Below are 114,455 nucleotides of genomic sequence, written 5' to 3'. Positions count from 1 at the left end.
CGGGGCGGCGATCCTGCGGATCGCTCCGGCCTTGATCGTGCTGGCCTGCGGTTTCGGTCCCGCGCCCGCACTGTGGGCCGGGGCGGCAGGCACCGCGCTCGCGGTGGCGGCGGCCCGCTGGATCGCCGACGGGACGGTCGCGGACCGCGGCCGAACCACAGGCGAGACTCGGACATTCGACGGCGACGCCGACGCGACATCACTGATTCCCGATGCCACCGACCGGGCTCCGACCGGAACCCCGCCCGCGCGAACGGCTTCCGCCGCACCGCGGGGGACCGATGCGTGGGGTCTCGGGGTGGCCGCCGTGTTCCGGGCGGTGCAGGTGCAAGCGGCCTTGACCGCCTTGTCCGCCGCGGATCTGCTCGTGTCGCGGATTGTGCTCGACGAGAACGATGCCGGGCGGTACGCGCTGGGGGCGATCGCGGCGAAGATCGCGTTCTGGCTGCCCCAGGCGGTGGGCGTGGTCCTGTATCCGAAGATGGCGCAGCCACAGCACTCCGCGCGCGCCATGCGATCGGCGCTGGCGGTACTGGTCGGAATCGGGGCGGTCACCGTCGCCGGGGCCGCGGTGGCGGCGCCGCTGGCGCCCCTGTTCGCGGGCCGCGATTACGCCCCGATCCAAGGGCTGCTGTGGCTGTTCGCGCTCGAAGGCGCGTTGCTGGCGGTCCTGCAGGTCACGTTGTTGTCGGCGATCGCGGCGGATCGGACCGCACCGGCGGCGATCACCTGGATCGGGTTGGCGGTGGGCGTCGCGGTCATGCTGACGTGCGCCCACTCGGTGCTGTCGCTTATCGTCATCGCCACCGTCACCGCAGCCGTCACCACCCTGGTGATCACCGGTGTCGCGCTGCGCACGGCCCGCGCTGCGGGCGAGAGTTCGTCGCGCGTCCCCGATCTCGGGGCGAGCGGAACGTAGGGTGCCGGTGTGAACGAGCAGGCCCCGCAGCGCGACCGGCGCCGGCTGATCCCGGCCGGGTACAGCCTGCTCCTGTCCGCGATCGTCCTGGGCCCGCTACTCGCCCCCGGATACCTCCTCCTGCGCGACGCCGTCAGCACCCCCCGCTCCTACCTCACCGACTCCGCCCTCGGCCTCGGCGACGCCGCCCCCCGCGCGGTCCCCCAGGACGCCTTGATCGCCACCTTGTCGGCCGTCATCGACGGCGGCCTCATCGTCAAAGCAATTCTGCTGACCGCGCTTTGCCTGTCCGGCTGGGGCGCCGCCGCACTGACCCGCGACCTACTGCACGCATCCCTGGGGCCGCAGCTGGTCGCCGCAACGGTGACGATCTGGAATCCGTACGTGGCCGAACGCCTGCTGCAAGGCCATTGGAGCCTGCTCACCGGCTACGCCGCCCTCCCGTGGATCGCCCTGCTCGCCGGGCGATTGCGCGCCAACGCTTCCGAACCGCCCGACGGCGAGCGACGTGCGCGCGCGTGGGGAACATGGGCGGCGCTCGCGGGCTGTCTGGCGGCGGCCGGTCTCACTCCCACCGGGTCCCTGCTCGCGGGCATAATGGCGATACTGCTGGTCGGTAAGCGGAATTGGCTTGCCACCGCGGCACTCTGGATCCTCTCGGCGGCCCCGTGGCTGACCGCGACCGCTTTGTCGGGTGCGGGCGCGGAGCCGTCGGATCCGGCCGGTGTCGCGGCGTTCGCGGCGCGGGCGGAACCGTGGCTCGGCACCCTGGGCAGCCTCGCCGGATTGGGGGGCATCTGGAACGGCACCGCCGTTCCCGGCTCGCGCACAACCTTTTTCGCGCTGGTGGGGACGGTGCTGCTGCTCGCGTTGGTGGCGTCGGGCGTGCGCGCGGTGCTCGCGGGGACCGGTACCGACTCCGGACGCACCGTCCGGCGTCGGCTGGTTGGGCTGGGGATCGCCGCGATCGTCCTGCCTGCGCTCGGGGCTACCGGGTGGGGGCTGGCGGTGGGTGAGTTCCTGGTGCGCGGGGTGCCGGGGGCGGGGCTGCTGCGGGATACGCAGAAGTTCGTGGCGCTGGCGGTTCCCGGGTACGCGTTGTGCGCGGCGGCGGGGTGCGTGGCGGTCGGAGGGTGGATCTCGGCCCGGATGACGGACGGGTCGAGCGGTACCCCCGAGCGGGCTCGGACCGGCGGGGCCGCAGTGCTTTTCCTGGCGATCGTGTTCTTGGCGCTGCCGGATATGGCGTGGGGTGTCGGGGGCGCGTTGCGGCCGGTGCACTATCCGGCGGGTTGGGAGCGGGTGGCGGCCGCGGTCGAGTCGCCGGGCGATGTCGCGGTGCTGCCGGGCGGGATGTTCCGGAAGTTCCGGTATTCGGGTAGTGCGCCGGTGCTGGATCCGGCGCCGCGCATGCTGCCGCGGGATGTGTTGCAGACCGGGGAGCTGCCCGTGCGCGGCGGCAATGTGGCCGGGGAGGGTGAACGAGCCGGGAAGGTCGAGAACCTGCTGCTGCACGGCGGTTCCGTGCCGGACCTGGGCGGACTCGGAGTGGGCTGGGTGCTGGTGGAGGGCGGTACGCCGGGACCGCTGGGGGAATCGAAAACTGTTCTGGCCCAACTGACGCCGGTTTACGCCGATCGGGATGTGCAGCTGTTCCGGGTGCCCGGAGAGATCGCCGTCCATGACGCCACCGCGGGCAGCCGCCGTATCGCCGGGGCCGCGCATCTGTTGTGGGCAGCGCTGCTCCTCGGCGGATTCCTCACCGCCGCAAGCTGTTCGATGCGGGCCGGGTCAGTCCTTCGGAAAGCCGAGCGCGAACCCCGCAGCGATCACGACAACGCTGATTAGCGCGATGACGACGATGATCCACATCCATCGATGCTAGGAATCGCGACACGTCCGTGCCGGTGCTTCGCCGAATTCGCGTGTCAGACTCGGGTGGGCGCGATCAATCCACTGACCCGGTCGCCGCGGGTCACCGCGGACAGCACCTCGTAGACGCCGTTTCCGGTTTGCTCCCAGGAGAATTCGCGAGCCCGGGCTCGGGCCTTCTCCCCCAGCACGGTGCGCGCTTCGCCGTCGCGGAGCAATTCGCCTACCGCCGCGGTCAATTGGGCGGAGTCGTCGACGAGCAGTCCGGTGACACCGTCCACGACGGAATCGGTGAGCCCGCGCGAACTGCGGTAGCCGACCGTGGGCACCCCGTGCTGGGCGGCCTCGATGACCGCCAGCCCCCAGCCCTCCTTGCGGGAGGGCAGCACGTGCACCCAGGCGCGGGCCAGCAGCCGATGCTTCTCGTCCTCGTCGACGTGCCCGTGGAAGGTGACCGCGTCGGCGATGCCCAGGTCCCGGGCGTGCGCGCGCAGGTTCTCGGCCCACCAGCCGTCGCCGACCACGTCGAGGTGCAGGCCGGGGATCTGGTCGCGCAGCCCGGCCACCGCGGCCATGGCGTCCTCGATCTGCTTGTGCGGCACCAGCCGCGAGAGCACCACGATGCTCGGGTGCGCGGTGCGGGCGGCGGCGTCGCCGGCGCGAACCTGGTCCGGGATGGGTTCGGCGCCATTGCGCACCACCGCGATTCGCGGCGCGTCCACTCCGAGCGCGGTGAGCTCCTCGGCCGACGGCAGCGAGACCGTCAGATACTGATCGCCCCGATGCACGCGCGGCGACAGACGCGATTCGATCCACCAGCCGATCCGGCCGACCAGTCGCCCGGCCACCGGCCACTGCTCGCGATGCCCGTGATGGACCAGAACCACGGTCGGTGCGGCGGTGGCGGCGCGGGCGAAGAAGGGGATGCCGTTCTGGGTGTCGATGACCGCGTCGGGACGCAGTCCTTTCAACGGTCCGATCCCGACCCGGCCGAGCGCGATGGCGGCCAGCGCCCGCGGGTACACCGTGAACCGGCCCCCGCCACGGCTGATCTCGATCCCGTTCACCGATTCCCGCCGGGCCGCGCCCGGATATCCGGCGGTCCGCAGGGTGACCTTGACGCCCCGGGCGGCCAGCTGCGCGCCGACCTGCTCCAGATACCGCTCACTCCCGCCGCCCTGCGGATGCCCGGTGTCGCGCCAGCACAGCAGCAGCACTTCACGCACGGGCGAATCTCCATGGGGACGGTCGGGGGGACGGACAGACAATGGGCTCCACCGTACCGCCTCCCCGAAACTTCAGCGGGCAGCTGGGAGCCGTTCATCGATTTGCACCCGTGCCGGCGGTCGAGTGCCGACCAGATTTCGGGCGTACCCCAGGAGTTACCCCCACCTCACGAAATCAGTCGCACGGTCCTATAGGCCCCGCAGTGCCTCGACGCCACTGTGCGAGACTTCTCGCCGTGCTTCGAGCTCAGCAGCCCACTCCACGCCGGCCGCGCTTCGCCCGCCGGGCGACGTTGCGGCGGTCGCTGCGGCTGCTGGGGAGTTTTCGGTTCGAGCAGACCGATCCGGCCGTGTTCTACGGCGGGGTGGCGACCGATACCGCCGAGCTGGTGTCCGACTTCTACCGGGATCTGACCGGGGAGTCGCTGCGCGGCGCCATCGTGCTGGACGTGGGCGGCGGTCCCGGCTATTTCGCGGACGAGTTCGCGCGGGCGGGTGCGCGCTATCTGCCGGTGGAGCCGGATCCGTCGGAGATGCACGCGGCCGGGTTGCGGGTGGCGGGCGCGGTGCGCGGGTCGGGGATGGCGCTGCCGTTTCGTGATGACGCGGTGCAGGTCTGCATCTCCTCGAATGTGGCCGAGCATGTGCCGCAGCCGTGGGTGATGGCGGCGGAGATGCTGCGGGTGCTGAAACCCGGTGGCCTCATGGTCTTTTCGTACACGGTGTGGCACGGGCCGTTCGGCGGGCACGAGACCGGGCCGTGGCATTACCTGGGCGGGGAGTACGCGGCGCGGCGGTATCGGCGCAAGCACGGGCGGGAGCCGAAGAACCGTTTCGGGCGTTCGCTGTTCGCGGTGCGCGCGTCGGAGGGCGTGCGCTGGGCGCGGGAGACGCCGGCGGATGTCGAGATCCTGGCGGTGTTCCCGCGGTATCACCCAGGCTGGGCCTGGTGGATGGTGCGGGTACCGGTGCTGCGGGAGCTGCTGGTCAGCAACCTGGTGGTGGTGGCGACCAAGCGGGCCTGATCAGCGGATGGAGAATCCGCGCCGCCACACCCGGCGGAAGCCGGTGCAGGTTTCGGGTTCGCCCCAGGGTGACTCCTGGATTGCCAATCCGACCGTCTCCATCGCGGTCAGTCCGACCTGGCCGGCGAGGGAGTTCACGGCGGCAACCGCTTCGGCCGCCAGTAATGCGGCGGTGGCTTGCGCGGTGGTGAGGGTCCGGCCCGGCAGGAAGGACACCACCCAACCGCCCGCGCCGACGCTTTTCGCCTGATGCGGCGTGAGATCACTGGTCATCAGCGCTCTACCGACCACTTGCACCGCCATGACTCGGACTCCCCTGTGCGGTAACGATTCCTGTACTGAGCGAGCTATCCGCGATAGCTATAAAGCATGCTCGTTGCGGCTGCCGAATGCAATAGTGCGTTCGGCGAAAACTGAACCGACAGGTCGGAATTCGATTGCGTGGGGTGCTACCGATTTGCCGCGAGTATGCGGAAGCGCCTGCGCCACTGCGTTTCCGACGCGGTTCAGTCCGCCGGCATCAACAGCCGCAGTGCGGGCTGCCCCTTCCGAACGGTCGGATAGGTCGCCTCCACGACCTCGACCCGCCAGCCCGGGGGAAGTACCCGCTCCAACTGACCCGCGGCTCGCTGCATGGGAGTGCTGATCACCGGGGCCTCGAAATCGGACAACTCGTCCAACAGGAAGTCATCGAACCGCATATCGGCCATTCGGGATCTACCTTTCGAAGAGCTATGCGATAGCAACCGACCGAAGTGGTGGAGAAAGGCGTACTCAGCCGAGCATAGGCCACCACCGGGCAACCCAGATTTCAAACCGCGTTTTGCCTCGCGGGTAACAAGGCGGCTTAGAAACCGAGGAGTCCAATTTCAAAGAAAATCCCGGTCAGCGGGACGTTTGCCCGCCAGGGCGCGGACAACCACGGGGGCAAAACTGTAACGTGTTCTCATGGAGTACCAGAGTCTGTTCATCGGTGGCCGCTGGACCGCGCCGGCCGGCCCCGACACCCTGTCCGTCGTCTCGCCCGCAACCCTGGAAACCGTCGGCAGCGTGCCCGTCGTCACCCGCGCCGATGTCGACGCCGCGGTCGCCGCGGCCCGCCGGGCCTTCGACAGCGGACCCTGGCCTGCCACCCCGCCCGAGGAGCGCGCCGCCCTGCTGTCCCGCGTCGTCGCGCTGCTGGACCAGAAGGCCGGCGACCTCGCCAACGCGCTGTCCGCCGAAACCGGTGCGCCCCCGATGGCCGCCAGCACCCTCAACTACGTCTCCGGCCGCGCCACCCTCGACTTCTACGCCGGCCTCGGCAAGTCCTTCCCCTGGACCGAGACCCGCACCGGGCTGTTCGGCACCACCCGGGTTTCGCGCGAACCGGTCGGCGTGGTCGCCGCCGTCATCGCCTGGAACGTCCCCATCTTCCTGGCCATCAACAAGCTCGCGCCCGCCCTGCTGGCCGGCTGCAGCGTGGTGCTCAAGCCCGCGCCCCTGACCCCGCTGGCCGCCAACCAGCTGGCCGACATCTTCGCCGAGGCCGGCCTGCCCGAGGGCGTGCTGTCGGTGCTGCCCGCCGAGGCCGACGCCTCCGAATACCTGGTCTCCCACCCCGGCGTGGACAAGGTGACCTTCACCGGCAGCTCCGCGGTCGGCCGCAAGATCGCCGCCATCGCGGGCAGCCAGCTCAAGCGCTGCTCCCTGGAGCTCGGCGGCAAGTCGGCCGCGATCCTGCTGCCCGACATGGACATCGCCACCATGCCGCAGCTCGCCTTCTCCGGCCTGATGAACAGCGGGCAGGCCTGCGTGGCCCAGACCCGCATCCTCGCCCCGCGCAGCCGCTACGACGAGATCCTCGAGGCCCTCACCGCCGCGGTGGAACTGTTCCCGGTGGGCCTGCCCGACGACCCGGCCGCTCAGCTCGGCCCGCTCATCTCGCAGGCGCAGCGCGAACGCGTCGAGGGCTACATCGCCAAGGGCAAGGACGAGGGCGCGCGCCTGATCCGCGGCGGCGGCCGCCCCGCCGACCTGCCCGGCTGGTACGTCCAGCCCACCGTCTTCGCCGACGTGAACAACGCCATGACGATCGCCCGCGAGGAGATCTTCGGCCCGGTCCTCTCGGTGCTGCCCTACGACACCGAGGACGAGGCCATCGCGATCGCCAACGACAGCGACTACGGCCTCGCGGGTTCGGTCTGGACCACCGACATCGAGCACGGCGCGACCGTCGCGTCGAAGGTCCGCACCGGCACCTACGCCATCAACTGGTACGCCTTCGACGCCTGCGCCCCCTTCGGCGGCTACAAGACCTCCGGCATCGGCCGCGAGAACGGCCCCGAGGGCCTCGACGCCTACTGCGAGACCAAGTCCTTGCTCATGCCCATGGGTGCTTGACCGCCTCTCCGCGACTTCAGCGGGCGGCTCGGGTGCCGTAGCCAGACGTGCACCCGTGCCGGCGGTTGAGAGCCGAAACCATTTTGGGGGTACCCGGCGAGTTACCCTCGCCTCCCGAAATCAGTTGTCCCGGCCCCGTCCTCCGGCTCCAGCCATCAACGCAAAACGGCTCGCCTGCACAGATTGTGCGGGCGAGCCGTTTTTCGTTCTGACTTACGCGAGGCGCTGCTTCAGGGCCTCGAACTCGTCGCGCAGGCCGGAGGGCAGCTTGTCGCCGATGAACTCGAACCACTCCTCGATCGAGGGGATCTCGTTCTTCCACTCCGCGGCGTTGACCGCGAGCGCCTCGTCGACGTCGGCGGCCGACACGTCCAGGCCCTCGAGGTCGAGATTGGCCGCGACCGGCACATTGCCGATCGGGGTGGCGGTGGCCTCGGAGCGACCCTCGATGCGGCCGACGATCCACTCCAGCACGCGGGAGTTCTCGCCGAATCCGGGCCACAGGAAGCGGCCGTCGTCGCCGCGGCGGAACCAGTTGACGTAGAAGATCTTCGGCAGCTGCTGCGCGTCGGCGTTCTTGCCGAGGGTGATCCAGTGGTTGAGGTAGTCACCCACGTGGTAGCCCATGAACGGCAGCATGGCCATCGGGTCGCGGCGGACGGTGCCGACCTTGCCCTCGGCGGCCGCGGTCTGCTCGGAGCCGACGGTGGCGCCCATGAACACGCCGTGCTGCCAGTCGAAGGACTCGGTCACCAGCGGGATGGTGGTCTTGCGGCGACCGCCGAACAGGATGGCCGAGATCGGCACGCCCTGCGGGTCGTCCCACTCGGGGGCCAGGGTCGGGCACTGCGCCATCGGGGTGCAGTAGCGCGAGTTCGGGTGCGCGGCGAGGGTTTCCGACTCGCGCTCGAACCAGTCGTTGCCCTTCCAGTCGACGAGGTGGTCGGGGGTGCCTTCCAGGCCCTCCCACCACACGTCGTTGTCGTCGGTGAGGGCGACGTTGGTGTAGACGGTGTTGCCGGCCTCCATGGTGGCCATGGCGTTCGGGTTCGAGCTGTGGTTGGTGCCGGGGGCGACACCGAAGAAGCCGAACTCGGGGTTGACGGCATATAGTCGGCCGTCCGCGCCGAAGCGCATCCACGCGATGTCGTCACCGAGGGTCTCGGCGCGCCAGCCCGGGATGGTCGGCTGGATCATGGCGAGGTTGGTCTTGCCACAGGCCGACGGGAACGCGGCGGCGATGTAGTACGCCTTGTTCTCCGGCGAGATCAGCTTGAGGATCAGCATGTGCTCGGCCAGCCAGCCCTCGTCGTGCGCCATCGCGGAGGCGATGCGCAGCGAGTAGCACTTCTTGCCCAGCAGCGCGTTGCCGCCGTAACCCGAACCGTAGGACCAGATCTCGCGGTCCTCGGGGAAGTGGGTGATGTACTTGGTGTCGTTGCACGGCCACGGCACGTCGGCCTGGCCCTCGGCGAGCGGGGCGCCCACGGAGTGCAGGGCCTTCACGAACTCGCCGTCGGTGCCGAGCTTGGCCAGCGCGGCCGCGCCCATGCGGGTCATGACGCGCATGGAGACCACGACGTACTCGGAGTCGGTGAGCTCGACGCCCAGCTTCGGGTTCTCGGCGCCGAGGGGGCCCATGCAGAAGGGCACCACGTACATGGTGCGGCCCTTCATGGAGCCCTTGTAGAGCTCGGTCATGGTGGCGCGCATCTCGGCCGGGTCGACCCAGTTGTTGGTCGGGCCGGCGTCGGCCTCGGTCTTGGAGCAGATGTAGGTGCGCGATTCGACGCGGGCCACATCGGAGGGGTCGGAGAGCGCCAGGTAGGAGTTGGGCTTCTTCGACTCGTTCAGCTTCTTGAAGGTGCCGGCGGCCACCAGCTGCTCGGAGAGGCGGACCGCTTCCTCCTCGGACCCATCGGCCCAGACCACGCGGTCGGGCTGGGTGAGTTCTGCGACCTCCTGTACCCAGGCAAGCAGTTCCTTGTGCTCGGTGGGCGCGGTGCCATCGTGAAGACCAGGAATGGTCGCTGAGGTCATGAAAACTCTCCTGAGATGGGCGGGCCCCGATGACCATCGAGCCGAGGAGCGCGGCTCGCGACACCGAGTGCCACCAATTGCGGCAAGGCTCCCACTGGTCCCGAACGCTCGCCCATACCGGCTGGACGTGTGTTCAGGAACGCAACGGATGCCCTGGTTCCTGCCATAGAGGTTAACGCCATATATCGCGCTGTACGGAATCGGGTTGTCCAGTCGGTACCGGGTCGAAACCTCGGACCAGCCGCTATGCGAATTCGAGTGCGGCCAGGTCACGTTCACACGCTTGCAGGAGGGCGGGTCGCCGCTGCGCCGCCTGCCGCAATTGCGCCTCCAATTCACCGACCCGTAAGTCGGTTTCGACCATGCGTGCGGCGGCACTGCCGAGCACCTCGTCGGTGAGCCGTTCCTCGGCGTCGACCAGGGCCGTGGCCACCCGCTGTTCCAGGCCCGCCCGGGCGTCGACCAGCGCGTCGGCGACCCATTGCCGCAGGTGGGCGCCGTCGGCGAGCTGTCTGCGGGCGCGCACCACCCAGCCGGCGCCCGCGGCACCGAGGAACAGACTGACCGGCAGGATCGCGTAGTCGAACGCCTGCAACAGGGCCAGCGGCGTCACCAGCAGCCGGCCCAGGCCGAAGCCCGCCGACGCCCCGAGCGCGATCACCAGATGGTCTTCCACGCCACGCAGCCGCGGCCCCGGCGTCGGGACCGCCCGCGCCACCCGTTCCGGCGGGGCCGGAAAAGATATATGCCATTCCTCGGCGACGGATTCCTCGACCTGACGGCACAATTCGCCGATCCGGGAGCGAATCATCCGATCCATCTCTTGTGTGAGCTTTTCCACAGATTCGCTCACTCGTCGCGGAAATTCGGCGTGCGCACCCCGCGGCAACCCGTCGATCTCGTCCCGCAACTCCGTGTGCAACCCCCGAATCCGGGCCCCGACCTCGTGCAACAGATCCACTCGCGCCAATTGCAGCCGATTCCGGACCACGCTCATCCCCGATCCGCGCCCGCCGTCGCCGACCGCCAGCAACCGCGCCCGCTCCTCCCGCAGCGCCACCACGTCCCCGCCGTCGCGCACCTTGCCCAGCTGCTCCCGAATCCGCCGCCGCGTCTCCCCGACCACCCGCTCCCGCACGATCGCCACCTGATCGCGCACCGCTCCCGCCCCGGCCGCCGCCACCAGCCGCGCGTGCAACAGCCCCACCCCCGACCGATCCACCAGCGCCGAATCCCCGCTCCCCCGCCCCACCGCCGCCATCCGCGCCGACACCGGCACGATCTCCTCCGCGCCCCCGCCCGCCTCGGCCAGCAGCTCCACATTCCGCTTCCGGACCTCCCGCCAGTCCCGATGCGCGTGAATCCCGTCCAACGCGAACACGATCCGCGTCCCGTCCACCCGCAGCCCCCGCACCCGCTCCACCAGCCCGGCACCGACCAACGCCCCCGCATCCAGCACCACGAGCGCCACCGCCGCCGGGCCGCGGCCGCCGTGCGCCGGGACCACGACGAAGTCGATGCGCGGCCGGAACCGCGCCAATTCGACCCGCAGGGCGGCCGCGTGGGAATCATCGGCTCCGACGAGCGCGATCGCCGCGGACCCCACTGGCTCCGGATTCGCCAGCGCGCGCAACAGTGCCAGCCCGTGGGGATTCCACCGCATGACAACGGCCTCGACCGCTTCCGGCAGCGCGGCGCGATCGACTGCGGCGGGGCCGTCCACCGGCGTCGCCGGCCGACACATCGCGGGCGGCGCGGCCCGGTGCGGCGGGAGCTCGAGCCCGCTCGGCCGTACGCCGTCGAGGGGGCGGGGTTCGGGGATCAACACCGCTGATTCGGATCCCGCGGTGGATTCGGCTTGGCCGCAGGCGAATCCGGGCGGGCATCCGGCACTGCCGGTCAGTCGGCGAGCGCGGCGGCGACAGTCTCGTAGCGGCGGTGCAGCTCACGGTGCAGACGATCGATTCCGCTGGCGCAGTGCAGGATTTGGAGTAGATGTTGCGCGGGGAGCCGCGGATCCCGGCGCAGGGACGCCAGCAGGCAGGAGACGCCGAAGAGGTCCCAGCGGTCGATGAGGGCCCGGCGGGCGTCGAGGTCGGGGCCGGGGGCGGTGAACAGGTCGTGGGACAGGCACAGGGGTGAGTCGGCGTGCTCGCGGTGGCGGTGCAGGGTGCGGAGGTCGATGTCGGTGAGGGTGCCCGCTCGGGTGTGGGCGGCCAGGGCGGCGACCACCGGGAAGACGGGGAGGCCGTGGCGGGCGGTGAGGTCCTCGGCGGCGGTGGCGGCGTCGGACCAGCGGACGCCGATGGCGTCGGCCTTGTTGAGGACCACCAGGGTGCGGTCCGGGTGCAGGGCCGCGAGGGCGCGGTGGTCGGCCGGGTCGGCGAGGCCGGGGAGAACATAGAGGACAAGGTCGCCGTCGAGGGCGGGGTTCGGGTGGCCCGGATGGTCGAGGGGGCGGGTTTCCTCGGCGGTGAGCAGGGACAGGGCTCGGCGGAGGGTGGTCTTGCCGGCGCGGGCGCGGCCCGTGACCTGGATGCGCGGCGATCGCCCGGGCGGCACGCGGGCAGCCTAGCGAGACGCCGCCGGTGCGGGGGCGGAAAACTCTCATCGAACCCACAACCAAGACCGTTCGGTCCCGGATGTGGTCCGGGGCGGGTCGGCGGCGGCTGGTGGAAATGGCAACTACCGCAAGGTGAGTCACTGTCCGGTTGTCATCGCGGGTGGTCGCGGCGGCGTGTCCGGCGTGGCGTCGGGCCTGGCAGCCGGATTGATCTTGGCCGTCGGAACCCGTGGTCGATTGCTGCGCTAAGGATCGAATACTGGAGAATGGACGCCGTGAACGACGCCGCGAACCCCTCTGCCGAGCCAGTTCCCGGGCCGCGGTCCGCCGACCCCGCCGGTGACGCCGATCACCCGGAAGCCACCGCCGAACGGACGGATCGGCCCGTGGGTGGCAACCGCCTCTATCCCCGGGTCACCAGTTTCCGCATGCGCCGGGGCGCGGTGTCGCCGTCGCGCCAGGATTCCTGGGATCGGCTGTGGCCGGTCATCGGCAAGGACGTGTCCGACGAAAAGCTGGACGCCGATGCCTGGTTCGGCCGCTCGGCGCCGCTCATCATCGAGATCGGCTGCGGCACCGGCACCGCGACCGCGGCCATGGCGCAGGCCGAGCCGCAGTTCAATCTGATCGGCATCGAGGTCTACAAGCCGGGTCTGGCCCAGCTGGTGCAGCGCGTGGAGCGGGAGGGCATCGAGAACCTCCGGGTGCTGCGCGGTGATGCCGTGGATGTCCTGGAAAACATGATTGCTCCCGAATCGCTGACGGGCGTGCGGGTGTTCTTTCCGGACCCGTGGCCCAAGGCTCGCCACCACAAGCGGCGGCTGCTGCAGCCGGAAACCTTCGCACTCATCGCAAGTCGGCTGATTCCGGGCGGCGTATTGCATGTCGCGACCGACCATGCGGACTACGCAGAGTGGATCGGCCAGTACGGCAATGCGGAACCCCAGCTCATCGGCATGAACGAGCCGACCGGCGGAGATCCCGAGGCGTACCGAGCCAACGCACCGATTGGTTTCGAACGTCCGATTACCAAGTTCGAAAACAAAGGACTCCGCGCGGGTAGCGCCATCACCGAGTTCATCTGGGGGAAGATCGAATCATGAGCGTCAGTGAGATGACCCCGGAGGTCGCGGAAGTTGCCGGAATAATGCACGGCTCCGACTCGACCGGACTACAGGGCACCACCGGGCTCCACGGCAACGCGGCCGTAGCCATTGGCGGCACCGCCACCGACGTGCGGCGCGTGCTGTTGGTCTGGGATGCACCGAATCTCGATATGGGCCTGGGCGCCATCCTCGGCGGCCGCCCGACCGCCGCCTACCGCCCGCGCTTCGACGCGCTGGGCCGCTGGCTGCTGGCCCGCACCGCCGAACTCTCGGTCGGCAGCAAGACCCGGGTCGAACCCGAGGCCACCGTCTTCACCAATATCGCCCCCGGCACCGCCGATGTGGTGCGACCCTGGGTCGAGGCACTGCGCAATGTCGGCTACGCCGTCTTCGCCAAACCGAAGGTCGACGAAGACTCCGATGTGGACAGCGACATGCTCGGCCACATCGAGCTACGCCGTCGCGGCGCCGGACTGGCCGGAATCATGGTGGCCTCCGCCGATGGGCAGGCGTTCCGCGCGCCCCTCGAGGAGATCGCCGCTTCCGGTGTGCCTGTTCAGGTACTGGGTTTTCGCGAGCACGCGAGTTGGGCCGTCACGTCGGATATTCTCGAATTCATCGACCTCGAGGACATCCCGGGCGTGTTCCGTGAACCGCTGCCCAGGGTCAGCCTCGACTCGCTGCCCGACGAGGGTGCGTGGCTGCAGCCGTTCCGGCCGCTGTCTGCCCTGCTCACCTCCCGCCCCGCTCAAGGAGTCGCTTAGTGTTCACCCGCTGGGGCGACCTGGTCTACAAGCTGCGCTACACCGTCCTGGGTGTGGTCGTCGCCGCACTGCTCTCGTTGGGAGCGTTCGGGTTCGGGCTGGAGGACCATCTCAGCTCCAGCGGATGGGACGATCCCACCTCGGAGTCGACCGCGGCCGCGCAGCTCAAGGACCAGGTCTACAACCGCGACCACAACAGCGATGTGGTGCTGCTGTACACCGCGCCCGACGGCAAGACCATCGATGATCCGGCCTGGCAACAGAAGGTCATCGACAGCCTGAACAACCTGCCCAAGCAGCACCCCGAGATCACGCAGGTCAACGCGTCGCCGTGGAAGACGGAGACGGGTCAGCAGCTGGCGCAGGCCGCGAGCCCGGATCGCAAGCATGCTTTCGCGACGGTCGCCATCAAGGGCGACAACGACACCGAGATCATGCGCAACTACCGGAATGTCAAGAACGCCTTCACCGTTCCCGACGTGACGGTCGAGGTCGGCGGTATGCAGCCGATCGCGGGCACGCTGAACGACACCATGGCGCAGGACCAGCAGCGCATGGAGATCATCGCGATCCCGGTGGTCGCGATCCTGCTGTTCTTCATCTTCGGCGGCGTCGTCGCGGCCGCGTTGCCGCTGATCATCGGTGGCCTCACCGTGATCGGCGCGAACGGCATCGTCATGGGGATCACGAAGTTCACCGAGGTGAATTCGTTCGTCTCCCCGGTGGTTTCGATGATCGGCCTGGGTCTGGCCATCGACTACGGCCTGTTCATAGTCAGCCGCTTCCGGGAAGAAGTCGCCGACGGCTACGACACCAAGTCCGCGGTGCGGCGCAGTGTGCAGACGGCCGGCCGCACGGTCATCTTCTCGGCGACCATGATCATCGCCGCCAGCGCCGGCATGCTGCTGTTCCCGCAGGGCTTCCTGAAGTCGGTGGCCTACGGCACCATCGCGACCGTCGCGCTGGCCGCGGTCTCGGCGCTCACCGTGCTGCCCGCGCTGCTGTCCATTCTGGGCCCGCGCGTGGATGCCCTGGGTCTCAAGCGTTTCCGCAAGGAGAAAACCACCGAGCAGATCGAGAACGGCTTCTGGGGCAAGATGACCGCGTGGGTCATGAAGCACCCGCTCAAGGTCGCCATCCCGATCACCATCGGCCTGCTGCTGCTCATCATTCCGGTGAAGAACCTGCAGTTCGGCGGTATCTCCGAAACGTATCTGCCGCCGGACAATTCGACCCGACTGGCGCAGCAGCACTTCGACGAAGTGTTCCCGATGCGCAAGTCCGATCCGCTGCAGCTGGTCATCATCACCGACGAGTCCCGCAATGTCGGTCCGATCATCAGCTCCGCCAACGAGATCACGCCCGGTCTGCTGTCCAACGGCAAGTTCCAGATCCCCTCGCAGAAGCCGCCGAACGGCTCCAACGTGTGGGTCTCCGAGGGCCGGCTGGAGAAGGGCGCGGACAAGACCGCGGCCATCGACGCGCTGCGTTCGATGGAGGTGCCCGACGGCGCCGAGGTGATGATCACCGGTCAGCCCGCGATCGAGCAGGATTCGATCAGCGCGCTGCTGGACCGCATGCCGTTGATGATCGCGCTGGTGGTGCTGGTGACCACCATCCTGATGTTCCTCACCTTCGGTTCCCTGGTGCTGCCGATCAAGGCGGCGTTGATGAGCGCGCTCGGCCTGGGTTCCACGCTCGGCATCCTGACCTGGATCTTCATCGACGGTCACGGCGCGGGCCTGTTGAACTTCACCCCACAGCCGATCATGTCGCCGGTGCTGGTGCTGATCATCTCGGTGGTCTACGGCCTGTCCATCGACTACGAGGTGTTCCTGCTCTCCCGCATGGTGGAAGCCCGCACGCAAGGTGCGAGCACCACCGAGGCGGTGCGGGCGGGCACCGCGCAGACCGGCCGCATCATCACCGCGGCCGCGCTCATCCTGCTGGTCGTCACGGGCGCGTTCGCGTTCTCGGACCTGGTGATGATGCAGTACATCGCGTACGGCATGGTGTCGGCGCTGTTCATCGACGCGACCGTGCTGCGCATGCTGCTGGTGCCGGCCACCATGAAGCTGCTCGGTGACGACTGCTGGTGGGCGCCCAAGTGGATGAAGAAGGTCCAGCAGAAGATCGGCCTGGGCGAGCCCATCCTCGACGATGAGCGGCCCGGCGGCGGCGAAGTGGTCGACCTGGTGAAGACCACACCGATCACCGACCCGGTCACCATGCAGATCCCGATCATCACCGACGGCTCCACGCCCGCCCGGTCGCGCAAGCCGCGCCCGCGCCGCACCGTCGAGGTGGACAGCGAAGCCCCGACCCAGCGCATCGACACGGTGACGCCGAGCGAGACCACGCCGCCCGCCGACAGCCCGGCGCCGCCCGCGGACGGCAACCAGGCCGCCCCGCTGTCGGACCACGCCGCGCGTGGATTCCCGTCCGCGACCGCGCGTCCCGGATCCGGTGTCACGCCGTCGACCACCGCGCCCCCGGCCTTCGCCAAGCCCGCCGGCATCTCGGAGCCCGCCCCGGAGGTCACCTTCGGCGCACCGGCGGAGTCCGTGCCGCCGCTGGCGCCGCGACGGGTGTCCGGCGTGATCAGCGCGGCCGCCGCCGAGGCGCCGACCACCGAACTCGGTTCCGTTCCACCGGTTTCCGCATCCGGTCCGGCCGAGGCCACGCCTGCTCCGGTAGCCCCGCTGCCGATCGGCGATTTCGCCTCGCCCACCCGGAGTCCGGCCGGCGGCCTGCCGCAGCGGAAACCGGAGCCGATCCCCGCGCCCGCGGAGAACTCCGCGTACGGCCAGGACGTGGGCTTCACCGCACCGCCCGCCGCGGTCGCGCCGCCGAGCCCGGTGCCGTCGATCTCGCAGCCCGTGCCGCCGGTGACGCCCGCGCCCCCGGTCGCACCGGTATCGCCCGCGCCGCAGGCGGATTCGACGCCGCCCGCGCCCAGCGTCGGTTCGGAGCGGGTACTGCCGCCGCCCACGCCGAAGATCGCGCCGCACCCGGCCACCCGGGCCCAGCTGTACCAGCCGCAGCAGCCGGAGGCCGAGCAGCAGCCCGCTCCGGAAGCTCCTGCGGTGGAACACCATCCGACGCACCACGCGGCCGCCGAGCAGGACGAGGACGGCGGCGGGCGCAGCAGCATCGAACAGTGGATGTCGGATCTGCGCACTTCCCGCCGTCGGCCGGGCAAGCCGGACGAGGACGATGCGAAGCACCGCGGTGGTGAAGGACGTCAGGTGAGCGTCAACGAACTCCTGCGTCGCCAGAACAACGACTGACGCGAGGACACCAGGAAGGCCCGGCCGAATTCTCGGCCGGGCCTTCCTTTTTCGGCGCGCTGCCGAGCGAGGCGCTACGCGGAGCGCGTGCGCGAGTCCATCTCGGCGAAGACCCGCGCGTAGCGGGTGCCGACCACCAGCAACAGCACACCCACCACCAGGAACGCGCCCGCGCGCAGCAGTCCCGACAGGGTGGCCAGGTCGAACAGGAACAGTTTCGCCAGGGCCGCGCCGGTCAGGATCAGCCCCGCCACCAGCGCGACCTTCGCCTGCTGCGACCGGCGGGCCAGCCGGCGCAGGCCGAAGAGCAGGGCCGTGGTGGCCGCGACCATCCAGATGACCGTGGCGATCCCGTGTCCCGCGAGGAAGCCGTCACGGCTGCCGGTGGCCACACCGAGGGACACGGTCAGCGCGGTCACCGCGTACAGGCCACCGATTCCGGCGCACACCGACAGCACGGTGGCGTCGGATTCCCGATCCAGCAGACCCAGTCGGCGCGCGGTCCAGGCCGCGACCACCAGCACCGCCAGCAGGAACACCGCCGACAGCGCGGTCGAAAGACCCAGGTGCGCCTCGGCTTCCGGCTGCGCGGCCAGGGTTCCCGGATCGGCCCGGAACAGGAAGCTGAGCGCGCCCAGCCCGCCGAAGGCCGCGCCGAGGGCCGCCGCGAACCGCGACCGCTGCTGTCCGGCCACCGCCAGGAAGCCCGCCGCCACCACGAACATCGCGGACGGCAACGTCTGGACCTCCACCGCCCCGACGCACGCCTCGAACAGCGCGACCGCACCGGCCAACGCGGAAACCACGGCCAGATGACCCGGGACACGCGCGGCGGCACCGAGTTTCGGCAGCCACGGCACCACCGCGACCAGCAGCAGCACCGCCGCGAAGACACCGGAGACGACGGTCGGGGCGACGCGGCCGGAGAACAGCAGCGGCGCGGCCAGCATCGGGACGGTCGCCGCCCCGAAGCTCAGGCTCGCGGTCACGTCGTTCGCCCGGAGCCGTCCGCTGAGCACCGCGCCGGCCAGACCCGCCACCGCGATGACGATCGCCGCGGCGAACACCTCGAAACGCTCGGCCCGCGTGCCCGAGTCGAGGGCGATCCCCACCACCGCGACCAGCGTGGTCAGTACCGCCGGCAGCGTCCGCACGACATGCAGCCACGGCCAGTCGCGCACCAGATGCACCGGCAGCGCGGCGATCTGCAACACGATCAGGAACCCCAGCAGGGCGAGTTCGGTGGTCACGAACGGCGCGAGCAGCGCCGCCCCCGCCAGCACCAGCACGGCCAAACCTTGGGAACGCCACCGCATGGCCAGCGCCACGCCCCCGGCGGCGATCCCGAACGCCACCACGTAACCGACGACCGGATCCAGCCACTTGTACAGCGTGGTCATCGCGACGACATCCAGGTATCCCCCGGCGATACCGGTGGCCGCCAACGCGATTCCACCGACCCGGCCGCCCGCCTTCGCGAACACTCGCGCACCGACCGCGACCAGCGCACCCGAGAACACGGCGCCCGCAACGACTCTGGGCACCGGCCCGAAGAATCCGGCCTGCGCGGCCAGCACCAGCAGCATGACCACACCGATCAGCGTGACCGCCACCCCGGCCACGGCCAGCACGCGGCTGATCACGCCCTCCCGCTGCCACCACGGCGCCCGGACCGGACGTCCCGCCACGACTCGCCGCTGCTGCGGCAGCGACGGCATCGGCTGATGCTGCCCGCCTGGAGCCGTCCAGCCCGGCCACGCCGGCGCGCTGCCCGGGTACATCTGCCCCGCAGACATTCCCATCGGCGGAACGGTCACCTGCCCCCGGCCGGGCATCGACGGGACAGGACCGGCGACGGGAGGGTACGAAGTGCCCTGTCCACCGGCCATTCCCGGGACGGCCACGGACGGGCGGCTCCAACCGCTGGACGGTGGCACCGGCCCGTAGGCGGGCGCTGTCCAGGGCGGAATCCCCTGTTCCGCAACAGCTCCGGTCATGGCGATCGGAGTGGCCGGGTCCGATTGCGGGTTGTCCTGCGGAATCGCGCCCTGCACATCGATCTTCTCGGTCGTCCCGGCGACGGCATCCGCCGTACGCTGCGCCGCGCTCGTATCGGCGGCGCGCGCGACATCGGGTGCGGTTCCCGGGAATTCGGCGAGTACCTGGGTGTGCAGGGTGCGGAGGTCGCGGCCGAGGACGTCGAGCTGCTCGCCGAGCGAGGTGAATTCGGTCGACAGCCGCGCGATCAGGCGGGGATCGATGGCGGGATTCATACCGGCAATGCTCCCGACCCGGCCGTTTCGCCACATGAGTAGAAACACCCGGGTGGCGGGCGATTACTACCCGACCGGCGGCCGGAGGCGGGTCAGGCGGGGTGCACAGCGGTGGCGCGGGCGATGGTGGCGAGGATCTCGGCGGTGATCAGGTCCGGGGCTTCCAGCATCGGGACGTGTCCGAGGCCCGGCAGCGCGCGGATCTCGATGGCCGCGGTGGGCGTCAGCGGCGCGTAGACGTGCGGCGGCAGAACTCGATCGTGTTCGGGGAGCAGGATGGTGGTGGGGATCTCGAGTTCGGCGAGACCGGTGAAGCCGACAGGGAGGTTCGGGTCGGCAGAGAGGTCGTCGACGATGGCGCATTCGGTGATGGCCGCGGTCATGGCCTTGGCCAGCGCGTTCGGCACCGCGGCGGGGCGATCGGCGAGCAGCGGCAGCAGCAGGCTGCGGAGCAGCGACGGCATGGTCGGCTGCCGGTCCGGTCCCAGCCCGATGAGCGGCCCGAAGGCGCGGAACCGGCGGAGCAGGGAATCCGCGGCAGCGGGGGTGCGCCACAGTCCGGCGGGTGCGATGGCGGTGCAGGAGCGGGCCCGGCCGCGCGCGGCGAGCTCGAGGGCGATCCAGCCGCCCAGCGAGTTGCCCGCGATATGGGCGGTGTCCCAACCGGATTCGTCGAGCAGTCGTTCACAGTGGTCGACCAGGGCGGTGACGGTGGCGGGCCGGCCGGCCTCGGGTCCGCCCCAGTGGCCGGGCAGAGTGGGGGCGAGCACGGTGTGACCGGTGGCCAGTTCGTCGAGCACGACGCCCCAGGACTGCCAGGTGAGCAGCACGCCGTGCAGCAGGAGCAGCGGTTCCCCGCGGCCGGTTCGATGCACTGCCTCGGGAGCCGGGACGCCATCCACCATGGGCGTGACCCTACCGTCCGGACCAGGCTCGCGCCGACCGCGATCGCGGCTCACGCCCCGTTGAGGAAGCGCTTCCAGCTGGTTCCGAACGGGTGCTTGGCGGTCACCGAGCTGAACCGCAGGCTCCCGTGCACGACGATGTGCAGGGGCCCGATCGGCGGACCGCTGCGGACCTTGGTGTTGACGCTGGACCCCATCAGATCGATGGCGTTCAAGTCCACGGTGGCCTCGGCGGGCAGGATCAGTTCCAGCGAGCTGCAGGTGTCGTCGACGTGGATCTCGACCACCTGGGTGGACATCACGGCCTCGGTGAAGTCCAGGTGCACGCTGCCCATCAGGCTGTTCAGACGCAGGCTGGGCGGCACATGCCACACGCCGTGGCGACGCACACTCGACATGCGCGCGCGAATCACGTTGCCGGGCATGGCCACCGGCATCCGCGGCCCGCTCACGTAGCGGGGCTGCGGCGGCAGGTACCGCGGCGCAGCGGGTGCGGGGGCGGGCTGTCCGACCAGCCGGATACCCGGCAGATCGATCAGGACCGCATTGAGTTCGCCGCGGGTCTTGGCCGCGAGCGCGGTGTCCATGCGCTCGGTGAACTCCCCCAGCGACAGCATGCCCAGCCCGACCGCTCGCTGCAGCAGCCGGCCGACATGTTCGCGTTCGACATCAGATACCCGCAGATCCCGGTCGCCGATCACGGTGCCGGTCTCGATCGCGGAAACCGCTTCAGGACCTCCCATGCTTCGAGGCTAGCGAGCACGGGGCCGCCACCGCATCAGGGCAATCCCTGAACCGGTCCCCTACTCGAGGCCCTGTTCGATGGCGTAGCGGGTCAGTTCGACGCGGTTGCCGAGCTGCAGTTTGCGCAGCGTGGACTGCACATGGTTCTCGACGGTGCGGTGGCTCAGGCTCAGGCGGGTGGCGATCTGCCTGGCGGACAAGCCTTTCGCGACCATCCGCAGCACCTCGGTCTCGCGGTCGGTGAGCACGGGCCGGTGCGGCTCGTCGCGGTCGGCGGGAGTGTTGGCGATACGCCGGAATTCACCGAGGACCAGCCCCGCCAGACCGGGTGTGAAGACGGCTTGGCCCGCCGCGGTGGCGCGCACGGCGTCCAGCAGTTCGGTGGCCGAGGCGCTCTTGACCAGGTAGCCGGTCGCGCCGGCCTTGATGGCGTCGAGCACGTCGTCGCGTTCGGCCGAGGCGGACAGCACCAGGACCCGGGTGCGCGGGGAGACCCGCAGGACCTCGGCGGTGGCGTCGGCGCCGTTGCCGTCGGGGAGCCGCATGTCCATCAGCACCACGGCCGGGAGGACGGCGGCGGCGCGGGCTCCGGCCGAGCGCACCGCGTCGGCGGTGGCGACCACGTCGAACCCGGCCGCGGCGAGGTCGCGGGCGACGCCGTCGCGCCAGATCGGATGGTCGTCGACCACCATCACCGTGATCCTGGACTGTGATTCGCTCATCTCCGCCTCCGCTCTCATTGTCGCCGGTCGAGGGGAATGCGGAACTCCCATTCCGCGCCCGCGCCCTCGTCGGGCGGGCCGTCCGCGGGCGCCGCCTCGAACAGCAGGTGGGCGGTGCCGCCCAGGGCCGCGATGCGGCCGACGATCGACCGCGAAACACCCATGCGCCCTTGCCCTTCGGCCTCGGCGAGGCGGCCGGGCGCGACACCGGGGCCGTCGTCGCGAACACTCACGATCAGCTCGTCACCCATGTCCTCCAGCAGCACATAGGCTTTCGCGCCCGCCCCGGCATGCTGCACCACATTGGCCAGCGCCGCGGCCACCGCGGCCGCGACCTCGCGGGCCGCCCAATGGCCGAGCAGCACCGGGTCACCGGGGGTGGAGACGAACACCGACGGCGTGGTCTGGGCGGTGAGCAGCGGGCGCAGGTCCTCGTCCACGCCGCCGACGTCGGCGGGTTCGCCCTGCTCGGAGATGAGCACCCGCAGCGCGACCTCCTGCTCCCCGGCCCGCTGCGCCAGTTCCGCGGTCGGGCCGCCGATCTCGGTGCCGCGCCGCTTGATGTAGCTGAGCACCTGCAGGACTCCGTCGTGCACCTGGCGGGCCAGCCGTTCGCGTTCCTGCGCGGCCGCGGTGAGCCGGATGGCGCGCTGGAGTTGCGCGTGGGCGCGGCGCGCGGTGTTCGAGGCCAGGCCCAGCGCCAGGCCCACCGAGATCAGCACCGGCAGCGTGGCATCCCGCCAGACGTCGAAGTCCCATTGGGCGCGGGCGGTGATGACGGCGGCGGAAACGAGCAGACCCGAACCGATGCCGCCGAACGGCCCCCACAGAATCGCCGCGGACACAACGGCATTGGCGGCCCACAGCGTGGTGGGCAGGGTTTGATGGCCGTGATACCAGTCGAAGGGCGCGACCAGCCGGGTGGCGAAGATCAGCGCGATCACCACCAGGTGGTCGCCGATCACCACGGCCGTGCGCACCCGCGGTTCGTTCCGGATCCGCCACTGCGACAACAACACCGCGGAGATGCCCGACCACACCGCCATGACGGCGATCAACGCCCAGCTCAGCCGCTGATTGGTGTAATGCGGCACCGAGGCGATCTGCTGGCCCACCGCGTACAGCAGGGTGACCAACCGGAAAGCCTGCACGGCCCGCCACAGCGGCGCGGTGGCGGCCCAGGCGGGATCGGGTTCAGTAACCGAAGCCACGGTCGAGGTCTGGATCGTCGGGTTCGGCGCTGAACATGGGTTTGTCCGGGTCGCCGCTGTGCAGCTCCTGGTAGAGCTCCTGCGGCGAATCCGCGAGCAGCGAGCGCATGGCGGTGTTGAGCACCGCCACGAACGGCACCGCCAGCAGACCGCCCGCGAGCCCGGCCAGCACCACACCCGAGGCGATGGCCAGCACCACCGCGAGCGGGTGGATCCGCACCGCGCGACCCATCAGCAGTGGTTGCAGCACATGGCCTTCCAGCTGCATGACCGCGATGGTGATGCCCAGCACGATGAGCGCGGTGACCAGGCCCTTGGTCATCAGGGCGATGAACACCGCCACCGAGCCGGCGATGAACGAACCGACGATCGGAATGAACGCGCCGATGAAGACCAGCGAGGCCAGCGGAAGCGCCAGCGGCACATTGAGAATGGCCAGGCCCGCCCCGATGCCGACGGCGTCCACCGCCGCCACCAGCACGGTGGCGCGGACGAAGCCGGTCAGGGTGCCGAAGCCGAGCCGTCCGGCCTGCCGCACCTGCGCGCGGTGCGCGGTCGGCACGATCCGGGTGACGAACTCCCAGATCTGGTCGCCGCCGTAGAGGAAGAAGATGAGGATGAACAGGGTCAGGAACGCGCCGGTGAAGAATTCGCCGATGACGGTGGCGGTGGTGAGCGCCCCGTTGGTGAGCGCGTCCTTGTTGGACTCGACGGTCTTGACGATGGTGTCGCCCGCATTGCGGATCTGATCGTTGCTCAGGTGCAGCGGCCCGTTGATCAGCCAGTCCTGCACCTGGTGCACCGAGGTCTTGAATTCGTCGGACAGCTGCGGGACACCGGAGACGAACTGTTCCACGACGAAGGTCATGATCCCGGCGAGGATGCCCAGCGACCCGATCAGCGCCACCAGCACGCCGATGGCCCGCGGCACCCCGAACCGCTGCATCCAATTGACCAGCGGCGCCATCAATGCCGCGCCGAGCAGCGCGATCGAGATGGGAATGGTCACCGTGGACAGTCGCCGCGCCAGATACGCGAACGCCAGCACCGCCGCGAAGATGATGAGCAACCGCCAGCACCACTCCGCGGTCTGCCGCACCAGCGGGTGCACGGCCTCCGCGTCGCGCCGCCGTACCGCACTCGTTTCCCCGGACCCGCTGGCCTGCGCCTCACTCACGCAGGCGAGCCTATCGGCCGGAACCTCCGCCGGCATGTATCGCAGACCACAGGGTCCATCGGGTCCCCCGCGGATGTCGCTCTACGCTCCGGGGCGGCGGGTGCACCCGTACTCCCACGGTCTCATCTCCGTGGTGGGTTCCGTGGTCGGCACGGATGTGACCGGGGCCGCCCCTGCCTAGCGTTATGAGCATGGAAATCAACGCGAACATCAGCACCGACATCAACGTTCAGCTCGAGGTGGCCGACCCCCGGGCCGCAGCCGCGACCTACGAGGCCGCGTTCGGACTCGGTGACCGGCTCGGGTTCCGGGCCGCGGCGACGCCGACGACCGGCTTCCGCGGATACATCATGTCCCTGGTCGTGTCGCAGCCCTCCACCGTCGACAGCCTCGTCGGCACCGCCGTCGACGCCGGGTTCACCGTCCTCAAGCCCGCGAAGAAGAGCCTGTGGGGTTACAGCGCGGTACTGCAGGCGCCGGAGGGGACGATCTGGAAGATCGCCACCTCCAAGAAGAAGGACGTGGGCCCGTTCACCCGCGAGATCGACGACCTGGTCCTGCTGATGGGCGTGTCGGATGTGAAGGCCAGCAAGCAGTTCTACGTCGATCGCGGCTTGACGGCGTCGAAGAGCTTCGGCGGCAAGTACGCCGAGTTCGCCAAGCCGGGGTCGCCGGTCACCCTGGCGCTGTACCCGCGCAAGGCCGCCGCCAAGGAGGCGGGAGTCGGGCTGGAAGGCAGCGGATCGCACCGCATCGTCATGGACAGCGGCATCGGTTCGTTCGCCGACCCGGACGGGTACGTGTGGGAAGCGACGGCCTGAGCGCGCGATCAGGCCCCGTCCCCGAGCAGAGCGGCGGCCCGCTCGACGATCGGCACGGCCATCGGGTTGCCGGACACCGTGGTCCGAGCCGCGGCAACGAAGCCGCGCGCATCCGGATGGCCTGCCAGGACCGCGGCTTCCGCGCGCAGGGCGACATACCAGTGTCGCCAGATCCAGACGGTCTGCTCGTCCAATGCGTCCGGCTCGGTGGCCAGTTCGGCCAAGGCCTGTTCAGGTTGCCCGCGGTCGAGCAGCACCATGGCGTCGAAGACGGCGCGGTAGGCGACCTGACGGTCGGATGTGCCGCCCAGGGTGTCCGCGATGGCCAGCCACTCGGCGCGGGCGACGTCGTCACCGCGCAGACCGTGGGCCATCGCGACCGCAGCGGCCGCCGGAGCGAGGCTGGGGACGCAGGGACGGCCGGAGAGCTCCCAGGAATCGACGAATCGTCCACTGTCGGCGAACACTTCGTCGAGATTGCCGAGCAGGGCGTCCACAACCAGCAGCGCGGAGGTGGCGAAATCACCACGCTCGGCCAGCAACGGCAGGTCCCGCAGCTGTTCGGCCCAGCGATGGGATTCCTCGAGATCTCCGACTCCGATACCGATATCGGCCGCCTCGGACAACGCGTTGACACGCTCGAGGGCACTGGCGGGCGTCACCGGCATGGAGGTCAGCACGTCGACCCGCCGACGGGTGGTCTCGGCGGCGGCGAAGACATCCCCGGCCCAGCACTGGGCCGCGGTGAGGGCGTCGAGTGCCGCGCTGCGGGCGAGCGGGTCGCCGGTCCGATCAGCCAGTTCCACCGCGTGTTGCGCGAGCGAGATCGCCACGGTGGCAGGCGTTTCCGATTCCGGCAGGTCGGTGCGCGCGGCATCGGAGTGCACACCGCATTCGGCGAGGGCCACGGCGGCCAGGGCGGCCGGGTCCGCACCGGCGAGTTCACGCGCCTGCGACAGCAACGCCGCGGCCTCACCCGCAGCGACCGGCCGCGCGAAGGTGTCGGACATGCGGTAGACGGTGATCGCGGCGGTGGCCAGATCCCGGGCCGACGCGGCGGAATCACTTGCACCGCCGATGGTTTCGGCAGCGGCGCGGTAGAGGCGGTACATATCCTCGCCCCGCATCCGGCAACCGGCCGCCTCGGCGGCCCGCCGCAAGGCCGCGGCGGACGCGACCGGGTCATCGGTCAGCGCCGCCGCCTGCTCGTAGCGTCGCTGGGATTCACCGATCAGATTTCGCGCGAAGGTCAACTGCGCCAACGTGATCGCCAAATCGTGTGCCTCGGACCGACGTTCGGGCTGCACCGCCGTCGAGGTCAGCGCCGCGCGGATATCGTCGGCGGCGGCATCGAACGCGGAGCGCCACTCGCGGGTGGCCGACGCAGGATCGGCGAGCAGCTCGCCGGCCGTCGCCACACACCAATTCAGATGGCGTGCAAGGACTTCGTCGAGTTCACCGGCGGCGGTCAGTTCTTCGCGCTCGTACTGGCGGATGGTCTCCAAGGCCCGGTACCGGGTGCCGCGCGCGGAACGCACCACGGTCAGCAGACTCTGCTCGGTGAGCCGAGCCAGCCCGTCGGCGACCGCGATCGGATCCAGTTCCGGCGATCCCGCCACCGCCATGGCGTCGGCGGCGGTGAACGGCGCGACGAACACCGCGACCCGGCGCAGCACGCACCGGTCCTCGGCGGTCAGCAACGCCTGGCTCCAATCCAGCATGGCCCGCACCGACTGATGCCGTTCGTCGGCCCGGCGGCCACCGACCAAGAGCCGCAACGGATCCGCGAGGCTCGCGCCGAGCCCGTCGAGTCCCAGCGTGGGCAGCCGGGCGGCCGCGAGTTCGATGGCCAGCGCCAGCCCGTCGAGCCGTCCGCAGATCTCGTGCACCTGATCCAGCTGCTTGGCGTCCACCGGCCAGCCCAGCGCCGCGGCCCGATCCAGGAACAACGCCACGGCGTCGTCGGCGTCATCGCCGAGCGACAGCGGCGGCACCGTGAAGACCTGCTCGAACGGCACCATGAGCCGCGCCCGGCTGGTGGCCAGCACGGTCACGTTCGCACACTGCGCGAGCAGGTGTTCGATGAACGGCGCCACCCCGTCGCGCAGATGCTCGCAGTTGTCGAGCACCAGCAGCACCCGGCGCTCGCCCAGCGCGGCCGACACCGAGTCGTCGAGACTGCGCCCCTGCTGCTCGCCGAGCCCCAGCGCCCGCGCCACCGCGGCCCCGGTCATCGCCGGGTCGGTCACCGGCACCAGGTCCACGAACCATGCGCCGCCGGTGAATTCACCGGAAAGGTCCGCGGCGACAGCCAGGGCCAGCCGCGTCTTGCCGACTCCGCCGGGCCCCAGCGCGGTCACGTGCCGATGCGCCCGCACCGCCTCGCGCAGTGCGGAGCGTTCCCGCTCGCGGCCGACGAACGAGGTCAGCGGCGAGGGCAGCACGGCGGCCTGCGTCCCGCTGTCCTCGGCCAGCTCGACCTCGGCCGCCCGGCCGGCCAGCGCCCGCCGGTCCGCTACCCCAACCTTGCGCAGCAGCGAGGACACGTGGGTCTCCACGGTGCGCACGGAAATGAACAGCTGCGCGGCGATTTCGGCATTGCTGCGATGCTGCCCCACCAGGGCGAGCACCTCGGCTTCACGATCCGAGATCCCGGCGGCGAGCTTCGACTTCGACACGCCCAACATTCTCACGTACGGCCGGTCACATGCGCGAGAACACCGCGGCGGGGCCTCTCCGTGGCGGGATCCGTGGTCAGCACGGATGTCACACCGTCGGGCCGGAAATACCGTGATTCCCATACCGAACAGCGCAAACGCCGGACATCAGGAGTGCACATGACCGCCACCGCAGCCAAGGGCATCAAGACCGTGCTGCATCCCGTCTCCGACCTGGCCGCGGCCACGGCCCTCTACACCGCCCTGCTGGGTGTACCGCCGCAGATCGAAGGCACCTACTACGTCGGCTTCGAGATCGACGGCCACCACATCGGCCTGGTTCCGGACGGCGGCCCGCAAGCCATCACCACCCCGGTCATCTACTGGGAGGTGCCCGATATCGAGGCCAGGCTGGCCGAACTGACCGCCGCCGGCGCCACCGTGAAACAGGCGTTGCGCGATGTCGGCCAGGGCCGCCGAGTCGCCGAGGTCATCGACCCCGACGGCAATATCCTCGGCCTGCTCCAAGATCGCTGACCGCTCTTCCCCGACCACCCGCAGGAGCAAGATCATGAAGTTTCGGACCCACGTCGAGCCGCCCGAGCCCATGCGGGGCCTGGAAGTTCCGCCCGAGGTGGTGGCGGCGCTCGGCGAGGGCGCGCGGCCACCGGTGACGATCACGATCAACGGGCACACCTGGCAGAGCCGGGTCGCGCTCATGCGCGGCCGCTACCTGCTCGGCCTCAGCCACGCCAACCGGCAGGCCGCGGGTGTCGAGATCGGCGAGGAGATCGAGGTCGAGGTGGAACTCGACACCCGGCCGCGCGTCGTCGTCGAACCCCCGGACTTCGCCCGAGCCCTGGACGACGACCCCGCCGCCCGCGCCGCCTACGACAACCTCTCCCACAGCCGCAAGCGCGAGCACGTGCACGCCATCGAGAGCGCGAAGAAGCCCGACACGCGTCAACGGCGCATCGAGAAGGCCATCGCCACCCTGCGGGGCTGAAACCCGGGCAGCGCCGGTCCCGTTCCACAGCCGCTGCGCGCTGACGCCCCCGAGCGGCGAGGGAGCTAGATTGGAGACCGTGTCAGCGCCCCTGGAAGCGGTCAAACAGACCATGCATACCCGCTGGCCGCTGTACTTGGCTTCGATGCTCGCGGCCAACGCGTTCGGCGCTGTCCTGGTGTGGGCCTTCATCGAGTACGGGTTGCCGGTTCCCGAAGGCGGGACCAGCGCGACCCGGGAGACCGGTCTGCTGGTTCCGGCGCTGGTGTTCGTGATCGGCGGTTTCCTGAGCTTGACGGCGTCGGCGCTGATGCTGCGCCCGGTCATGCGCTGGCAGGTGCGGGGCGGGCCGCCGTCGCGGCAGGAACAGATGGCGGCGCTGCACGCACCGTTGCGGCAGGCCATCGTGCATCTGGTGTTGTGGCTGGTCGGCGGCGCGGTGCTGGCCTCGCTCATCATCGTGCGGACCCCGGAGCTGGCCGCGGCGGTGATCGTCACCGAATGTATGGCCGCCACCATCGTTTTCGGCTTCACCTACATGCTGGGGGAACGCATTCTGCGGCCGGTCGCCGCCGAGGCGCTGACCGTGGGGGCCTTCGACCACACGCTGACCGCGGGCGTCGGCACCCGGATGGCGATGACCTGGGGCATGGGCACCTTCGCGCCGACCATCGCCATCGTGCTGCTGTGCGTCACCCAGATTTCTTCTCGCGTCCAGTTTTCCGCGCAGTCGCTGGCGGTCTCGATTCTGTTGTTGTGCGGTGTGGTGATCATGCAGGCGCTGGCGCTGTCGATGCTCACCGGCTCCTCCATTTCCGATCCGATTCGCCAGCTCAGCCAGGCCATCGACCGGGTGCAGGAAGGCGCGCGGGATGTCCAGGTGGAGGTTTTCGACGGTTCGGAAATCGGGCTGCTGCAGGTTGGCTTCAACCGCATGATGGGTGAGGCCGCGAAACGCCGGGAACTCCAGGAATTGTTCGGTCAGCACGTCGGCGAGGATGTCGCGCTGCGCGCGCTGGAGTACGGCACCGAACTCGGTGGTGAAACCCGATTCGTGGCGGTCTTGTTCGTCGATATGGTCGGTTCGACGGCCACCGCGGCGGAACGCCCGCCGACCGAAGTGGTCAGTCTGCTCAACGAGTTCTTCCGGGTCGTGGTGGATGTGATCGACCGCCATCACGGGCTCATCAACAAATTCATGGGTGATGCCGCCCTCGCCATCTTCGGCGCCCCGCTGGATCGCCCGGACGCGCCGACCGCCGCCCTGGCCGCGGCCCGTGAACTGCGGGAAGCCCTGCGTGAGGTGGTCGGACTGGATATCGGCATCGGCGTCTCGGCCGGGCTGGCGGTGGCCGGCAATATCGGCGGGGCAAATCGTTTCGAATACACCGTGATCGGTGATCCGGTGAACGAGGCGTCTCGATTGACCGAACTCGCCAAGGACCGTCCCGAACGGGTCCTGACCTCGTCGAGCGCGCTGTTTTTCGCCGACGAGAACGAGCAGCGTCATTGGCAGACCGGGGAGGAAGTGCAACTCCGTGGCCGGCGCCGGAAAACCCGGCTGGCCTGGCCGTTGAAAAGCGCCGATACCGCTGCTGCCGACGAGTCGGCGGCGAGTTCGTTAGGCTGACTGCGTGACGGCCCATGGTGAGCTGGACGGCGAACCTGCGCCGCCCGCGGATAACTCGCACCGTGGCAGATTCTGGTGGGCCAAATGGGTGCTCGGCGCCGCGCTCGTGGGACTGCTGATAACCGAGGGCATATATCTGTATCCGCGCCTGCACGAATCCTGGAAGAACCTCACCGAAATCCATTGGGGTTGGGTCGCCGCCTGCATCCTCATGCAGGCGGTTTCCATGAGCGGGTTCGGCCGCATCCAGAAACAGCTGCTGCACGCGGGCGGCGTCGAGGTGAGTCAGCGCAAGTCGGTGTCGGTGGTGTACGGATCCACCGGCATGTCGCTGACCCTGCCCGCCGGCCAGGTGTTCTCGACCGCCTTCACCTACCGGCAGACCCGGCGCTGGGGCGCGAGCCCGATCGTGGCGTCCTGGCAGCTGGTGATGTCGGGCGTGGTGGCCGCGACCGGGCTGGCGCTGCTCGGCCTGTTCGGCACGGTGCTGGCCGGGGACCGGGTGGGCCCCGCCAAGGTGATCCTGACGCTGGGCACCGTCGCCCTGCTGATCGGGGCGGTGAACTACGTGTCCCGGCACCCGGACGGCGTGCAGGGGCTGTTGCAGCGAATTCTGCACCTGGTCAATCGGATTCGGCACAAGCCCACCGATGCCGGGATGGACAAGGTCGCCGAGATCATGGCCCAGCTGGAGTCGGTGGACCTCGGCAAACGCGACGGCGCGTGGGTGGCGGCGTGGGCGCTGGTGCACCGGCTCGCCGATGTCGCCTGCCTGGGTTTCGCCTGTTACGCGGTGGGTGCGGACCCGCGCTGGGCGGCGCTCATGCTGGCCTTCGCGGCGGGCAAGGCCGTGGGCACCATTCCGCTGGCGCCGGGCGGCATCGTCTATGTGGACGCCACCCTCATCTACTCTCTGACCGCGGCGGCCGGACTGCCCGCGGCGCAGGCGGTGGCGGCGGCGTTCCTGTACCGGCTGGTGAGCTTCATCCTGGTCGCGATCGTCGGCTGGATCGTGTTCCTGTTCCTGTTCCGCAAGCCGCAGGCCGGTGACGCCGAACTGGAGAAGGAGTTCGAGGAGCGCGGCAATTCGCTGGTCACCGACCGTCGCCGCACCAATCCCCCGGACTCTCCGGCCTCCCCCGCCTCCCCGAACCTTTAGCGGACAGCTGGGTACCGTCGCCGGCCTCGTATCCGTACCTGCGTCGCGAGCCGAAACTATTTTGGGCGTACCCGGTGAGTTACCCCGACCGCCACGCCGTCAGTTGTCACCTTGGCGGTCGAAGACGAACCTGTGCGCCCCTGACTGGGCAGAGCGCGGTGTCCCGGCACGATCGCGCCCGCAGCGCCCGATACCCTGTGCGGCGTGAAGAAACTCGGGCCGTTCGTCGTGGATGTCGCACTGGTGCTCGTGTTCTGCGCGATCGGGCGGCGCAGTCACGACGAGGCGATCGCCGCCGGTCTGCTGCGCACGTTCTGGCCGTTCGGCACGGGTCTGCTGCTGGGCTGGGTGATCTCGGTGGCGGTGGCGGCGGGCCGGGAAGGCGTCTCGGCGGCACAGCGTTTCGATGGCCGCGCGGTGTGGCCGACCGGCGTGATCGTCTGGCTGAGCACCCTGGTCGGCGGCATGGCGCTGCGCGCGGTGTCGGGTCAGGGCGTCGCGCTCAGTTTCGTGATCGTGGCCGCGACTTTCCTGGCCCTGTTCGTGATCGGCTGGCGGGCCGCCGTGCGGGTGCTGGTGCGCTAGTCCGGGGTCGCCAGGGACTGGAGCAGCCGGGCGGCCACCCGGGCGGTGAGGTCGCCGCTGTCGGGGTCGTCGATATGGATGGCGAAGGCCAGGTCACCGAGGGTCGCGATGAGCCAGCCGTTGTTGCCGGTGGTGGCGCCGAAGACCTGGACGTCGCGATACCGGTTGAGGGCGGCCATTTCCGGGGCGCCGGCGCCGTCGTGCAGCATGGCGCGCAGCCGGTCGGTGGCCTCGGGCGGCAGCGCCGCGAGATCGGCCTCGGTGGTGGCGGGCTGGCCGATGGCGACCATCGGCTTGGGCACCTGGCCGCGGGCGACCGCGGCGGCGGCGATGGCCATGCCCCAGGGGCTGGCCAGCAGCGAGTCGGCGGCATTGCCGCGGCCGACGTTCTCGGCGCCGTTCTTGCCGCTGGGCAGGCGGCCGGTGGTCTCGTCCAGGCCGGGCACCCGGAAATCGATGCCGATGCCGAGCAGGCTGGCCGCGTCGGCCGCGTCACCGACCGAGACATCCTGCGGCGCTTTGTGTTTGGTGACGGCCGCGACATTCTTGAACAGCTCGATCATGCCGCCGACCGGATACACCCCGGTGAAGGCGATATTGCCGCGCTCGCTGGCCTGACTGTTCTGGGCGACCGCGACCAGCGCACCGCTGGAGGGCTGGATGGCCACGATGGAGGTCGGGGAGCCGGTGCTCACCGCGGCGTCCTCGGCGGCGCGCTGCAGATGCTGATCCATGGTGGCGGGGATGTCGGGTCCGGGCGGCCCCTGCTCACCGGCCAGCTGGGTGACGAGAGCCCCGTTGGGCTCGAACAATTGCACGCCCCAGCCGGAGTGCCCGTCGCGGTTGTCCAGCCACACGTTGGTGAGCGCGTCGAGCATGGGCGACCAGACCCGGCGGTCGGCGGAGATCAGTTTGGGCTGCTTCTCCAGCACCACGCCGGGGATCGGGGCCATCCGGGGTTCGAGGATGGCGAAGTCGCCGTCGCGGAGGTTGACCGCGGTGATGGGCTTGCCCTGTGAGGCCGAAAGCTGTTGCATCAGCTCCGGTCCGTCGATGAGCGGGGCGACGGGGGCGATGGCCGCGGCCAGGGCGTTGGTGGAGGCGACCGGGTCGGCGATCTTGGCCGGGTCCAGTTTGACCACGTTGATGGTCTGCTCGGTCATGAGCGGCTGGCCGATGATGTCGTTCACGCGCGGGGAGGGCTGGGCGTAAGTGCGGACGAGTTTGGCGGTGCGCTTGGCGTCGAGCTGCGGCACGATCAGGGCGGGATCCCACGAAATGCGCCATCCCACACTGAGTTTGCGCACGGTGCCGTTGAGGTCGTACTTCCAGTCCCGTTTGTCGCCGAAGTTCCAGGCGCCGGTCATGGAGAAGAGACCCGTCGTACCGTCCAGTCCGATGAACTGGGTCACGCGGTAGTCCGGCTTACCCGGCGCCAGGCCATCGAAGACTTGCTTCAGCGTTGCCGAAGCCCCTGCCGGGTAGGAGGTCAGTCGCGACGCCCCGTCGTAGTCCTTCTTGTCGATGAGCGCGGTGAACCGCTCGACCACGGCTTCCGCCCCCGTCGATCGATCCCGAATCCCACATGACCCCATCGCGATCGCGATGGCCGCCACACCCGCGAGTGCGATCGCACCTCGAATCCGGAAGCGGCGGGATCCCCACACATCCATATCGCCCACTCTTCACTCTGGCCACATCTGCAACAGGTCCACGGTACCGCTTGCCGGAGGCCCGCGGTCCACCTCATCCACCAGGCGTGCATGTCCTGAGCATCACCATAGTGCCGAAGTCGGTCGGCAGTAACCAATTACATGATCACCGGTCGGTTACAGCACTGGCGTATTCGGGACTCGGCCGACCGTTCGGTTCTCACTGGTGACAGCCCTGCGCGCGATTCGTGACCAACCCCGAGCGCCCCGTTCTCCCAGAGCGGAACCCACGCGCGGTCATTGGACGTAACGTTGTAATCAGCATTACAACTCCATGCCGTTAGTGAGAGTGACCAACATGAGACACGGACATCGTGGACCTGGTTTCGGACGCACCGGCGGTTGGCAGCAAGCCGACCTTCCCGACGCCTCGGACGCTCCCGACTGGTTCGCCGGCAGATTGCCGGCTGACTGGTTCACCGGTCCCGCAACCCTCGAGGTCGATCGCGACGAAATCGTCGTCCTCGGCGAACTCCCCCTCCCCCCAGCCGAACCCGCCCCCGCGACCGAACTCGACGCCGACGTCGCGGACGCCCCGCCCGCCGGCGTCCCGCAGGCCACCCGCGAGGGCCTGCTCGCCCGCTTCCGGGAGACCACCCGGCCCGCCCGCATGCAGATCGCCCAGGAGGCCCAGGCCCGCTACGGCCGCAATGTCGCCTGGGGCGTGCTCGTCGACGGCGAGCGAATCATGTTCACCCACCTGGCCGTTCCGGTGATGACCCGATTGCGCCAGCCCGAGCGCAAGGTGCTCGACACCCTGGTCGACGCCGGCGTCGCCCGCTCCCGCTCCGACGCGCTGGCCTGGACGGTGAAACTGGCCGGCAAACACGCCGAGGAATGGCTCGGGGAATTGCGCACGGCCATGCGCAAAGTCGACGACCTGCGGACGGAGGGACCGCGCGGCCTGTGATCGAGCCCCGGGCCGATACAGTGGGCGCATGGCAGCGACCGGCCCGATCCTGGTGCTCAACGGCCCGAACCTGAACATGCTGGGCACCCGGCAGCCCGAGGTGTACGGGTCCGACACCCTCGACGATGTGGTCGAACTGTGCCGCAAGACCGCGGCCCGGTTCGATCGGGAGATCGTTGCGTTCCAGTCCAATCACGAGGGCGCGCTGATCGACCGGATCCACGCCGCCCGCGGCGTGGAGTCCGGGATCGTCATCAATCCGGGCGGCCTCACCCACACCTCGGTGGCGCTGCGCGACGCGCTGGTGATCCCCGAGGTGCCGATCGTCGAGGTTCACATCAGCAATGTGCACGCCCGCGAGGAGTTCCGGCACCACTCGTTCGTCTCGCCCATCGCGACCGCGGTGATCGCGGGCATGGGCATCCGGGGCTACGTGGCGGCCATCGAGTTCCTCAGCGCCCGCTGACCGCCCGCGTATCGCCCGCGGCGTCCCCCATCAGCGCATAGGTCGACACCGCCGTCCCGGCCCGCAGGCTGGCGGCGACGGCCTTGCGCCAGAACGCCTGTGCCGTCTGCGAGAGCGTGGCGTCCACGCCGACCTCCGCGCTGGCGTCGATGATGTGCTGCGCGCCCGCGTCCATCATCCGCAGGCTCGCCAGATCGGCCCAGCCCCCGTTCTGGTTCTCCACCGAGAACTGCTCCATGAAGTACGGGAACGCGGCACTGGAACGCACCGCGAACGGCACGAACCGCGCGATGTCGTGGCCGGAGCGCGCGATCATCGCCGTGGCCTGGTCGAAGGCCAGCAGCCAGGGATGGAAGATGGTGAGCAGGCCCTGGTAGAAGACCTGGGCCAGACCGTCATCGGCGCCCAGGTACTCCTGCGGGCTGAGCGGTAGCAGCATCTCGGCGTGCGCCTCGAAGACCGCCCGCGGGCCGCTGTAGAAGATGTAGGACGCCGGGTGCTCGATATTGCTGCCCGCCGACATGACTCCGCCGGACAGGAATTCGGCGCCGTGCCGCCGCACCCAGGCCGCGCCCGCCCGCGCCTGCCCGGGTGAATCCGAGGAGAGGTTGACGATCACCTTGCCGTGCAGGTGATCCGCGGCCGGACCCAGCACGTCGTACATGGCGGCGTAGTGGGTGAGGCTCAGGACGGTCACCGCGTTGGCGTCGAGCGCCGCCGCGACCGTGTCAGCTCGCTTCGCCCCCAGCGCGACCATCGCATCGGCCTTCTCCGGGCTGCGGTTCCACACCGTCACCTCCACCCCGGCCTTCAGGAACGCCTCGACCATCGCCTGCCCCATCGGGCCCAGGCCGATGACGGTGACGGATTTACGCGGTTCAGACATGGTGTATCCCCTCGCTTTCGACTGTTCGACGGTGGCGCGCCGGAATCGATGGTGGCCGGGGAAGGCCGGCTCGGGAAGACCGCACCCGGAGGTGCGGTTGCTTACCTGGAGGTTGGAATTCTGGTCAGGAGGGCGCGATGAGTACCGGCGGTGACGCGGATCACGAGGTGTGCGGGATGTCCATCGCCATCGACGCGGTGGGCGGCAAATGGAAGCTGCACCTGATGTGGGTGCTGGCCGAGGGCACCCAGCGGTTCGGGCAGATCCGGCGGCTGCTGACCGGCGTCAGCGAGAAGGTGCTCGCCGAGAATCTGCGGCAGATGGAGGCGAGCGGCCTGGTGCACCGGGAGATCTTTCCGGAAATCCCGCCGCGCGTGGAGTATTCGCTCACCGAGCTGGGCCGCGAGCTCAGCGTGGCGCTGCGGCCGCTGGAGGAGTGGGGGGACCGCAATCGGAACCGGGTTCCCGGCCGCGCGCTCCCCCCGTCCGCCTAGGCCCCGGCGATCCGTTCGCCGATCCGTTCCAGCAGGGCGGCGGCCTCCGTCATGCTGCGGGCCGGGTCGGGCTCCAGCTCCGAGAGCGCGTAGGCGGCATCGAATCCGGCCTCCCGCACCTGGTCCGGGGTGAGCTGGATCCGCCCCGCGACCGCGATCACCGGCAGGCCCGCCGCCCGCGCGGCCCGGCAGACGCCGATCGGGGCCTTGCCGGACAGGCTCTGCGCGTCGAGCGAGCCCTCCCCGGTGACGACCAGGTCGGCGTTCTTCAGCAGGGTGGGGAAGTCGATGAGATCGAGGATGAGCTCGATGCCCGGACGCAGGTTCGCGTCCAGGGCCGCCAGCGCCCCGAATCCGGTGCCGCCCGCCGCGCCGGCGCCCGGCTTGTCCGCCCATTCCGGACCCAGCACGGCGGCCCAGTTCTTCAGCGCCGCTTCGAGAGTGGCGACCTGCTCGGGGTCCGCGCCTTTCTGCGGGGCGTAGATCGACGCCGCGCCCTCGGCGCCGAGCAGCGGATTGTCCACGTCGCTGGCCAGGGTGATGGTGGCATCGGCCAGGCCGGGATGCAGGTCGCTGCGGTCCACCCGCACCGCTCGCACGAGTGCCGCACCGCCGCACGGCAATTCGTTGCCGTCCGCGTCGAGGATGCGCAGGCCGAGGGCTTGCAGCAGCCCGGCGCCGCCGTCGGTCGAGGCGCTGCCGCCCAGTCCGAGCACGATGTCGCGGGCCCCGCGATCGAGCGCGTCCCCGATCACGTCACCCACCCCGTAGGTGCTGGCGTGCAGTGGATCCGGTTGCCCGCCCGGCAGTTTCGTGACGCCGCTGACCGCGGCCAGCTCCACCACGGCGGTCCGGCCCCGCACCGCGTAGCCGGTGGTCACCGGTGCCAGGGTGGGCCCGTAGCTTTCGACCTCCACCCGCTCCCAGCCCGCCGCCACGAAGGCGTCCACGGTGCCGTCGCCGCCGTCGGCCACCGGGGAGCGGTGCACCTCGCGGTCGGGTGCGGCGCGGGTGATGCCCGCCGCCAGTGCGTCCGCCACCTGCGCGGCGGTCAGTGAGCCCTTGAATTTGTCCGGGGCGAGCAGCACCCGGCGTGGCCGTGGGTCCGTCATCCCTCCAGTGTGGTCTGCTCGGCGGGAAGCGACACGCCAGGCACCGTCGTTCGGCCAATCGGACAAATAGCCGTCGCCGGGGAACTAGCGTCGAACGCATGCCGAGTCAGTCGATCGAGGTCCGCAAGAATTCCGTGCTGGAGCGGTTCGAGTTGTATGTCGACGATTACCTCGCCGGGGTCGCGGCGTATCAGGACACCGCCAATGAGCGGGCCTTCGTGCACACCGAGATCTATCCCCAGTTCGAGGGGCAGGGGTTCGGCCGCAAACTGGTGCAGGGCGCCCTGGATCAGACCCGGGACGAAGGGTTCGGGATTCTGCCGCTGTGCCCGATGGTGCACCATTTCGTCGAATCCCGGCCCGCCTACCTGGCTTTGGTGCCGTACTGGTCGCGGGAACGGCTCAACCTGCCCCAGCACTGAGGCCGGGTCAGTACGCCTTCACCGCGCCGTCCAGCGCGTCCTGCAGCTCGTCGCGCACCACCCGGGTGATCTCGGCGGGCTTGGCGGGCAGCTCGCCCACCGGCATCCCGAAATAGAAGCTGGCCGAGTAGGCCTCTTCCTTGGTGGGCTCGACGGCCGGGTCCGGGCGCGGCCCGTAGCTCAGCCCCAGGCTCACCAACGCCGGGTTCGCGCCGAGCTTCTTGGCCCGGAAGGCGATGTGCCCGATGCCGCTTCCGATGGTCTGCACCCGGGTGGGGTCCACGTCGTTGCAGGTGCCCTCGGGGAACACCGCCACCCCGTCGCCGCGGGCCATGCGTTCGGCGCAGATGTCGATCATGCGCTGCCCGGCGGCGTTCACCGCGCGCACGCCGTGGTCCTTGCCCCGGAAGACCGGGATGCCGCCCATCATGTCGATGCGCTCGCGCAGCTTCGGCTCGATGAACAGTTCGTCCTTGGCCAGCACCCGGGCGTGCCCGATGACCGGCCGCAGGGCGCTGCGCCAGGCCGCGGCGGCGACCGTGTACGGGTCCAGCTGGGAGAGGTGGTTCACCGCGATCAGCAACGGCCGCCGCTGGGAGATCAACTCCCGCAACTTCTCCCGCGCCCCGTCCGCGTACGCGACGCGGGGCCGGTAGCGACGTCCCAGTAGCCAGTAGGCGGCCTTCGCCTTCAGCAGGTTCTGCTGGTGGTCACGGTAGAAGTCGTACACGGTCTCGGCGTTCTCGAGGATGACCTCGGGGCGTTCCATAGCGCTCACCCTAGCTACCAACCGCAAGGTATGCGGGACAAGTTTTTCCGGCTCGCCACGGCACAAATGGGTAACCAGCAAATTAAGCAACGCAATTGCCGTGTCTCAGTGCGATGATGACTGAGTGGCACGCGCAGAGGAACACGGTGACCGTTCTCGACGCGAATTCCGGCACGAGGACCAGGGAGTTCGTCCAGGCACCCTGCTGGTGTCCGCAACCGATCTGACCGAGCCGTCCTTCCGTCGCTCGGTGGTCTACATTCTCGAACACAATGACGGCGGTACCTGGGGCGTGGTGCTCAACAAGCCCAGTGACACCGCCCTGCACGACGTGCTCCCGAACTGGTCCGAGCTCGCCGCCGGCCCGCGCGCCCTCTACATCGGCGGCCCGGTGAAACGCGACGCCGCGCTGTGCCTGGCCACCATCAAGGTGGGCGCGTCCATTGCCGGTGTGTCGGGCGTGCGCCGGGTCGACGGCCGGGTGGCCCTGGTGGACCTGGATTCCGACCCCGACCACATCGAACCGCTGGTCGACGGCATCCGCGTCTTCGCGGGCTACGCCGGCTGGACCTTCGGCCAGCTGGACGGGGAACTCGAGCGCGGCGACTGGATCGTCCTCTCGGCCCTGCCCACCGACCCGCTGGCGGGCCGCGTCGACCTGTGGGCCCACGTACTGCGCCGCCAACCCCTCCCGCTGTCCCTGCTGGCCACACACCCGATCGAGCTCGAGCGCAACTGAACCGCCGGCACACCTGTGTCGTGGTCGATGCGGAGGTGAGCGATGCCGGACGACCAGGCCGCGTTGTTACGCGCGCTGTACGACGAGCACGCGGCGGCGTTGTGGCGGTACACCTACGGGTTGGTCGGGGATCCGGGCCGGGCCGAGGACATCGTGCAGGAGACCCTGTTACGGGCATGGCAGCGGCCGAATGTGCTGGATCAGTCGACCAGCTCGGCGCGGGCCTGGCTGTTCACGGTGGCCCGTAATCTGGCGGTGGACGAGCATCGCAGCGCGCGCAGCCGGCGCGAGTTCCGCACCGATCATCCGCCGGAGGTACCCGAACCGGACAAGACCGATCGGGCGCTGGACGGATGGCTGGTGGCGGACGCGCTGGCGCGACTGAGCGTCGATCACCGCGACGTGATCGTCCGTGCCTATTACCGGGGCCTTTCCACGCATCAGATCGCGGGGGAACTGGAGATCCCGGAGGGCACGGTCAAGTCCCGGATGCACTACGGCATGCGGGCATTGCGATTGGTGCTGCAGGAGATGGGGGTGACGAGATGACCGAGGGCCATGAGCTGTGCGATGGCTACACCACGTGGGATGGCGCGTATGTGCTCGGAGCTCTCGCCCGGGACGACCGCCGCGAGTACGAGGAGCATCTGACCGGGTGCGACTCCTGCCGCTCGGCCGTGTCGAAACTGGCGGGACTGCCCGGTCTGCTGGCCCTGGTGGATCCCGAGACCGCGCTGTCGATTGCGGCGCAAGAGGATCCGCCGGACACCGTGCCGCCGCCGCCCGAGCGGCTGCTGCCCGCCCTGGCCGACCGGGCCCTCGCCCGACGCCGCCGGGGCCGTTGGTGGTCGATCGGCGGCGCGGTGGCGGCGGCCGCCGCGGCGGTGACCATCGCGGTCCCGGTGACCGCCTCGGTCGCCGGGCAGGAGCGGCCCGCACTGGTGCAGCAGGTGGTGGCCCAGGGACCGTTGAAGCCGCAGACCGACACTCCGATCCAGGCCACCTTCAAGGTGGTGTCGATCAACGGCCAGACCCGGGTCGACATGTGGTGCGCGTACCCGCCCGCCGACGAGAAGGACGAGGTCTACGGCGTGTGGACCTTGTCGATGTGGGTGACCCGCGCCGACGGCGTGCAGTCCAAACTCGCCGAGTGGACGGTCAAGTCGGGCCAGACCCTGACCTTGGACGGCACCGCGTCGGCCTCGCCGGAACAGTTGAAGACGGTGGAGATCCGCAACATGTCCGGCAAGGTCCTGCTGGCGGCCGGGCTCTAGACCGTCTTGCGACGGAAGGTCGTGGTGGCCCAGAAGTATCCGGCAACGGTGATCACCACGCACCAGCCGATGGCGAGGATGCCGTTGTGCCCGATCGGCCCGCCCATCAGCAGCCCGCGCAGGGTTTCGGTGATCGGCGTGAAGGGCTGATACTCCGCGAACTGCTTCACTCCGGCGGGCATGGTGTCGGTGGGTACCAGCCCGCTGCCGAGGAACGGCAGCAGCATGATCGGCATGGGCAGGTTGGAGGCGCTCTCCGGGGTCTGGGCGACCAGGCCGAAGCCGGCGCCGAGCCAGTTCACCGCGAACACCATCAGCCCGAGCAGCCCGAACGCCGCCAGCCATTCCAGCGGGTTCGCGTGCGGCCGGAAGCCGATGGCGAGCGCGGCCAGCGTCATCACGACCACGCCCGCCATGCCCTGGATCCAGGTGCCCACCACGTGCCCGGTCAGCACCGACGGATGCGAGAAGTGCATGGTGCGAAAGCGATTGATGATGCCCTTGGTCATATCGGTGGAGACGCCGACCGCGATGCCCGCGACCATGTAGGCCGGGATCAGCAGCATCATGCCCGGCGTCAGGTAATCGATGTACCGGCCACCGGTGGCGGACTTCAGCGCGCCGCCGAACACGAAGTTGAACAACAGCAGCAGCACCACCGGCATGATGACCAACGCGAAGGTCATGCCCGGATACCGCTTGGCGTGCACCAGATTCCGGCGCAGCATGGTTTTCGAATCGGCGAACGATGTACTCAGAGTGCTCATTTCAGGTTCTCCTTGACGGGAGCGTGGCCGCCGGTCAGGGCCAGGAAGACGTCGTCGAGGTCGGGGGTGTGCACGGACAGCCCTTCGGGTTCCACCCGCGCCGCGTCCAGCCGGTCGAGCACCTCTCGGACCGAGCGCACCCCGCCGTCGCTCGGGATGGCGAGGGTGAGGTCGCCGTTGACCTGGGCCGCGTCGCCGAAAAGCCGGGCGGCGGAGTCGAGTTCGCCGCGTTCGGCGAAGTCGAGGCGGATGTAGCCGCCGGGCACCATCCGTTTGAGCTGATCCGCGGTGCCCTCGGCGACCAGGTGGCCCTGGTGCAGGACGGCGATGCGGTCGGCCAGCTGATCGGCCTCCTCCAGGTATTGGGTGGTGAGGAAGATGGTGACGCCCCGCCCGGTGAGGTCGCGGATGATGTCCCACATGGCGCGGCGGCTGCGCGGGTCCAGGCCGACGGTGGGTTCGTCGAGGAAGATGATGCGCGGATCGCCGACCAGGGTCATGGCCAGGTCCAGCCGCCGGGTCATGCCGCCGGAGTAGCTGGAGGCGATCTTGTCCGCGGCTTCGGCCAGGTCGAAGGTGGACAGCAGTTCGGCTGCGAGCCTGCGGCTTTCGGCGCGCGGCAGATGATGCAGGTCGCCCATCAGGATGAGGTTCTCGCGCCCGGTGAGCAGTTCGTCCACGGCCGAGAACTGGCCGGTGACGCCGATCGCCGAGCGCACTCCGTCGGGGTCGGTGACGGGATCGTGCCCGCCGACGGAGATTTCGCCGCCGTCGGGCCGCTGCAAGGTGGACAGGATCTCCACGGTGGTGGTCTTGCCCGCGCCGTTGGGGCCGAGCAGCGAGAACACGGTGCCCGCGGGAACGGTGAAGTCGATGCGGTCGAGCACGATCTGCTCGCCGAAGGATTTGCAGAGGCCGGCGACGCTGATGGCCGCCGCGCCGGGGTCGAGGTTCATGTCTCCCTCTCATCAATGAATAGGCATGTGTGCATGCGTTAGCTACGCCGTGACCGCCGAGGCTTGCGATCAAGGTTGTGGGTTTCAGCTATTCAGTTGTGCTACAGCGTGTTTCGAATCAGATGTCGAGATCCTCGACGTTCGGATGTGCGGTGGCGTCGATGACGCGCGCGTAGAGGCGTTCCGGAATCTTGCCCTCGAGATCCTTGACCGTGTCGAAGACCTCGAGCGTGAAGTCACCCCAATTCTGTTCCCCCACACCGAGGAAGCGCCGCCACTGCCGCCAGTCCTTCAGGATGTTGGTGTCGGTCGGGAATTCCGACCAGTTGGAGAAGTGGCTGTGCACCGCGTACGCGCCCTTGCGGGTGCGGAAGACCCGGATATCCTCGATGCGCTCATTGGTGACCTGATGCCATTCGGTCAGCAGCGTGGCGGAGAATCGAACCTGTCGGATCCCGTCCTTGCCGACCTTCAGGACCACCTCGTCGTAGCCTTGCTGACGTCCCTCCTCGAGCTCGATGAAGCGCCGCAACGCCGTCACGATCGCCCCCGACAGATTGCCCCCGACCAGCTCCTGTGCCCGCTGGAAAAGCTTCAGGTCATCATCGGATACATAGATCGTCTTGTTCGGCATGATCTCACTATACGTAGACGTATACATACACGGCAAGAGGAGGTTCAACTCCAGGACACGCCGAGGTCGGTAGCGGGATTGAACCCCTGGCTACTCGGATTTCGTATCCCGGTTGAAGGCACACGGGCACCGTGGCGGCCGCCTCGACGAGCGGTGACGCCGCCCGAAAGGAATCGCCCATGCATAGCGGTACACGGGTCGCGGACCAGCTGGTCAAGGCGGTCTCAGCGCTGGGTGTCCGGCACCTGTTCGGGGTCGGCGGCGCGAACATCGAGGATCTGTACGACGCGGCCTTCGAACATCGGAACCTGATCACCGCCGTTGTCGCCAAGCACGAATTCGGGGCCGCCACCATGGCCGACGGCTACGCGCGCTCCACCGCCGGCCTCGGGGTCGTCTGCGCCACCTCCGGCGGCGGGGCGGTGAACCTGGTCGCGGGACTGGCCGAATCGTTCGCCTCCCGGGTGCCGGTGCTGGCCCTGATCGGGCAGCCCCCGACCGCCCTCGAAGGCCAGGGCGCTTTCCAGGACTCCAGCGGGCAGGCCGGCGCGTTCGACGCGGTCGCGCTGTACCGGCCGATCTCGCATTACTGCGCGCGGGTCGAGGCCCCCGCCGACCTGCCCGCCCACCTCACCCGCGCCGTCACCGCCGCCCGCCGCGGCGGACCCGCGGTCCTGCTGCTGCCCAAGGACATCCAGCAGGCCGACCTGGTCGCCCCGGAATTCACGCCGCCCGCGCCCGCCTACCGGCGCGAGATCGAGAGCCTGTGGCGGGTGCTGCACATCGTGCGCGGGGCCCGCGCCCTCGGCAAGATCGTGATCATCGCCGGGGACCAGGTGGCCCGCGACGACGCCCGCGACGAATTGGCCCGCTTCGCCGCGAGACTGGACGCCGCGATCGGGGTCGCCCCCGACGCCAAGGACGTCTACCACCACGCGGACCCGGGCTTCTGCGGCGTCTCGGGCAGCATGGGCCATCAGGAACTGCTCGACGCGCTGCACGGGGCCGCCCTGTGCCTGCTCATCGGCACCCGCATGCCGGTCACCGCGCGGGCCGGGATGGAGGGCGCGCTGGCGGCGGTGCCGCTGGCGAGCATCGGCGCGCAGCCGCCGTACCCGGCCGCCGCGCACGCGCACACCAACGACCTGGCCCGCACCCTGACCGAGCTGATCAGCGAATTGGATTCCGACACAATCGACACCGACGCGGAGATCATCCCGCTGCGACCGCGCCCGCCCGTCGACCACACCCTCACCCCGATTCCCGTGCCGCCCTCCGACGGCCCCGGGCTGCGTTACCGCACGGTGGTCGAGACCATCAACGACGCGCTGCCCCCGGAGTCGGACGTCTTCGCCGACGCCGGCAATACCGGTGCGGCCGTGGTGCATCACCTGCGCCTGCCGCGCGGCGGGCGTTTCACCGTGGCGCTCGGCATGGGCGGGATGGGCTACGCGTTCGGGGCCGGGATCGGGTCCGCGTTCGCCCGGCAGCGCCGCCCCGACGGCGGCCCGCGCCGCACCTTCGTCATCGCCGGGGACGGGGCGTTCTTCATGCACGGCATGGAGATTCACACCGCCGTCGAGCACCGGCTGCCGATCACCTTCATCGTCCTCAACAACAACGCGCACGCCATGTGCATCACGCGCGAACAGCTGTACTACGGGGATCGGTACAGCTTCAACAGGTTTCGTCCCGCGTATCCGGGCGCGGGGATGGCCGCCATGTTCCCGGATCTGTGCACCCACGCACCGGAGAACCGGGCCGAGCTCGCCGCGGCGTTGCGGCACTGCCTCGACCGCCCGGGACCGTCGTTCGTCGCGATCGACTGCGATCCCGACGAAATCCCGCCGTTCACACCGTTCCTGACGCCACCCAGGAGGTAATCCGTGACAACCAGCGCCCTGCCCGCCCTCAGCGACATCCCCGACGCCGCCATCCCCGGACTGCTGCGCATCGAGAACTCCGACCGTGACGCCACCACCCCGATCATCCTGGACATGCTGCGGTCGGTGTATCCGCACGACCAGATCTTCGGTGACTTCTGCCCGGTTCAGGGATTCATCGAGGCCCCGCCGCGGGAGCTGTACGAATACCTCGCCGACACCCGGTGCCTGGAGGAGTGGACCTACAGCCTGCGGGGCTTCACCGAGACCGCGGAGCCTGGACTGTGGGTGTCGCACGACCGACTGGGCGACAACACGAATATCTACACCCGCACGGTCGCCAATCCCGACGCCATGACCGTGGACTACCACTGCGCCTGGGATCAGAGCGAGCACCTGTGGATGATCTACCTGATGCGGGTCGTCGACGCCCAGGTGGTGTTCGACAAGCCGGGATCGGTGGTGCTGTGGACGAATTGCCACCACCCGTTCTACGACCGGAACCCCTACCAGGACACCGCGCCGGACAAGCGCAAGGTGTGGGTGGGTGACTTCTGGGAGATGTTCTCCGCGGGACACCAATTGGAGCTCGACAACCTTCGGGCCATCGCGGAATACCGCGCGTCACACGGCCTGCCCATCAAGCCCGACTGGATGAGTGAGTGACCGCCATGGATTTCACCGACCCCACCCTGCGGACGCCGCCGGTCAGCCTGGCCGACGTCTCCGGTTACCTGCCCGGCGACCCCGTCGGCACCGAATATTTCACCCAGTTCTCGCGCTCGGACCGGATGGCCAAGAACGTCATGTTCCGCGCCCCCAAGGGCCGCCACCACGTCGGCCGCGACGAGACGGCCGTGGACATGGTCGAGCGCGCCGTCGCGCCGCTCGTCGAACGCCATGGGGCCCGGGAGATCTCGAATATCGACGTGCTGCTGACCCACACCCAGCTGCCGGACAATCCGGTGCTGGGCCCCGGCCCCGAGGTGGCGCGCCGCCTGGGCATGAAGCCGCGCTGGGTCTTCGACATCCACAACGGCGGCTGCGCGGCCTTCGTGCACATGATGTGGACGGCGCGGATGATCCTGCAGACCACCGACGCGCGCACCGCGCTCATCGCCTGCACCCAGAACTGCGCGGGACCGGTGTTCACCCAGTCCGATATCCGCGGGCTGGCGCAGGCCCCGGTGCCCGGCGACGGTTGCGGGGTCGGACTGCTGGTGAAGAACAATTCCGCACCAATCCTCGATATCGAATGCCGGACCTATCCGGAGTTCGCGGGGGACATGGAATTCAGCACCAACGGCGACCGCAAGTACTGGGAGCCCGGCGAGGGTCAGGGCTGCGTCACCTTCACCGAATCCAAGGTGGCCAAGGTGATGACGCGCGGCAACCGGCTGGTGCCGGAGGTCGCGCAGGCGGTGTGCAAGCGGATCGGGGTCAAGTCCAGCGATATCGACACCTTCGTCACCAACCAGCCCAACCGGTTGTTCCTGCGCAACTGGAACGAGGCCATGGAACTGCCGCCCGAACGGCATCCGGACACCTTCGACAGCTGCGGAAACCTGTTCGCCGCGGGCATTCCCGTGACCCTGGACGCCGAGAACCGGGCGGGGCGGCTGCGCAACGGGTCGGTCGTGCTGATGGCGGCCTTCGCGCACGCCGGGGACTTCGCGGGCGCGGCGGCCGTCCGCTGGGGAGCCGCCCGATGACGCGCCCCGTGCACTGGCCGACCGGCCTGCGCGGCGACGCCGACACCATCCGCTTCGATCTGAGTCTCAGCGAAAACCCGTTCCCGCCACTTCCTTCCGTGGTAGCCGCGATCGAAGACTGCCTCGCCGGAGCAAACCGGTATCCGGAGTTCCTGCCCCGGAGCCTGCCGCGGCTGATCGCCGGGCACCTCGGGATCGGGGCCGAGCACATCGTGGTGGGGTCGGGCGCGACCGGCGTCGCCATGCAGATCATGCAGACCCTGGCCCGTGCCGGGTCCGGATTCGTCTACGCCACACCGACATTCGACGGCTATCCGATCATGGCGAACATGGTCGGGTTGCGCCCGGTGGCGGTGCCGCTGGACCAGCACGGCCGCCAGGACCTGTGGGGCATGGCGCGCGCGGTGAACGAGCGCACCGGGTTGATCGCGGTGTGCCGTCCGCACAATCCGACCGGCACCGTGGCCGGGGCCAGCGAATTGAAGGCGTTCCTCTGCTCGGTTCCGGCGCGGGTGCCGGTGATCCTGGACGAGGCCTACGCCGAGTTCCTCGGCGCGAGCGACGCGCTGGACGTTGTCGAACTTATCCACAGGCATCCCAATGTGCTGGTCCTGCGCACTTTCTCCAAGGCGTATGGGCTGGCGGGGCTGCGGATCGGCTATGCCTTCGGCGCGCCGGACCTGGTGCGGCGGGTGCGCCGGCTGCAACTGCCGTTCGGGGTGCCCGGCACGGCGGTGGCCGCCGTGCGCGCCTCCTACGTCGCGGAAGCCGAACTGGGCGAGCGGATTCTGCGCATCACCACGCAGCGCGAACTCCTGCGGATCGAGTTGCGGCGGGCCGGTATCCGGGTGCCGCGCAGCAGCGCCAACTTCCTGTTCCTGCCCGGCCGCGATATCGCGCCCACGCTGGCGCGTGCCGGGATCGTGGCCAAGCGCTACCCGGACGGCAGCGCCCGCATCGCGGTGGGCGATCCAGGCGCGGATCGGGCCGTCCTGGCCGCCCTGGCCGCGCGGTCCCCGGCCGGCGTCACGCGTCCGTTGCGCCGGGAGGACAGTCGGCTGCTGGCGTTGACGGCGCGGTACGAGCCCAGCGCCCTGCGAGGGCCGCGCAGGTGATCAGCTGAATCTGGTGGAACATCATGAGCGGCAACACGATCAGACCCACCGAGTGACCGGCGAACAGCACCGTCGCCATGGGCAGCCCGGTGGCCAGGCTCTTCTTGGAACCGCAGAACACCACCACGATCCGGTCGGCGCGATCGAAACCCAGCGCCTCGCCGAGGAATCCGGTCGCCACCAGCACGATCGCCAGGATCGCGCAGCACACCAGCGCCAGCCCCAGGATCCGCCACGGCGACATGGCATGCCAGATGCCCTCCACCATGCCCGCGCTGAAAGCGCTGTACACGACAAGCAGGATGGAACCGCGGTCCACCAGCTTGGTCGGCTCGGCGTAGCGGGACAGGAAGCCCTTCACCTTGGGCCGGATCAGCTGGCCCACGAAGAACGGCACCAGCAGCTGCAGCACGATGTCCACCACCGCCGACGGGTCCACACTGGCCTGTCCGGTGGTGTTCATCAGCAGGATCACCAGCGCGGGGGTCAGGAACACGCCCAGCAGGTTCGACACCGTGGCGCTCACGATCGCGCCCGCCACATTGCCCTTGGCGATGGAGGTGAAGGCGATCGAGGACTGCACCGTGGACGGCACCAGGCACAGGAACAGCAGACCGGTGTAGAGATCCTGGGTGAGGATGTGCGGCACCAGCACCCGCGCGGCCAGGCCGATCACCGGGAAAAGGATGAAAGTGCAGGCCAGGACGGTCAGATGGAGTCGCCAGTGCTTCAGGCCCGCGAGCGCCTCCTGCGGGGCCAGCCGGGTGCCGTACAGCAGGAACAGGATCGCGATGGCGATCTTCGTCAGCCAGCTCACCACCTCGGCGGCATCGCCCCGGGCCGGGACGATGCTGGCCAGCACGACCATGCCGAGGATCGACAGGATGAACCCGTCTATGTAGAACTTGCTGAGAAATCGCACCGAATCAGGCTAGTGACCGCAAGATCCTTCGGATAACACCGCACCCGTGCAGCCGCGATACTGGAGTTGATCGACTGTCACGACGACTCCCGAGGGGAATCGCCATGGTCCATGGGACCGTCACGGCCGCGGCCGCGACCAACACCTGGGGGATATCGGGCCCGGCCTTCCTCCTCTTCTATGTCATCGTCGGCCTGATCGCGGTCGCGGTCGGATACGCGATCCGCGCGAGCGTGCTGCGGCGGACCGACCCGGCCTGGGCGCCCGAGCGCCCACTGACCCCGAGCGAGACCGCCGTTCTCGTCGACGATCGCCGACCGGTGCTGGCCGGGCTCGCCCAATTGCGCGGCCACGGAGTCATCGACTCGACCGGCACCCCGGTCCAGCCTTACCACCCCACCGCCATACCGGAGCTGGATCCCATCGCCCGCACCTTGTGGGCGGCGCTGAGCACTCCCGGCCGCCTGAATATGACCTTCATGCTGGTCGGGACGGGCGGGGTGGTGGAACGGATGCGCAAGGACCTCACCGACCGCGGCTACCTCTTCGGCGACCAGCAGCGAAAAGCCCTGCGCACGGCCCGGTTCCCGCTCTACGCGGTGCTGCTGCTCGGACTGGCCCGCCTGATCGCGGGTGTGGCCACTCATCATTCGGTCGGCTTCCTGGTGGTCGTCATGATCGTGCTGAGCGTCATCACCGTGGTGGTTGGCCGCGCGCCCCGGCTGACCCGACGCGGTCGTGAGACCCTCGAGGCCGCCCGTACCGGCAACCGGCACCTGCGACCGGCCAACGCGCCGGCTTACGCGGCATACGGAGCCAGCAGCGCCGCCCTCGCGGTCGCGCTCTACGGATCGCTGGTGTTGTGGACCCTCGACCCGGCGCTCGCCGGGGCAGCCGAGGTGGCGGCCGGTGGCGGCGGTGCTGGTGGCGGCGGCAGCTCGTGCGGCAGTGGCTCCAGTTGCGGCAGCAGCGGAAGTAGTTGCAGCAGTGGCGGAAGCAGCTGCGGTGGCGGCGGATGTGGCGGAGGAGGCTGCGGCGGATGACCGGATCACCGCTTCCCGAGGGCGCGCTGGGTATCGGCTGGCGGCGCGAGATCTGCGGCATCGTCGCCACACTGGACGGCATCGGCTTCTGTGAGGTCATCGCGGAATCCCTGGCGACCGGCAATTCCGGTCGCAGGCGACGCGCCGGGGTGACCGTTCCCGAAGAACTCGGCGAACTGGTCGCGCGCGGCATTCCGGCTGTACCGCATGGTATTTCACTATCGCTGGGCGGAGCAGAGGCCGTGGACGATCGCCGGGTGGCGCACCTCGCCGAGTGCGCGCGAGCGCTGGGGTCGCCGCTGGTGAGCGAGCACATCGCGTTCGTGCGGGCGGGCGGCCTGGAGGCGGGTCACCTGCTGCCGGTGCCGCGCACCCGAGAGGCGCTGGATGCGCTGGAGCGCAATATCTTCCGGGCGAGCAGGCAATTGGATGTGCCGCTGGCGGTGGAGAACATCGCGGCGTTGTTCGAGTGGCCGGACGCCGAGTACAGCGAGGCCGAGTTCCTGCAGGAGCTGGTCGAGCGGACCGGCGTCTATCTGCTGCTCGATATCGCGAATGTCTATGCCAATGCCCGCAATACGTCACATGACCCGCTGACCGAGCTGCTGCGCTTGCCCGCCGAACGCGTGGCCTACTGCCATATCGCGGGTGGCCACGAGTCGGACGGGCGCTACATCGACACCCATGTCCACCAGGTCCCGGCCGAGGTCCTGGACCTGGTGGCCGAGTTCGCCACCGGCCGGTCGGTACCGCTCATGCTGGAGCGCGACGGAAACTATCCGCCCGCAACCGAACTCGCCGCCGAACTGAACGCCATCGCCGCCGCCTCCGGCCGGGCGCCGATCACCCTGCGCACGGCGGCGATTCCGGCATGACCACCGAATCGGTCAGGTCCACGGTCACCCTCGCCGAGCAGCAGGCCGCGATCGTCCGCGCCCTGGTCGCCGGCGCCGAACCACCCACCGGCTTCGACGCGGGCGACCTCGCCGCCACCGCCCACGGGCTGCTGCACAAGCGGGTCGACGAGGTGGCCCGCCGGTTCCCGGGCCTGGTGCTCGCCGCCGGCCCCGACTTCCACGGCCGCTACCTGGAGTGGGCGCGCACCCGCCCGAAGACCACCACCGCCGAGGACGCGGCCGCCTTCGCCGAGCACGCCGGTCTGCCCGACCCTCGCCCGCACCGCGCGCGGTGGCCCATCCGAGGTCGGCGAACCCTCGGCAAGTGATCCTGCGCACTGGGGCATGCTGAGCTCATGATCGAAGTGGTCACCGTCAGCACCGAACAGGAACTCGCGGACGCCTACGCCGTGCGGTTGCAGGTCTTCGTCGCCGAGCAGGGCGTGCCGGAGGAGATCGAGATCGACGAGCTGGACGAGGTCGCCGATCATTTCCTGGGACGGCTCGACGGCAAGCCCGCGGGAGCCGGGCGACTTCTCCTGCGCGACGGGATCGGTGTGCTCGGGCGGCTGGCCGTGCTGGCGGAGACGCGCGGCTCCGGACTCGGGGCGGCCCTGGTCCGGGCCATCGAGGAGCGGGCGCGGGCCCGCGGACTGGCGGCGATCGAACTGCATTCGCAGACGCACGCGGTGGGCTTCTACGAGAAGCTCGGCTACCGGGCGTTCGGCGAGGTCGGCATGGACGCGGGCATCCCGCACATCTGGATGCGGCGCTCGCTCACCGAGTGAATCAGGCGGTCTCGCAGGTGTCGCGCAGCGAGCACCCGCCGCAGGCGCTGCCGCACCCGCCGACCTTCTCTTCCTCCGGGAACGCGTTCGCGATCGCCTTCTCGGCCGCCGCCGCACCCGCACCCAGCGTGAACAGCGCGATCACCACGGCGATCACCGCGAGCACCAGCGCCGGGACCCCGCCGGACACCAGCGCCACCGCGCCACTGGCGGCGAGCAGCAGACCGGCCACGACGGAGGTCGGTCCCGCGACCTTGTTGCCCAGCTTGAAGGCTTCCTCGGTCTTCAGCGCCGCCTCGGAGTGCACCCCGAAATAGCGGTTGCCGGGCAGGGTGCCGGTCAGTCCGAGCACGCCCGTGACCACGGCCACAGCCGCGAGGACAAAGAGGATCAGCGCCACAACCAACACCCGGTCGAGGCTACACCGTGCATATTTGCCCTTCGCTTCGCTCCGGGCGGGTTCGCGGCCCTGCAAGCTCGGTCTTCCCTCCTCCGCTCCTCCGCTTCGCTCCCCCGCTACGTCAGTCCAGACCGAGCCGGGCCGCGAACTTCGGGTGGGGTTCCGCCAGGGGGATGGACTCAGCGGACCCTTTTTGGGGCCTGGGGTGGGTGACCTTTACCCTGGTGAGCGACCTTTATCGGGGATTGGCTGGACAAGCGAAGGCAGGACCGTGCAGGACACCCGTGCAACCGAAACACCCACCGCGACCGCGGCTGGGGGCGGCGACGTTCCCGCACACCGCTACAACGCCGACCTCGCCGGACGCGTGGAGCAGAAGTGGCAGCGCAACTGGGAGGAGCGCGGCACCTTCTTCGCCCCCAACCCGGTGGGCCCGCTGGCCTCCGGCATTCCCGCCGACAAGCTGTTCATCCAGGACATGTTCCCGTACCCGTCCGGCGCGGGCCTGCACGTCGGGCACCCGCTGGGCTACATCGCCACCGACGTGTTCGCTCGCTACCACCGCATGCACGGCCGGAATGTGCTGCACGCCCTGGGTTATGACGCCTTCGGCCTGCCCGCCGAGCAGTACGCGGTGCAGACCGGCGCGCACCCGCGCGACACCACCATGGCGAACATCGCGACCATGCAGCGGCAGCTGGACCGGCTGGGCCTGGGCCACGACCGCCGGCGCACCTTCGCCACCACCGATCCCGAGTACTACAAGTGGACGCAGTGGATCTTCCTGCGCATCTACAACGCCTGGTACGACGAGGGCCTGAACAAGGCGCGCCCGATCGCCGAGCTGATCGCCGAATTCGATTCCGGCAAGCGAGCGCCCGCGGTCGGCCGGGCCTGGGCCGACCTGTCCCCGGTCGAGCGCAACGCGGTCGTCGACTCCCATCGCCTGGTGTACCAGACCGATTCGATGGTCAACTGGTGCCCGGGCCTGGGCACCGTGCTGTCCAACGAGGAGGTCACCGCCGACGGCCGCTCCGAGCGCGGCAACTTCCCGGTGTTCCGTAAGCGCCTGTGGCAGTGGATGATGCGCATCACCGCCTACTCCGATCGCCTGGTCGACGACCTGGACGAGCTGGACTGGCCGGAGAACGTGAAGTCCATGCAGCGCAACTGGATCGGCCGCTCGCGGGGCGCGCAGGTCAAGTTCGAGGCGGGCAGCGACATCATCGAGGTGTTCACCACCCGGCCCGACACCCTGTTCGGCGCCACCTACGTGGTGATCGCGCCCGAGCACGAGCTGGTGGACCGCCTGACCGGCGACACCTGGCCGTCCGGCACCGACGCCCGCTGGACCTTCGGCGGCGCCGACACCCCCGCCGAAGCCGTTGCCGGCTACCGCAAGTCGATCGCCGCCAAGTCGGATCTGGAGCGCCAGGAGAACAAGGAGAAGACCGGCGTCTTCCTGGGCACCTACGCCACCAACCCGGTGAACGGCGCGCGCGTGCCGATCTTCATCGCCGACTACGTGCTGTCCGGCTACGGCACCGGCGCCATCATGGCCGTCCCCGGCCACGACCCGCGCGACTGGGAGTTCGCCACCGCCTTCGGCCTGCCCATCGTGGAAGTGGTCTCGGGCGGCGACATCTCGCAGGCCGCCTACGCCGGCGACGGCGCCCTGGTGAACTCCGGTTACCTGGACGGCCTGGACATCGACACCGCCAAGGCGCGGGTGATCACCCAGCTGGAGACCGACGGCCACGGCCGCGGCACCGTCCAGTACAAGCTGCGCGACTGGCTGTTCGCCCGCCAGCGCTACTGGGGCGAGCCCTTCCCGATCGTCTACGACGAGGACGGCGCGCCGCACGCGCTGCCGGAATCCATGCTGCCGGTGACGCTGCCGGAGATGGAGGACTTCGCGCCGGTCACCTTCGACGCGGACGACGCGAACTCCGAGCCGTCCCCGCCGCTGGCCAAGGCCACCGAATGGGTGCACGTCGAACTGGATCTGGGCGACGGCCCCAAGAAGTACCGCCGCGACACCAACGTGATGCCCAACTGGGCGGGCAGCTCCTGGTACCAGCTGCGCTACGCCGATCCCACCAACACCGAGGCGTTCTGCGCCCCGGAGAACGAGAAGTACTGGCTGGGCCCGCGTACCGCCGAGCACGGTCCGAAGGATCCGGGCGGCGTGGATCTGTACGTCGGCGGCGTGGAGCACGCGGTGCTGCACCTGCTGTACGCGCGCTTCTGGCAGAAGGTGCTGTTCGACCTGGGTGAGGTGTCCGGTTTCGAGCCGTACCGCCGCCTGTTCAACCAGGGCTACATCCAGGGCTTCGCCTACACCGACGCGCGCGGCGCCTACGTGCCGGCCGCCGAGATCGTGGAGCGGGACGGAAAGTTCTTCTGGACCAACGCTTCCGGCACCGAGGAAGAGGTCTTCCAGGAGTACGGCAAGATCGGCAAGTCGCTGAAGAACGCCATCTCCCCCGACGAGATGTGCGACCTGTACGGCGCGGACACCTTCCGCTTCTACGAGATGTCGATGGGCCCGCTGGACACCTCGCGCCCGTGGGCGACCAAGGACGTCGTCGGCGCGCACCGCTTCCTGCAGCGCGTGTGGCGACTGACCGTGGACGAGGAGACCGGCGCGCTGAAGGTCACCGACACCGAGCCCTCGGCCGAGGCGCTGCGCCTGCTGCACAAGACGATCGCCGGCGTCGACGACGACTACGCCAACCTGCGCGACAACACCGCGGGCGCGAAGCTGATCGAGCTGACCAACTACCTGACCAAGAACTACGGCGACGGTGCGCCCCGCAAGCTGGTCGAGCCGCTGGTCCTGATGCTGGCCCCGATGTCCCCGCACGTGGCCGAGGAACTGTGGGAACGCCTGGGCCACACCACCGCCCTGGCCCACGGCCCCTTCCCGAAGGCGGATCCCGCGCTGCTGGTGGCGGATTCGGTCGAGTACCCGATCCAGGTCAACGGCAAGGTCCGCAGCCGGATCAGCGTCGCCGCCGACGCCGACCAGGCCGCGGTCCAGGCGGCCGCCCTGGCCGACGAGAAGATCGCGGAACTGCTGGGCGGCAACCCGCCTCGCAAGATCATCGTGGTCCCGGGCCGCCTGGTGAACATCGTCGCCTAGCGGACAACCGAATCGGGTCCGGCGTGCACTGCACGCCGGACCCGATTTCCTTTTGCCCCAAGCATTATCGTGGCGGGATGAGCACGTCGTTGAGGGTGACCAGTTGCAGGTTGCGTTCCCGGACGATGTCCATGAGCTGGTCGTAGATGCGGGTGACGGTCGGCCGGTTGGCGTGGCCGATCACGATGGACTGTGCCCGGAACCACTGGTGTGCGGCATCGAGCAGCATGCCCTCGTTGATCACGGTGTTGGTGTCGTTCAAGCTGCCGTACCACATGGTCGGCACGGTGTAGCCGCAGTCGGCGGCCACCGCGTCGACGGCGGCGTTGTGCCGGCCGAAGGGCGGACGGTAGTACGGCGTGCTGTCGACGCCGTACTGATTCCAGAGGAAGTCCTTGCAGCGGTTCAGCTGATCGGCGACCGCGCCGCCGGAGATCCGGGTCAGGTCCGGATGGTCCCAGGTGTGGTTCCCGAGCTGGATCTGGCCGGAATCGACCATGGGGCGCAACACATCCCGATGATCCAGCCAGCCGGGATAATAGGCGGTCACGAAGAAGGTCAGCCGGGCCCCGGTGGTGCGGGCGAAATCGACGAACCCGCCGATGGTTTCGGAGCTCGCGCCGTCATCGATGGTGAGCGCCATGCGGTTTCCCTCGCCGGGCAGCGCATTGATGGTTCCCGGCCCGATCGCGGCCCTGGGCCCGTAATCCGGTGTCACGCCGGGCATCGGCGGAATGATCCCGCCCGCCGATCCGGTGTCGAAGGGGAAGTCGGCGCGGGATTCGCCGGCGCCCAGCAAACTCACAGCCCCACCCGCCGCCAGCAGCGCCAGCAGCCGTCGTCTGTCCATGTCGATCGACCTTCAATCCCTCATCAGAACGAAACTTCCACTCCCCCGCCACAACCCGCTCAGGCCGGTGATACCAGCACGTCGTTGAGCGTCACCAGGGAGAGGTTGCGCGCACGGATGATTTCGACCAGTCGGTCGTAGCAGTGCGTCACGGCGGGGTGGTTGGCGTGGCCGATCACGATCGCCTGCGCGGTGAAATACTTTTGCGCGCACTCGATCAGATAGTCCTCGGTGATGACACCGGAATCGGACAGCGAGCCGTACCACATGGTGGGGACGGTGTAACCGAGGTCGGCTGCCACCTTGTCGACGGTAGCATCGTGGCGGCCGAAGGGGGGACGGAAATAGGGCGTCCCGTCCACTCCGAAGTTGTTGTGCAGGAAAGTTTTTGCCTTGGTCAGCTGGGACGCCACCTCGCTCGCGGACAGCTTGGTCAGGTCCGGGTGGTCCCAGGTGTGATTGCCCAGCTGGATCTGCCCGGATTCCACCAGGGGCCGCAGGGCCGCCTTGTGCGTGGTCCAGGAGTCGTAGTACGCGGTGACGAAGAAGGTGAACCGCGCCCCGGTGTCCTTGGCGAATTTGACGTAGGCGCCGACCACCTCGGGACTGGCCCCGTCATCGACGGTGAGAGCCAGGTTCGTGCCGTGCCCGGGCAGCGCGGTAATGGTGCCCGCGGGAATGGCGGATTTCTGCCCGGCGGGCGGCGTGGCGATCGGCTTCGCCGACGCCGACGGCGTGGGCGTCGCGACCGGTCCGCTGATCCGCGGGGTCACCTTGTGGGAGGGGCCGTCGTCCGAAGAGCACCCGGTCAAGGCGGCCGCGGTGCCCGCGGCGAGCATCGCGAGCAGCTGTCGTCTATCCATCTGAGTAGTTCGCTCCGAAAGGTATATATCGATCTTTGCCATGCCTCCCTCGCAGGGCCTACTCGTTATATCTATACGGCGTGAACTGGACACCAATTCTGTGCGAAATGATTGAAATTCAGCAGAGAAATTAAGGCTGCTCTCAGCGGGCGATGGGGCGCAGCACGATTTCCGTGGGATGCGCGTCACGCGGCGTCTCCACGGCATTGCGGACCACGCGGGCGACGGTCTCGGCGGTGAGGAACTCGTCCGGGTCGTAGGCCCGGCCCTCCCCCGCGATGATCTCGCGCTGCATGTCGGTGCCGATCCGGCCCGGGTGCACCGAGGTGACCCGCAGCGCCGGTTCCTCCAGTCGCAGTGCGTCACCGAAGGCGCGCAGCCCGAACTTGCTGGCCGCGTACGCACCCCAGCCCGGATTGGCCCGCAACCCGGCTCCCGAATTGATCAGCACCACATGGCCGTTGGCGGCGCGCAGCGCGGGCAGCAACAATCTGGTCAACTCCGCGACCGCGATCAGGTTGGCTTCCAACGTATTCCGCCACTGCGCCACCGACGAATCGGCTATCGTTCCCAGGTCGGCGATTCCGGCATTGTGGACCAGGACATCCAACCGCTCGATCCCCGCCGCCGCACGCGCCACCGCGTCGTAATCGGTGAGATCGACCGGCCATCCGGCGCTGCCGGGCAGCTCGCGCAGCATCGGTTCCAGGGCCTGCGGTGTGCGCGCGCCCAGCAGGAGCTGGTGCGCCGGAGCCAGTTCCCGCGCGATCGCCGCCCCCAGCCCCCGGCTGGCACCGGTGATCAACGCGGTCGGCCGGTCGGTGTCGGGCTTCGCGGATGTCGCCATGTGATCACCGTAACCGGCTGCCCCGGTCCGGCGATGCTTCGGAACGGGCACACCACCGCTAGCTGATTCACGAAAAGGCGAACAGTTGCACTCTGGCGAACCGGCCTATCGCGCATACCTGCGGGTACCGGCGCAGAATAGGGCGATGACACACCCGGGATTCACGCCCACCCAGCTCGCGGCCCGCGCCGCCTACCTGCTGCGCGGCAACGACCTGGGCACCATGACCAGCGCGGCGCCCAGACTGTATCCACACATGTGGAGTTGGGACGCGGCCTTCGTGGCGGTCGGGCTGGCGCCGCTCAGCGTGGAACGCGCAGCGTTGGAACTGGACACCCTGCTGTCGGCGCAGTGGCGCAACGGCATGATTCCGCACATCGTCTTCGCCAACGGGGTGGACGGTTACTTCCCCGGGCCCGCCCGCTGGGAATGCCGCCGCCTCGCCGCCGACGCGCCCGACGGTCCCGACACCTCCGGGATCACCCAGCCGCCCGTGCATGCCATTGCGGTGCAACGGATTCTGGACCACTCCCGCCGGCACGGCCGCAGCACCCGCGCCGTGGCCGAGGACTTCCTGAACCGGCGCTGGCCCGATCTGATGCGCTGGCATCGCTGGCTGGCCTACGCGCGAGACCCCAAGCAGCACGGCCGGATCACGCTGTACCACGGCTGGGAATCGGGCATGGACAACTCGCCGCGCTGGGATCGCGCCTACGAAAACGTGATTCCGGGCCCCGACCTGCCGCCCTACGAGCGCGCCGACACCCAGGTGGTGGGCGATCCCACGCAGCGGCCCTCCGACCGCGAATACGACCGCTACCTGTGGCTGCTCGAACAGATGCGCCGAGCCGGCTACGACGACTACCAGCTCGCCTCCACCATGAGCTTCGCGGTCGAGGACGTGTTCGTGACCGCCATCTTCGCGCTGGCCTGCGACGTGCTCGCCAATATCGGCGAGGACTACAAGCAGCCGCACGCGGACGTGCGCGAACTCTACGAATGGGCCGACTACTTCCGCGCGGGCGTGGTCGCCACCACCGACGCGCGCAGCGGCGTGGCCCGCGATTTCGATGTGCGCGCGGACAAGTGGATCGACACCGAGACCCTCGCCTGCTTCGCGCCGCTGATCAGCGGCGGGCTGCCACGCGACGCCGAACGACGGCTGCTGCGCCTGTTCGAGGGCCCGCGCTGGTGCGGGCACCCGGACCTGCGCTACGCGCTGCCGCCCTCGACCTCTCCGGTGTCGCGGGACTTCCGCTCCCGCGAGTACTGGCGCGGCCCGGTGTGGCCGGTGATCAGCTGGCTGTTCTCCTGGGTGTTCGCCCGTCGCGGCTGGGCGGAACGCTCATTCATGCTGCGCGCCGAAGGGCTGCGGCAGGCCAGCGACGGCAGCTTCGCCGAGTACTACGAGCCCTTCACCGGCGAGCCGCTGGGCAGCATGCAGCAGTCCTGGACCGCCGCATCGGTCCTGGACTGGCTTGGCTAACGATTGGCGAATTAACCGGTCGCGCCTTCACCGCTCCGGAGCGGGTTCGGCCTAGCGTTTCAGGGCATGACCGGACGCACACTGAAGAAAGTGCTTACTGTCGCGGCTGCAGGCATCCTGATGGCTACCCCTGCCGGAGTGGCCGCCGCCGATATCGAGGGCCCCGATGTGGCCTCCTGGCAGCATCCCGGAGGCGGCAGCATCAACTGGTTCGGCGTGCGGGCGGCCGGCTACTCGTTCGCGATGCTCAAGGCCACCGAGGGCCTCAACTACGTGAACCCGTACTTCGTGCAGGACAGCCTGGCGATGCGGGTGGCCGGAGTCGCGCGCGGCACCTACCATTTCGCGCGCCCCAACCTGCTCCCCGAGGCACAGGCCGCCTTCTACTCCACGCTGGTGCTGGGCCAGAACGGGCCGATGGACCTGCCGCCGGTGCTGGATCTCGAGGATTCCGGCGGGCTGCCTCCGGCCGCGCTCATCGACTGGACCCACCGCTACCTGAACACGGTCCGGGCGCTGACCGGGCGCATGCCGATCATCTACACCTATCCCCGCTTCTGGCAGACGGCCATGGCCGACTCCAACGAGTTCACCGCCTACCCGCTGTGGATCGCGGACTATCGCGGCAACGACAACCCCGAGGTCCCCGGCGGCTGGCCGCACTGGACCTTCTGGCAGACCACCGACGCCGGCCGGATCCCCGGCATCGGCGCGGGCGTCGACCTCAATGTCTACAGCGGAGCCCAGGGCGATTTCGCCCGCTACGCCAACCTGCCCTTCGCGGGCAGCAGCTAGAGCACCTGCGAGAGGAACTGGCGCAGCCGAGGGGTTTCCGCGTTCTCGAACAACGCCTCGGGTGTGCCGGTCTCCACCACCTGACCGTGGTCCATGAAGACCACCCGGTCCGATACCGAACGCGCGAAGCTCATCTCGTGGGTCACCACGACCATCGACATGCCGCCGCCCGCCAGCTCCGACATGAGCGCGAGCACGCCCTTGACCAGTTCCGGGTCCAGCGCCGAGGTGGCCTCGTCGAAGAACATGATGTCGGGCTTCATCGCCAGCGCCCGCGCGATGGCGACGCGCTGCTGCTGACCGCCGGACAGCGCGGACGGGCGGGCATCCGCCTTCCCGGCCAGGCCGACCGCCTCCAGCTGCTGCACGGCCAGGGTCCGGGCCTGCTCCTTGGACAGGCCGTGCAGTTTGCGCGGACCCAGCGCCACATTGTCGGCGACGGTCCGGTGCGGGAACAGGTTGAAGTGCTGGAACACCATGCCGATCCGCTGCCGCAGCCGGTCCGGGTTCTCGGCGAGCACCGACTTGCCGTCCAGCAGGATGTCGCCCGAATCGGGTTCGTGCAGGCGGTTGAGCACCCGCAGCAGCGTGGACTTGCCGGAGCCGGACGGGCCGATCACCGTGGTGGTCTTGCCCGCGTCCACGTGCACGTCCACGCCGCGCAGAATCTCGGTGCGGCCCAGCGTCAATCGCAGGCCGGTGCCGGTGAGGGAGGCACTCATGCTCCACGCCCTTCCGTGATGACGGCCTGTTCGACGGGGTCGGCGGGATCGTTCCCGCCCGGGCGGCCGTCGCGCATGCGCTTGTCGATGTAGTTGACCAGGTGCGTGAGCGGCACCGTCAGCAGCAGATACACCAGGCCGGCCGCCACCAGCGGCGACAGATTCCCGGTCTGCGCGTTGAGATCCCGGCCCACCGCGAACAGTTCCCGCTGGCTGGCCAGCAGGCCCAGGAAGTAGATCAGCGAGGAATCCTTGATCAGCGCGATGAACTGGTTCATCAGCGCGGGCAGCACCCGGCGCACGCCCTGCGGGATCACCACAAGGGTCATGGCCTGCCGGTACCCGAACCCGATGGCGCGGGCCGCCTCCAGCTGCCCGGCCTCCACCGACTGGATGCCGGATCGGAAGATCTCGCCGATATAGGCCGAGGCCAGCAGCCCCAGCGCCACCGCGCCCAGCCAGTACGGATTGTTGCCGGTGACGCCCTTGACCACCGGGCCGACACCCAGGCCGATGAGCAGGATGATCACCACGGCGGGCAGGCCGCGGAAGATGTCGGTGTAAACCCGTGCGGGCCAGCGCAACCAGCGGGTGCGGGAGATGCCCGCCACCGCCAGCAGCATGCCGAGGACGGTGCCCAGCAGACCCGAAACCAGCGCCAGGATCAAGGTATTGGGCAGACCGGTTTTGATCAGATCCGGGAAAGCCTTGCGGTACAGGGACCAATCGAAGAACGTGTCCTTCAGCTGCCGCAGCGTCGATTTCGGCTGCGCCGCGGCGCTGCCCGACTTGTCGCCCGCATGCTCGGCCGCGATCTTGGCGAAGTCCGGAAGCTGCGGCGGCGCCACGGCTTTGGAGCCGGGCTTCCAGCCCGGCGGCAGCTCGCGCGGCACCCAGTTCTCGTACAGCTTGGCGTAGGTGCCGTCGGCGATCACCGCGTCCAACCCGGCATTCAGCGCGTCGGTGAGCGGCTGATGGCCCTTGCGCACCGCCCAGGCGGTGAAGTTGTTGACGCTGAAGGTGTTCTGCACGATCGAGGTCGGATCGCCCGGCTTGATCGCGCCGATGGCCTGCTGCGAGGGCGCGACCCAGGCATCGATCTGCCCGGACTTCAGGTTCGCGTAGGCGGTGTTGTAGTCGGGGAACTTCACCGGGTCCAGGTGCAGTTCGTTGACCACGTACTCGTCCTGCACGGTGCCCTGCACGACGCCGATCCGGTTGCCCCGGTGCAGATCCGGGAAGCCGTGGATGGCGCTGCCGTTGGGCACCACCAGCGAGAAGTAGCCGAAGTCGTAGCCGTTGGTGAAGTCGACCAGCTGCCGGCGGGCATCGGTGGTGGTGATGCTGGAGGAGCCGATGTCGAAGCGGCCGTTGGCGACCTGCGCCAGCAGGCCCGCGAACTCGGTGCCGGTGAACTCCACCTGCAGGCCGAGCTTCGCGCCGATCGCCTTCAGCAGTTCGTTGTCGAACCCGGTGAACACGCCCTTGGAGTTGACGCAGATGCTCGGCGGCGCGTCCGAGAGCGTGCCGACGCTCAGCTTGCCGGGCGTGAGCAGCCCCAGCTTGCTGATGTCGATCTTGTCCAGCGGTTCGCTGGCGGCCGTGGTGAACCGGTCCGCGCTGGGGTTCTGCTGTCCCGAGGCCAGGTTGGTCGGCGCGGCGCCGGCCGCGGCCGGCCCCGGCGGCGAACACAGATCACGGTCGTCGGCCGCGGCGCCGCCCGCCCCGAGGGCGGCGACACCGAGCAGACCAACCAGCAGAACTCCCGCGAGGGCCCGGATGCGCGGGGGACGACCCGGTCGCTGCCGCAAGGAAACCATGGCAAACCACCCTAGTGGGGTGGGATCGCAATTCCAGGGTTACCCTCAGCCCGATTCGGACGCCCGCACCGTCCGGGCCTGGGCCTATCCCTGATTCACGCGGTCACGCCAGGCCACCGCCTCCTGGACGTGCGCGGTGTCGTAGTCCGGTCCGCCGGTGCCCACGGTGAACAGGGTGACCCCCGCCGCGTGGTAGTCCTCGACCTTGTCCAGGCCGGGCCAGGCCACCGACTTCTCGATGGCGGTGGCGTCGGTGCCGACGTCGGCGCAGTGCTCGCCCAGGATGTCGATCTTGCGCCGCAGCACATCGAGGTCGGAGAAGCTGTGCCAGATGTCGGCGTGCTGCGCGACCTGCCGCAGCGTCTTCCGCTCCCCGCCGCCGCCGATCAGGATGGGGATGTCGCGCACCGGCTGCGGATTCAGCTTGGCCAGCCGATCGGCGATCCGGGTCATCGAGTCCTTGAACAGCGCGAGACGGCTTCCGGCCGTACCGAATTCGTAGCCGTACTGGTCGTAGTCCTTCTCGAACCAGCCCGCGCCGATGCCCAGGATCAGCCGCCCGTTGCTGATGTGGTCCACGGTGCGCGCCATATCGGCCAGCAGGTCCGGATTGCGGTAGCCGCCGCCGGTGACCAGCGCGCCGAGCTGCACTCGCTCGGTCTGCTCGGCGATCGCGCCCAGCATGGTCCAGCACTCGAAGTGCGCGCCCTCGGGATCCCCGTACAGCGGATAGAAATGGTCCCAGTTGAAGACGATGTCCACCCCGATGTCCTCACACCGCCGCACCGCGTCCCGGATCAACCCGTACTCGGGCGCGTGCTGGGGCTGAAGTTGAACGCCGATACGAACAGGTCGGGTCATGACGTACTCCTCGTCGCCGGTAGGAAGTCCGTTTCGAGGCTACCGGTATCGATTCGATCCGGTCCGCCTACGATCGTGCCCGGAACCGCTCCCGGGGGTTCCGGGGCGAAGCCTCCGAGCGTCCCGAGAGTCGGTTCCACCCCTGTACTACGGATCGTCCGGCACGTTCCTGCCGGTGAAGGGAAGTGTCAACCATGGCAACGGTCACTTTCGACCAGGCCACCCGGCTGTACCCCGGCTCGGGCACGCCCGCTGTCGACGCACTGAACCTGGAGATCGCCGACGGCGAGTTCCTGGTGCTCGTCGGGCCATCGGGCTGCGGCAAGTCCACCTCGCTGCGCATGCTCGCGGGGCTCGAGGAGGTGAGCGACGGCCGAATCCTGATCGGGGACAAGGACGTCACGCACGCCGAGCCCAAGGAACGCGATATCGCCATGGTGTTCCAGAACTACGCGCTCTACCCGCACATGAGCGTGGCCGAGAACATGGGCTTCGCGCTGAAGATGGCCAAGGTGTCCAAGGATGAGCGGCAGCAGCGGGTGCTAGAGGCGGCCAAGCTGCTCGACCTCGAGCCCTACCTGGACCGCAAGCCCAAGGCCCTGTCCGGCGGTCAGCGCCAGCGTGTCGCCATGGGCCGCGCCATCGTGCGCTCGCCGCAGGTGTTCCTGATGGACGAGCCGCTGTCCAACCTGGACGCCAAGCTGCGCGTGCAGACCCGCACCCAGATCGCCCAGTTGCAGCGCCGGCTCGGCACCACCACCGTCTACGTCACCCACGACCAGGTCGAGGCCATGACCATGGGCGACCGGGTGGCCGTGCTCAAGGACGGCCTGCTGCAGCAGTGCGCGTCCCCGCGCGACCTGTACCGGAACCCGGCCAACCTGTTCGTCGCCGGCTTCATGGGCTCGCCCGCCATGAACCTGTTCACGCTGCCGGTCGCGGGCGGCTCGGTCACCCTCGGCGGCTGCCCGCTGCCGCTGCCGCGTTCGGTGGCCGCGCAGGCCGGTGAGCGCGTGGTGGTCGGCATCCGGCCCGAGCACCTGGAACTGGTCGGCACCGGCGCCGGGATCGCCATGGAGGTGGATGTGGTCGAGGAGCTCGGCTCCGACGCCTACATCTACGGCCGCACCCTCGGTGACGGGGAAACCATTGTGGCGCGCGCCGATTGGCGCAACCCGCCGGTCAAGGGCGCCCGGCTCGCCCTGGTGGCGGACGCCGAGCACACCTACTTCTTCCACCCGGAGGACGGACGCCGCCTGAACTGACGGGCAGGTCTCACGAATGGCGGCGGGCTTCCCGCCGCCATTCGTCGTTCACCCGGATACGCAGGTTGTCCAAGGGCACCTGGTTTCCCGAGGCGCTGCGCAGTTCCGCACGGACCGGCTCGCCGGTCGAATCCTCGAGCCGCTCCAGCGGCGCGGGCCCGTCCTGCAGGTACTTGTCGCCCCACTGCCACAGCGCGACGACCGCGGGCAGCAGATCCAGTCCCATCTGCGTGAGCACGTACTCGTTGCGGGTGCGCATGCCCTCTTCCCGATAGGGCCGCTTCTCGAGCAGCCCGGCCTCGACGAGCTTGCGCAGCGCGCTGGAGGCGGCAGCGTCGGTGATCCCCACCCGCGCCGCGAACCCGTCGAAGCGCGTCGTGCCGTAGTACGACTCGCGCAGGATCAGCACGGCCGAGCGGGTGCCGACGATGTCCATCGCCTTGGCGATCGAACAGCCCTGCGGCTTCCACGAGCTCAGGTCGCTGAGTTTTCCTTCCAGTACGGCCGACATGGCGTACATCATACATTGCTGACTTGCCCTCACTATTGCCAGCTCCTACCCTGACTATAGAGCGATCAAGTTAGATGCCTGGAAGGAACGTCAATGAGAGACGCAGTCATCGTCGAGGCCGTCCGCACCCCCATCGGCAAGGGCAAGGCCACCGGCGCCCTGCACGGCGTGCACCCCGCCGACCTGCTCGCCCACAGCCTGCGGGAGGTGGTCCGGCGCAGCGAGATCGATCCGGCGCTGATCGACGACGTGATCGGCGGTGTGGTCACCCAGGTCGGCGAACAGGGCTCCAACCTCACCCGCCGCGCGGCCCTGGCCGCCGGATACCCGGAGTCGGTTCCCGCCACCACGGTGGACCGGCAGTGCGGCAGCAGCCAGCAGGCCATTCACTTCGCCGCCCAGGGCGTCATCGCCGGGGCCTACGACATCGTGGTGGCCGCGGGTGTGGAATCCATGAGCCGGGTTCCCATGGGCGCCAACCTGATCGGCGCCGAAGACATCGCCGGCGTCGGCTTCGCCGAACGCTATCCCGAGGGCCTGGTACCGCAGGGCATCAGCGCCGAACTCATCGCGGCCAAGTGGGGCCTGACCCGCACCCAGCTCGACGAGTTCGCCCTGGCCAGCCATGAAAAGGCCGCTGCTGCAACCAAGAACGGCGCCTTCGAAGCCCAGCTCTCCCCCTTCAACGGACTCTCCGACGACGAGGGCATCCGCGTGGGCAGCACACTCGAGAGCCTGGCCGCGCTGCGCCCCGCCTTCTACAGCGAGGAAATGGCCGCCCGCTTCCCGCAGATCGGCTGGAACATCACCGCCGCCAATGCCAGCCAGATCAACGACGGCAGCGCCGCCACCCTCATCATGACCAGCGAACGCGCCGCCCAGCTCGGCCTACGCCCGCTGGCCCGGTTGCACAGCTTCGCCGTCGCCGGCGACGACCCGCTGCTGATGCTGACGGCGGTCATCCCGGCGACCCGAAAGGTGTTGCAGCGCTCCGGACTCGACCTCGCCGACATCGACCTCTTCGAAGTCAACGAGGCCTTCTCCTCCGTGGTCCTGGCCTGGGCCCGGGAAACCGGCGCCGACCTGTCCAAGGTCAACGTCAACGGCGGTGCCATCGCCCTCGGTCACCCCTTGGGCGCCTCCGGAGCCCGCCTGGCCACCACCCTCGTCCACACCATGCACGACCGCGGCGCCCGCTACGGCCTGCAAACCATGTGCGAGGCCGGCGGTCTGGCCAACGCCACCATCTACGAACGCCTCTGAGCCTCAGCCGATGGCGGTGGCGACCAGGACGTGTCCCGCGGCGCCCGCGACCAGGATCAACGGCAGCGCGATCGCCGTCCAGATCCAGGAGCGGCGACCGGTCATGGCCGCCACCGAGGCGAGCACCATGGCGCCGACCAGCGCCAGGAACATGCCGCCACCGCCGATCAGCAAGCCCCACAGGGCCGAGGCGGGCGGGCGGATGACGATGCACTGCACCGAGAAGTCCTTCTTCGCGGTGCAGCGGTTGTGGACCAGGTCGAACAGCTTCGCGAACAGGTCGTAAGCCCAGCCGAACGCGGCGATCACGCCGAGCAGATAGAGGCCCAGCGACAACACGATGTCCCTGCGGTTCAACGACTTACGCTCCCCCGTCGGAGCGGGCTGTGCGGGCGCCTCCGCCGGTGGCAGGGTGGCCGGCATGGTCCGATCGTCCTCGCCCGGCCGGAACTGCGATGCCGCCGGAGCCCATGGCTCCGGCATCATTTCGGTGTTGATCGACTGGGCCGCATCCGCGGGCGACTGCGGCGGACCATAATTCGCGCCCGGATTGCGCGAGGACTGCTGCTGTGGTCCGAGGGGCGCTCGGCCCTGCGGTCCGGGCCCACCGGGGAATCGCTGTGTGGGACCGGCTGCGGCCTGGGGCGCGCGCGGGTCCGGGGGCATACCGACCGGACCGCCCGATCGTGGTGGTGCACCGGCATTTCCAGGAGCCTGCCGACCGCCCCTCGGCATGGTCGGCCCGGCCGGATCCATCGCACCGGGCCGTAGCGGCGCTTGCGGTGGTGGCGGTGGCGGGACGCCCTGCCCGCCGGGTGGCAGGGTCGGGCCCTCCGGACCGGCCGGATTCGGCACATCCTGCGGTCCCGGCCGGCCCGGTCCGGGCGGCTGCGGTCCCCGCGGCACCGGGCGGCGGGGCTCGTTGGGCGGGTTCATGATTGCGTTCTCCCCCGAGGCGCAGGTGGCTGGAGCCGGAGATGGCTTCCCTCGGCATTGTCGCCGGGACCGGGCCGCGCCGCCACCTCGGGCCTGCCGGGCCGGTGGGTAGGGTGCGGTGGGTGAGCGACAGCGCGGTGGATTTCGACTCGGCGGTGGTCTACGCGATTCCGATGCGAACCCGGTTCCGGGGGATCACGGTGCGCGAGGGCCTGCTGCTCCCCGGCGCCGCCGGATGGGGCGAGTTCTGCGCGTTCCCGGAGTACGACGATCGGGAGGCGGCGGCGTGGCTGGCCACCGCGGTCGAGCAGGCGGCGGTGGGATGGCCGGAGCCGGTCCGGGATCGGGTGCCGGTGAACTGCATCGTGCCCGCGGTCGGGCCGGAGCGGGCGCACCGGATCGTGGCCGAATCGGGCTGCCGGACCGCGAAGGTGAAGGTCGCCGACCACCCGGACTCCCTGGGCGAGGACCTGGAGCGGGTCGCGGCGGTGCGTGACGCGCTGGGGCCGGACGGCGCGGTGCGGGTCGACGCCAACGGCCTCTGGGATGTGGATACCGCCATCGACCGGATCGTGCGGATCGACCGGGCCGCAGGCGGTTTGGAGTACGTCGAGCAGCCGTGCCGGACGATCGAGGAACTCGCGGCCGTGCGCAAACGCGTGGACGTGCGCATCGCGGCCGACGAGTCCATCCGGCGAGCGGAGGATCCGCTGCGCGTGGCGGTGGCGGGCGCGGCGGACGTGGCGGTGCTGAAATGCACTCCGCTGGGCGGGGTCCGGCGGGCGCTCGAGGTCGCCGACGCCGCGGGACTGCCGTGCCTGGTGTCGTCGGCGTTGGAGACCAGCGTCGGGCTGGCCGCGCAGGTCGCCCTCGCCGGGGCCCTCCCTCATCTCGATTTCGCCTGCGGCCTGGACACTTTGTCGCTGCTCACCGGGGATGTGGTGACCACGCCGCTGCGTCCGGTGGACGGCTGGCTGGAGGTGCCCCGCACGCCCCCGGCGCCGGACCCCGAACTGCTGGAGCGCTACCGCCACCCCGACGCCGAGCGCACCCGGTGGTGGCTCCAGCGCCTGGCCCGGGTCCGGAAACTGCTGCCCTAGTCCGGTCAGGCGATGCGGACTCCACACGAGTACATCGTGGTCCGCAGCAGCAGGGCGGCTTCCGGGCCGATGACACCGTCCACCAATTCCAGGTAGCGGGCGCAGAATTCGGGGCCGTGCGGCGCCACCTCGGTCGGTTCCGGATCCAGGTGGTGAGCCAACTCGTGCAAGATCACCAATTCGCGCAGCGCCCAGGCACTTCCACCAGTGTGTAGCGGAATCGCGAGCACCGCCCCCGCCGATTCGTAGTGGGCGGCCTTCGCCCCGGCCCGCGCCCGCACCGTCACCGGCAGCGCCGCCCGATCCCACTGCGCGCGCACCCAATTCAGCGCCAGCACCCGTTCGGTATACGACTGCACCGATTCCACCGACGCGAACCGCCGCTCGACCGGCAAGGTCAGGTGCGAACCGTGCAATTCCACCGTCCGCGTCCCGAATTCGTCGGCGCGCTCGAACATTCCGCGCACCAGTCCCTCGGCGTCGTACACCAGGGACCGTTGCGCATCCCGGACCGCCATGCGCGCGTTCGCTATTCGCCCGGACCGCGGGTCAACTGCCCGCGCGCACCGCCCAGCTCCGCGGAACTGCCCAGGCGCGCAGCCTTGCCCGCGCGGTCCCCGGCGCGCCGGGCGGCCGCCGAATACCCCGCCGAAGCCTGCGGACCCTGCCAGGTGCCGCGCGCCTCGGAGGTGCGGGAGTAGTAGTCGGTCAACTCGAGTTCCTTGTTCCGCAAGGCCAGAGCCGTTCCGGTAGACGCGGATCCGACGGCGTCGGCGCGCACCGCCGCGCTCTCCACCTCCGCCTTGACCTCCGCCAAGCGGCGGCCGATGCGGGCGGCGAAGGCCATCTGGAAGTTCAGGCGCGCGGTCACCGCGGCGACCGGCACCTCGACGGGCCGCTGCACGGTGCGGCCGTATCGGCGCTCCACGACCACTTTCTGTGTGGTGGCCGTCTTGTACGCACCCGATTTGATGTAGTGGTCGGAGGCACGCACCATCTGCACCAGCAGGCTCGCGTACAGCGCCGCGCAGGTGTCGATATCGGTATCGAAACCGTAGGCGTACACGGTGGTCGAACTGCGGGCCACATCACAGCGCACGTCATTGGCGGCGGCGATGGCCACGAACAGCTGCACATACGTGCGCAGACCGCGCTTTCCGGGCTCCCCGATCGGGATCACCCGCTGCGCGGGCGTGGGCCGGCGTTCCCGGTTGGCGATATGCGCCCGCGCCACCGCCAGATCCACCGACGACCCGGTCGCGAGCCGTTGCGCGGCGGCCAGGAAGGCCTCGGCCTCGTGCTCGTTGTCGGTCGATTCGGCCTGCCGCAGCAGCCCCCCGATCCGAGTCAACATCTTGTCTGTGCCCATTTGCCCTCCGCTTCGCTCCGGGCGGGTTCGCGGCCCTGGAGGTCTCGTTCTTCCCTCCTTCCGCTCCTCCGCTTCGCTCCCCCGCTCCACTCGGTCCAGAACGAGACGGGCCGCGAACCTCTGGATGATCAACGAGGTTGCTCCGGCGCACGGTAGCGTCACCATGTATCTTGCCTTGTGCAGCCCCGGCTGAGTGTGCCACTGGTCACTCATCGACCCTGGAGTATTCGCAATGGCTTTGAAGAAGGTGTCCTCTCTACGTTCGACGTTGGTGCCGCGTGCCGTGTTGGCCGTGACCTCGGCGGCGCTGCTGACGGCGACGTTCGCCAGCGGCTGCTCGAGCAGCTCCGGCGGGAACGGCTCGACCGGTGAGAACCTCACCGGCCGTGGCCCGATCACCTATGTGGAGGGCAAGGACACCACCGAGACCGGTGCGGTGAAGCAGCTCGTCGAGCGCTGGAACGCCGCCCACCCGGACGAGAAGGTGACGTTCAAGGAGCAGTCCAACGACGCCTCCCAGCAGTACGACGACCTCAAGCAGCACATGCAGGCCAAGGCGTCGGACTACGACGTGGTCGCCCTGGACGTGCCGTGGACCGCGGAGTTCGCCGCCAAGGGCTGGATCCAGCCGCTGAAGGACTCCTTCGCGATCGACACCTCCACCCTGCTGTCGCCGCCGGTCGCCTCGGCCACCTACAACGGCACCCTCTTCGCCGCGCCCCGCAACACCAACGGCGGGCTGCTGTTCTACCGCAAGGACCTGACGCCGGAGCCCCCGAAGACCTGGGCCGAGATGATCTCGATGTGCCCGAAGGCCAAGGAAGCCGGAATCGGCTGCTACGCAGGCCAGTTGGCGCCCTACGAAGGTCTGACCGTGAACACCGCCGAGGTCATCAACGCCTTCGGCGGCAGCTTCGTCGGCGCCGACGGCAAGACCCCGACCGTGAACAGCCCGCAGGCCAAGGCCGGTCTGACCACGCTGGTCGACGCCTACAAGAACGGTGACATCCCGAAGGAAGGCATCTCCTTCAAGGAGCCGGAGTCGCAGAACGCCTTCGTCACCGGCAAGCTCATGTTCATGCGCGGCTGGCCGTCGTCCTTCGGTGACGCCGGCTCCGACGCCTCCTCGGTGAAGGACAAGTTCGGGGTCGCCCCGCTGCCCGGCAAGGACGGCGTCGGCGCCTCCACCCTGGGTGGCTACAACGCCGCGATCAGCGCCTTCTCCAAGAACAAGGCCACCGCGCTGGACTTCCTGCGCTTCCTGATCAGCGAGGACGCCCAGCACATCGTGGCCTCCGGCGCACTGCCGTCGGTCCGGGCCTCGGTGTACGACGACCCGGCGCTGATCGCCAAGATGCCGTATCTTCCCGCCCTGAAGGAATCCATCGCCTCCGCGGTGCCGCGGCCGGTGACCCCCTTCTACCCGGCGGTGTCGAAGGCCATCCAGGACAACGCCTATGCTGCGTTGACCGGAAGCAAGTCGGTCGACGATGCCATCGCAGGCATGCAGAAGGGCATCGAGACCGCCGGATCGTAGGGCGTGCTCGACGGCGAAGCCCGGAGAACGATCAAGGGCTGAGTCCCGTAGGAGAAGAGAACAGGTGTCACGTCCTTCGGGAGCGACCGATATCGCGTCGCCCGACCGTACGGAGCCGAGCGTGAAATCCGTAGCGCCACAGAACAAAGCGCCGCAGACCAAACGCCGGGGCGAACGATTGGGCGTCTCCGCCCGCGCCTGGGTGTTCGTCACCCCGGTGCTGCTCGCCCTGGCCGTGGTCATCGGGTACCCGGTGGTCCGGGCCCTGATCATGTCCTTCCAGAAGGACTCCGGCCTGGACAAGGCCACCGGCATGTTCGTCGAGGGCGGCGGCGCGGGCTTCAGCAACTACACCCACTGGCTGCTCGAGCAGTGCACCAACTCACTCGGTGAGACGGTGGACTGCCCGACCGGCAACCTGGGCTCGCAGTTCTGGACCGCCATCGGCGTCACCCTGCTGTTCACCGTGGTGACGGTCGCGCTGGAGGCCACCATCGGCCTCGGCATGGCGGTCATCATGGGCAAGACCTTCAAGGGCCGCGCCCTGCTGCGCGCCGCCGTGCTCATCCCGTGGGCCATCCCGACCGCCGTCACGGCGCGGTTGTGGGAGTTCATGTTCCAGTACGACGGCGTGGTGAACCGCCTGTTCGGCACCCACATCCTGTGGACCGCCGACCCGTGGCCCGCCCGCTTCGCGGTGATCGCCGCCGACGTGTGGAAGACCACCCCGTTCATGGCGCTGCTGATTCTCGCGGGCCTGCAGGTGATTCCGGAAGACGTGTACGAGGCCGCACGCGTCGACGGCGCGTCCGCCTGGCAGCGCTTCTGGAACATCACCATGCCGCTGCTGAAACCCGCTCTGCTGGTGGCGGTTCTGTTCCGCACCATGGACGCGCTGCGCATGTACGACCTGCCCGCGATCATGACCCAGTCCAACCCGGCCACCCGCACCATCTCCATGCTGGTGGTGGATCAGGTGCGCCAGGGCCCCAACAGCGCTTCGGCGTTGTCGGTGATCACCTTCCTGCTCATCTTCACCGTGGCGTTCTTCCTGGTGAAGGTGTTGGGGGCGAACGCCGTTCGCACCCAGGAAGAACAGCGGGAGGCCCACTGATGAGCACGAACGTCATCGAGCAGACCGCGAACCCGCACGCCCCGCAACCGGTTCCGTGGAGCAAGCGGCTCGCATCCGGCCGCGTCTACCTGGGCGCGCTGATCGTGCTGGTGTGGGGTCTGGGACCGTTCTACTGGATGGTCGTGACCGCGCTGCGCGATCCGGCCTACACCTTCGACAACACGCCGTGGCCCACCCACGTCACGTTCGAGAACTTCCGCAACGCCTTCGACACCAGCCGCGGCAACAACTTCGGCCGGGCCCTGGGCAACAGCGTGATCATCGGCGCGGCCACCACCGTGGTGGCGCTGCTGATCGGCATCATGGCCGCCTACGCGCTGGCGCGGCTCACCTTCAAGGGCAAGTACCTGGTGTCCGGACTCATCCTGTCCGCCTCCATGTTCCCCGTGGTGGTGCTGGTGACCCCGCTGTTCCAGCTGTTCACCGACCTCGGCTGGATCGGCCACTACCAGGCCATGATCATCCCGAACATCTCGTTCGTGCTGCCGATGACCGTGTACATCCTGGCGTCCTTCTTCGCCGAACTCCCCTGGGAACTCGAAGAAGCCGCGCGGATCGACGGCGCGTCGCGGTTCCAGGCGTTCCGCCTGATCATGCTGCCGCTGGCCGCGCCCGCCGTGTTCACCACCGCCATCCTGGCGTTCATCGCCGCGGTGAACGAATACCTGCTGGCGCGCCTGCTCTCCAGCGACAAGACCGAACCGGTGACCGTCGCGGTCGCCCGCTTCTCGGGTAACAACCCGCTGGTCCAGCCGTACACCGCGATCATGGCGGCGGGCACCATCGTCACCATCCCACTGGTCATCATGGTGCTGTTGTTCCAGCGCCGCATCATCTCCGGCCTCACCGCAGGCGGCGTCAAGAGCTGAATCTTCTGCCTCCGCTTCGCTCCGGCGTGGTTTGCGGCGCTGGAGGTCTCGTTCTTCCCTCCCTCCGCTCCCCCGCTTCGCTCCTCCGCTCCACTCAGTCCAGAACGAGACGCGCCGCAAACCACCGGGTCCAGGCGACCGGGTGGAGCAGGAGCCGCCGGGCAATTCCGCCAGTGGGGCGGACCGTCGATTAACATAGGTCCCGCCGCGGCCGGTGTCGCGGGCTTTCTGTGTGCTCCCCACCCGGGTGGGGTCGATCCGCGCTTTGTCGACGCTCCGGAAGGAGATGCTCGTGAGCTCGTCCCACAGCCGGCACGGCGGAGAACCGGAAGCGTCCCCCACCATGGCCGAGTGGAACGAGCTGGCGGCCGGCGCCACCCGCCGGCAGCGGAATCCCTCGCCCGGTCGCCCGCGGCGGCGCACCAGACCGCCCGCCGACCCCGACCGCCCCGTCACCCCGCCGTCGACGCACCGCACCCGCGGGCAACGCATCCGGCGACTGGCCCTGGCCCTGGTCCTGGTGCTGGTGGTCATGCCGACCACGCTGCTCGGCATCGCGTACTGGAGCGCCGAGATCCCGGACCCGAACGCGGTGCAGACCAACCAGATCGCCACCATCCTCACCTCCGACGGCAATACCGTGATCGCGAAGGTCGTTCCGCCGGAGGGCAACCGGGTACCGGTGCCGCTGTCCGACGTCCCGTTACCGGTGCGCCAGGCCGTGCTCTCCGCCGAGGACCGCAACTTCTACACCAATCCCGGCTACTCCACCACGGCGTTCCTGCGTGCGGCCCGCGACAACCTGCTCGGCCATGACGACGCGGGCGGCGGCTCCACCATCACCCAGCAATATGTGAAGAACGCCTTCCTGAGTTCGGAACGCACGCTGAGCCGGAAGATGCGCGAGCTCATCATCTCCGCCAAGATGGCCCGCGAATGGAGCAAGGACGACATCCTCGCCGCCTACCTCAACACCATCTATTACGGTCGCGGCGCGTACGGCATCGCGGCCGCCGCCAAGGCCTACTTCGGCAAACCCGCCCCGGAACTGACCCTGGCCGAGGGCGCGGTGCTGGCCTCGGTGATCCGCACCCCCTCGCTGCTGGATCCGGAGAACCACTTCGAACAGCTGAGCGCCCGCTGGACCTACGTGCTCGACGGCATGGTCGAGATGGGCACCCTGACCCGCGACGACCGCGCCGCCACCCAGTTCCCGGTCATCATCCCGGCCGCGGCGGTCGACGACAGCACCCCGCACGGCCCCGAGGGCCTGATCCGCACCCAGGTGCTGCGCGAACTGCGCGCCTCGGGCATCAGCGAGCGCGAACTGAATACCGGTGCGCTGCAGATCTTCACGACCATCGATGCCAAGGTCCAGCAGGGCGCGCTGACCGCGGTCGGCAACGCGCTGGGCGGGCAGCCGGGCGAACTGCGCTCGGCGGTGGTGTCGATCGATCCGCGGTCGGGCGCGGTGCGCGCCTACTACGGCGGCCCCGACGGCATCGGCTTCGATTTCGCGCAGGCCCCGCTGCAAACCGGTTCCGCCTTCAAGACTTTCGCGGTGCTGGCGGCGCTGGAACAGGGAATTCCGCTGACCTACCAGCTCGACAGCGCGCCGCTGACGGTGAACGGCCAGAAGGTCCAGAACGTGGGCGGCGAATCCTGCGGCACCTGCTCGCTGGGCGAGGCCTTCAAACGCTCGCTCAACACCAGCTTCTACCGGCTGTCGGGAACCCTGTTCGAGGGCCCGAAGGCGATCGCGAACGCGGCCCATCAGGCCGGCATCCCGGACCAGATTCCCGGCGTGCCCGGCAAGACGCTGGCCGAGGAGGGCGGCGGCCCGCCGCTGCCCGCCATCGTGCTGGGCGCCTACTCGGTGCGCCCGATCGACATGGCCTCTGCGTACGCCACGCTGGCCGCCTCCGGCACTTACCGCGCACCCTATTTCGTGCAGAAGGTGGTGACCGGCGACGGCCGGGTGCTGCTCGACCGCGACGCCGCGCCGGGCAAGCCGGAGCAGCGCATCCAGGCCGCCGTCGCCGACTCCGTCACCCAGGCCATGCTCCCGATCGCCGCCTACTCCAACGGGCACGCGCTGGCGGGCCGCCCGTCCGCGGCCAAGACCGGCACCACCCAGCTCGGCGAGACCGGCCAGAACAAGGATGCCTGGATGGTCGGCTTCACCCCGGCGCTGTCCACCGCCGTCTGGGTGGGAACCGAACAGTCCCAACCGATCCGGACCGCCCGCGGCGCCGCCATCTACGGTTCCGGCATGCCCTCCGACGTCTGGAAGCAGACCATGGACGCCGCGCTGGCCGGAACCCCCGTCGACCAGTTCCCCAGCCCGGAGCCGGTCGCCGGAAATCCCCCGGCCAACAGCAATTACGACATCCTTCAGCCGCCGACCCCGGCCCCCACGCCGGAACCGGTGCTGATCATCCCGCCCGCGCCCACCCCCCGGCAGGTCGAGATCTTCCCCGGCCTCAACGTGCCCGTCCCGGGGTAGCGTTCATAACATTCATGTCCTGTTGATCATGTTTCGTGCCTACTGCTCCATCCGCGCGCGGCCGCGGATATGGTGGAACCCGCCACCGAATTCAGCGACTCCGGATGACGGTGGCAGGATGCGGGTTGGGAGCAGGGTGGGGTCGGAGACAGCACGAGACATAGGGGCGACGCCGGTGGAATTCAATGTTGTTGAACGCCACGAAACGCTGGTAGCCGGAACGGTGCTACGCAGCCCGGCACTCGCGGTCGAAGGGCCGCGCCGCGCGAAGGTCGAGGAGGCCTGGAAACGAACGATCGCTCGCGATCTGCCAGGTCCGCCCGCGACCGCGTATGTGGATCACGCACCCGAGATCGGTTCGTATCTGACCCATATCGTCGGATACGAATGCAAGAAGCCGGACGACCTATTGCCCGGTGATGTACTCGCGCGTATCCCGGGCGGCGTATTCGCCCGCTTCATTCGCAGTGGCGACAATCTCGGTGACGTCATCGTGTCGATCTGGCGCACGGTCTGGGACCTCGAGGCGGCCGGCAGCCTGGTGCGCGCCTATACCGGGGATTTCGAGCACTATCCGGACAACCGGACGGTGGAGGTTTTCGTCGCGCTGGATCCGAGCGCGGAGGGATAGGGGAGCAGTGGACTTCGAAATCGTCACCCTGGAGGAATTCCTGGTGGGCGGGCTGACCATCCCCCTCGCCGGCCGCGAGGTCACCGCCCGCGACCTGGACCTGGTGAACTTCACCTGGGATCGCTACCTGGCCCGCGAGAAGAAGGCCGAACGCGTCGCCGCCTATATCGGACAGAACGATCACGCGGTAGCCGTTCTCGGATACCAGCTTTCGGGTCTGTCCGACCTGGACACCGGCGACGTGATGACCCGCATCCCCTCGGGCCGTTACGCGAAATTCGTTGTCTCGGACAAGCCTTACGACCTGCTGCGCACCGCCTGGGCCCAAGTCGCCAAGGCCGAGAACGCGGGCACCATCACCCGCTCCCACGCCGCGGAGATCGAGCGCTACACCGGTCCCACGTCCGTCGAGGTGTACGTCTCCCTGGACTGACGCAGAACGACGAAGGGCGGCATCGCGATTCGCGATGCCGCCCTTTGCGTTATGGCAGTTGCCTACTCGGCGTCGATGATGAACGCCTCGAGCTGCGCGCGGGCCACGTCGTCGGCCAGCTGCTTCGGCGGGGACTTCATCAGGTAGGCCGAGGCCGGGATGACGGGTCCGCCGATGCCGCGATCCTTGGCGATCTTGGCGGCGCGGACGGCGTCGATGATGATGCCGGCCGAGTTCGGCGAGTCCCACACCTCGAGCTTGTACTCCAGGTTCAGCGGCACGTCACCGAAGGCGCGACCCTCGAGCCGGACGTAGGCCCACTTGCGGTCGTCGAGCCACTCGACGTAGTCCGACGGGCCGATGTGCACGTTGCGGTCGTGCACCTTGCCGGCCAGCGGGCCCTCGAGGTTGGAGGTGACGGCCTGGGTCTTGGAGACCTTCTTGGACTCCAGGCGATCCCGCTCGAGCATGTTCTTGAAGTCCATGTTGCCGCCGACATTGAGCTGGTAGGTGCGATCCAGCGTGACGCCGCGGTCCTCGAACAGCTTGGCCATCACGCGGTGCGTGATGGTCGCGCCGACCTGGGACTTGATGTCGTCGCCGACGATCGGCACGCCGGCGTCGACGAACTTCTGGGCCCAGACCGGGTCGGAGGCGATGAACACGGGCAGGGCGTTGACGAAGGCCACGCCCGCGTCGATGGCGCACTGCGCGTAGAACTTGTCGGCCTCTTCAGAACCGACCGGGAGGTAGGAAACCAGGACGTCGACCTTGGCGTCCTTCAGCGCCTGGACGACGTCGACCGGGTCGGCCTCGGACAGCTCGATGGTCTGCGCGTAGTACTTGCCGATGCCGTCCAGCGTCGGTCCACGCTGCACGGTCAGGCCCGACGGCGGCACGTCGGAGATCTTGATGGTGTTGTTCTCGCTGGCGAAGATCGCGTCGGAAAGGTCGAAGCCGACCTTCTTGGCGTCGACGTCGAACGCGGCGACGAACTTCACATCACGGACGTGGTAGGGACCGAACTTCACGTGCATGAGTCCGGGAACGGTCGAATTCTCGTCCGCGTCCTTGTAGTACTGCACGCCCTGAACCAGGGAAGATGCGCAGTTACCCACGCCGACGATGGCCACCCGAACTTCGGTGTTGATCTCACTCATGGCCGATATTTCCCTCTTTCTGTGGTGCCGCCTTCGTCGATTGCTCCGCAGCAATCAACTCGTTGAGCCAGCGCACTTCGCGCTCGCTTGATTCGAGACCGAGTTGATGGAGCTGGCGGGTATAGCGGTCCAGTTGCCCGCTGGCGCGTTTTATCGCTTCCCGCAGTCCTTCTCGGCGCTCCTCGACCTGCCTCCGCCGCCCCTCCAGGATTCGCATCCGCGCTTCCGCGGGGGTGCGGCCGAAGAAGGCCAGATGAACGCCGAAGCCGTCGTCGGTGTAGTTCTGTGGCCCGGTGTCGGCGAGCAGTTCGGCGAACCGCTCCCGCCCGGATTCAGTCAGGTTGTAGACCCGCCGCGCACGGCGCGTTGCCAAGCCCTGCGGACTCTCCTCCGCGATGAGGCCGTCGGTCTGCATGCGCCGCAGGGTCGGATACAGCGACCCGTAGGAGAAGGCCCGGAACGGGCCCAGCAGACCGGTGAGCCGCTTGCGCAGCTCATAGCCGTGCATCGGCGATTCGAGGAGCAGCCCGAGGATTGCCAACTCCAGCACCGGGCTTCACCTCCTGACTGTTGTGTTCAGACCTAACCGATGGATGCAGTTCCAAACTATATCGCGCCGATATAGTTGGCGCACCGTACCGCCGCGTTACGGCGTGTGGTGAATTGATCAGAGTCCGTCCGGGGCGTGCGGGCGCGGGGCAGGCGCAAGTACTCTGGGTCGCGTGCGAATACAGCGGCAGGTAGTGGACTATGCGCTCCGGCGCCGGTCCCTGCTGGCCGACGTCTACGCGGGACGGGTGGACGTCGCGGATGTGTGCGATGCCAATCCGTATCTCCTGCGGGCGGCGAAGTTCCACGGGCGGGGAAGCGAGGTCACATGCCCTATCTGCAGGAAAGAGCAGTTGACACTCGTTTCGTGGGTCTACGGCGACGGGCTCGGATCCGTCGCGGGTTCCGCCCGCGCCCCGGAGGAACTGGTCCGGTTGGCCGAGACTCGGGAAGAGTTCTCGGTGCATGTGGTCGAAGTGTGCCGGACCTGCAGTTGGAACCATTTGGTGCAGTCCTATGTGCTGGGCCTAGCCCCGGCGCCGACGGGCCGACGCCGCACCGGCACCCGTCGCACGGCCGCCGAGTGAGAGGCCACGTCGACTGCTGATCGCGGGCACGCGCCTGCCCGCCGCGGTGCACCGTGTGACCGCATCGAGCCCTGCCCGGGGACCCGGACCGTATCGAGAAGTTATTGGAGAGCCAGGCTGTGACATCGCCCTATGACGACGGACCGCACGGCGGCCGCCCCCGTGGCGGTTCGCAACCCGGCCCCGGCGGATTTCCGCCGCCGGCCCAGGGTGGGCGGCCCGCGGGCCCGCCGCCCGGGGTGCGTCAGCCCATGGGACGTCCGGCCCCGGGGGCCGGTGGCCCGCAGCGCGGCAACGGCGCCGGTCCCGGCGGGATGCCGCCGCGCGGACCGAACGGGCAGCCGCAGCGCGGACCCGCGCCGCAGGGTGGACAGCCGCCGCGGCGACAGGGGTCGCCGGGCGCGCCGCCGCCCAGACCCGGCAATCCGGACGCCACCCGCAAGCTCCCGAATCCCGCCGCCGACCAGCGCGTGAACACCGGCGCCCGGCAGGCGGTTCCGAATCACATCTCGCGCGGGGCCGCTTCGGACCGCACCCAGCGGGTCGACGATCGCGCGGTGCGCGCGGGAGCCGGCGCGGGCACCCGCACCCGCCCCGCGGACGATCGCGGCACCCGGCCGCCGACCGGCCCGCAGCCCGCGGCCCGACGCACCCAGGGCGGCACCCCTGGCGGCCCGCCGCCGCGGCGGCCGGGCGGCAACGGTTCCGGGGGCGGCAAGGGCGGCGGTAAGGGCTCGCCCCGCAAGACCTCCATCTGGCGGCTGCTCCGCCGGACCATCTACGTGGGCATGGCGCTGGTGCTGGGCCTGGGCAGCACGGTCTTCCTGTACGCCTATTCGACGGTGAACGTGCCGCAGCCCGGCGACCTGAAGAACAACCAGGTGGCCACCATCTTCATGGCCGACGGGACCTCCGTCCTGTCGAAAGTCATTCCGCCCGAGGGCAACCGGACCGACGTGACGATCGACCAGATTCCGCCGCACGTCCGCAACGCGGTCATCGCGGCCGAGGACCGGTCGTTCTACACCAATCCGGGCTTCTCGATCCAGGGCTTCGGCCGCGCCTTCCTGGGCCAGCTGACCGGCAAGCAGGACGCCGGTGGTGGTTCGACGATCACCCAGCAGTACGTGAAGAACGCCATGGTCGGCAACGAGCACTCGCTGACCCGAAAACTCCGCGAGCTGGTGATCTCGGCCAAGATGGCCAAACAGTGGTCCAAGGATCAGATCCTGACCGCGTACCTCAACACCATCTACTTCGGCCGCGGCGCCTACGGCATCGACGCGGCGTCCAAGGCGTACTTCAACAAGCCGGTGCAGGACCTGACGGTGGCCGAGGGCGCGGTGCTCGCCGCCACCATTCAGCAGCCGTCGAACCTGGACCCGGAGAAGAACCCGCAGGGCGCGCAGACCCGCTGGAAGTACGTGCTGGACGGCATGGTCGACGGTGGCAACCTGCCCTCGGCCGATCGCGCGAACATGCAGTACCCGGCCGTGATCCCGGCCGCGGAGGCGGCGCACGACAAGACCATGGACTCCGGTCCGGAGGGCCTGATCAAGACCCAGGTGCTCAAGGAGCTGGAGGCCGCGGGCATCTCCGAGCACGACCTGAACACCCAGGGCCTGCAGATCACCACCACGATCGACCAGAAGGCGCAGGACGCCGCGGTCAACGCGGTCACCAAGGTGATGGACGGCGAACCGGAGAAGCTGCGCACCGCGGTGGTGTCGGTGGATCCCAAGACCGGTGCGGTGCGCGCCTACTACGGCGGCACCGACGGTCAGGGCTTCGACTTCGCGAATGCCGGTCTGCAGCCGGGTTCCTCGTTCAAGGTGTTCGGCCTGGCCGAGAACCTGGAGCTGGGCAAGCCGCTGTCGACGATGTACGACAGTTCCTCGCCGTTCAAGGTCAACGGCATCGAGATTCACAATGTCGCCGACGAGAACTGCGGCATGTGCACCATCGCCGAGGCCACCAAACGGTCCTACAACACCAGCTTCTATCGAATGATGCTGGACATGCCGGGCAACGGCCCGCAGAAGATCGCGGACATGGCGCACCGGCTGGGCATCCCCGAGAACGTTCAGGGCATCGGCAAGACCCTGGTGGAACCGGACGGCTCGTCGCCGAACAACGGTATCGTGCTGGGCCAGTACAACGTTCGCGTGCTCGACATGGCCTCGGGCTATGCCACGCTGGCCGCCTCGGGCGTCTACCACGCACCGCATTTCGTGACCAAGGTGGTCGCCTCCGACGGCACGGTGCTGATGGATCGCGGCGACGTCGCCGGTGACCGCAAGGTCGCGGCCGCGGTGGCCGACAACGTGACCGACGCGATGAAGCCGATCGCGCAGTACTCGAACAAGCACCAGCTCGCCGGTGACCGCCAGTCGGCCTCCAAGACCGGTACCGCGCAGCTGGGCGACACCATCGAGAACAAGGACGCCTGGATGGTGGGCTACACGCCCTCGCTGTCCACCGCGGTGTGGGTCGGTACCGCCGCCGGAAACGAGAAGCTGCGCAACGTCAATGGCGGCATGATCTACGGTTCGGGCCTGCCCTCCGACATCTGGAAGTCGACCATGGACGGCGCGCTCAAGGGCACGCCGAACGAGACCTTCCCGAAGCCGGGCAATATCGGCAGCTCGCAGGGTGGTGTGCCGTCCTGGTCGGCGCCGTACACCGCGCCGTCGACCACCGAGCAGCCCACGCTGCCGCCGGTGGTGACCACCAGCCAGATGCCGATCCCGGGTCTGCCCGGATTCTCCATCCCGGTCCCTGGTCTGGCGCCGAATCCGCAGAACCAGCGGCAGACCCAGCCTGAGCCCACGCCCGAACAGCAGGGCGGCGGTACGGGTCCGATGTCCGGGCAGCCGGTCGCGCCGGCGGACGGTGCCACGGTGACCCCCACGCCGAACGGCGGTACCGGCAACGGCAATGGGCGGCCGAATCGGTAGCCTGCTGGCGTGATCGAGCAGGAACTGGCGAACCGGTCGGCCGCCTCGGGTGGACCGGCCGGTGCCGCGCTGGAGGCGGGGGAGGCAGCAGGAGTGGAAGAGGCTCGCGCGCAGCCTGATACGCCGGTGGTCTACGAGTCACCGGCGCCGCCGGCTGCCGATCTGCAGTCGGTCGACGACCGGGACAAGCCCAGTCGCACCGACACCCTGACCGCGCAGCTGTGCGACCCGATCGGCGGACCGGTGGGCGACCACGCGGTGATCGGCCGAGTGCGCTTCTGGACGCCGATGCGGGTGCTGCTGGCGTTCGCGGTGCTGTTCCTGGCGTTCGGCTGGTTCGGTAAGGCAGGTTGTATCCAGCAGCGGCCGGACGCCTCGGGCGTCATGGGTCTGGACTGGAACAATGGCCGCCAGTACCTGGCCATGTGCTACTCGGACACGGTGCCGCTGTACGGCGCCGAGCATCTCAACGAGGGCGCGTTCCCGTACAAGAAGCAGTGGGTCGAGTTCAGCGACGGCAAACCGCAGGTCCGGTACATGGAGTATCCGGTGGTGTCGGGGCTGTACCAGTACATCTCCATGGGAATCGCCAAGGCCTGGAAGGTGTCCCCGCTGCCGGGCAGCAGCGCGCTCGAGGTGGTCATCTACTTCAATGTGGTGGCGATCGGGTTGTCGCTGGCCTGGCTGGTGACCATCTGGGCGACCGCTCTTTCGGCCGGGCGCCGGATCTGGGATGCCGCGCTGGTGGCGCTCTCCCCGCTGGTCGTGGTGCACGCCTTCACCAATTTCGACCTGCTGGCAACGGCTTTCGCGGCGGGCGGGCTGTTGGCGTGGAGACGCCGTCAGCCGGTGCTGGCGGGCATCCTGCTGGGCCTGGGCGGCGCGGCGAAGCTGTATCCACTGCTGTTGCTGGGCCCCATCCTGATTCTGTGCCTGCGCGCCGAGCGGCGTGGTGAGGACGACCCGTCCTGGGCCGGCCTGCGGCCGTTGCGGGCGGCCGGCGCGGCGATCGCATCGGCGGCGATCGCCTGGCTGGCGGTGAACGCGCCCATCGCGGCGCTGTACCCGAACGGCTGGTGGGAGTTCTTCCGGCTCAACAGCGAACGGCACGCGGACCCGGATTCGATCTACAACGTGATCACCTCGTTCACCGGCTGGACCGGATTCGACGGGGTGCTCACCGCGCAGGAAGCGCCGACGTGGCTGAACACGGTGTCGCTGCTGCTGTTCCTGGCGGCGTGCACGGGCATCGGCTGGATCGGCCTGACCGCGGCGCGCCGGCCGCGGCTGGCGCAGCTGGCGTTCCTGGTGGTGGCGGCGTTCCTGCTGACCAACAAGGTGTGGAGCCCGCAGTATTCGATCTGGCTGGTGCCGCTGGCGGTGCTGGCGCTGCCGCACCGGCGAATCCTGTTGGCGTGGATGACGATCGACGCCCTGGTCTGGGTGCCGCGCATGTACTACTACCTGGGCCCGGACCACAAGGGCCTGCCGGAGCAGTGGTTCACCGGCACGGTGGTGCTGCGCGATCTGGCAGTGATCGCCCTGTGCGTGCTGGTGATCCGCCAGATCTACCGTCCCGGCGAGGATGTGGTGCGCCGGGACGGCGCCGACGATCCGGGCGGCGGCGTGCTCGACCGCGTCCCGGATCCGCACGATCCCTGGCTGCCGTCCTGGTTGTGGCCGCGGCAGCCGGAACCCGTGCCCTAGGAGCGGTTCAGAGGAAGCGGGCGAGCTGCGGGACCGCCTCGCCCGGGTGCTTGGCCTGGAAGCCCTCGCCGATGGCCTGGAACTTCCAGTCCGCGCCCGGGGCCGGGCGGAACATCTTGCCCATGGCCATGCCGGTGAACGGCATTCCGCCCGCGAGGGTGAAGCGGGCGAGCTCGGCGTTGGTGGCGCTGTCCACCAGCCGGCAGTAGGCGTTGGCGAGCTGCTCGAAGGTGTGGCCCTTGTAGGAGGTCACGATGAACAGCAGCGTGGTGACCGACGGGGAGATGCGGGCGAGGTCGACACTGATCTCCTCGTCGTCGCCCTCGCCTTCACCGGTCAGGTTGTCGCCCTGGTGGCGGATGGACCCGTCCTTGGAGTTGAGGCTGCCGTAGTAGACGACATCGACCGGACCGTGTCCGGCGAACAGCACCACCGAGGCGTCCAGATCCACGTCCACCGCCTTGCCGCCGAAGATGCCGCCGCGCTTGACCGGATCCCAGCCGAGGCCCATCTTCACGTGACTCAGTGCGGCGCCGCCCTCTTTACGCAGGTTGATGCGCTGGCCCTTGACCAGGCTGACGGCGTGGCCGTTGGGCAGATCGCGATCCTCCTGCGGTGGCGCGTAGCCGGCGGCGGGCTGCCCCGGCGGGGGCGGGGGCGGCGGATAATCGCCGGTGGGCGGCAGCGGCGGCAGCGGCGGCGGGTATCCGCCGGTGGCCGGGACGAATTGCTCGGGCTGCGGCGCGAACTGCTCCGGCGCGGGCTGGGGTGCGAACTGCTCCGGCGCGGGCTGCGGTGCGAACTGCTCCGGCGCGGGCTGGGGTGCGGCCTGCGGGGCGTCGTCGACGCGGACGCCGTGGTCGGTGACCAGCGCGGCGAACCCGCCCGCGTAGCCCTGCCCGACCGCGCGGGCCTTCCAGCCGCCCTGGCGGCGGTACAACTCCAGTGCGATGACGATGGATTCGGTGCTCAGGCCCTCGATCCGGTACTCGTACAACGCGTTTCCGGCGGCGTCGCCGACCCGGGCGACCGGCGCGGACAACTGCCCGAAACTGCCGTTGGCGTCGTCGAGGGTGATGACGGCTCGAAGCTGTTCGATGTCAGCGGGAATCGCGTCCAGCGCCACGGTCAGCACGGCGGACGCACCGGGCGCGCCCGGGCGCAGCGTGACGCCGGGCCCGGTGGGCTGGTTGAAGAACACGAAGTCGGCGTCGGAGCGCACCGTGCCGGCCGGGGTGACCAGCAGCGCGGACAGGTCGGCCGGTGCGGCCACTTCCACGCTGATCACCAGTTCATTGACACTCAGTGGACCGTTCTGGCCCTTCACCAAAACTGCGGACACGATCGACCCTTCGCTTGACGGTGCGGTCGCTGCCACTCTACGAGAACGCGGCGACACGGGCGGTGGCCATGGTTTCCGGGGAAGCCCGGACGGCGTGGCAGGATCGGCATCGTGAGCGACGGTGAGGTGGAACCCGCGGAAGCGCACGACCAGTATCTACGCGCCTTCCGGCACCCGTCCGTGTCCCGTGACCAGCTCCGCGACCTGCTCGACGCGGTGAACGCCTTCCTGGACACCATCACTCCCAAGGAGGGCGAGGTGACTCCGCGCGGCGGCTGGGCCCCGGAATCCACGGCCATGGCCTTCCAGATCGGGCGCGCGGTCGAGCAGGTGCTCTCCGAGCGTGAGGACGCCGATCGGGAGCTGGTGCGCCGCCGTGACATTCGGGACCGCCTGGTGGCGGCGCTGGACGCGGTGCTGGACTGCCTGCGCACCCTGCCCGACCTGGCCGAGGCCGAGGTGGCACTGGGCACCATCTGCGTGAACGAGGGCTTCCAGGTCTACGAGGACGGCTCGGTCCGCAGCACCCCGCAGCAGGAGGCGAGGGCCGACGCGGGCCTGCTGGAGAGACGCAGGGTCGAACTGGACGAGCAGATGACCGCCGCCGTGGCCGCGCGCACCGGCCTGGTGGACGACACGACCGATCTGATCCGGGAGCGGCTGGGGGTGGCCGATGTGGGGATCCCGTGGGTGATCCTGGCCGCCACCCAGGGCGGCCTGGATGTCTCCGAGCCGTTCGAATTCGCCGCCGACCACCTGCCCGACGGTGAGCTGCGAGATCTGATGGTGCAGTTGGTGACCGATATCGAGCTCGCCCGCACGCTCGAGGAACCCGCCCGGCCCCTGCGCTGATCGCCCGAAACCCCGGCAAAGCCGCACGCGCGGTGCGAGTCTGGCTCCCAGGGACCCGAACCGGCCTGCCGAGGGGAGAATTCGGTGAAGAAGCTCATCAACGATCCGGCCGGCGTGGTGGACGCCGCCCTGGCCGGGATGGCCGCGGCGCATCCGGAGCTGCGGGTAGACGCGAAACAACGCATCATCGTGCGCGACGACGCACCGCGCCCGGGCAAGGTGGGCCTGGTGTCCGGCGGCGGTTCCGGTCACGAACCCCTGCACGGCGGTTTCGTCGGACTCGGCATGCTGGACGCGGCCTGTCCGGGCGAGATCTTCACCTCCCCGGTGCCCGATCAGATCCTGGCCGCGACCGCCGCCGTGGACGCCGGAGCCGGCGTGCTGCACATCGTGAAGAACTACACCGGCGACGTGATGAATTTCGAGATGGCCGCCGAACTGGCCGCCGCCGAATCCGGCGCCGAGGTGCGCGCGGTGGTGGTGAACGACGATGTGGCGGTTCAGGACAGCCTCTACACCGCCGGGCGGCGCGGCGTCGGCGCGACGCTGATCCTGGAGAAGATGGCGGGCGCGGCCGCCGAGCAGGGCCGTCCGCTGGCGGAGGTGGCGCGCGTCGCGGAGACGGTGAACGCGCGGTCGCGCAGCATGGGCATGGCGCTGACCTCGTGCACGGTCCCGGCGGTCGGGCATCCGACCTTCGAACTCGGGGACGGCGAGATGGAGATCGGCATCGGCATCCACGGCGAGCCCGGCCGGCGCCGGGTGCCGCTGGCGCCCGCGCGCGATGTGGCGGTGCTGCTGCTGGACCCGATCCTCGCGGATCTGCCGTTCGCACAGGGGGATCGGGTGCTGTGCTTCCTCAACGGCATGGGCGGCACCCCGTTCATCGAGCTGTACCTGATGTTCGACGAGGTGTCGCGGATCCTGCGCGGGCACGGTATCCACATCGAGCGCTCGCTGGTCGGGCCGTACGTGACCTCGCTCGACATGGCGGGCTGCTCGATCACCTTGACCAGGCTGGACGAGGAATTGACCGCACTGTGGGACGCGCCTGTACGGACTCCTGCGCTGCGCTGGGGCATCTGATGGCGGCGGTCGATGCGGCCGCGTGGGTGCGCGGCTTCGCGGCGCTGGTCGACGAGCATGAGGCGGAGTTGACCGCACTGGACGCCGCCATCGGCGATGCCGACCACGGCATCAATATGCGGCGTGGCATGACGGCCGTCGTGGCGGCACTGGATGATTCGCACCCGGATACGCCGGGCGAGGTGAGCAAGCAGACCGCGATGGTGCTGATCCGCGCGGTCGGCGGCGCGAGTGGCCCGCTGTTCGGCACCTTCTTCCTGCGTTTCGCGGCGGCCATCGGCAGTGGCTCGGACATCGCCGATTTCGCGCGCGCCTTCCGGGCGGGTGTGGACGGGGTGATCGCGCGGGGCAAGGCCGAGCCCGGCGACAAGACCATGGTGGACGCGCTGGTTCCCGCCGCGGACGCCCTCGACACGCGCGTGGCGGGCGGTGCGTCGGCCGAGGCCGCCCTGGATGCGGCGGTCTCCGCCGCGACGGCCGGGCGCGATGCCACGACGCCACTGGTCGCGCGCAAGGGCCGGGCATCCTATCTGGGGGAACGCAGTGCGGGACACCAGGATCCGGGGGCCACCAGCGCCGCGCTGCTGGTGCTCGCCGCGCGGGCGGCGATCCGGTGATCGGCGTGGTGGTGGTCTCGCACAGCCGGGCGCTGGCCGAGGCCGCGGTGGCGTTGGCGGTCGGGCTGCTGCCCGATCAGGGGGTGTCCGTCCGGATCGCGGCCGGGCTGTCCGCCGCGGAGTTCGGTACCGATGCGGTCGCGGTGGCCGAGGCGATCACCGCGGCCGATTCCGGGGACGGCGTGCTGGTGTTGATGGATCTGGGGAGCGCGGTGCTGTCCGCCGCGACGGCACTGGATCTGCTCGAATCCCCGGTGCGGGTGCGGCTTTCCGCGGCACCGCTGGTCGAGGGCCTGGTAGCGGCGCTGGCCGCGGCCGGTGGGGGAGCCGATCTGGAGACCGTGGCGCGCGAGGCCGAGGGTGCCCTCGCCGCCAAGCGGGCCGGGTTCGCCGATTCCGTGGATGCCGGGGTCACGAATCATCCACAACCATCCACAGGTGCCGCACCTGTGGACAACTCGGCCGTCGTCGAGATAGTCGAGGTGACGGGCGAGCACGGCCTGCATGCCCGGCCCGCCGCCGAATTGGTCACGGCGCTGCGCGATTTCGATGCGCGGGTGGAGCTCCGCAACGCGACCACGGGCGCCGGACCGGTGCCGGGCGACAGCCTGACCCGCGTGCTCACGCTCGGCGTCCTCCCCGGCCACCGGCTCGAAGTGCGAGCGACCGGTCCCGACGCGGCACTGGCCGTGTCGAAAGTCCGTTCCCTGACCGAGTATTGACCGCTACCCGTACGGCCGGGCCGCCAGGAAGAAGTCGAGGATCTCGTCCGAAGCCTCGATACCCGCCGCCGCGGTGACCGCGACTCCGGGGTGCCGCCAGTTCCGCTGTTCCAGTTCGCCGTGCCGAGGCCGGATGGCGGCGTCGGCGGCGCGCAGCAGGTCGGCGTCGAGCGAGCCGTCGCCGGCTGCCAGCAGCCGGGACGCCGGATGCAGTTCGCCCGCGTCGAGCATTCGACGTCGAACTTCCAGCACGGCTCGGCTTTTCGACACCGGTGCCGGCATGGCGTAGATCTTGCGGCCCTGCTGGGAGGCCGACCAGCCGCGCGGACGGCACCAGGCGTCCAGGTCGGCGAGGAAGTCCCCGGGCAGTCGCTGCTGGTCCACGACCAGGTAGCAGAACAGGTCGTCGGCTTCACGTAGGCGCAGCGCGAACGATTCGTCCACGCGCGCACGCAGTTCCGCGCGCACTTCGACGAGCGTGGCGCATTCGGCGCGCACCCGGGCGTCGAGGGCGGAGCGCCAGCGCCGGTCCGGCAGGCCGTTGCGCAGGATGCTGCCGCCGTTGCTGGTGACGGCGTAGGGCCACGGCCCGCCGGGCAGCCGGATCCGCTGGAACTGTGCGATGGTGCGGGTGGTGGCCGGTACCACGGCCGCGGTCTCGGCCAGGGCCTTCAGACGTTCGGCGGCGGTGACCGTCATGTACGAGAGCGGCTGTCCCTCATACTCTTCCACGCACATCGTGTCCGGGTCGGCGTCGCCGAAGGCCGCTCGTGTGTAGATCATCGTGCGATCGAGATCGGTCGCCACCATCAGCCCGCGCTGCTGCACCCGCTACCCCTTCACTTCTTTGATCAAGCCCATACAGGCGTATGCCAAATCCGGAACCACCTCGACGGGCACGCCGCGCGCCGCGGCGAGCAGGCGGATGTGCGCGTGCTCGTCAGCGTCGGCCTCACGCACCAGCACCCGCCACGGCACCCGCCGCAACAGCACCCGGGTCGTCTCTCCCACACCGGGTTTCACGAAGTTCACACTCGATATCCCATACTCCGCGCGTACCCGCTCCACCGATTCCCAGCCCGCCCAGGTGGGGGTGCGGTCGGCGGCCAGCAGCTCACGCACCCGCGCGTCCACCAGCGGCCGCACCTGTTCGAAGCAGGCGCTCACCGCGTCGAGCAGCCGGTTGGACACGTCCTGGTCGGCGAGTTCCCGATAGAACTTGGCCCCGTGGAACTGTCCCGGATCGATCAGGTCGGCATTGAGCACCGTCCGCGAAATCAGTCCGGACACAGTCGAATTCAAACACGCGGAGGCGATGAGGAAATCGTCCCGGGTGCCGAAGGTCCGCACGCAGCTGCCCGGATCGGCCAGCACCGCGAGATCACCGTTGAACCGGGCCCCGCCCGCGGCGTGGAACGCGTCCAGCGCCGCGCCGAGCTCCCGGGTGATCGCGCCTTTCCCGGTCCAGCCGTCCACGAACACCACCTGCGCCGGATCATGCTGCCGCGCCAGGTATTCCAAGGCCGCGGCGTCGATCCCGCGATCCCGCACGATCGACACCGCGTAGTGCGGAACCTCGATCCCCCGGCTCGCCAGCCAGCGCCGCATCAGCACCCCGACCGGTGTCCCGGCCCGGGCCAGTGACGCCAGCACGATCCCGTGCCCGCGCTCGGCGACCACCAGTTCCGCCACCGTCCCCACCGCCAGCGCCAGCCGTTCCGCACTGTCGGCCAGCACTTTGTCGAACAGCTCCCGGTAAGCGGCGTCCGGCTGGTACTCGACGGGCAGCGATTCCGCGTAGTGCGCGACCCCGGCCTGAATCCGCCGTTCCCGCTCGGCCACATCGGCTTCCAGCGCCACCCCCGACAGGTCCGTCAACAGCCAGGCGACCTCGTCGGGCGCGTAGGACCCGAAGTCCGGCCCGCGCAGCGGTTCCGGCAGTCCGGGTCCGGCGGTCGCCCGGGTGAGCGGTGCGCGCACGGCAGCCAGCGCGCGCGGGTCCGCGGCGGGCAGTACCGCCACCACGACGTCCTCGCCCGCGGCCGTGAGCACGTCGACGAGTCCGCCCGCTGCGGTCAGCTGTTCGGTGTCGGCCGGGTGGTCGACCACCACGAGCAGAATCGGATCGACAGCGCGCGGCTCGCACTCAACCCGGCTCGGCTCGGACTCCGGCCAGCGCGCGTTGTACAGGAACCGGGGCGCTTCCTCGCCGAGTTCCGGTGCGGTGAAACGGAATCCGCGGCGCAGCGGGTAACCGGGTCGGTCGATCACATAGGCGGGCGAGCGGGTCGTCGTCTGGTATCGGGTGGGAATTCCCTTGTCGGCCAGGGCCGCCGCGATGCGCAGCGGTAGATACATGAGTTCTTCATGGGCGATGACGATCACCGGGCGCGGGTCGTCCGCCCGGCGGGCCACCGGTTCTGGCATCGCGGCCAATTCGAGCGCCAGCGCGTCTGTGACCTGTGCCAGAGCTGCGTCGAAGGACGCGGTGTCGGAGCCCAGGAAGCCGTGGCGGCCACCCTCGGGGACATCGGACGGCCAGGACAGGTCGACGCGGGTGCAGCGGCCGCGCCGGTCGGAGCCGGGGTTCAGCACCGGTTCGGGCAGGGCGCTGACGGCGTCGATCAGGTTCGCCGGGAGCTGCGTGCTGCCGCCGGCCAGGCAGACGGTGTCGATGCGGGCGCCGAGGTCGGCGGCCGCCGCCGCGAAGGCGCGACGGTCGGTGTCGGTCCGCATGTCCACCAGCGACGCCAAAACGTAGTGCGTGCGCGGCGAATGCCGGTGCAGGGCGCGAATGGCGTCGAGTGCGGTGGCGCCGGTGGAGATCTCGTCGTCGACCAGCACCATCGGCAGGTCGTTGTGGAAGACCGCGGCGGGCATCGGTTGCAGCAGGTGGGAGGTGGCGTGCGAGTGGCCTTCCTCGAAGCCGGCGAGGGTGTCGGCGGTGGGCACGTCCCGGCGGGTGGAGTGCAGGTAGCAGTGGGCGCCGAGACGGGCGGCCACGGTGTGACCGAGGCCGGTCGCGGTTTCGGCGAAGCCCAGCACCACCGCATCCACGACGGTCCGATTCCGCTGCGGCGCACTGGTTTCGGGTGCGAGTGTCGCGCGCACCAGGTCGCCGAGCCGGTTGCCCGCGTCGAGGACGCGGTGCGGATCGGTCGGCAGATGCTTGCCGAGGACCGTGGAGACCAGCAGGTGGGCGCGCCGGGGATTGCGGCGCAGCCCCGGTTCGACCAGGGCCTCGATCCGCCAATCGGGTTCGGGCAGTGCCGAATCGGTGTGGTGGAGGGTGAGTCCGAGTTCGCGGGTGGCCCAGGGTAGGGCGGGGTCGGCGGTCACGATTCGACCAGGGCCTTGAGCAGGTCCACGAAGGAGACTCCTTGGTTGGCGACGCCGAAGACGCGGGCGCGCAGCATGATCTGGTGCGCCCAGCTGCGGTGCGGGCGCATCTCGTTCATCTTGTTGCGGTACTCGGAGGCGGCGACGCCGCCCGCGCCGGTGCTCAGGATGTCGGCGGCGTCGGCGTACTCCTCGTGGGTGACGATCGACAGCGCGTGCACCACGGCGACGTGGGTGGGGTGGATGACGGTCTTGCCCTGAATGCCGTTGGCACGGTCCAGGGTGATCTCCCGCAGCAGTCCGTCCATGTCGCGGCTGACCAGCGACTGCCGGAAGGGGACGGCGTCCACCTCGGCGAAGGGCGCGGTGCGCAGCAGCGGCCGGAACATGCGGGCGTGGTCGGCGAAGTACTCCCACACCGGTCCGGTGATGGTGAAGCCGGTGCCGTCGGCTCGCCCCAGGTAGTTGACGATGTCGGCGATGACGTCGGCGACCACACGCACGTCGTAGATGGTGAGGTCGCGGTCGCGGCGAATCCCGAAGGTGGAGCACATGTCCGTGGCCCCGATGCGGACGGCCAGCACGCGGTCGCGGTGCCGGGCGAGCTGCTCGCCGATGCGGCGCAGTTCGCGGTCGCGGGTCTCGCGGTGCACCAGCGCGGGGGACTCCAGCACCGGCATACCGAAGACGGTGCGGCCGAGTCGTTCCGATGCCAACTCCAGCGCGCGCAGGTAGTCGCTCGCGCAGCCGCTGTCGAATTTGGGCAGTACGAAGCCGGTGAGCGCGCTCGCCCCGGCGCCGAGCCGGCCGGCGATCTCGTCGATGCTCTGCGGGTCGCGGACCCGCACGAACAGCAGCGGATGCGGCTCGCCGCTGCCGGCCAGTTCGTCGAGAGTGGCGGCGGCCTGCCATTTTCCGTATTCGACGGCGTGGTCGGGGACCGCGTCCTCGAGGTCGATGACCATCGAGCACACGCCGCGTTCGGCGCGCTTGAGGATGGTCGCGGTGAGGTCGGGCCGGGTGGCCGGCACGTACAGGGTCGCGCCCAGGGCCATGGCCAGCAGGTCCCGGTCGCGGGAGCCGCCGAAGGCTTCGGGCAGGCGGTGGAACAGCCGCCGCAGCTCCGGGCCCGGCACCTGCCGGAAATGCCGCAGCGGGAAGCGCTTCCGCAAGGAGACCGGTGCGACCTCCGTATCGCTGGTGATCATCGCGGTCATCGTCGCGGCCGTCCTCCTGGTGACTTCGGGTCTATCTGTCGGTGTTTCGCATGCGTTCGACGACTCCGGCGACGAACGCGGTGATCGCGTCGAGTTCGGACACGTAGGCCCAATAGTCGGGATGGCGTCCGGTCAGGCCCGCGGCGGCCCGGTCCAGGCGTTCGGCCTGGGCGTCGAGCACCGAACCCCATTGCGGGACGACGCCCTTGTTGACCGCCAGCATCTGCGCGTCGCGCAGTTTGAAGCGAACGGCCTTGGCGCGCTCGGCCGGTTGTTCGCGGACCGCGCGGAGTTGGGCGAGCCGGTCGGTGACGGCCTCGGCGCATTCCTCGGCGGTGGCGAGGCGGGCGCGGGCGGTGGTGGTCAGGTCGAGCGCGTCCTCCGGGTCGTGGGCGGCCAGGGCGGCCCGGGCGCGGGTCAGGTCCGCGTCGGCGGCCTCGACGGCCTCCCGGGCTTGTCGCTCATTGTTGGCCAAATCGTTCGATGACGCAGCCGCGAATTCCCGCAGCAGCGCGGACATGGCGGGCGCGACGCGTTCGAGCCGGTTGCGGGCGGCGTCGAGCCGGGTGGCCGCCGACGCGAGGGCGGTGTTCGCCGAATGCTGTTTGCCGGGAGCGGCTTCCAGGGCTCTGGACAGTTCCCGGGTCCGGGACTCGAGCCGGGTCGCGGCGTCGCGGGCGGGCCCGCCACCACCGGCGGCCACGGCGGCCTCGAGTGTGAGCAGCGCCTCATCCAGCGCCGCCGCGCATTGCCGGATCGAGGGGTAGGCGGCGTGCGGTGAGGCGTCGGCGGCCGCGCGCACCCGCTGGGCGTCGGCCCGGGTCTGCGAGACCAGTTGCGGCACCGAGCCGAACACCGCGACCGCGTGCTCGAGGTGCGCCTGATCGCCGCGGTAGAAGTCGTCGACGGCGCGCGCGGCGTCGGTGAGCCGGCGGACGACGGCGTCGATCTCGGGCTGCGGAATCACCCCCGCGCCCTCGCGTTCGACCTGCTCGAGGCGGTCATTGAGGGCGAGGTAGACCCCGGAGGCGTCATAGCAGCGGGCGCGCACGGGTTCCCAGCGCGCGGCCGCGCCGCGTTCGGGGAACAGCGCCGCGGACGCGGCGACGGCGGCCTCGGCGATGGACTGCCGCCGATCCATATCGAGGAAGGCCGCCGTCAGTACCTGCCGGGCCTGTTGCACCCATTCGTTGTTCCGGGGTGCCCGGAACCATCCGCTTCGACGGCCTGCCACGCCCCGATCGTAGGCAACCGTTGACGAACACGGCGACCGCGGCGATGGAGTATGTGAATCTGTCATATGACAGGCCGTTGTCGACCGGATGGTCTTGATCCATTCCTACCCTAGGCTTGGGGAAACCATTACTGTCGACTCGGCGGAACCTCAACAGTGGGCGAAGCCGTTAAGCAAGAAACGCTTCGAACGCTTCACAACGGAAGGATCCCCGCAATGGGTGTCAGTTTGTCCAAGGGCGGTAACGTTTCACTGACCAAGCAGGCTCCGAACCTGACCCAGGTCGCAGTCGGTCTGGGCTGGGATATCCGGACCACCACCGGCACCGACTTCGACCTGGACGCCAGCGCCATCGCGACCGGTGGCGACAAGAAGGCGCTGTCGGACAAGCACTTCGTGTTCTTCAACAACCTGCAGTCCCCCGAGGGCACCATCGTGCACACCGGCGACAACCTCACCGGTGAGGGCGAGGGCGACGACGAGGTCATCAACATCGACCTGGCCGGCACCCCGCCGGCCGTCGAGTCCATCTTCTTCCCGGTCTCGATCTACGACGCGGACTCGCGCGGCCAGAGCTTCGGTCAGGTCCGCAACGCCTACATCCGAGTCGTGGACCGCGCCAACGGCGCCGAGCTGGCCCGTTACGACCTCTCGGAGGACGCCTCCACCGAAACCGCGATGGTGTTCGGTGAGCTCTACCGCAACAATGGTGAGTGGAAGTTCCGCGCTATCGGCCAGGGCTACGCCTCGGGCCTCTCGGGCATCGCCCGGGACTTCGGCGTCAACGTCTGACGTCGGCGACCACCGTCGTCATCGATCTACCAGCGACACGTTGAGGGCTCGGTCGTACGAGCCCTCTTCGTGTGTCCGGCCCACAACGAAAGGCCCACTGCGGTGCGAATATTCGGCCTCTCCATCCTCGTCACCGTACTGTCGCTGATCGCGGCGCTGGTGTACGGCGGTCCCACGGCCCTGGTGCTGTGCGCCATCCTGGGCATCCTCGAGGTGTCCCTGTCCTTCGACAACGCGGTCATCAACGCGAGCATCCTGCAGCGGATGAGCGAGTTCTGGCAGCGCATCTTCCTGACCGTCGGCGTGGTCATCGCCGTCTTCGGTATGCGCCTGGTGTTTCCGCTGGCCATCGTGTGGATCACGGCCGGGCTCAGCCCGACTCGGGCCTTCGACCTGGCCATGAACCCGCCCGCCGACGGCGCGCTCACCTTCCCCGACGGCAGCGCCTCCTACGAGAAGCTGCTCACCGACGCGCACCCGCAGATCGCGGCCTTCGGCGGCGCGTTCCTGCTGCTGCTGTTCTTCAACTTCATCCTCGAGGAGCACGAGGTCACCTGGCTGGGCTGGATCGAACGCCCGCTGGCCCGGCTCGGCAAGCTGGACATGCTCGCGGTGGTGCTCACCCTGGCGGGCATCGTCATCGCGGCCGAGTTCATCGCCCACGACGACGACCGCAGCACCGTGCTGCTGGCGGGCATCCTCGGCGTGATCACCTACATCCTGGTCGACGGGCTCGGATCGCTCTTCCACACCGAGGAGAACTCCGGGGCGGAAAGCGGACCCTCGGAAGTGGTGAAAGCCACCGGCAAGGCCGCGTTCTTCCTGTTCCTGTACCTGGAAGTGCTCGACGCCTCGTTCTCCTTCGACGGCGTGATCGGCGCGTTCGCCATCACCTCCGACCCGATCCTGATCGCCCTGGGCCTGGGCCTGATCGGCGCGATGTTCGTCCGCTCCATCACCGTGTACCTGGTGCGCAAGGGCACGCTCTCGGAGTACGTGTATCTCGAGCACGGCGCGTTCTGGGCCATCGGCGCACTGGCGGTCATCCTGCTCATCACCATCGGCGTGCACGTCAACGAGGTGATCAGCGGCCTGGTGGGCGTGGCGTTCATCGGCGCGGCGTTCATCACCAGCATCATCCGCAATCGGCGCGAGGAAGCGGAATCCGATGATGCGGAACCCGAACTGGAGAAGTCGCCCAGCCTGAGCTGACCTCGCACTCGAATGACGAAGCCCGCCGTCCGATTCCGGACGGCGGGCTTTTCCATGTGACCGGTTTGTCACACCATGCGACGGGGAACCGCCAGGTGTTTGGCCCGCCGCACCGACACCCGCGTCCACAGCGCCTGCTGCAGCCACAACGTCAGCCAGCCCGCGATCGCCATGCCCACGATGTTCACCAGCAGCTGCGCGAGACTGCCCCACACCGTCGTACCGTCGGCGATGGCCACACCGAGGGCGATATTGCCCGCGGCGGGCACGGTCGTCACCGAGATGAAAACGCCTGCCAGACCGAGAGATTTCGCCGAGGTGATGGACAGCACCCCGGCCGCCCCCGCCACCACCGCGACGATGAACGACCACTTGTCCGGCGTGTAGATGAAGGCGGTGGCCGGACGCGGCCCGGTCACCTGCGCTTCGGTGATCCAGCCCAGCGCTCGCGCGATCAGCGCCAGCACGATGGTGAGACCGATGGCGGCCACGAAGCCGAACACCAAGGTGCGCAAGGCCAGCCGCAGCAGCACGAAACGCCGTCGGACCAGGGCGACACCCAGCGCCGCGATCGGCCCGAACTCCGGGCCGAGCACCATCGCACCGACGGTCAGGATCTGAGAATCGGTGACGATGGCGATGCTCGCGATGACGATGGACAGCGTCAGGAAGCTCAGATAGGTCCAGTTCAGTTCGGATTCCTCGTACGCGCGCTGCGCCACCTGCGCCCACACCACCGAATCCGCACTGCTGCCCGGGGTGCGCACCTCGGCGTCGAAACCGCTGCGGGACAGCCAGGTTCCGACCTGGTCGATCTCGATGCTGCCTTCCTGGTGCACCCGCAGCTCACGCAGGCGCTGCACGATGTCGTTGGCGGCTTCGCGGGCGAGCTGGGCGGTGATCAGATCGCCCGGCGGGCGGATCGAGGCGCCGCGGATCACCACCAGTCCGGTGACCGCGTCGTCCTCGAGTACCTCGAGGACGGCGTCGGTCAGGGTGGCGGGGGCCAGAATCCGCAGGTGCAGCATGCACCCAGTCTGCCGCCCGCGGACCGCCGGAACCGTCAGGCCCGCACGGGCTGTCGCAAGACCGGGTGCTGCGCCACGGTGCTCGGCTCGGGTACGGCTGCGGCGCGCCGCGACGCCAGCACCAGGCCGAGCAGTCCCACGCCCAGGCCCGCGATCGTCAAGGGCCGCAAGGGCTGGTCGATGAACAGCCAGGCCATGACCGCGGTGACGGCCGGGATGGCGAAGAAGAAGCGGCTGACGCGGGTGGTGTCCCAGCGCTGCAGCATGGTGTTCAGCAGCAGGAACGCGCCCATGGAGTTGATCAGCACCATCCAGACCATGGAACCGGCGAAGCGAGCCGGATCCGCGATGTGGAATTCGCCGCCCGCCCAGGCCATCACGCCCGCCAAGGGCGCGCTGATCGCCACGTGCAGGGCGGTGCCGGCGCGCGGATCGATCGCCGGGGTGAAGCGCTTCTGGTAGACGGTGCCCAGGCTGAGGCCGAGCAGGCCGACCACGCAGAGCAGCAGGCCCGGCAGCGAGAAGGCGGGCTGGTCCAGCACCGCGAGCCCGACACCCAGACCACCCACGCCGAAGCCCAGCCACTGCCGGGCGCTCACGGATTCGCCCAGCCCACCGGCGAATACGGCGATCACCACCGGGCTCAGCCCCTGGACCAGCGAGATGACGGCGGCGGTGACGTGCTCGTGCATGGCGGTGTAGAACGCGCCGAACTGCACCATCTGCATGAGCAGGCCCGCCACCAGGGTGTGGGCGAGGGTCTTGCCGCGCGGCCAGACGGCCCGGGTCACGAGCGCGACGACGATCAGCAGCAGGCCCGCGATGCCGAAGCGGGCGAACAGCACCAGCATCGGCGGCGCCGCGCCGACGCCGATGATGCCGGCGATGAACGCACTACTCCACATGAGGATCAGGGCCGGCGGGCCCGCCAGGTCGAGAAGCCGCTTGTCCATGATCCCTCCAGCACTAACCGGTTTATGTGGTTACCACGGTTGCACCGCGCCACATAACCTGTCAAGGGGGTTATGATGAGGGCATGTCCACCTTCGCCGACCCGCACCTGTTCGTCAGCGGCAACCTCGCGCTGAACTTCATCGGCACGGCCCAGGAACGACGCACCACCTACCGCGAACTCCTCGCCGGCACCGACGAACTGGGCGAATGGGTGGTCGCGGCCGGAATTCTCGACACCGCGCCGGACTGCGCGGACGCCCTCGAACCCGCGCTACGCCTGCGCGAGGCGGCCTGGCGACTGATGCAGGCCACCCTGCACGGCGACCCCCTCGCCGACGCCGACCGCCGGCTCCTCAACCGGCACGCGCACGGCGACGCGCCCGAGCTCACACTGCGCGCCGACGGTCGGGTCCGCCGCGACGGCACCATCGATTCCGCGTTGACCGCGGTCGCCCGATCGGCCATCGAACTGCTCGCCGGCCCGGAACGCGCCCTGCTCAAGGAATGCGGGCGAGACGCCTGCACCCGCCTCTACCTGGACACCTCACGCGGCGGTTCGCGCCGGTGGTGCGATATGGCGGTCTGCGGAAACCGGGCCAAGGGCAAGGCTTTCCGGGCCCGGAACACCGACGCGACCCACTGACCGCGCCCCGGCGTTGACGAACAGGAAGAAGAACACCGCCAGCAGCACCGCCCGGCCCCACACGCCGACCTGCACCAAATTCTGCTCCAGCAGATAAGGGTTGCCCGCGCCGAGCGCGTAGAAGTAGCGGAAGACGCCGATACCGATGCACAGGTCGGCCATCAGATAGGTGACCGCCAGACTCCACGGCACTTCCAGCAGCACCAGGAACGGGATCAGCCACAGCGTGTACTGCGGTGAATGCACCTTGTGGAACAACAGGAATCCACACAGCATGGCGCCGCTGACCCCGATCCACGGATAGACCCCGGACAGCCGATACCGCCGCACCCCCAGCCAGCAGGCCAGCGCGAACGAGGCCAGCACCAGCAGCGGCGAGGCCACCGACACCACGCCCTGGAACGTCGACTCCGCCTCCTGGGTGGGACCGAACAATGGTCGCAATCCCCAGTACCACAGGGAATTCGTGGTGATATCGGCCTGCCGCAACTGCTGGAAGGTGATCGACGCGCGCCAGCCGTCGTAGCCGGCGAGTGCGAACGGCAGATTGATCGCGACCACCGTGCCGATCGCGGTCGCGGCCACCATGAGCGCGCCGCGCACATCGAACCGCTTCTCCCGCAAGGGATGCTCACCGAGCAGCACGTAGATCAGCAGCGGCAGCACGAAAATGCCGGGATACAGCTTGAAACAGAATCCGATCGCGAGGAACACCGCCGCGGCGATCGCCCGATCCCGCAAGGAGTATCGGGTCAGCACCGTCATCACATAGAACGCGGCGACCGCGGTGGCGACCACCGGCAGTTCCCAATTGTGAAAGGCGTAGAGCACCAGAGGCGGCGCGGCCGCCCACAAAAGCGCCGCCGGACCGGCCATCCGGGCCAGCAGGTAGGCGGTCAGCAAGGCGAACGGGGCCAGCAGCAGCGCCGAATGCCACAGGAAGTCCGCGTCGGTGTGCGAGCCGAGGCCGCCGATCCACATGAACAGCCCGCTCAGCACCGGATACTCGACCGCGCCGCCGGTCAACTGGCCGTCGGGGGTGATGCCGCCCGTTATATAGGGAAAGACGTGGTGATCGATTCCGCGGCCCAGCCACAGGTACTGAATATCGGAATAGCAGACGTCCGAGTCCTTGATCACATCGAAGATCACGCTGCGCCCGGATTCGTCGAACGGGCCGACCGCGCAGCGCGCCTTGTTCACATACGCGAGCAGCAGTGTGACCCCGCACACCAGCGTCGACAGCACCGCGATCAGCGACCGGCCGGCATCGCGGCGGCGGGTTGCCGCTGCGCTGACGACAGGTCGATTCGGCATGCGCATCACCCTAGGTGTCCGGCCGGTATGTTCGCCTGTTCAATCCCGGTAATGGTCCGATTTCGCAGCTCAGAACCGGTCATGTAGCCTTGTCGGGTTGCTGACGCAACGAACCCTCCTGCCCACGGACAGTCCGTGGGCCGTACACAGTCCACAGGAGGTGATGAGGTCCGTGCGTCATTATGAAGTGATGGTTATTCTCGATCCAGCGATGGATGAGCGCACCGTCGGCCCGAACCTGAACAACATGTTGGGTGTTGTCGGGTCCGAGGGCGGCAAGGTCGACAACGTCGACATCTGGGGTCGCCGTCGTCTCGCCTACGAGATCAACAAGCAGGCCGAGGGCATCTACGCGGTTGTCACCCTGACCGCCGAGTCCGCGACCGTGAGTGAGCTCGATCGCCAGCTGGGACTGAACGAGTCGGTGCTGCGCACCAAGGTGCTGCGTACCGACAAGAAGTAAGACCCAGTCCTCCCGCGACGTCGCTCGTAACCGTCGGTCCCTGTCTCTAGGCTGACCGATGAACGCGAGCGCATAGCGGACTGCACCGGAAAGCAGGAGGAACCATGGCCCAGGGCGACACGGTCATCACCGTCATCGGCAATTTGACGGCTGACCCCGAGCTTCGATTCACGCCCGCGGGAGCGGCCGTCGCGAACTTCACCGTCGCGTCGACTCCCCGCGTATTCGACCGTAATACCAATGAATGGAAAGACGGCGAAGCGCTTTTCTTGCGCTGCAACATCTGGCGAGAAGCTGCGGAGAACGTTGCCGAGAGCCTGACCCGTGGCTCGCGAGTGATCGTGAGCGGACGACTGAAGCAGCGCTCCTACGAAACCCGCGAGGGTGAGAAGCGCACGGTCGTCGAACTCGAAGTCGACGAGGTGGGCCCCTCCCTGCGGTACGCGACCGCGAAAGTCAACAAGACCACCCGTGGCGGTGGTGGCGGTGGCTTCGGCGGCGGCCAGGGCGGCGGCCAGCAGAACGCTGGCGGCGGCGGCTTTTCCGGTGGTGGCAGTGGCGGGGGTCGTGGCGGCCAGAGCGCCGGCGACGACCCGTGGGGCAGTGCCCCCGCGGCCGGCTCCTTCGGGGGCGGGCCCATGGACGACGAACCGCCGTTCTAGACAACGGCTTTCCCCGGAATCCGCCCCGATGGGCTGGGTTCCCAAAATTACGGAGTTGAAAGACCATGGCCAAAGCACCGGCACGCGAAAAGGTGCTGAAGAAGAAGGCTTGCACCTTCTGCAAGGAAGACAAGGCCGGCAAGAAGAACAACACGGCCGGCGCGAAGATCGACTACAAGGACACCGCGCTGCTGCGCAAGTACGTGTCCGACCGTGGCAAGATCCGCGCGCGCCGGGTGACGGGCAACTGCGTCCAGCACCAGCGCGATATCGCTGTCGCCGTGAAGAACTCGCGTGAGGTCGCTCTGCTGCCTTACGTGTCCACCGCTCGCTGAGAAAGGAAGACACAGCAATGAAGCTCATCCTCACCGCTGATGTCGACAACCTCGGTGCGCCCGGCGACACCGTGGAAGTCAAGGACGGTTACGGCCGTAACTTCCTGCTCCCGCGCGGCCTGGCGATCGTCGCCACCCGTGGCGCGGAGAAGCAGGTCGAGGGCATTCGCCGGGCACAGGATGCCCGTCGCGTGCGCGACCTGGACCACGCCAACGAGCTGAAGCAGGCCATCGAGGGCCTGACCGGCGTGTCGCTCGCGGTCAAGACCGCCGGCACCGGCAAGCTCTTCGGTTCGGTCACCGCGGCCGACGTCGCCTCGGCGATCAAGGCCGCCGGCGGCCCGGTCGTCGACAAGCGCAGCATCGAGCTGCCGAAGGCCCACATCAAGAGCACCGGCAAGCACGGTGTCGTGGTGCATCTGCACCCCGATGTGATCGCCAAGGTCGACCTGCAGGTCACCGCCGCCGAGTAATTCGGTTGATCGGAGGCCACCTCACTTGTGGGGGTGGCCTCCGATTTCTTTGTTTGCCAAGTGTTTTCTGTCTTTGCCTGCGCGCGGGGAGTCCAGGCTTCGAAGGCGTCGCGGCGAGGCGACGGCCCGCAAGATGCGCGATGTTCGGCCCGGTTGTGGATTGCTCAGCAAACCAACCATTCTCGTTGTGTGGCAGGTCACACGGGTGTGACCGTTCGTTTACCCAACACGCCCGGCCGTTGCCGTCCAGCGACACGCCGCACGGGATTGATCCACAGTTGCGAACAATGAGAAATAGGCCACTACCAGTGCATTAAGCACTCATAACGGCTGTTGTCCCCAAGTTTTCCACAGGGGGTGCACAACAGTTGGTGAACAATACCCACGTTATCCACAGGTGTGTACACAGGCCGGTTTGGCGCGTCCCCACCCGGTCGCCTAGGTTCGCATTCGATGTCGTGACCATAGCCCCGGGACCGCACGACTCCAGGTATCCCACGCCCACCACTACGGGTTTGCCACCGCGCCTTCGTCATTCGAGGGCGACTCCGCGTGGCGGCCCGGACATGTCGGTGCGCTGGCGTACAACGGGTCATGCACGCCGTTCCGGGCGCCAGCAGAGAGGACGGTCGAGCCCATGGCAGTCGTCGACGATCGCGGCCACGACGATCACGGCCCCTCGGATTACCCCGACGCCCCCGGCGAGGATTTCGGCCGCCAGCCACCCCATGACATGGTCGCCGAGCAGTCCGTTCTCGGTGGCATGCTGCTGTCCAAGGACGCCATCGCCGATGTCGTGGAGGTCATCCGTCCCGGCGACTTCTACCGCCCCGCACACCAGGCCGTCTACGACGCCATCCTGGACCTCTACGGGCGCGGCGAGCCGGCTGACCCGGTGACGGTATCCGCCACCCTCGACCGCAAGGGCGAACTCAAGCGCATCGGCGGCGCCCCCTACCTGGTCACCCTGACCCAAACGGTCCCCACCGCCGCCAACGCCGGCTACTACGCCGAGATCGTCGCCGAGAAGTCCGTCCTGCGCCGCCTCGTCGAAGCGGGCACCCGCATCGTCCAGTACGGCTACGCCGGCGCCGACGGCCAAGATGTAGCCGAGGTAGTGGACCGAGCCCAGGCCGAGCTCTACGACGTCACAGAACGCCGCTCCAGCGAGGACTTCGCCCCCCTCACCGACATCCTCCAGCCCACGATGGACGAACTCGACTCCATCGCCTCCCGAGGCGGCATCTCCCTCGGCGTACCAACCGGTTTCACCGAACTAGACGAAATCACCAACGGCCTCCACCCCGGCCAGATGGTCATCGTCGCGGCCCGCCCCGGCGTGGGCAAGAGCACGCTCGGTATGGATTTCATGCGCAGCTGCTCCATCAAGCACGGCATGGCCAGCGTCATCTTCTCCCTGGAAATGAGCCGCACCGAAATCGTCATGCGCCTCCTATCCGCGGAAGCGAAAATCAAACTGGGCGATATGCGCTCGGGCCGCATGAGCGACGACGACTGGACCAAACTCGCCCGCCGCATGAGCGAGATCAGCGAAGCGCCGCTGTTCGTGGATGATTCACCGAACCTGACAATGATGGAAATTCGGGCAAAAGCCCGACGCCTCAAGCAGCGCCACGATCTACGGCTCATTGTCGTGGACTACCTCCAGCTGATGAGCTCGGGCAAGAAGGTCGAATCCCGACAGCAGGAAGTCTCCGAGTTCTCCCGAAGCCTCAAGCTGATGGCCAAGGAGTTGGAGGTGCCGGTGATCGCGATTTCGCAGCTCAACCGTGGTCCGGAGCAGCGGACGGATAAGCGTCCTATGGTGTCCGATTTGCGCGAATCGGGATCTTTGGAACAAGATGCCGATATGGTCATTTTGTTACATAGGCCCGATGCTTTCGAGCGTGATGACCCGCGCGGCGGTGAAGCCGACTTGATTCTCGGAAAACACCGAAATGGCCCAACCGCGACAATTACGGTGGCACACCAGCTCCACCTCAGCCGCTTTGTCGATATGGCACGCGGATAGGTTAATTCGCTTGCACACGAGGGCTATTCTCGGAATATGCCCTCGAACTTTCGACAGGAAGAGCGAATCGGTGACTGCCCCAGGCTCTTCGAGCTCTGCGAGCAGGGCCATCTGACCGCATCGACACGGATTCTTCGTGCCGACAACGGCTCTGACGTACCCCTGGGCACACTATTCAGCAGTGGTGAACAGCCACTGGTCTGGTCGGTGGACGGCGAGATGCGCATGGTTGCCCGGCCGCTGACGGAAGTCGTCCCGGCCGGACGCAAGCAGGTTCGCCGGGTGCGCCTGGCTTCGGGACGCCAGGTGGAAGGTACTGACCACCTCGGACTTTCGACGATCGACGGCTGGGTTCCGATCCGAGACCTCGAGGTCGGGACCCGGGTGGCGATACCCCGTTGGGTACCGGAACCAGCGAACACGGCGGCAATGCCAGATCCCGAAGTGGTTCTCCTCGCCCACATGATCGGTGACGGCTCCTGTGTGAGGCGTCAGCCGATCCGCTATGCCAGCATCGACGAGGAGAATCTCGCTGCTGTTACCGCAGCTGCCACCCACTTCGGAATCACAGCAGTCCGCGACGAGTACGCGGCGGCCCGGGTCACGACGCTCCGGTTGCCTGCGCCTTACCGGCTCACGCATGGGAAGCGCAATCCGATCGCGGCGTGGTTGGATGATCTCGGACTCTTCGGCTTGCGCAGCTACGAAAAGTTCGTTCCTGAACCGGTTTTCGCGCTTCCCAACCAGAAGGTCGCGCTGTTCTTGAACCATCTGTGGTCGACCGATGGATCGGTGCACTGGAACCCCAAGGGGCGGCAAGGGCGGATCTACTACGCATCGACAAGCCGGCGATTGATCGATGACGTGGCCCAGCTGCTGCTTCGACTCGACATCCATGGACGCATCAAAGTGGTTTCCAAATCTGGCTACCGTGATTGCTGGCATCTGAACATCGACGGCGTCGACAACCAGCTGACGTTCATCGACGACATCGGCGTGAACGGCGCGCGCGGACGTTCCGCCGCTGCACTGCGGACCGAGCTGGAACCGATCACGTCCAATACGAATGTGGACACCGTTCCCAAACAGGTCTGGGACCGGGTACGCCGTCAACTGGCGGCGAAGGGCACCAGCCATCGGGATTTCCAGGCTGCGATGGGAACCCGCTTCTGCGGGGCCACCATGTGGAAGCACGCGCCGAGCCGACACCGACTGGAGAAGGCCTCGCGGATCCTCGAGGACGGCGACCTCTGGGCAGTGGCGACCAGTGACCTCTTCTGGGACCGCATCGTCGAGATCTCCGACCTGGGGGAACAAGAGGTGTACGGCTGCCTGGTCGCCGGAATGCCCAGTCTCGTGGCCCAGGGGACCTTCGTCCTAGGTCTCCCAGCTGTTTGCTGCCGAATGGTGTGACCGATTGTCGGTCGGTGGGGGCGGGAAGAGCGCTACCGTCGATCAATGACCCGTAATGGGCGAGGGCCTGGCCGGATCGCGCGGGTGGGGGTGGTGGTCAGCGCGGTTGCACTGGTTGCTGCCGGGTGCGGAGGTGGCGGGAGTGGGCCGGGGCCGGAGGACTCCGGGAGTTGGCCGCCGTCCGGCGAACGCGGAGCATGCGCGGTGGACAAGCAGGAGAATGTGCCCGCGGCGATGCGGGACGGGGTGGTGTTGAAGGCTGACGTGTATCGGCCTAAGACGTCCGAAGCGGTGCCGGTGATTCTGATGCGGACGCAGTATGGGAAGGCTGCCGCCCAGGTCCAGCCTTTCCGGTATCGGACGCCGGACTGGTTCGCGTCGCAGTGCTATCTGGTTGTGGTGCAGGACATTCGGGGGCAGGGGCAGTCCGGTGGAACGTTCACCGAATTCGGGAACGACATCGATGACGGGTACGACTCGGTGGAGTGGGCGGCGGCGCTGCCGGGGACGAACGGCAAGGTGGGGATGTACGGGTCGTCGTATGTCGGTGCGACGCAATGGCTTGCGGCTGTGGCGGCGCCGCCGCACCTGGCCACCATTGTTCCGGCCAATACGGCGTCGGACTATTTCGATGGCTGGAATTATGAGGGTGGGGCGTTTCGGCTGGCGTTCGTGGAGCCGTGGGCGATGGAGACCATCGGGGCCGGCGCGGCGGTGAATCGGGGGGATACCGGGACTGCGAAGCAGTTGGCGGCGGATGGGGCGGACTTCACGCGGTGGCTAGGTTTTCGTCCGTATCAACAGTTTCCGCCGTTGCATCCGGGGGATCCGGTGGTCGCGCCGTGGTTCTACGACTGGGTCTCGCATTCGACGCGGGACGACTACTGGAAGCAGTGGAGCATTAGGGATCGGTACGCGAAGGTCACGGTTCCCGTGCTGAATTTCGAGGGATGGTACGACGCGTTCCTGGCGGGCGGGGTGGAGAATTTCGCAGGCATGGTGGGCGGCGGCGGGTCACCGGAGGCGCGGGCGGGACAGCGGTTGGTGTTGGGGCCCTGGGATCATCTGGGGTGGGGGCGCGCGGGGAGCGGGATCACGACGCCGATGTTGGCGGCTGCCGGTGCGGCGGGGGACAGTCCGATCAACGAGTTGATGCTGGCTTGGTTCGATCATTTCCTGAAGGGCAAGGACAACAAGGTTTCCGGGCAGCCGGTGGTCGATTACTTCCTGATGGGCGCGAACCGGTGGAAGTCGGCGTCGGCGTGGCCGTTGCCGGATACGCGGTGGACCACCTACTACCTGTCGGGGAAGGGCGGCACTACCGCGCTGGGGCGGGCCGGTGCGTTGAGCACGGAGGCGCCGAAGGATCCGCAGGAGCCGGATCGGTACCTCTACGAGCCGCTGAATCCGGTGCCGAGCGCGGGCGGGCATTCGTGCTGCGGGGCCTCGTCGGGGCCGCAGGGGCCGGTGGATCAGTTCGTGGTGGAGCAGCGTTCGGATGTGCTGACGTACACGACGCCGCCGATGTCGAGCGATACCGAGATCACCGGGCCGGTGCGAATGACGTTGTGGGCGGCGTCGAGTGCGCCGGATACCGATTTCACGGCGAAGCTGGTGGCGGTGGCGCCGGACGGGTCCACGATGAATCTGAACAATGGGATCATTCGGGCCGCGTTCCGGGATTCGCTGGAGCATCCGTCGCCGATCGTGCCGGGGCAGCCGTACCGGTACTCGATCGATATCTGGCCGACCAGTTATCTGGTGAAGGCCGGATACAAGATTCGGGTGGAGGTGTCGAGCAGCGATTTCCCACAGTTCGCGCCGAATCCGAATACCGGGGATCCGTTCGGGCAGAACGCGAATACGCAGATCGCGGCGCAGACCATCTATCACGACGTGGAGCATCCGTCGGCGCTGGTGTTGCCGATCATCCCGGCCGGTGACGCCGGCAGTGCCCGATTCCCGATGGAGCACTGACAAGACCGTGGCCGGGCTTCCCGTGGATTGTCCGCCCCGTGGGAAGCGCCGGCCTCCTCCATCGTAGTCGGGCGATCGAAGGTCCCCGACAAGGCCGGGTCGGGGTTAGTGTCGCGGGGTGGGTTTCGAGGTGCGGGTCGATATCGCGGGTGCGGTCGAGATCGTCGGTGCGGCAGCGGGGTTCGGCTGGCGTTGGGGTTCCGGCAATGTCGGCGAATTCGCCCGACTGGTCGGTTGGACCAGTCCGCAGCCGGTCGGCACGCTGCGCAACGGCCCGATCTTCTCCCGCACCGGACTACCGGTGTGGTGGGACTCGGCCATGTTCTGGGGCAGCGACCGCGGCCTGGACCATGTGCGGGTGGCCATCTCCGACTGCCCGGACCCCGCCGACCCCGCCGGCCGGGAACTGCTCGCCACCGCCTTGGCCCGCGTCACCGCCGAATTCACCGAACGCTGGGGCGACCCCGAGACCACCGCCGCCGGACCCGCCGAGGGCTCGGCCTGGCGTTTCGCGAACGTGTTCGCGGGCCTGACCATCGGCGCGGACACCGTCGACCTGCTGCTGGTGAACCCGACCGCCCAGCGGTATTGGATGGAGCGCCGCCATCAGGCCGCCCGCCGCCGCGCCGCCGCGGGCCCCTGGATCCGGTTCGCCGAGAGCCTGGCCGGTTTCCTGGAAACGCTGCCGATCGACGGCCGGCTGCTGGTGACCGCGCCCGGGGGCCGCTTCGTGCAGTTCGACGCCGGGCCGGAACAGCTGGCCGGGGAGCTGGCTCGCAGCGAATTCATCGACCCCGGCTGGTATTACGGCCCGGAACTGCACCAACAGCTGATCGAGCTGGGGTGGACACCGCCCCGGGAGGGCAACTGGACCCGCGGGTTGTCCCGGCGGGCGGGCACCGTGGCCATGAGCGGGCTGGCCTTGCGCACCACCGACACCCTGCGTGCGGTCGGGGTCGGCGCGCCGACCGAGCTGGTGGCCGACGCCTGGGTGGAGGGCGGCCCCGATCTGGAGGTGACGGCGCTGGGCATTCCGCCGCATCCCACCTCCCGCACCCAGCGCGCCGAATTCCTGCGCCGCCACGCCGTCTCCGAATTCGATGCCGGACCGCTGCGGGTGGAGGTGCCCGCCGGGATCGGGATCGCCCGCGCCGCCCGCGCCTTCGACTGGACCTGGACCCGCGCCGACCTGGACGGTTTCGCGGCCGTGGTGGGCTGGAAACCGGTGCACGACATCGACGCCGGGGAACGCACCGTGTGGGCCGACACCGAGCTACGCGTGGACGATCCGCGCGCCCGCTTCCTCTTCGACGGCGACCGGCTCGAGGCGGTCTGCGTGACCCTCAGCGACAGCATCGAGTCGTTCCTCTACGACGAGGGTCTGCCCGCCGACGTGCTGGCCCAGCGCACGGCCGCCCAGGCTCGCGCGCTGGAGGGCTTCCGCGCCGAATTCGGTGTGCCCCGGCACGCGGTGCTGGGCCAGGCGCACGGACCGGCCTGGCCGGATGCCCGTCTCACCCTGGGCTTGGTCCCGGAGGCCGACACGGTCGAGCTGTATCTGGTGCCGCCGGGCGAACGCGATCGTCGCCTGATCATCGAGCAGCAGCGGGCCGCGCACCGCGCGCACGATCGCGAATGGTCGCAGTTCTACGAGGAATTGGCGGCTCTGGCCGCCGATCTCGCCGATACCGGCCAGCTCACCGTGGATGCCGGGGACCCGCATCGCGCCCGCATCGACCGCGACGGCGATCTGCTGCGCCTGGAACTGGCCACCGCCACCGCCCGCGAATTATCGCCGCGGGTGCTGAAATTCATGCTCCGCGACGGCTGGCAGCATCCCGATCACCGATATCCGCTGTGGCACATCGATCTGCGTCTGCCCGCCCTGCCGCGTGACCTGCACAGGCTGGCCCGGCTCGCGGTGCTGCCGCTGCGCACCCTGATGCCGCCGCAAGCTACCTTGCGGGTGCTGTCGAACGGTGATTACCTGCCGGTGCGCGCACCGTCGACCGGCGTGATCGGAGCGGCGCAGACGACGCCCGACGCCTAGGGTCGAATCATGATCGACAGCGCGGACATCCACCTCACCCGGGACGCTTACGACGCGGTCGCCGAGCAGTACACCAAGCTCGTGCACCGGCAGCTCGCGGACAGTCCCTTCGACCGCGTGATGCTGGACGCCTTCGCGCAGACGGTGCGCGAGCACGGGGCGGGTCCGGTCGCCGATATCGGGTGCGGACCGGGCCGGGTCTCCGCGCATCTGGCGGCCGCCGGGCTGGAGATGTCGGGCGTCGATCTGTCGCCGGAGATGATCCGGATCGCCCGGGAGCAGTACCCCGACCTGCCGTTCGAGGTCGGTCCGATGGAGCGGCTCCGATACGCCGACGGCGAGCTGGCCGGCCTGGTGGCCTGGTACTCGGTCATTCACACTCCGCCGCAGCGGGTTCCGGCCGTGCTGACCGAATTCGCCCGGGTGCTGCGGCCGGGCGGGCACGCCCTGTTCGCCTTCCAGGCCGCCGACGAATCGACGGGCGTGCACGAATACGACCACAAGGTCGCCCTCTCCTACCGGTGGGCCCCGGACACTTTCGCGGAAGTCCTGGCCGCGAACGGCTTCCACGCCACCGCCACGCTGACCCGGGAGGCCCGCCCCGACGAACGCACCCCGCAGGCCTCGGTGCTGGCCGTGCGGATCTGACGGTCCGTCAGACCGGCTCCGGCTCCCGTGCCATCCGCTCGTCGAATTCGCTTCGGGCGGTGGCGATCTCGTCCGCGTGTCGCAACGCCCACTGCCCCATGGCGTGCGTGATCTGCCCGAGGTCCGCCCCCAGGTCGGTCAGCGCGTACTCCACCCGGGGCGGCACGGTCGGGTACACCGTGCGCCGGACCAGCCCGTCGCGTTCCAGGTCCCGCAGCGTGCGGGTGAGCACCTTCTGGGTGATGCCGTCGAGGCGGCGGCGCAGTTCGTTGAAGCGGATCGGCCCGCCTTCCTTGCGCAGGGTGCCCAGCACCAGCAGCACCCACTTGTCGGCCAGCACCGCGAGGACATCGCGGGCGGGACAGCGCCGCAGGTAGCTGTCGACCAGATTTCCGGATTGCTCCCAGTCGGAGACGGTATCCATGAGGTACCTCGGGATCAAAAGAGTGCCTTCTTCCCCGAAGATACTATCCGGCGCAGGATCGAGACCATGAAAGCGATCACGCAGCGCACCCTCGGCGGACCGGACGTTCTGGAGACGGCCGAGGTCGATATCCCCAGCCCCGGCGCCGGGGAGGTCCTGGTCCGGGTGGCGGCCACCTCGATCAATGCCGCCGATTGGAAGCTGCGCTCCGGCGCGCTCACCCAGATCGGCCCGCCGCCGTTCACGCTGGGCCTCGACCTGTCCGGCAGCGTCGCCGCGGTCGGTGCGGGGGTCGATGAATTCCGGCCCGGCGACGAGGTTTTCGGCAATGTGGTGAGCAGCGCCGGCGCGTACGCCGAATACGTGGTGGCCCCGGCGGCCTTCCTCGCCCGCAAGCCTTCGGAACTCGACCATGTGCGGGCCGCCGCCCTGCCGACGGCCGGGCTCACCGCCTGGCAGGCTCTCGCCGATGTGCGAGCGGGACAACGGGTTCTGGTGCACGCCGCGGCGGGCGGGGTGGGGCATCTGGCGGTGCAGATCGCCAAGGCGCGCGGCGCGTACGTGATCGGCACCGCCCGCGCCGACAACCACGAGTTCCTGCGCGGTCTCGGCGCGGACGAGCTGATCGATTACACGGCAACCGATTTCACCACCGCGGTATCCGACGTGGATGTCGTCTTCGATCTGGTGGGCGGCGATTACACCGAACGATCCCTGCGTGTGCTCACCCCGCGCGGGCGGCTGATCGACGCCCAGGGTGCGGAACCGCTCGACGATCCCCGCTACCACCGCCTGTATTTCGGTCCGTCCGGCACGGAGTTGAGTGCGGTCGCCGAACTGGTGGTGGCCGGGCGGCTGCGCAGTGAGATCGATCGGGTGCTGCCCATCAGTGCGGCCGTCGCGGCGCACGAGTTGAGCGAATCCGGCCGGGTGCGCGGCAAGATCGTGCTCACCACCTGGAACTACCCGGCCGCTTGATCGGACCATCCGGCCATCGGGACACTTGATGCGCGGGCCATGAGCGGGCGCATACCGTCGCGCGCAGAGACCACGTCGATCAGGGAGTAAACGGTGACGGACTGGAACGAAGAAGTCGATGTCCTGGTGGCCGGTTCGGGCGGCGGCCTGGCCGGGGCGTACACGGCGGCCCGCGAGGGGCTGACGGTGGCCGTGGTCGAGGCCACCGACAAGTTCGGCGGCACCACCTCGTTCTCGGGTGGCGGCGGCGTGTGGTTCCCGTGCAACCCGGTGCTGCAGCGCGAGGGCGTGGACGACACCGTCGAGGACGCGCTCACCTACTTCAAGGCCGTGGTCGGCGACCGCACGCCGGCGGAGCTGCAGGAGACCTACATCCGCAATGGCGCGAAGGTCATCGAATACCTCGAGCAGGACGACGCCTTCAAGTTCCAGGTGTTCCCGTGGCCGGACTACTTCGGCAAGGCCCCGAAGGCGCGGCTGGACGGCAAGCGCCACATCGTGCCCGCACCGTTGAAGGCGGCGAAGCTGGGTGAGCTGAGCGAGTCGGTGCGCGGACCGCTGGCCACCGAACGGCACGGCGACCCGCAGCCCGACTACCTGATCGGCGGGCGCGCCCTGGTCGGCCGCTTCCTGCTGGGCCTGTCGAAGTACCCGAACGTGGCCCTGCACCTGAACACCGCGCTGGTCGAGCTGGTGGTCGAGGACGGCGCGGTGGTCGGCGCGATCGTGGAGCGCGACGGGCAGCGGATCGCGATCCGGGCTCGCAAGGGCGTGCTGCTGGCGGCGGGCGGTTTCGAGGGCAACGACGAACTGCGGCAGCGCTACGGGGTGCCGGGCGTGGCCCGGGACACCATGGGGCCGTGGGGAAATCAGGGCAAGGCACACGAGGCGGGCATCGCCGTCGGCGCGGACACCGACCTGATGGATCAGGCCTGGTGGTCGCCGGGCCTGATCCATCCGGACGGGCGGGCCGCGTTCGCGCTGTGGTTCACCGGCGGCATCTTCGTCAACCAGGCCGGTCAGCGGTTCGTCAACGAGTCCGCGCCCTACGACCGGCTCGGCCGCGACATCATCGAGCACCTGAACGACGGCTCGGCCACTCTCCCGTTCTGGATGGTCTACGACGACGCCGAGGGCGTGGTGCCGCCGATCAAGGCCAGCAATGTGCCGATGGTCGAGGCGGAACGCTTCATCGAGGCGGGCCTGTGGAAGACCGCGGACACCCTCGAGGGGCTGGCCGCCGAGATCGGCGTCCCCGCCGAGGCGCTGACCGCGACGGTGGCCCGCTTCAACGAATTCGTCACCACCGGTGTGGATCCCGACTTCGGCCGCGGTGACGAGGCCTACGACCGCGCCTTCTCCAATGGCGAACCGCCGCTGGCCCCGATCGTGAAGGGCCCCTTCCACGCGGCCGCCTTCGGCATCTCCGATCTGGGCACCAAGGGCGGACTGCGCACCGACACCGCGGCCCGGGTGCTGAACGAGGCGGGCGAGCCCATCCCGGGCCTGTACGCCGCGGGCAACACGATGGCCGCGGTCAGCGGCACCGTCTACCCCGGTGGCGGCAACCCGATCGGCGCATCGGTGCTGTTCAGCTACCTGGCCGCGCTCGACATGAGCACGCGCTGACAGCTTCTCCCGGCCCGAGTGTGATGCGATAGGCGCATGACACGAGCGGGATACGACGTGATCGTGGTCGGCGGTGGCCACAACGGCTTGGTGGCCGCCGCCTACCTGGCCCGAGCGGGACGCTCGGTGCTGGTGCTGGAACGCGCCGACCACACCGGCGGCGCGGCGGTCTCCGAGCGGGTGTTCCCGGGCTTCGACGCCCGGTTGTCGCGCTACTCGTATCTGGTGAGCCTGCTGCCGCAGCGCATCGTGCGAGACCTGGATCTGAACTTCGAGACCCGCAAGCGGCGCGTCTCCTCGTACACGCCGATCGGCGATGCGGGTCTGCTGGTGGACAACGGCTCCGAGACAGCCACCCGCGCCAGCTTCGCGCAGGTCACCGGTTCGGACCGGGACTACGAGGCCTGGCAACGCTTCTACGCCATGACCGGGCGGCTGGCCGAACGCGTCTTCCCGACCCTCACCCAGCCGCTGCCCACCCGCGCCGAACTGCAACGCACGGTGGACGATTCGGCCGCGTGGGAGGCGATCTTCGAACGGCCCCTCGGGGAAACGGTGGACGCGACCTTCACCGACGACACCGTGCGCGGCGTGGTGCTCACCGACGCGCTGATCGGCACCTTCACCCACGCGCACGATCCGTCGCTGCTGCAGAACCGCTGCTTCCTCTATCACGTGATCGGCGGCGGCACCGGCGACTGGAACGTCCCGGTCGGCGGCATGGGCGCGCTGACCGACGCGCTTGCGGCGGCCGCGCGCACCGCGGGCGCGGAGATCCGCACCGGCTGCACCGTGGCCGACATCGAGACCGACGGCGACACAGCCGAAGTGCGCTACTTGCACGGCGGTGGTTCGGGCACGGCGACCGCACGGCACGTACTGGTGAACGCCGCGCCCTACACCCTGGCCGGGTTGCTGGGCGAGTCCGCCGACAAACCCGAAGGCGCGCAGCTGAAGATCAACATGCTGCTGCGCCGGCTGCCGAAACTGCGTGACCCGCGGATGGATCCGCGTACCGCCTTCGCCGGCACCTTCCACGTCTCGGAATCGGCCGGGCAGCTGGAACGGGCCTACCGCGAGGCCGCGGCGGGCGAGCTGCCCTCGGCCCCGCCCTCGGAGATCTACTGCCACACCC

105 protein-coding genes (2 of these 105 only partly in view) are annotated in these 114,455 nt (G+C 69.1%); 62 read left to right on the top strand and 43 right to left on the bottom strand.

The genetic code is table 11. The annotated features are described in order from the left end of the window. Both ACYVKL_RS22050 and ACYVKL_RS22045 read left to right on the top strand, forming a co-directional pair. Positions 1-919, top strand: the 3' portion of a protein-coding gene (locus ACYVKL_RS22050; RefSeq protein WP_460772590.1) for a polysaccharide biosynthesis protein. Its footprint begins 440 nt before the window's first position; 919 of the gene's 1,359 nt are visible here — the last part of the coding sequence; the start codon falls outside the window, past its left edge; it ends in the stop codon at positions 917-919. 9 nt (positions 920-928) lie between these two features. Next, on the top strand, positions 929-2,767 hold the full coding sequence (locus ACYVKL_RS22045) for an MmpA family trehalose lipid delivery protein (RefSeq protein ID WP_379165563.1): 1,839 nt from the start codon (positions 929-931) through the stop codon (positions 2,765-2,767). An 80-nt stretch (positions 2,768-2,847) separates the two neighbouring features. Here ACYVKL_RS22045 and ACYVKL_RS22040 read toward each other — a convergent pair whose 3' ends face one another. Further along, on the bottom strand, positions 2,848-4,017 hold the full coding sequence (locus ACYVKL_RS22040) for a glycosyltransferase family 4 protein (protein ID WP_379165562.1): 1,170 nt from the start codon (positions 4,015-4,017) through the stop codon (positions 2,848-2,850). Between the two features lie 236 nt (positions 4,018-4,253). Here ACYVKL_RS22040 and ACYVKL_RS22035 point away from each other — a divergent pair, with 236 nt between their 5' ends. Beyond that, positions 4,254-5,042: a class I SAM-dependent methyltransferase gene (locus ACYVKL_RS22035; protein WP_379165561.1), complete on the top strand. Its 789-nt coding sequence runs from the start codon at positions 4,254-4,256 to the stop codon at positions 5,040-5,042. Here ACYVKL_RS22035 and ACYVKL_RS22030 read toward each other — a convergent pair whose 3' ends face one another. Further along, positions 5,043-5,345 carry a hypothetical protein gene (locus tag ACYVKL_RS22030; protein ID WP_379165560.1) on the bottom strand — a complete coding sequence of 101 codons (303 nt, stop codon included), beginning with the start codon at positions 5,343-5,345 and terminating at the stop codon, positions 5,043-5,045. Positions 5,346-5,548: 203 nt separating this feature from the next. Continuing rightward, entirely contained in the window at positions 5,549-5,752 is a 204-nt protein-coding gene (locus ACYVKL_RS22025; protein ID WP_379165559.1) for a hypothetical protein, read from the bottom strand. Positions 5,753-5,990: 238 nt separating this feature from the next. Between ACYVKL_RS22025 and ACYVKL_RS22020 the strand changes: the two genes are divergently transcribed. Continuing rightward, positions 5,991-7,424: an aldehyde dehydrogenase gene (locus ACYVKL_RS22020; protein WP_379165558.1), complete on the top strand. Its 1,434-nt coding sequence runs from the start codon at positions 5,991-5,993 to the stop codon at positions 7,422-7,424. 213 nt (positions 7,425-7,637) lie between these two features. Here ACYVKL_RS22020 and ACYVKL_RS22015 read toward each other — a convergent pair whose 3' ends face one another. The 3 genes from ACYVKL_RS22015 to ACYVKL_RS22005 all read right to left on the bottom strand — a co-directional run bounded on the left by ACYVKL_RS22015 (position 7,638) and on the right by ACYVKL_RS22005 (position 12,026). Beyond that, entirely contained in the window at positions 7,638-9,464 is a 1,827-nt protein-coding gene (locus ACYVKL_RS22015) for a phosphoenolpyruvate carboxykinase (GTP) (protein ID WP_379165557.1), read from the bottom strand. Between the two features lie 244 nt (positions 9,465-9,708). Next, positions 9,709-11,292: a hypothetical protein gene (locus ACYVKL_RS22010; RefSeq protein ID WP_460772584.1), complete on the bottom strand. Its 1,584-nt coding sequence runs from the start codon at positions 11,290-11,292 to the stop codon at positions 9,709-9,711. Positions 11,293-11,363: 71 nt separating this feature from the next. Beyond that, on the bottom strand, positions 11,364-12,026 hold the full coding sequence (locus ACYVKL_RS22005) for a hypothetical protein (RefSeq protein ID WP_379165555.1): 663 nt from the start codon (positions 12,024-12,026) through the stop codon (positions 11,364-11,366). Positions 12,027-12,293: 267 nt separating this feature from the next. On the opposite strand from ACYVKL_RS22005, the gene trmB reads away from it, so the two are divergent. The 3 genes from trmB to ACYVKL_RS21990 are packed head-to-tail and all read left to right on the top strand — an operon-like array spanning position 12,294 to position 17,187. Then, a complete protein-coding gene (trmB, locus tag ACYVKL_RS22000) occupies positions 12,294-13,130 on the top strand; it encodes a tRNA (guanosine(46)-N7)-methyltransferase TrmB (RefSeq protein ID WP_379165554.1) in 837 nt (278 codons plus the stop codon). Further along, positions 13,127-13,897, top strand: coding sequence for an NYN domain-containing protein (locus ACYVKL_RS21995; protein WP_379165553.1), 771 nt, complete (start codon positions 13,127-13,129; stop codon positions 13,895-13,897). The genes trmB and ACYVKL_RS21995 overlap by 4 nt, the downstream gene beginning before the upstream one ends. Then, positions 13,897-17,187 carry an MMPL family transporter gene (locus ACYVKL_RS21990; RefSeq protein WP_379165552.1) on the top strand — a complete coding sequence of 1,097 codons (3,291 nt, stop codon included), beginning with the start codon at positions 13,897-13,899 and terminating at the stop codon, positions 17,185-17,187. The genes ACYVKL_RS21995 and ACYVKL_RS21990 overlap by 1 nt, the downstream gene beginning before the upstream one ends. Positions 17,188-17,261: 74 nt before the next feature. Here ACYVKL_RS21990 and ACYVKL_RS21985 read toward each other — a convergent pair whose 3' ends face one another. The 6 genes from ACYVKL_RS21985 to ACYVKL_RS21960 all read right to left on the bottom strand — a co-directional run bounded on the left by ACYVKL_RS21985 (position 17,262) and on the right by ACYVKL_RS21960 (position 24,153). Beyond that, positions 17,262-19,460 (bottom strand): DUF2339 domain-containing protein, encoded by a 2,199-nt coding sequence (locus tag ACYVKL_RS21985; RefSeq protein ID WP_379165551.1) that lies wholly within the window; start codon positions 19,458-19,460, stop codon positions 17,262-17,264. A 92-nt stretch (positions 19,461-19,552) separates the two neighbouring features. After that, positions 19,553-20,365: an alpha/beta fold hydrolase gene (locus tag ACYVKL_RS21980; RefSeq protein ID WP_379165550.1), complete on the bottom strand. Its 813-nt coding sequence runs from the start codon at positions 20,363-20,365 to the stop codon at positions 19,553-19,555. Positions 20,366-20,415: 50 nt separating this feature from the next. Beyond that, positions 20,416-21,063, bottom strand: coding sequence for a DUF1707 SHOCT-like domain-containing protein (locus tag ACYVKL_RS21975; RefSeq protein ID WP_213560722.1), 648 nt, complete (start codon positions 21,061-21,063; stop codon positions 20,416-20,418). Positions 21,064-21,168: 105 nt separating this feature from the next. Further along, entirely contained in the window at positions 21,169-21,831 is a 663-nt protein-coding gene (locus ACYVKL_RS21970; RefSeq protein WP_379165549.1) for a response regulator, read from the bottom strand. 14 nt (positions 21,832-21,845) lie between these two features. After that, positions 21,846-23,042 (bottom strand): MacS family sensor histidine kinase, encoded by a 1,197-nt coding sequence (gene macS, locus ACYVKL_RS21965; protein ID WP_379165548.1) that lies wholly within the window; start codon positions 23,040-23,042, stop codon positions 21,846-21,848. Further along, positions 23,026-24,153 carry an AI-2E family transporter gene (locus ACYVKL_RS21960; protein WP_379165823.1) on the bottom strand — a complete coding sequence of 376 codons (1,128 nt, stop codon included), beginning with the start codon at positions 24,151-24,153 and terminating at the stop codon, positions 23,026-23,028. The genes macS and ACYVKL_RS21960 overlap by 17 nt, the downstream gene beginning before the upstream one ends. A gap of 257 nt (positions 24,154-24,410) precedes the next feature. Here ACYVKL_RS21960 and ACYVKL_RS21955 point away from each other — a divergent pair, with 257 nt between their 5' ends. Continuing rightward, positions 24,411-25,040 carry a VOC family protein gene (locus ACYVKL_RS21955; protein ID WP_379165547.1) on the top strand — a complete coding sequence of 210 codons (630 nt, stop codon included), beginning with the start codon at positions 24,411-24,413 and terminating at the stop codon, positions 25,038-25,040. Between the two features lie 8 nt (positions 25,041-25,048). Here the strand turns inward: ACYVKL_RS21955 and ACYVKL_RS21950 are convergent, their stop codons facing one another. Beyond that, complete coding sequence (locus ACYVKL_RS21950; RefSeq protein WP_379165546.1) at positions 25,049-27,718, bottom strand: ATP-binding protein; 2,670 nt, start codon at positions 27,716-27,718, stop codon at positions 25,049-25,051. Between the two features lie 159 nt (positions 27,719-27,877). On the opposite strand from ACYVKL_RS21950, the gene ACYVKL_RS21945 reads away from it, so the two are divergent. From ACYVKL_RS21945 to ACYVKL_RS21925, 5 genes are all read left to right on the top strand, one after another. Next, the gene (locus tag ACYVKL_RS21945) at positions 27,878-28,234 is read left to right on the top strand and encodes a VOC family protein (RefSeq protein WP_379165545.1); all 357 of its coding nucleotides are present in this window, start codon (positions 27,878-27,880) and stop codon (positions 28,232-28,234) included. 34 nt (positions 28,235-28,268) lie between these two features. Further along, entirely contained in the window at positions 28,269-28,703 is a 435-nt protein-coding gene (locus tag ACYVKL_RS21940; RefSeq protein ID WP_213558502.1) for a YdeI/OmpD-associated family protein, read from the top strand. Between the two features lie 112 nt (positions 28,704-28,815). Then, positions 28,816-30,333, top strand: coding sequence for an adenylate/guanylate cyclase domain-containing protein (locus tag ACYVKL_RS21935; protein ID WP_379165822.1), 1,518 nt, complete (start codon positions 28,816-28,818; stop codon positions 30,331-30,333). A 4-nt stretch (positions 30,334-30,337) separates the two neighbouring features. Further along, entirely contained in the window at positions 30,338-31,492 is a 1,155-nt protein-coding gene (locus ACYVKL_RS21930) for a lysylphosphatidylglycerol synthase transmembrane domain-containing protein (protein WP_379165544.1), read from the top strand. A 204-nt stretch (positions 31,493-31,696) separates the two neighbouring features. Beyond that, positions 31,697-32,077: a DUF3054 domain-containing protein gene (locus tag ACYVKL_RS21925; protein ID WP_379165543.1), complete on the top strand. Its 381-nt coding sequence runs from the start codon at positions 31,697-31,699 to the stop codon at positions 32,075-32,077. Here the strand turns inward: ACYVKL_RS21925 and ACYVKL_RS21920 are convergent. Then, positions 32,074-33,750, bottom strand: coding sequence for an NTF2-like N-terminal transpeptidase domain-containing protein (locus ACYVKL_RS21920; RefSeq protein WP_379165542.1), 1,677 nt, complete (start codon positions 33,748-33,750; stop codon positions 32,074-32,076). The genes ACYVKL_RS21925 and ACYVKL_RS21920 overlap by 4 nt on opposite strands. A 337-nt stretch (positions 33,751-34,087) precedes the next feature. Here ACYVKL_RS21920 and ACYVKL_RS21915 point away from each other — a divergent pair, with 337 nt between their 5' ends. Beyond that, positions 34,088-34,699: a hypothetical protein gene (locus ACYVKL_RS21915; RefSeq protein WP_357189344.1), complete on the top strand. Its 612-nt coding sequence runs from the start codon at positions 34,088-34,090 to the stop codon at positions 34,697-34,699. A gap of 28 nt (positions 34,700-34,727) precedes the next feature. After that, a complete protein-coding gene (gene aroQ / locus ACYVKL_RS21910; protein ID WP_379165541.1) occupies positions 34,728-35,165 on the top strand; it encodes a type II 3-dehydroquinate dehydratase in 438 nt (145 codons plus the stop codon). Here the strand turns inward: aroQ and ACYVKL_RS21905 are convergent. After that, a complete protein-coding gene (locus ACYVKL_RS21905; protein ID WP_379165540.1) occupies positions 35,152-36,051 on the bottom strand; it encodes an NAD(P)-dependent oxidoreductase in 900 nt (299 codons plus the stop codon). The two genes, aroQ and ACYVKL_RS21905, sit on opposite strands and share 14 nt — an antisense overlap. A gap of 137 nt (positions 36,052-36,188) precedes the next feature. Here ACYVKL_RS21905 and ACYVKL_RS21900 point away from each other — a divergent pair, with 137 nt between their 5' ends. Further along, complete coding sequence (locus ACYVKL_RS21900; RefSeq protein ID WP_213558507.1) at positions 36,189-36,545, top strand: winged helix-turn-helix transcriptional regulator; 357 nt, start codon at positions 36,189-36,191, stop codon at positions 36,543-36,545. On the opposite strand, the gene ACYVKL_RS21895 is transcribed toward ACYVKL_RS21900, so the two are convergent. Then, positions 36,542-37,657 (bottom strand): glycerate kinase, encoded by a 1,116-nt coding sequence (locus ACYVKL_RS21895; RefSeq protein ID WP_379165539.1) that lies wholly within the window; start codon positions 37,655-37,657, stop codon positions 36,542-36,544. The genes ACYVKL_RS21900 and ACYVKL_RS21895 overlap by 4 nt on opposite strands. A gap of 98 nt (positions 37,658-37,755) precedes the next feature. Here ACYVKL_RS21895 and ACYVKL_RS21890 point away from each other — a divergent pair, with 98 nt between their 5' ends. Then, entirely contained in the window at positions 37,756-38,079 is a 324-nt protein-coding gene (locus ACYVKL_RS21890; RefSeq protein ID WP_379165538.1) for a GNAT family N-acetyltransferase, read from the top strand. A 7-nt stretch (positions 38,080-38,086) separates the two neighbouring features. On the opposite strand, the gene ACYVKL_RS21885 is transcribed toward ACYVKL_RS21890, so the two are convergent. Continuing rightward, positions 38,087-38,848, bottom strand: a complete 762-nt coding sequence (locus ACYVKL_RS21885) for a lysophospholipid acyltransferase family protein (RefSeq protein WP_379165537.1) — start codon at positions 38,846-38,848, stop codon at positions 38,087-38,089. 124 nt (positions 38,849-38,972) lie between these two features. Here ACYVKL_RS21885 and ACYVKL_RS21880 point away from each other — a divergent pair, with 124 nt between their 5' ends. Genes ACYVKL_RS21880 through ACYVKL_RS21870 form a run of 3 tightly spaced genes read left to right on the top strand, consistent with a single transcriptional unit; the run spans position 38,973 to position 40,861 of the window. Then, positions 38,973-39,587: a YqgE/AlgH family protein gene (locus ACYVKL_RS21880; RefSeq protein ID WP_213558511.1), complete on the top strand. Its 615-nt coding sequence runs from the start codon at positions 38,973-38,975 to the stop codon at positions 39,585-39,587. 42 nt (positions 39,588-39,629) lie between these two features. Then, positions 39,630-40,136: a sigma-70 family RNA polymerase sigma factor gene (locus tag ACYVKL_RS21875; RefSeq protein WP_213558512.1), complete on the top strand. Its 507-nt coding sequence runs from the start codon at positions 39,630-39,632 to the stop codon at positions 40,134-40,136. Continuing rightward, on the top strand, positions 40,133-40,861 hold the full coding sequence (locus tag ACYVKL_RS21870; RefSeq protein ID WP_379165536.1) for a zf-HC2 domain-containing protein: 729 nt from the start codon (positions 40,133-40,135) through the stop codon (positions 40,859-40,861). The genes ACYVKL_RS21875 and ACYVKL_RS21870 overlap by 4 nt, the downstream gene beginning before the upstream one ends. Here ACYVKL_RS21870 and ACYVKL_RS21865 read toward each other — a convergent pair. The 3 genes from ACYVKL_RS21865 to ACYVKL_RS21855 form a co-directional block, all read right to left on the bottom strand. Beyond that, a complete protein-coding gene (locus tag ACYVKL_RS21865) occupies positions 40,858-41,628 on the bottom strand; it encodes an ABC transporter permease (protein ID WP_379165535.1) in 771 nt (256 codons plus the stop codon). The two genes, ACYVKL_RS21870 and ACYVKL_RS21865, sit on opposite strands and share 4 nt — an antisense overlap. Then, positions 41,625-42,584: an ATP-binding cassette domain-containing protein gene (locus tag ACYVKL_RS21860; protein ID WP_379165534.1), complete on the bottom strand. Its 960-nt coding sequence runs from the start codon at positions 42,582-42,584 to the stop codon at positions 41,625-41,627. The genes ACYVKL_RS21865 and ACYVKL_RS21860 overlap by 4 nt, the downstream gene beginning before the upstream one ends. Before the next feature lie 118 nt (positions 42,585-42,702). Beyond that, positions 42,703-43,218 (bottom strand): EXLDI protein, encoded by a 516-nt coding sequence (locus ACYVKL_RS21855; protein ID WP_213558516.1) that lies wholly within the window; start codon positions 43,216-43,218, stop codon positions 42,703-42,705. A gap of 179 nt (positions 43,219-43,397) precedes the next feature. Here ACYVKL_RS21855 and ACYVKL_RS21850 point away from each other — a divergent pair, with 179 nt between their 5' ends. Genes ACYVKL_RS21850 through ACYVKL_RS21835 form a run of 4 tightly spaced genes read left to right on the top strand, consistent with a single transcriptional unit; the run spans position 43,398 to position 47,928 of the window. Beyond that, positions 43,398-45,101: a thiamine pyrophosphate-binding protein gene (locus tag ACYVKL_RS21850; protein ID WP_379165533.1), complete on the top strand. Its 1,704-nt coding sequence runs from the start codon at positions 43,398-43,400 to the stop codon at positions 45,099-45,101. Positions 45,102-45,104: 3 nt separating this feature from the next. Then, a complete protein-coding gene (locus ACYVKL_RS21845; protein ID WP_357189361.1) occupies positions 45,105-45,767 on the top strand; it encodes an SRPBCC family protein in 663 nt (220 codons plus the stop codon). A 5-nt stretch (positions 45,768-45,772) separates the two neighbouring features. Beyond that, positions 45,773-46,813 carry a 3-oxoacyl-ACP synthase III family protein gene (locus tag ACYVKL_RS21840; protein ID WP_379165821.1) on the top strand — a complete coding sequence of 347 codons (1,041 nt, stop codon included), beginning with the start codon at positions 45,773-45,775 and terminating at the stop codon, positions 46,811-46,813. Continuing rightward, complete coding sequence (locus tag ACYVKL_RS21835; protein WP_379165532.1) at positions 46,810-47,928, top strand: aminotransferase class I/II-fold pyridoxal phosphate-dependent enzyme; 1,119 nt, start codon at positions 46,810-46,812, stop codon at positions 47,926-47,928. Before ACYVKL_RS21840 ends, ACYVKL_RS21835 begins: the two co-directional genes overlap by 4 nt. On the opposite strand, the gene ACYVKL_RS21830 is transcribed toward ACYVKL_RS21835, so the two are convergent. After that, positions 47,840-48,850 carry a bile acid:sodium symporter family protein gene (locus ACYVKL_RS21830; protein ID WP_379165531.1) on the bottom strand — a complete coding sequence of 337 codons (1,011 nt, stop codon included), beginning with the start codon at positions 48,848-48,850 and terminating at the stop codon, positions 47,840-47,842. The two genes, ACYVKL_RS21835 and ACYVKL_RS21830, sit on opposite strands and share 89 nt — an antisense overlap. Before the next feature lie 104 nt (positions 48,851-48,954). Between ACYVKL_RS21830 and ACYVKL_RS21825 the strand changes: the two genes are divergently transcribed. Genes ACYVKL_RS21825 through ACYVKL_RS21810 form a run of 4 tightly spaced genes read left to right on the top strand, consistent with a single transcriptional unit; the run spans position 48,955 to position 51,577 of the window. After that, on the top strand, positions 48,955-49,893 hold the full coding sequence (locus ACYVKL_RS21825) for a TIGR04222 domain-containing membrane protein (RefSeq protein WP_379165530.1): 939 nt from the start codon (positions 48,955-48,957) through the stop codon (positions 49,891-49,893). After that, positions 49,890-50,768 (top strand): MbnB/TglH/ChrH family RiPP precursor modification enzyme, encoded by an 879-nt coding sequence (locus tag ACYVKL_RS21820; protein ID WP_379165529.1) that lies wholly within the window; start codon positions 49,890-49,892, stop codon positions 50,766-50,768. The genes ACYVKL_RS21825 and ACYVKL_RS21820 overlap by 4 nt, the downstream gene beginning before the upstream one ends. Beyond that, the gene (locus ACYVKL_RS21815; protein ID WP_379165528.1) at positions 50,765-51,118 is read left to right on the top strand and encodes an SCO6045 C-terminal-like domain-containing protein; all 354 of its coding nucleotides are present in this window, start codon (positions 50,765-50,767) and stop codon (positions 51,116-51,118) included. Before ACYVKL_RS21820 ends, ACYVKL_RS21815 begins: the two co-directional genes overlap by 4 nt. A 27-nt stretch (positions 51,119-51,145) precedes the next feature. Continuing rightward, positions 51,146-51,577, top strand: coding sequence for a GNAT family N-acetyltransferase (locus ACYVKL_RS21810; RefSeq protein WP_379165527.1), 432 nt, complete (start codon positions 51,146-51,148; stop codon positions 51,575-51,577). A 1-nt stretch (position 51,578) separates the two neighbouring features. Here the strand turns inward: ACYVKL_RS21810 and ACYVKL_RS21805 are convergent, their stop codons facing one another. Further along, positions 51,579-51,986 carry an SdpI family protein gene (locus ACYVKL_RS21805; RefSeq protein ID WP_357189372.1) on the bottom strand — a complete coding sequence of 136 codons (408 nt, stop codon included), beginning with the start codon at positions 51,984-51,986 and terminating at the stop codon, positions 51,579-51,581. Positions 51,987-52,248: 262 nt separating this feature from the next. Here ACYVKL_RS21805 and leuS point away from each other — a divergent pair, with 262 nt between their 5' ends. Next, positions 52,249-55,122, top strand: a complete 2,874-nt coding sequence (gene leuS / locus ACYVKL_RS21800; RefSeq protein ID WP_379165526.1) for a leucine--tRNA ligase — start codon at positions 52,249-52,251, stop codon at positions 55,120-55,122. Positions 55,123-55,186: 64 nt separating this feature from the next. On the opposite strand, the gene ACYVKL_RS21795 is transcribed toward leuS, so the two are convergent. From ACYVKL_RS21795 to ACYVKL_RS21785, 3 genes are all read right to left on the bottom strand, one after another. Beyond that, entirely contained in the window at positions 55,187-55,972 is a 786-nt protein-coding gene (locus tag ACYVKL_RS21795) for a polysaccharide deacetylase family protein (RefSeq protein ID WP_379165525.1), read from the bottom strand. A gap of 59 nt (positions 55,973-56,031) precedes the next feature. Continuing rightward, complete coding sequence (locus ACYVKL_RS21790) at positions 56,032-56,835, bottom strand: polysaccharide deacetylase family protein (protein ID WP_379165524.1); 804 nt, start codon at positions 56,833-56,835, stop codon at positions 56,032-56,034. Positions 56,836-56,977: 142 nt separating this feature from the next. Continuing rightward, the gene (locus tag ACYVKL_RS21785; protein WP_213558526.1) at positions 56,978-57,682 is read right to left on the bottom strand and encodes an SDR family oxidoreductase; all 705 of its coding nucleotides are present in this window, start codon (positions 57,680-57,682) and stop codon (positions 56,978-56,980) included. A gap of 145 nt (positions 57,683-57,827) precedes the next feature. On the opposite strand from ACYVKL_RS21785, the gene ggh reads away from it, so the two are divergent. After that, a complete protein-coding gene (gene ggh, locus ACYVKL_RS21780; protein ID WP_213558527.1) occupies positions 57,828-59,168 on the top strand; it encodes a glucosylglycerate hydrolase in 1,341 nt (446 codons plus the stop codon). A gap of 66 nt (positions 59,169-59,234) precedes the next feature. Next, complete coding sequence (locus ACYVKL_RS21775) at positions 59,235-59,963, top strand: glycoside hydrolase family 25 protein (protein ID WP_379165523.1); 729 nt, start codon at positions 59,235-59,237, stop codon at positions 59,961-59,963. Here the strand turns inward: ACYVKL_RS21775 and ACYVKL_RS21770 are convergent. The 3 genes from ACYVKL_RS21770 to ACYVKL_RS21760 all read right to left on the bottom strand — a co-directional run bounded on the left by ACYVKL_RS21770 (position 59,960) and on the right by ACYVKL_RS21760 (position 63,366). Beyond that, positions 59,960-60,685, bottom strand: coding sequence for an amino acid ABC transporter ATP-binding protein (locus ACYVKL_RS21770; protein ID WP_213558529.1), 726 nt, complete (start codon positions 60,683-60,685; stop codon positions 59,960-59,962). The genes ACYVKL_RS21775 and ACYVKL_RS21770 overlap by 4 nt on opposite strands. Then, a complete protein-coding gene (locus ACYVKL_RS21765; protein WP_379165522.1) occupies positions 60,682-62,505 on the bottom strand; it encodes an ABC transporter substrate-binding protein/permease in 1,824 nt (607 codons plus the stop codon). The genes ACYVKL_RS21770 and ACYVKL_RS21765 overlap by 4 nt, the downstream gene beginning before the upstream one ends. Before the next feature lie 84 nt (positions 62,506-62,589). Further along, positions 62,590-63,366, bottom strand: a complete 777-nt coding sequence (locus ACYVKL_RS21760; RefSeq protein ID WP_379165521.1) for an LLM class F420-dependent oxidoreductase — start codon at positions 63,364-63,366, stop codon at positions 62,590-62,592. A 194-nt stretch (positions 63,367-63,560) separates the two neighbouring features. Here ACYVKL_RS21760 and ACYVKL_RS21755 point away from each other — a divergent pair, with 194 nt between their 5' ends. Next, on the top strand, positions 63,561-64,631 hold the full coding sequence (locus ACYVKL_RS21755; RefSeq protein ID WP_379165520.1) for an ABC transporter ATP-binding protein: 1,071 nt from the start codon (positions 63,561-63,563) through the stop codon (positions 64,629-64,631). Positions 64,632-64,641: 10 nt separating this feature from the next. On the opposite strand, the gene ACYVKL_RS21750 is transcribed toward ACYVKL_RS21755, so the two are convergent. After that, positions 64,642-65,142 (bottom strand): winged helix-turn-helix transcriptional regulator, encoded by a 501-nt coding sequence (locus ACYVKL_RS21750; protein WP_379165519.1) that lies wholly within the window; start codon positions 65,140-65,142, stop codon positions 64,642-64,644. A gap of 93 nt (positions 65,143-65,235) precedes the next feature. Here ACYVKL_RS21750 and ACYVKL_RS21745 point away from each other — a divergent pair, with 93 nt between their 5' ends. Continuing rightward, positions 65,236-66,405: a thiolase family protein gene (locus tag ACYVKL_RS21745; RefSeq protein WP_379165518.1), complete on the top strand. Its 1,170-nt coding sequence runs from the start codon at positions 65,236-65,238 to the stop codon at positions 66,403-66,405. 3 nt (positions 66,406-66,408) lie between these two features. Here ACYVKL_RS21745 and ACYVKL_RS21740 read toward each other — a convergent pair whose 3' ends face one another. Then, a complete protein-coding gene (locus ACYVKL_RS21740; protein ID WP_379165517.1) occupies positions 66,409-66,828 on the bottom strand; it encodes a hypothetical protein in 420 nt (139 codons plus the stop codon). A 635-nt stretch (positions 66,829-67,463) separates the two neighbouring features. Between ACYVKL_RS21740 and ACYVKL_RS21735 the strand changes: the two genes are divergently transcribed. Continuing rightward, the gene (locus ACYVKL_RS21735) at positions 67,464-68,441 is read left to right on the top strand and encodes an o-succinylbenzoate synthase (protein ID WP_379165516.1); all 978 of its coding nucleotides are present in this window, start codon (positions 67,464-67,466) and stop codon (positions 68,439-68,441) included. Between the two features lie 5 nt (positions 68,442-68,446). On the opposite strand, the gene ACYVKL_RS21730 is transcribed toward ACYVKL_RS21735, so the two are convergent. Together ACYVKL_RS21730 and ACYVKL_RS21725 are read right to left on the bottom strand one after the other, a co-directional pair. Beyond that, complete coding sequence (locus tag ACYVKL_RS21730) at positions 68,447-68,959, bottom strand: TIGR04338 family metallohydrolase (protein ID WP_379165515.1); 513 nt, start codon at positions 68,957-68,959, stop codon at positions 68,447-68,449. Between the two features lie 11 nt (positions 68,960-68,970). Beyond that, positions 68,971-69,810 (bottom strand): DUF2786 domain-containing protein, encoded by an 840-nt coding sequence (locus ACYVKL_RS21725; RefSeq protein ID WP_379165514.1) that lies wholly within the window; start codon positions 69,808-69,810, stop codon positions 68,971-68,973. A gap of 232 nt (positions 69,811-70,042) precedes the next feature. On the opposite strand from ACYVKL_RS21725, the gene ACYVKL_RS21720 reads away from it, so the two are divergent. The 6 genes from ACYVKL_RS21720 (at position 70,043) to ACYVKL_RS21695 (ending at position 76,921) form a co-directional block, all read left to right on the top strand. Then, complete coding sequence (locus tag ACYVKL_RS21720; protein WP_379165513.1) at positions 70,043-71,347, top strand: ABC transporter substrate-binding protein; 1,305 nt, start codon at positions 70,043-70,045, stop codon at positions 71,345-71,347. A 64-nt stretch (positions 71,348-71,411) separates the two neighbouring features. Continuing rightward, positions 71,412-72,461: a carbohydrate ABC transporter permease gene (locus ACYVKL_RS21715; RefSeq protein WP_379165512.1), complete on the top strand. Its 1,050-nt coding sequence runs from the start codon at positions 71,412-71,414 to the stop codon at positions 72,459-72,461. Beyond that, positions 72,461-73,351 carry a carbohydrate ABC transporter permease gene (locus ACYVKL_RS21710; protein WP_379165511.1) on the top strand — a complete coding sequence of 297 codons (891 nt, stop codon included), beginning with the start codon at positions 72,461-72,463 and terminating at the stop codon, positions 73,349-73,351. Before ACYVKL_RS21715 ends, ACYVKL_RS21710 begins: the two co-directional genes overlap by 1 nt. A gap of 343 nt (positions 73,352-73,694) precedes the next feature. After that, entirely contained in the window at positions 73,695-75,857 is a 2,163-nt protein-coding gene (locus ACYVKL_RS21705; protein ID WP_379165820.1) for a transglycosylase domain-containing protein, read from the top strand. Between the two features lie 175 nt (positions 75,858-76,032). After that, positions 76,033-76,488 (top strand): effector binding domain-containing protein, encoded by a 456-nt coding sequence (locus ACYVKL_RS21700; RefSeq protein ID WP_213560730.1) that lies wholly within the window; start codon positions 76,033-76,035, stop codon positions 76,486-76,488. Positions 76,489-76,495: 7 nt separating this feature from the next. Beyond that, positions 76,496-76,921 (top strand): GyrI-like domain-containing protein, encoded by a 426-nt coding sequence (locus ACYVKL_RS21695; RefSeq protein WP_213558540.1) that lies wholly within the window; start codon positions 76,496-76,498, stop codon positions 76,919-76,921. Positions 76,922-76,983: 62 nt separating this feature from the next. On the opposite strand, the gene ACYVKL_RS21690 is transcribed toward ACYVKL_RS21695, so the two are convergent. Together ACYVKL_RS21690 and ACYVKL_RS21685 are read right to left on the bottom strand one after the other, a co-directional pair. Continuing rightward, complete coding sequence (locus ACYVKL_RS21690) at positions 76,984-78,081, bottom strand: inositol-3-phosphate synthase (RefSeq protein ID WP_379165510.1); 1,098 nt, start codon at positions 78,079-78,081, stop codon at positions 76,984-76,986. Next, complete coding sequence (locus ACYVKL_RS21685) at positions 78,074-78,631, bottom strand: PadR family transcriptional regulator (RefSeq protein ID WP_213558542.1); 558 nt, start codon at positions 78,629-78,631, stop codon at positions 78,074-78,076. The genes ACYVKL_RS21690 and ACYVKL_RS21685 overlap by 8 nt, the downstream gene beginning before the upstream one ends. Before the next feature lie 172 nt (positions 78,632-78,803). Here ACYVKL_RS21685 and ACYVKL_RS21680 point away from each other — a divergent pair, with 172 nt between their 5' ends. The 3 genes from ACYVKL_RS21680 to ACYVKL_RS21670 all read left to right on the top strand — a co-directional run bounded on the left by ACYVKL_RS21680 (position 78,804) and on the right by ACYVKL_RS21670 (position 83,881). Next, entirely contained in the window at positions 78,804-79,217 is a 414-nt protein-coding gene (locus tag ACYVKL_RS21680) for a DUF5318 domain-containing protein (RefSeq protein ID WP_379165509.1), read from the top strand. 788 nt (positions 79,218-80,005) lie between these two features. Then, positions 80,006-82,174 carry a transglycosylase domain-containing protein gene (locus ACYVKL_RS21675; RefSeq protein ID WP_379165819.1) on the top strand — a complete coding sequence of 723 codons (2,169 nt, stop codon included), beginning with the start codon at positions 80,006-80,008 and terminating at the stop codon, positions 82,172-82,174. A gap of 126 nt (positions 82,175-82,300) precedes the next feature. Continuing rightward, positions 82,301-83,881: a glycosyltransferase family 87 protein gene (locus ACYVKL_RS21670; protein WP_379165818.1), complete on the top strand. Its 1,581-nt coding sequence runs from the start codon at positions 82,301-82,303 to the stop codon at positions 83,879-83,881. A gap of 7 nt (positions 83,882-83,888) precedes the next feature. On the opposite strand, the gene ACYVKL_RS21665 is transcribed toward ACYVKL_RS21670, so the two are convergent. After that, positions 83,889-85,223 carry a TerD family protein gene (locus tag ACYVKL_RS21665; RefSeq protein ID WP_379165508.1) on the bottom strand — a complete coding sequence of 445 codons (1,335 nt, stop codon included), beginning with the start codon at positions 85,221-85,223 and terminating at the stop codon, positions 83,889-83,891. 111 nt (positions 85,224-85,334) lie between these two features. Between ACYVKL_RS21665 and ACYVKL_RS21660 the strand changes: the two genes are divergently transcribed. The 4 genes from ACYVKL_RS21660 to dhaM all read left to right on the top strand — a co-directional run bounded on the left by ACYVKL_RS21660 (position 85,335) and on the right by dhaM (position 88,500). Further along, positions 85,335-86,075, top strand: a complete 741-nt coding sequence (locus ACYVKL_RS21660) for a hypothetical protein (protein ID WP_379165507.1) — start codon at positions 85,335-85,337, stop codon at positions 86,073-86,075. An 84-nt stretch (positions 86,076-86,159) separates the two neighbouring features. Continuing rightward, the gene (dhaK, locus tag ACYVKL_RS21655; protein WP_379165506.1) at positions 86,160-87,161 is read left to right on the top strand and encodes a dihydroxyacetone kinase subunit DhaK; all 1,002 of its coding nucleotides are present in this window, start codon (positions 86,160-86,162) and stop codon (positions 87,159-87,161) included. After that, positions 87,161-87,778, top strand: coding sequence for a dihydroxyacetone kinase subunit DhaL (dhaL, locus tag ACYVKL_RS21650; RefSeq protein ID WP_379165505.1), 618 nt, complete (start codon positions 87,161-87,163; stop codon positions 87,776-87,778). The genes dhaK and dhaL overlap by 1 nt, the downstream gene beginning before the upstream one ends. Beyond that, positions 87,775-88,500, top strand: a complete 726-nt coding sequence (dhaM, locus tag ACYVKL_RS21645; protein ID WP_379165504.1) for a dihydroxyacetone kinase phosphoryl donor subunit DhaM — start codon at positions 87,775-87,777, stop codon at positions 88,498-88,500. Before dhaL ends, dhaM begins: the two co-directional genes overlap by 4 nt. Positions 88,501-88,503: 3 nt before the next feature. Here the strand turns inward: dhaM and ACYVKL_RS21640 are convergent, their stop codons facing one another. Genes ACYVKL_RS21640 through ACYVKL_RS21625 form a run of 4 tightly spaced genes read right to left on the bottom strand, consistent with a single transcriptional unit; the run spans position 88,504 to position 94,290 of the window. Next, a complete protein-coding gene (locus tag ACYVKL_RS21640; protein ID WP_379165503.1) occupies positions 88,504-89,328 on the bottom strand; it encodes an HAD family hydrolase in 825 nt (274 codons plus the stop codon). 3 nt (positions 89,329-89,331) lie between these two features. Further along, positions 89,332-91,839, bottom strand: coding sequence for a phosphoribosyltransferase (locus tag ACYVKL_RS21635; RefSeq protein WP_379165502.1), 2,508 nt, complete (start codon positions 91,837-91,839; stop codon positions 89,332-89,334). Next, positions 91,836-93,047: an HpcH/HpaI aldolase/citrate lyase family protein gene (locus ACYVKL_RS21630; protein WP_379165816.1), complete on the bottom strand. Its 1,212-nt coding sequence runs from the start codon at positions 93,045-93,047 to the stop codon at positions 91,836-91,838. Before ACYVKL_RS21630 ends, ACYVKL_RS21635 begins: the two co-directional genes overlap by 4 nt. 40 nt (positions 93,048-93,087) lie before the next feature. Continuing rightward, on the bottom strand, positions 93,088-94,290 hold the full coding sequence (locus ACYVKL_RS21625; protein WP_379165501.1) for a hypothetical protein: 1,203 nt from the start codon (positions 94,288-94,290) through the stop codon (positions 93,088-93,090). A gap of 216 nt (positions 94,291-94,506) precedes the next feature. Here ACYVKL_RS21625 and ACYVKL_RS21620 point away from each other — a divergent pair, with 216 nt between their 5' ends. Both ACYVKL_RS21620 and ACYVKL_RS21615 read left to right on the top strand, forming a co-directional pair. Then, positions 94,507-95,082 carry a TerD family protein gene (locus tag ACYVKL_RS21620; protein ID WP_213558549.1) on the top strand — a complete coding sequence of 192 codons (576 nt, stop codon included), beginning with the start codon at positions 94,507-94,509 and terminating at the stop codon, positions 95,080-95,082. Between the two features lie 102 nt (positions 95,083-95,184). After that, a complete protein-coding gene (locus ACYVKL_RS21615) occupies positions 95,185-96,294 on the top strand; it encodes a DUF475 domain-containing protein (protein WP_379165500.1) in 1,110 nt (369 codons plus the stop codon). A gap of 68 nt (positions 96,295-96,362) precedes the next feature. Here the strand turns inward: ACYVKL_RS21615 and ACYVKL_RS21610 are convergent, their stop codons facing one another. Together ACYVKL_RS21610 and ACYVKL_RS21605 are read right to left on the bottom strand one after the other, a co-directional pair. After that, a complete protein-coding gene (locus ACYVKL_RS21610) occupies positions 96,363-97,322 on the bottom strand; it encodes a DUF389 domain-containing protein (protein ID WP_379165499.1) in 960 nt (319 codons plus the stop codon). Positions 97,323-97,357: 35 nt separating this feature from the next. Then, positions 97,358-98,275, bottom strand: a complete 918-nt coding sequence (locus tag ACYVKL_RS21605; RefSeq protein ID WP_379165498.1) for a DMT family transporter — start codon at positions 98,273-98,275, stop codon at positions 97,358-97,360. 83 nt (positions 98,276-98,358) lie between these two features. Here ACYVKL_RS21605 and ACYVKL_RS21600 point away from each other — a divergent pair, with 83 nt between their 5' ends. After that, positions 98,359-98,919: a CGNR zinc finger domain-containing protein gene (locus tag ACYVKL_RS21600; protein ID WP_379165497.1), complete on the top strand. Its 561-nt coding sequence runs from the start codon at positions 98,359-98,361 to the stop codon at positions 98,917-98,919. Here the strand turns inward: ACYVKL_RS21600 and ACYVKL_RS21595 are convergent. After that, positions 98,821-100,236, bottom strand: a complete 1,416-nt coding sequence (locus ACYVKL_RS21595) for a hypothetical protein (protein WP_379165496.1) — start codon at positions 100,234-100,236, stop codon at positions 98,821-98,823. The two genes, ACYVKL_RS21600 and ACYVKL_RS21595, sit on opposite strands and share 99 nt — an antisense overlap. Positions 100,237-100,408: 172 nt before the next feature. Between ACYVKL_RS21595 and rpsF the strand changes: the two genes are divergently transcribed. From rpsF to ACYVKL_RS21550, 9 genes are all read left to right on the top strand, one after another. After that, on the top strand, positions 100,409-100,699 hold the full coding sequence (rpsF, locus tag ACYVKL_RS21590) for a 30S ribosomal protein S6 (RefSeq protein WP_213558554.1): 291 nt from the start codon (positions 100,409-100,411) through the stop codon (positions 100,697-100,699). A 104-nt stretch (positions 100,700-100,803) separates the two neighbouring features. Continuing rightward, positions 100,804-101,361, top strand: coding sequence for a single-stranded DNA-binding protein (locus tag ACYVKL_RS21585; protein ID WP_379165495.1), 558 nt, complete (start codon positions 100,804-100,806; stop codon positions 101,359-101,361). A 65-nt stretch (positions 101,362-101,426) separates the two neighbouring features. Then, positions 101,427-101,696: a 30S ribosomal protein S18 gene (gene rpsR, locus ACYVKL_RS21580; protein ID WP_040814320.1), complete on the top strand. Its 270-nt coding sequence runs from the start codon at positions 101,427-101,429 to the stop codon at positions 101,694-101,696. 17 nt (positions 101,697-101,713) lie between these two features. Continuing rightward, on the top strand, positions 101,714-102,169 hold the full coding sequence (gene rplI / locus ACYVKL_RS21575; RefSeq protein ID WP_379165494.1) for a 50S ribosomal protein L9: 456 nt from the start codon (positions 101,714-101,716) through the stop codon (positions 102,167-102,169). Positions 102,170-102,806: 637 nt separating this feature from the next. After that, positions 102,807-104,201 carry a replicative DNA helicase gene (dnaB, locus tag ACYVKL_RS21570; protein ID WP_357189424.1) on the top strand — a complete coding sequence of 465 codons (1,395 nt, stop codon included), beginning with the start codon at positions 102,807-102,809 and terminating at the stop codon, positions 104,199-104,201. A 36-nt stretch (positions 104,202-104,237) separates the two neighbouring features. Continuing rightward, positions 104,238-105,614, top strand: a complete 1,377-nt coding sequence (locus tag ACYVKL_RS21565; protein ID WP_379165493.1) for an LAGLIDADG family homing endonuclease — start codon at positions 104,238-104,240, stop codon at positions 105,612-105,614. A 90-nt stretch (positions 105,615-105,704) separates the two neighbouring features. After that, complete coding sequence (locus ACYVKL_RS21560) at positions 105,705-107,591, top strand: CocE/NonD family hydrolase (RefSeq protein ID WP_379165815.1); 1,887 nt, start codon at positions 105,705-105,707, stop codon at positions 107,589-107,591. Between the two features lie 118 nt (positions 107,592-107,709). Further along, a complete protein-coding gene (locus ACYVKL_RS21555) occupies positions 107,710-109,641 on the top strand; it encodes a DUF6301 family protein (protein WP_379165492.1) in 1,932 nt (643 codons plus the stop codon). Positions 109,642-109,650: 9 nt separating this feature from the next. Further along, entirely contained in the window at positions 109,651-110,289 is a 639-nt protein-coding gene (locus ACYVKL_RS21550) for a class I SAM-dependent DNA methyltransferase (RefSeq protein WP_379165491.1), read from the top strand. A gap of 7 nt (positions 110,290-110,296) precedes the next feature. Here the strand turns inward: ACYVKL_RS21550 and ACYVKL_RS21545 are convergent, their stop codons facing one another. Then, the gene (locus tag ACYVKL_RS21545; protein ID WP_357189435.1) at positions 110,297-110,713 is read right to left on the bottom strand and encodes a winged helix-turn-helix transcriptional regulator; all 417 of its coding nucleotides are present in this window, start codon (positions 110,711-110,713) and stop codon (positions 110,297-110,299) included. 66 nt (positions 110,714-110,779) lie between these two features. Here ACYVKL_RS21545 and ACYVKL_RS21540 point away from each other — a divergent pair, with 66 nt between their 5' ends. The 3 genes from ACYVKL_RS21540 to ACYVKL_RS21530 form a co-directional block, all read left to right on the top strand. Then, entirely contained in the window at positions 110,780-111,691 is a 912-nt protein-coding gene (locus tag ACYVKL_RS21540) for an NADP-dependent oxidoreductase (RefSeq protein ID WP_379165490.1), read from the top strand. A gap of 93 nt (positions 111,692-111,784) precedes the next feature. Further along, positions 111,785-113,320, top strand: coding sequence for an FAD-binding protein (locus ACYVKL_RS21535; RefSeq protein WP_379165489.1), 1,536 nt, complete (start codon positions 111,785-111,787; stop codon positions 113,318-113,320). 36 nt (positions 113,321-113,356) lie between these two features. Beyond that, positions 113,357-114,455 carry the 5' portion of a phytoene desaturase family protein gene (locus tag ACYVKL_RS21530; RefSeq protein WP_379165488.1) on the top strand. Its footprint extends 452 nt past the window's final position, so only the first 1,099 of its 1,551 coding nucleotides appear in the window; its start codon is at positions 113,357-113,359; the stop codon falls past the right edge of the window.

This window comes from Nocardia tengchongensis (assembly GCF_054781395.1).
This window is presented reverse-complemented; position numbering and strand designations above follow the sequence as displayed.

Bases quoted from the DNA above. Each gene is read 5' to 3' on its own strand.
- ACYVKL_RS21900 (WP_213558507.1), top strand. From the start codon at position 36,189: ATGAGTACCGGCGGTGACGCGGATCACGAGGTGTGCGGGATGTCCATC.
- ggh (WP_213558527.1), top strand. From the start codon at position 57,828: ATGACACACCCGGGATTCACGCCCACCCAGCTCGCGGCCCGCGCCGCC.
- ACYVKL_RS21760 (WP_379165521.1), bottom strand. From the start codon at position 63,366: ATGACCCGACCTGTTCGTATCGGCGTTCAACTTCAGCCCCAGCACGCG.
- ACYVKL_RS21870 (WP_379165536.1), top strand. From the start codon at position 40,133: ATGACCGAGGGCCATGAGCTGTGCGATGGCTACACCACGTGGGATGGC.
- ACYVKL_RS21690 (WP_379165510.1), bottom strand. From the start codon at position 78,081: ATGAGTGAGATCAACACCGAAGTTCGGGTGGCCATCGTCGGCGTGGGT.
- ACYVKL_RS21875 (WP_213558512.1), top strand. From the start codon at position 39,630: ATGCCGGACGACCAGGCCGCGTTGTTACGCGCGCTGTACGACGAGCAC.
- ACYVKL_RS21840 (WP_379165821.1), top strand. From the start codon at position 45,773: ATGGATTTCACCGACCCCACCCTGCGGACGCCGCCGGTCAGCCTGGCC.
- dnaB (WP_357189424.1), top strand. From the start codon at position 102,807: ATGGCAGTCGTCGACGATCGCGGCCACGACGATCACGGCCCCTCGGAT.
- ACYVKL_RS21540 (WP_379165490.1), top strand. From the start codon at position 110,780: ATGAAAGCGATCACGCAGCGCACCCTCGGCGGACCGGACGTTCTGGAG.
- ACYVKL_RS21550 (WP_379165491.1), top strand. From the start codon at position 109,651: ATGATCGACAGCGCGGACATCCACCTCACCCGGGACGCTTACGACGCG.
- ACYVKL_RS21885 (WP_379165537.1), bottom strand. From the start codon at position 38,848: ATGGAACGCCCCGAGGTCATCCTCGAGAACGCCGAGACCGTGTACGAC.
- ACYVKL_RS21995 (WP_379165553.1), top strand. From the start codon at position 13,127: ATGAGCGTCAGTGAGATGACCCCGGAGGTCGCGGAAGTTGCCGGAATA.
- ACYVKL_RS21820 (WP_379165529.1), top strand. From the start codon at position 49,890: ATGACCGGATCACCGCTTCCCGAGGGCGCGCTGGGTATCGGCTGGCGG.
- ACYVKL_RS21765 (WP_379165522.1), bottom strand. From the start codon at position 62,505: ATGGTTTCCTTGCGGCAGCGACCGGGTCGTCCCCCGCGCATCCGGGCC.
- ACYVKL_RS21945 (WP_379165545.1), top strand. From the start codon at position 27,878: ATGACCGCCACCGCAGCCAAGGGCATCAAGACCGTGCTGCATCCCGTC.
- ACYVKL_RS21730 (WP_379165515.1), bottom strand. From the start codon at position 68,959: ATGGCGGTCCGGGATGCGCAACGGTCCCTGGTGTACGACGCCGAGGGA.
- ACYVKL_RS21775 (WP_379165523.1), top strand. From the start codon at position 59,235: ATGACCGGACGCACACTGAAGAAAGTGCTTACTGTCGCGGCTGCAGGC.
- ACYVKL_RS22015 (WP_379165557.1), bottom strand. From the start codon at position 9,464: ATGACCTCAGCGACCATTCCTGGTCTTCACGATGGCACCGCGCCCACC.
- ACYVKL_RS21705 (WP_379165820.1), top strand. From the start codon at position 73,695: ATGGCCGAGTGGAACGAGCTGGCGGCCGGCGCCACCCGCCGGCAGCGG.
- ACYVKL_RS21985 (WP_379165551.1), bottom strand. From the start codon at position 19,460: ATGAATCCCGCCATCGATCCCCGCCTGATCGCGCGGCTGTCGACCGAA.
- ACYVKL_RS21565 (WP_379165493.1), top strand. From the start codon at position 104,238: ATGCCCTCGAACTTTCGACAGGAAGAGCGAATCGGTGACTGCCCCAGG.
- ACYVKL_RS21545 (WP_357189435.1), bottom strand. From the start codon at position 110,713: ATGGATACCGTCTCCGACTGGGAGCAATCCGGAAATCTGGTCGACAGC.
- ACYVKL_RS21795 (WP_379165525.1), bottom strand. From the start codon at position 55,972: ATGGACAGACGACGGCTGCTGGCGCTGCTGGCGGCGGGTGGGGCTGTG.
- ACYVKL_RS21725 (WP_379165514.1), bottom strand. From the start codon at position 69,810: ATGGGCACAGACAAGATGTTGACTCGGATCGGGGGGCTGCTGCGGCAG.
- ACYVKL_RS21980 (WP_379165550.1), bottom strand. From the start codon at position 20,365: ATGGTGGATGGCGTCCCGGCTCCCGAGGCAGTGCATCGAACCGGCCGC.
- ACYVKL_RS21675 (WP_379165819.1), top strand. From the start codon at position 80,006: ATGGCGCTGGTGCTGGGCCTGGGCAGCACGGTCTTCCTGTACGCCTAT.
- ACYVKL_RS22030 (WP_379165560.1), bottom strand. From the start codon at position 5,345: ATGGCGGTGCAAGTGGTCGGTAGAGCGCTGATGACCAGTGATCTCACG.
- aroQ (WP_379165541.1), top strand. From the start codon at position 34,728: ATGGCAGCGACCGGCCCGATCCTGGTGCTCAACGGCCCGAACCTGAAC.
- ACYVKL_RS21750 (WP_379165519.1), bottom strand. From the start codon at position 65,142: ATGTCGGCCGTACTGGAAGGAAAACTCAGCGACCTGAGCTCGTGGAAG.
- ACYVKL_RS21785 (WP_213558526.1), bottom strand. From the start codon at position 57,682: ATGGCGACATCCGCGAAGCCCGACACCGACCGGCCGACCGCGTTGATC.
- ACYVKL_RS21745 (WP_379165518.1), top strand. From the start codon at position 65,236: ATGAGAGACGCAGTCATCGTCGAGGCCGTCCGCACCCCCATCGGCAAG.
- ACYVKL_RS21905 (WP_379165540.1), bottom strand. From the start codon at position 36,051: ATGTCTGAACCGCGTAAATCCGTCACCGTCATCGGCCTGGGCCCGATG.
- ACYVKL_RS22020 (WP_379165558.1), top strand. From the start codon at position 5,991: ATGGAGTACCAGAGTCTGTTCATCGGTGGCCGCTGGACCGCGCCGGCC.
- ACYVKL_RS21790 (WP_379165524.1), bottom strand. From the start codon at position 56,835: ATGGATAGACGACAGCTGCTCGCGATGCTCGCCGCGGGCACCGCGGCC.
- ACYVKL_RS21770 (WP_213558529.1), bottom strand. From the start codon at position 60,685: ATGAGTGCCTCCCTCACCGGCACCGGCCTGCGATTGACGCTGGGCCGC.
- ACYVKL_RS21860 (WP_379165534.1), bottom strand. From the start codon at position 42,584: ATGAACCTCGACCCCGGCGCGGCGGCCATCAGCGTCGCCGGCCTCTGC.
- ACYVKL_RS21935 (WP_379165822.1), top strand. From the start codon at position 28,816: ATGCATACCCGCTGGCCGCTGTACTTGGCTTCGATGCTCGCGGCCAAC.
- ACYVKL_RS22025 (WP_379165559.1), bottom strand. From the start codon at position 5,752: ATGGCCGATATGCGGTTCGATGACTTCCTGTTGGACGAGTTGTCCGAT.
- ACYVKL_RS21755 (WP_379165520.1), top strand. From the start codon at position 63,561: ATGGCAACGGTCACTTTCGACCAGGCCACCCGGCTGTACCCCGGCTCG.
- ACYVKL_RS21970 (WP_379165549.1), bottom strand. From the start codon at position 21,831: ATGAGCGAATCACAGTCCAGGATCACGGTGATGGTGGTCGACGACCAT.
- ACYVKL_RS21720 (WP_379165513.1), top strand. From the start codon at position 70,043: ATGGCTTTGAAGAAGGTGTCCTCTCTACGTTCGACGTTGGTGCCGCGT.
- ACYVKL_RS21620 (WP_213558549.1), top strand. From the start codon at position 94,507: ATGGGTGTCAGTTTGTCCAAGGGCGGTAACGTTTCACTGACCAAGCAG.
- ACYVKL_RS21710 (WP_379165511.1), top strand. From the start codon at position 72,461: ATGAGCACGAACGTCATCGAGCAGACCGCGAACCCGCACGCCCCGCAA.
- ACYVKL_RS21890 (WP_379165538.1), top strand. From the start codon at position 37,756: ATGCCGAGTCAGTCGATCGAGGTCCGCAAGAATTCCGTGCTGGAGCGG.
- ACYVKL_RS21865 (WP_379165535.1), bottom strand. From the start codon at position 41,628: ATGAGCACTCTGAGTACATCGTTCGCCGATTCGAAAACCATGCTGCGC.
- ACYVKL_RS21895 (WP_379165539.1), bottom strand. From the start codon at position 37,657: ATGACGGACCCACGGCCACGCCGGGTGCTGCTCGCCCCGGACAAATTC.
- ACYVKL_RS21740 (WP_379165517.1), bottom strand. From the start codon at position 66,828: ATGCCGGCCACCCTGCCACCGGCGGAGGCGCCCGCACAGCCCGCTCCG.
- ACYVKL_RS21815 (WP_379165528.1), top strand. From the start codon at position 50,765: ATGACCACCGAATCGGTCAGGTCCACGGTCACCCTCGCCGAGCAGCAG.
- ACYVKL_RS21835 (WP_379165532.1), top strand. From the start codon at position 46,810: ATGACGCGCCCCGTGCACTGGCCGACCGGCCTGCGCGGCGACGCCGAC.
- ACYVKL_RS21630 (WP_379165816.1), bottom strand. From the start codon at position 93,047: ATGATCACCAGCGATACGGAGGTCGCACCGGTCTCCTTGCGGAAGCGC.
- ACYVKL_RS21850 (WP_379165533.1), top strand. From the start codon at position 43,398: ATGCATAGCGGTACACGGGTCGCGGACCAGCTGGTCAAGGCGGTCTCA.
- ACYVKL_RS21920 (WP_379165542.1), bottom strand. From the start codon at position 33,750: ATGGATGTGTGGGGATCCCGCCGCTTCCGGATTCGAGGTGCGATCGCA.
- ACYVKL_RS21855 (WP_213558516.1), bottom strand. From the start codon at position 43,218: ATGCCGAACAAGACGATCTATGTATCCGATGATGACCTGAAGCTTTTC.
- ACYVKL_RS21955 (WP_379165547.1), top strand. From the start codon at position 24,411: ATGGAAATCAACGCGAACATCAGCACCGACATCAACGTTCAGCTCGAG.
- ACYVKL_RS21595 (WP_379165496.1), bottom strand. From the start codon at position 100,236: ATGCCGAATCGACCTGTCGTCAGCGCAGCGGCAACCCGCCGCCGCGAT.
- dhaL (WP_379165505.1), top strand. From the start codon at position 87,161: ATGGCGGCGGTCGATGCGGCCGCGTGGGTGCGCGGCTTCGCGGCGCTG.
- ACYVKL_RS21825 (WP_379165530.1), top strand. From the start codon at position 48,955: ATGGTCCATGGGACCGTCACGGCCGCGGCCGCGACCAACACCTGGGGG.
- ACYVKL_RS21915 (WP_357189344.1), top strand. From the start codon at position 34,088: ATGAGACACGGACATCGTGGACCTGGTTTCGGACGCACCGGCGGTTGG.
- ACYVKL_RS21600 (WP_379165497.1), top strand. From the start codon at position 98,359: ATGTCCACCTTCGCCGACCCGCACCTGTTCGTCAGCGGCAACCTCGCG.
- rplI (WP_379165494.1), top strand. From the start codon at position 101,714: ATGAAGCTCATCCTCACCGCTGATGTCGACAACCTCGGTGCGCCCGGC.
- ACYVKL_RS21940 (WP_213558502.1), top strand. From the start codon at position 28,269: ATGAAGTTTCGGACCCACGTCGAGCCGCCCGAGCCCATGCGGGGCCTG.
- ACYVKL_RS21610 (WP_379165499.1), bottom strand. From the start codon at position 97,322: ATGCTGCACCTGCGGATTCTGGCCCCCGCCACCCTGACCGACGCCGTC.
- trmB (WP_379165554.1), top strand. From the start codon at position 12,294: ATGGACGCCGTGAACGACGCCGCGAACCCCTCTGCCGAGCCAGTTCCC.
- rpsR (WP_040814320.1), top strand. From the start codon at position 101,427: ATGGCCAAAGCACCGGCACGCGAAAAGGTGCTGAAGAAGAAGGCTTGC.
- ACYVKL_RS21605 (WP_379165498.1), bottom strand. From the start codon at position 98,275: ATGGACAAGCGGCTTCTCGACCTGGCGGGCCCGCCGGCCCTGATCCTC.
- ACYVKL_RS21810 (WP_379165527.1), top strand. From the start codon at position 51,146: ATGATCGAAGTGGTCACCGTCAGCACCGAACAGGAACTCGCGGACGCC.
- ACYVKL_RS21585 (WP_379165495.1), top strand. From the start codon at position 100,804: ATGGCCCAGGGCGACACGGTCATCACCGTCATCGGCAATTTGACGGCT.